118 protein-coding genes, 1 tRNA gene, 1 pseudogene and 4 riboswitches (2 of these 124 cut by a window edge) are annotated in these 115,343 nt (G+C 36.8%); of the genes and pseudogenes, 84 read left to right on the top strand and 36 right to left on the bottom strand.

The window, feature by feature from the left end; translation table 11 throughout:
- Positions 1 to 10: the 5' portion of an iron-sulfur cluster repair di-iron protein gene (gene ric, locus ACQ5H4_RS03435; protein WP_430773610.1), read on the bottom strand. Its footprint begins 689 nt before the window's first position; only the first 10 of its 699 coding nucleotides appear in the window; its start codon is at positions 8 to 10; the stop codon falls past the left edge of the window.
- Between the two features lie 238 nt (positions 11 to 248).
- Here ric and ACQ5H4_RS03440 point away from each other — a divergent pair, with 238 nt between their 5' ends.
- The 3 genes from ACQ5H4_RS03440 to ACQ5H4_RS03450 all read left to right on the top strand — a co-directional run bounded on the left by ACQ5H4_RS03440 (position 249) and on the right by ACQ5H4_RS03450 (position 2,844).
- Complete coding sequence (locus tag ACQ5H4_RS03440) at positions 249 to 1,511, top strand: molybdopterin molybdotransferase MoeA (RefSeq protein ID WP_430774045.1); 1,263 nt, start codon at positions 249 to 251, stop codon at positions 1,509 to 1,511.
- The gene (gene mobB / locus ACQ5H4_RS03445; protein ID WP_430773611.1) at positions 1,499 to 2,026 is read left to right on the top strand and encodes a molybdopterin-guanine dinucleotide biosynthesis protein B; all 528 of its coding nucleotides are present in this window, start codon (positions 1,499 to 1,501) and stop codon (positions 2,024 to 2,026) included. Before ACQ5H4_RS03440 ends, mobB begins: the two co-directional genes overlap by 13 nt.
- A 95-nt stretch (positions 2,027 to 2,121) precedes the next feature.
- Positions 2,122 to 2,844 carry a YwiC-like family protein gene (locus tag ACQ5H4_RS03450; protein WP_430773612.1) on the top strand — a complete coding sequence of 241 codons (723 nt, stop codon included), beginning with the start codon at positions 2,122 to 2,124 and terminating at the stop codon, positions 2,842 to 2,844.
- Positions 2,845 to 2,880: 36 nt separating this feature from the next.
- Here ACQ5H4_RS03450 and ACQ5H4_RS03455 read toward each other — a convergent pair whose 3' ends face one another.
- Positions 2,881 to 3,561: a Crp/Fnr family transcriptional regulator gene (locus ACQ5H4_RS03455; RefSeq protein ID WP_430773613.1), complete on the bottom strand. Its 681-nt coding sequence runs from the start codon at positions 3,559 to 3,561 to the stop codon at positions 2,881 to 2,883.
- A gap of 285 nt (positions 3,562 to 3,846) precedes the next feature.
- On the opposite strand from ACQ5H4_RS03455, the gene argC reads away from it, so the two are divergent.
- The 9 genes from argC to clpB all read left to right on the top strand — a co-directional run bounded on the left by argC (position 3,847) and on the right by clpB (position 16,225).
- On the top strand, positions 3,847 to 4,881 hold the full coding sequence (gene argC, locus ACQ5H4_RS03460; RefSeq protein WP_430773614.1) for an N-acetyl-gamma-glutamyl-phosphate reductase: 1,035 nt from the start codon (positions 3,847 to 3,849) through the stop codon (positions 4,879 to 4,881).
- Between the two features lie 14 nt (positions 4,882 to 4,895).
- Positions 4,896 to 6,128, top strand: a complete 1,233-nt coding sequence (gene argJ / locus ACQ5H4_RS03465) for a bifunctional ornithine acetyltransferase/N-acetylglutamate synthase (protein WP_430773615.1) — start codon at positions 4,896 to 4,898, stop codon at positions 6,126 to 6,128.
- 13 nt (positions 6,129 to 6,141) lie between these two features.
- Positions 6,142 to 6,915 (top strand): acetylglutamate kinase, encoded by a 774-nt coding sequence (gene argB, locus ACQ5H4_RS03470; protein ID WP_430773616.1) that lies wholly within the window; start codon positions 6,142 to 6,144, stop codon positions 6,913 to 6,915.
- A complete protein-coding gene (gene argD / locus ACQ5H4_RS03475; RefSeq protein ID WP_430773617.1) occupies positions 6,912 to 8,066 on the top strand; it encodes an acetylornithine transaminase in 1,155 nt (384 codons plus the stop codon). Before argB ends, argD begins: the two co-directional genes overlap by 4 nt.
- Before the next feature lie 78 nt (positions 8,067 to 8,144).
- The gene (locus tag ACQ5H4_RS03480) at positions 8,145 to 9,227 is read left to right on the top strand and encodes a carbamoyl phosphate synthase small subunit (RefSeq protein WP_430773618.1); all 1,083 of its coding nucleotides are present in this window, start codon (positions 8,145 to 8,147) and stop codon (positions 9,225 to 9,227) included.
- Positions 9,220 to 12,330, top strand: a complete 3,111-nt coding sequence (gene carB / locus ACQ5H4_RS03485; RefSeq protein WP_430773619.1) for a carbamoyl-phosphate synthase (glutamine-hydrolyzing) large subunit — start codon at positions 9,220 to 9,222, stop codon at positions 12,328 to 12,330. Before ACQ5H4_RS03480 ends, carB begins: the two co-directional genes overlap by 8 nt.
- Positions 12,327 to 13,280 (top strand): ornithine carbamoyltransferase, encoded by a 954-nt coding sequence (gene argF, locus ACQ5H4_RS03490; RefSeq protein ID WP_430773620.1) that lies wholly within the window; start codon positions 12,327 to 12,329, stop codon positions 13,278 to 13,280. Before carB ends, argF begins: the two co-directional genes overlap by 4 nt.
- Positions 13,281 to 13,357: 77 nt before the next feature.
- Complete coding sequence (locus ACQ5H4_RS03495) at positions 13,358 to 13,546, top strand: YjzC family protein (RefSeq protein ID WP_430773621.1); 189 nt, start codon at positions 13,358 to 13,360, stop codon at positions 13,544 to 13,546.
- A gap of 93 nt (positions 13,547 to 13,639) precedes the next feature.
- Entirely contained in the window at positions 13,640 to 16,225 is a 2,586-nt protein-coding gene (gene clpB, locus ACQ5H4_RS03500; protein ID WP_430773622.1) for an ATP-dependent chaperone ClpB, read from the top strand.
- A 53-nt stretch (positions 16,226 to 16,278) separates the two neighbouring features.
- On the opposite strand, the gene ACQ5H4_RS03505 is transcribed toward clpB, so the two are convergent.
- Positions 16,279 to 16,467, bottom strand: coding sequence for a YjzD family protein (locus ACQ5H4_RS03505; protein ID WP_430773623.1), 189 nt, complete (start codon positions 16,465 to 16,467; stop codon positions 16,279 to 16,281).
- 189 nt (positions 16,468 to 16,656) lie between these two features.
- Between ACQ5H4_RS03505 and ACQ5H4_RS03510 the strand changes: the two genes are divergently transcribed.
- From ACQ5H4_RS03510 to ACQ5H4_RS03525, 4 genes are all read left to right on the top strand, one after another.
- Positions 16,657 to 17,394, top strand: a complete 738-nt coding sequence (locus ACQ5H4_RS03510) for a hydrolase (protein WP_430773624.1) — start codon at positions 16,657 to 16,659, stop codon at positions 17,392 to 17,394.
- Positions 17,395 to 17,464: 70 nt separating this feature from the next.
- Complete coding sequence (locus tag ACQ5H4_RS03515; protein WP_430773625.1) at positions 17,465 to 17,953, top strand: hypothetical protein; 489 nt, start codon at positions 17,465 to 17,467, stop codon at positions 17,951 to 17,953.
- 125 nt (positions 17,954 to 18,078) lie between these two features.
- Positions 18,079 to 19,032 (top strand): BMP family ABC transporter substrate-binding protein, encoded by a 954-nt coding sequence (locus ACQ5H4_RS03520; protein WP_430774046.1) that lies wholly within the window; start codon positions 18,079 to 18,081, stop codon positions 19,030 to 19,032.
- A gap of 13 nt (positions 19,033 to 19,045) precedes the next feature.
- Positions 19,046 to 19,234, top strand: coding sequence for a ComZ family protein (locus tag ACQ5H4_RS03525; RefSeq protein WP_119707243.1), 189 nt, complete (start codon positions 19,046 to 19,048; stop codon positions 19,232 to 19,234).
- 46 nt (positions 19,235 to 19,280) lie between these two features.
- Here the strand turns inward: ACQ5H4_RS03525 and ACQ5H4_RS03530 are convergent, their stop codons facing one another.
- A complete protein-coding gene (locus ACQ5H4_RS03530) occupies positions 19,281 to 19,610 on the bottom strand; it encodes a hypothetical protein (protein WP_430773626.1) in 330 nt (109 codons plus the stop codon).
- Between the two features lie 182 nt (positions 19,611 to 19,792).
- On the opposite strand from ACQ5H4_RS03530, the gene ACQ5H4_RS03535 reads away from it, so the two are divergent.
- From ACQ5H4_RS03535 to ACQ5H4_RS03580, 10 genes are all read left to right on the top strand, one after another.
- Positions 19,793 to 20,725 (top strand): beta-ketoacyl-ACP synthase III, encoded by a 933-nt coding sequence (locus ACQ5H4_RS03535; RefSeq protein ID WP_430773628.1) that lies wholly within the window; start codon positions 19,793 to 19,795, stop codon positions 20,723 to 20,725.
- A 48-nt stretch (positions 20,726 to 20,773) separates the two neighbouring features.
- Positions 20,774 to 22,012 carry a beta-ketoacyl-ACP synthase II gene (fabF, locus tag ACQ5H4_RS03540; protein WP_430773629.1) on the top strand — a complete coding sequence of 413 codons (1,239 nt, stop codon included), beginning with the start codon at positions 20,774 to 20,776 and terminating at the stop codon, positions 22,010 to 22,012.
- 109 nt (positions 22,013 to 22,121) lie between these two features.
- Positions 22,122 to 22,910, top strand: coding sequence for a DUF2268 domain-containing putative Zn-dependent protease (locus ACQ5H4_RS03545; protein WP_430773630.1), 789 nt, complete (start codon positions 22,122 to 22,124; stop codon positions 22,908 to 22,910).
- A 178-nt stretch (positions 22,911 to 23,088) separates the two neighbouring features.
- Complete coding sequence (locus tag ACQ5H4_RS03550) at positions 23,089 to 24,129, top strand: ABC transporter ATP-binding protein (protein WP_430773631.1); 1,041 nt, start codon at positions 23,089 to 23,091, stop codon at positions 24,127 to 24,129.
- Positions 24,119 to 25,129 (top strand): ABC transporter ATP-binding protein, encoded by a 1,011-nt coding sequence (locus ACQ5H4_RS03555; protein ID WP_430774047.1) that lies wholly within the window; start codon positions 24,119 to 24,121, stop codon positions 25,127 to 25,129. Before ACQ5H4_RS03550 ends, ACQ5H4_RS03555 begins: the two co-directional genes overlap by 11 nt.
- A gap of 30 nt (positions 25,130 to 25,159) precedes the next feature.
- A complete protein-coding gene (gene opp4A / locus ACQ5H4_RS03560; RefSeq protein WP_430773632.1) occupies positions 25,160 to 26,878 on the top strand; it encodes an oligopeptide ABC transporter substrate-binding protein in 1,719 nt (572 codons plus the stop codon).
- Positions 26,879 to 26,915: 37 nt separating this feature from the next.
- A complete protein-coding gene (gene opp4B / locus ACQ5H4_RS03565) occupies positions 26,916 to 27,881 on the top strand; it encodes an oligopeptide ABC transporter permease (protein WP_430773633.1) in 966 nt (321 codons plus the stop codon).
- 13 nt (positions 27,882 to 27,894) lie between these two features.
- A complete protein-coding gene (opp4C, locus tag ACQ5H4_RS03570) occupies positions 27,895 to 28,812 on the top strand; it encodes an oligopeptide ABC transporter permease (protein WP_430773634.1) in 918 nt (305 codons plus the stop codon).
- Between the two features lie 115 nt (positions 28,813 to 28,927).
- On the top strand, positions 28,928 to 29,137 hold the full coding sequence (locus ACQ5H4_RS03575; protein WP_430773635.1) for a YuzI family membrane protein: 210 nt from the start codon (positions 28,928 to 28,930) through the stop codon (positions 29,135 to 29,137).
- A 95-nt stretch (positions 29,138 to 29,232) separates the two neighbouring features.
- A complete protein-coding gene (locus tag ACQ5H4_RS03580) occupies positions 29,233 to 29,979 on the top strand; it encodes a YjbA family protein (protein WP_430773636.1) in 747 nt (248 codons plus the stop codon).
- 28 nt (positions 29,980 to 30,007) lie between these two features.
- On the opposite strand, the gene trpS is transcribed toward ACQ5H4_RS03580, so the two are convergent.
- Both trpS and ACQ5H4_RS03590 read right to left on the bottom strand, forming a co-directional pair.
- Positions 30,008 to 30,997: a tryptophan--tRNA ligase gene (gene trpS, locus ACQ5H4_RS03585; RefSeq protein WP_430773637.1), complete on the bottom strand. Its 990-nt coding sequence runs from the start codon at positions 30,995 to 30,997 to the stop codon at positions 30,008 to 30,010.
- 162 nt (positions 30,998 to 31,159) lie between these two features.
- The gene (locus tag ACQ5H4_RS03590) at positions 31,160 to 31,558 is read right to left on the bottom strand and encodes a DUF3899 domain-containing protein (protein ID WP_430773638.1); all 399 of its coding nucleotides are present in this window, start codon (positions 31,556 to 31,558) and stop codon (positions 31,160 to 31,162) included.
- Between the two features lie 199 nt (positions 31,559 to 31,757).
- Here ACQ5H4_RS03590 and ACQ5H4_RS03595 point away from each other — a divergent pair, with 199 nt between their 5' ends.
- The 5 genes from ACQ5H4_RS03595 (at position 31,758) to ACQ5H4_RS03615 (ending at position 37,539) form a co-directional block, all read left to right on the top strand.
- On the top strand, positions 31,758 to 33,443 hold the full coding sequence (locus ACQ5H4_RS03595) for a peptide ABC transporter substrate-binding protein (protein ID WP_430773639.1): 1,686 nt from the start codon (positions 31,758 to 31,760) through the stop codon (positions 33,441 to 33,443).
- Positions 33,444 to 33,582: 139 nt separating this feature from the next.
- Entirely contained in the window at positions 33,583 to 34,512 is a 930-nt protein-coding gene (gene opp3b / locus ACQ5H4_RS03600) for an oligopeptide ABC transporter permease (protein WP_430773640.1), read from the top strand.
- Positions 34,512 to 35,540 (top strand): oligopeptide ABC transporter permease, encoded by a 1,029-nt coding sequence (gene opp3C / locus ACQ5H4_RS03605; protein ID WP_430773641.1) that lies wholly within the window; start codon positions 34,512 to 34,514, stop codon positions 35,538 to 35,540. The genes opp3b and opp3C overlap by 1 nt, the downstream gene beginning before the upstream one ends.
- A 16-nt stretch (positions 35,541 to 35,556) precedes the next feature.
- Positions 35,557 to 36,597, top strand: a complete 1,041-nt coding sequence (locus ACQ5H4_RS03610) for an ABC transporter ATP-binding protein (RefSeq protein ID WP_430773642.1) — start codon at positions 35,557 to 35,559, stop codon at positions 36,595 to 36,597.
- A 12-nt stretch (positions 36,598 to 36,609) separates the two neighbouring features.
- Positions 36,610 to 37,539 carry an ABC transporter ATP-binding protein gene (locus ACQ5H4_RS03615; protein WP_430773643.1) on the top strand — a complete coding sequence of 310 codons (930 nt, stop codon included), beginning with the start codon at positions 36,610 to 36,612 and terminating at the stop codon, positions 37,537 to 37,539.
- A 105-nt stretch (positions 37,540 to 37,644) separates the two neighbouring features.
- Here the strand turns inward: ACQ5H4_RS03615 and ACQ5H4_RS03620 are convergent, their stop codons facing one another.
- Positions 37,645 to 37,830, bottom strand: coding sequence for a hypothetical protein (locus tag ACQ5H4_RS03620; RefSeq protein ID WP_430773644.1), 186 nt, complete (start codon positions 37,828 to 37,830; stop codon positions 37,645 to 37,647).
- 181 nt (positions 37,831 to 38,011) lie between these two features.
- Here ACQ5H4_RS03620 and ACQ5H4_RS03625 point away from each other — a divergent pair, with 181 nt between their 5' ends.
- From ACQ5H4_RS03625 to pepF, 6 genes are all read left to right on the top strand, one after another.
- Entirely contained in the window at positions 38,012 to 38,587 is a 576-nt protein-coding gene (locus ACQ5H4_RS03625) for a GNAT family N-acetyltransferase (RefSeq protein WP_430773645.1), read from the top strand.
- Positions 38,588 to 38,970: 383 nt separating this feature from the next.
- Positions 38,971 to 39,366 carry a transcriptional regulator SpxA gene (spxA, locus tag ACQ5H4_RS03630; RefSeq protein WP_119707263.1) on the top strand — a complete coding sequence of 132 codons (396 nt, stop codon included), beginning with the start codon at positions 38,971 to 38,973 and terminating at the stop codon, positions 39,364 to 39,366.
- Between the two features lie 279 nt (positions 39,367 to 39,645).
- Positions 39,646 to 40,314 (top strand): adaptor protein MecA, encoded by a 669-nt coding sequence (mecA, locus tag ACQ5H4_RS03635; RefSeq protein ID WP_430773646.1) that lies wholly within the window; start codon positions 39,646 to 39,648, stop codon positions 40,312 to 40,314.
- Positions 40,315 to 40,424: 110 nt separating this feature from the next.
- A complete protein-coding gene (gene cls / locus ACQ5H4_RS03640) occupies positions 40,425 to 41,936 on the top strand; it encodes a cardiolipin synthase (RefSeq protein ID WP_430773647.1) in 1,512 nt (503 codons plus the stop codon).
- A 91-nt stretch (positions 41,937 to 42,027) separates the two neighbouring features.
- Complete coding sequence (locus ACQ5H4_RS03645) at positions 42,028 to 43,218, top strand: competence protein CoiA (RefSeq protein WP_430773648.1); 1,191 nt, start codon at positions 42,028 to 42,030, stop codon at positions 43,216 to 43,218.
- Positions 43,219 to 43,335: 117 nt separating this feature from the next.
- Positions 43,336 to 45,153: an oligoendopeptidase F gene (gene pepF / locus ACQ5H4_RS03650; RefSeq protein ID WP_430773649.1), complete on the top strand. Its 1,818-nt coding sequence runs from the start codon at positions 43,336 to 43,338 to the stop codon at positions 45,151 to 45,153.
- A 36-nt stretch (positions 45,154 to 45,189) separates the two neighbouring features.
- On the opposite strand, the gene ACQ5H4_RS03655 is transcribed toward pepF, so the two are convergent.
- From ACQ5H4_RS03655 to ACQ5H4_RS03675, 5 genes are all read right to left on the bottom strand, one after another.
- The gene (locus ACQ5H4_RS03655; RefSeq protein ID WP_430773650.1) at positions 45,190 to 45,366 is read right to left on the bottom strand and encodes a hypothetical protein; all 177 of its coding nucleotides are present in this window, start codon (positions 45,364 to 45,366) and stop codon (positions 45,190 to 45,192) included.
- A 278-nt stretch (positions 45,367 to 45,644) separates the two neighbouring features.
- Positions 45,645 to 46,517 (bottom strand): ClpXP adapter SpxH family protein, encoded by an 873-nt coding sequence (locus ACQ5H4_RS03660; RefSeq protein ID WP_430773651.1) that lies wholly within the window; start codon positions 46,515 to 46,517, stop codon positions 45,645 to 45,647.
- On the bottom strand, positions 46,514 to 46,921 hold the full coding sequence (locus ACQ5H4_RS03665) for a globin domain-containing protein (protein WP_430773652.1): 408 nt from the start codon (positions 46,919 to 46,921) through the stop codon (positions 46,514 to 46,516). Before ACQ5H4_RS03665 ends, ACQ5H4_RS03660 begins: the two co-directional genes overlap by 4 nt.
- A 158-nt stretch (positions 46,922 to 47,079) precedes the next feature.
- Complete coding sequence (locus ACQ5H4_RS03670; RefSeq protein ID WP_430773653.1) at positions 47,080 to 47,697, bottom strand: lytic transglycosylase domain-containing protein; 618 nt, start codon at positions 47,695 to 47,697, stop codon at positions 47,080 to 47,082.
- 8 nt (positions 47,698 to 47,705) lie between these two features.
- Positions 47,706 to 48,287 carry a CYTH domain-containing protein gene (locus ACQ5H4_RS03675; protein WP_430773654.1) on the bottom strand — a complete coding sequence of 194 codons (582 nt, stop codon included), beginning with the start codon at positions 48,285 to 48,287 and terminating at the stop codon, positions 47,706 to 47,708.
- A gap of 135 nt (positions 48,288 to 48,422) precedes the next feature.
- Between ACQ5H4_RS03675 and ACQ5H4_RS03680 the strand changes: the two genes are divergently transcribed.
- Genes ACQ5H4_RS03680 through ACQ5H4_RS03695 form a run of 4 tightly spaced genes read left to right on the top strand, consistent with a single transcriptional unit; the run spans position 48,423 to position 51,207 of the window.
- Complete coding sequence (locus ACQ5H4_RS03680) at positions 48,423 to 48,797, top strand: UPF0738 family protein (RefSeq protein WP_430773655.1); 375 nt, start codon at positions 48,423 to 48,425, stop codon at positions 48,795 to 48,797.
- A gap of 44 nt (positions 48,798 to 48,841) precedes the next feature.
- Positions 48,842 to 49,480, top strand: coding sequence for a GTP diphosphokinase (gene yjbM / locus ACQ5H4_RS03685; protein ID WP_066054880.1), 639 nt, complete (start codon positions 48,842 to 48,844; stop codon positions 49,478 to 49,480).
- 24 nt (positions 49,481 to 49,504) lie between these two features.
- Complete coding sequence (locus ACQ5H4_RS03690; RefSeq protein ID WP_430774048.1) at positions 49,505 to 50,302, top strand: NAD kinase; 798 nt, start codon at positions 49,505 to 49,507, stop codon at positions 50,300 to 50,302.
- A 17-nt stretch (positions 50,303 to 50,319) separates the two neighbouring features.
- Positions 50,320 to 51,207, top strand: coding sequence for an RluA family pseudouridine synthase (locus ACQ5H4_RS03695; RefSeq protein WP_430773658.1), 888 nt, complete (start codon positions 50,320 to 50,322; stop codon positions 51,205 to 51,207).
- A 12-nt stretch (positions 51,208 to 51,219) separates the two neighbouring features.
- Here ACQ5H4_RS03695 and prpE read toward each other — a convergent pair whose 3' ends face one another.
- A complete protein-coding gene (gene prpE / locus ACQ5H4_RS03700) occupies positions 51,220 to 51,957 on the bottom strand; it encodes a bis(5'-nucleosyl)-tetraphosphatase PrpE (protein ID WP_430773659.1) in 738 nt (245 codons plus the stop codon).
- 151 nt (positions 51,958 to 52,108) lie between these two features.
- On the opposite strand from prpE, the gene mgtE reads away from it, so the two are divergent.
- From mgtE to fabI, 3 genes are all read left to right on the top strand, one after another.
- On the top strand, positions 52,109 to 53,485 hold the full coding sequence (gene mgtE / locus ACQ5H4_RS03705) for a magnesium transporter (protein ID WP_430773660.1): 1,377 nt from the start codon (positions 52,109 to 52,111) through the stop codon (positions 53,483 to 53,485).
- Between the two features lie 11 nt (positions 53,486 to 53,496).
- On the top strand, positions 53,497 to 55,347 hold the full coding sequence (locus ACQ5H4_RS03710) for a monovalent cation:proton antiporter family protein (RefSeq protein WP_430773662.1): 1,851 nt from the start codon (positions 53,497 to 53,499) through the stop codon (positions 55,345 to 55,347).
- A gap of 123 nt (positions 55,348 to 55,470) precedes the next feature.
- Positions 55,471 to 56,247 carry an enoyl-ACP reductase FabI gene (fabI, locus tag ACQ5H4_RS03715; protein WP_430773663.1) on the top strand — a complete coding sequence of 259 codons (777 nt, stop codon included), beginning with the start codon at positions 55,471 to 55,473 and terminating at the stop codon, positions 56,245 to 56,247.
- A 33-nt stretch (positions 56,248 to 56,280) separates the two neighbouring features.
- On the opposite strand, the gene ACQ5H4_RS03720 is transcribed toward fabI, so the two are convergent.
- Positions 56,281 to 57,240 (bottom strand): EAL domain-containing protein, encoded by a 960-nt coding sequence (locus tag ACQ5H4_RS03720; RefSeq protein ID WP_430773664.1) that lies wholly within the window; start codon positions 57,238 to 57,240, stop codon positions 56,281 to 56,283.
- Positions 57,241 to 57,456: 216 nt separating this feature from the next.
- Between ACQ5H4_RS03720 and ACQ5H4_RS03725 the strand changes: the two genes are divergently transcribed.
- The 6 genes from ACQ5H4_RS03725 to spoVIF all read left to right on the top strand — a co-directional run bounded on the left by ACQ5H4_RS03725 (position 57,457) and on the right by spoVIF (position 60,408).
- Positions 57,457 to 57,930 carry a sporulation protein gene (locus tag ACQ5H4_RS03725; RefSeq protein ID WP_430773665.1) on the top strand — a complete coding sequence of 158 codons (474 nt, stop codon included), beginning with the start codon at positions 57,457 to 57,459 and terminating at the stop codon, positions 57,928 to 57,930.
- Between the two features lie 16 nt (positions 57,931 to 57,946).
- Positions 57,947 to 58,420 (top strand): stage V sporulation protein AC, encoded by a 474-nt coding sequence (gene spoVAC / locus ACQ5H4_RS03730; RefSeq protein WP_430773666.1) that lies wholly within the window; start codon positions 57,947 to 57,949, stop codon positions 58,418 to 58,420.
- Positions 58,420 to 59,439, top strand: coding sequence for a stage V sporulation protein AD (gene spoVAD, locus ACQ5H4_RS03735; protein ID WP_430773667.1), 1,020 nt, complete (start codon positions 58,420 to 58,422; stop codon positions 59,437 to 59,439). Before spoVAC ends, spoVAD begins: the two co-directional genes overlap by 1 nt.
- A gap of 13 nt (positions 59,440 to 59,452) precedes the next feature.
- Positions 59,453 to 59,809 (top strand): stage V sporulation protein AE, encoded by a 357-nt coding sequence (spoVAE, locus tag ACQ5H4_RS03740; protein WP_430773668.1) that lies wholly within the window; start codon positions 59,453 to 59,455, stop codon positions 59,807 to 59,809.
- 87 nt (positions 59,810 to 59,896) lie between these two features.
- Positions 59,897 to 60,019, top strand: coding sequence for a YjcZ family sporulation protein (locus ACQ5H4_RS03745; protein ID WP_119707281.1), 123 nt, complete (start codon positions 59,897 to 59,899; stop codon positions 60,017 to 60,019).
- Between the two features lie 134 nt (positions 60,020 to 60,153).
- Positions 60,154 to 60,408 carry a sporulation-specific transcription regulator SpoVIF gene (gene spoVIF, locus ACQ5H4_RS03750; RefSeq protein ID WP_119707282.1) on the top strand — a complete coding sequence of 85 codons (255 nt, stop codon included), beginning with the start codon at positions 60,154 to 60,156 and terminating at the stop codon, positions 60,406 to 60,408.
- 54 nt (positions 60,409 to 60,462) lie between these two features.
- On the opposite strand, the gene ACQ5H4_RS03755 is transcribed toward spoVIF, so the two are convergent.
- Entirely contained in the window at positions 60,463 to 62,751 is a 2,289-nt protein-coding gene (locus ACQ5H4_RS03755; protein WP_430773669.1) for a UvrD-helicase domain-containing protein, read from the bottom strand.
- A 132-nt stretch (positions 62,752 to 62,883) separates the two neighbouring features.
- Between ACQ5H4_RS03755 and ACQ5H4_RS03760 the strand changes: the two genes are divergently transcribed.
- Positions 62,884 to 63,156 (top strand): hypothetical protein, encoded by a 273-nt coding sequence (locus ACQ5H4_RS03760; RefSeq protein ID WP_430773670.1) that lies wholly within the window; start codon positions 62,884 to 62,886, stop codon positions 63,154 to 63,156.
- Positions 63,157 to 63,182: 26 nt separating this feature from the next.
- On the opposite strand, the gene ACQ5H4_RS03765 is transcribed toward ACQ5H4_RS03760, so the two are convergent.
- The 3 genes from ACQ5H4_RS03765 to ACQ5H4_RS03775 all read right to left on the bottom strand — a co-directional run bounded on the left by ACQ5H4_RS03765 (position 63,183) and on the right by ACQ5H4_RS03775 (position 64,962).
- Positions 63,183 to 63,605, bottom strand: coding sequence for a GNAT family N-acetyltransferase (locus ACQ5H4_RS03765; protein ID WP_430773671.1), 423 nt, complete (start codon positions 63,603 to 63,605; stop codon positions 63,183 to 63,185).
- Positions 63,606 to 63,611: 6 nt separating this feature from the next.
- Positions 63,612 to 64,124, bottom strand: coding sequence for a YjcG family protein (locus ACQ5H4_RS03770; protein ID WP_430773672.1), 513 nt, complete (start codon positions 64,122 to 64,124; stop codon positions 63,612 to 63,614).
- A gap of 115 nt (positions 64,125 to 64,239) precedes the next feature.
- Entirely contained in the window at positions 64,240 to 64,962 is a 723-nt protein-coding gene (locus ACQ5H4_RS03775; RefSeq protein WP_430774049.1) for an alpha/beta hydrolase, read from the bottom strand.
- Between the two features lie 257 nt (positions 64,963 to 65,219).
- Here ACQ5H4_RS03775 and ACQ5H4_RS03780 point away from each other — a divergent pair, with 257 nt between their 5' ends.
- From ACQ5H4_RS03780 to ACQ5H4_RS03790, 3 genes are all read left to right on the top strand, one after another.
- Complete coding sequence (locus ACQ5H4_RS03780) at positions 65,220 to 66,221, top strand: TAXI family TRAP transporter solute-binding subunit (RefSeq protein ID WP_430773673.1); 1,002 nt, start codon at positions 65,220 to 65,222, stop codon at positions 66,219 to 66,221.
- Between the two features lie 117 nt (positions 66,222 to 66,338).
- A complete protein-coding gene (locus tag ACQ5H4_RS03785; protein ID WP_430773674.1) occupies positions 66,339 to 66,866 on the top strand; it encodes a DUF1850 domain-containing protein in 528 nt (175 codons plus the stop codon).
- Positions 66,856 to 68,805 (top strand): TRAP transporter permease, encoded by a 1,950-nt coding sequence (locus ACQ5H4_RS03790; RefSeq protein WP_430773675.1) that lies wholly within the window; start codon positions 66,856 to 66,858, stop codon positions 68,803 to 68,805. Before ACQ5H4_RS03785 ends, ACQ5H4_RS03790 begins: the two co-directional genes overlap by 11 nt.
- A 343-nt stretch (positions 68,806 to 69,148) precedes the next feature.
- On the opposite strand, the pseudogene ACQ5H4_RS03795 reads toward ACQ5H4_RS03790, so the two are convergent.
- The 5 genes and pseudogenes from ACQ5H4_RS03795 to ACQ5H4_RS03815 all read right to left on the bottom strand — a co-directional run.
- Positions 69,149 to 69,307 (bottom strand): annotated as a pseudogene (locus tag ACQ5H4_RS03795) (YozQ family protein); the annotation flags it as partial.
- A gap of 234 nt (positions 69,308 to 69,541) precedes the next feature.
- The gene (locus tag ACQ5H4_RS03800; protein ID WP_430773676.1) at positions 69,542 to 69,982 is read right to left on the bottom strand and encodes a Fur family transcriptional regulator; all 441 of its coding nucleotides are present in this window, start codon (positions 69,980 to 69,982) and stop codon (positions 69,542 to 69,544) included.
- A 176-nt stretch (positions 69,983 to 70,158) separates the two neighbouring features.
- Complete coding sequence (locus ACQ5H4_RS03805; RefSeq protein ID WP_430773677.1) at positions 70,159 to 70,290, bottom strand: hypothetical protein; 132 nt, start codon at positions 70,288 to 70,290, stop codon at positions 70,159 to 70,161.
- Positions 70,291 to 70,299: 9 nt separating this feature from the next.
- Positions 70,300 to 71,517, bottom strand: a complete 1,218-nt coding sequence (locus tag ACQ5H4_RS03810; RefSeq protein ID WP_430773678.1) for a helix-turn-helix domain-containing protein — start codon at positions 71,515 to 71,517, stop codon at positions 70,300 to 70,302.
- A gap of 146 nt (positions 71,518 to 71,663) precedes the next feature.
- Positions 71,664 to 72,929: a S8 family serine peptidase gene (locus ACQ5H4_RS03815; protein WP_430773679.1), complete on the bottom strand. Its 1,266-nt coding sequence runs from the start codon at positions 72,927 to 72,929 to the stop codon at positions 71,664 to 71,666.
- Between the two features lie 233 nt (positions 72,930 to 73,162).
- Between ACQ5H4_RS03815 and ACQ5H4_RS03820 the strand changes: the two genes are divergently transcribed.
- Together ACQ5H4_RS03820 and ACQ5H4_RS03825 are read left to right on the top strand one after the other, a co-directional pair.
- Positions 73,163 to 73,235: transfer RNA gene (locus tag ACQ5H4_RS03820), tRNA-Val, on the top strand.
- Between the two features lie 161 nt (positions 73,236 to 73,396).
- Entirely contained in the window at positions 73,397 to 74,257 is an 861-nt protein-coding gene (locus tag ACQ5H4_RS03825) for a manganese catalase (protein ID WP_430773680.1), read from the top strand.
- 60 nt (positions 74,258 to 74,317) lie between these two features.
- Here the strand turns inward: ACQ5H4_RS03825 and trhA are convergent, their stop codons facing one another.
- Positions 74,318 to 74,965, bottom strand: coding sequence for a PAQR family membrane homeostasis protein TrhA (gene trhA, locus ACQ5H4_RS03830; RefSeq protein ID WP_430773682.1), 648 nt, complete (start codon positions 74,963 to 74,965; stop codon positions 74,318 to 74,320).
- 135 nt (positions 74,966 to 75,100) lie between these two features.
- Between trhA and ACQ5H4_RS03835 the strand changes: the two genes are divergently transcribed.
- From ACQ5H4_RS03835 to ytvI, 10 genes are all read left to right on the top strand, one after another.
- Entirely contained in the window at positions 75,101 to 75,670 is a 570-nt protein-coding gene (locus tag ACQ5H4_RS03835; RefSeq protein WP_430773683.1) for a DUF1836 domain-containing protein, read from the top strand.
- A 227-nt stretch (positions 75,671 to 75,897) separates the two neighbouring features.
- Entirely contained in the window at positions 75,898 to 77,163 is a 1,266-nt protein-coding gene (locus ACQ5H4_RS03840; protein WP_430773684.1) for an ammonium transporter, read from the top strand.
- Positions 77,164 to 77,223: 60 nt separating this feature from the next.
- Positions 77,224 to 78,195 (top strand): DUF294 nucleotidyltransferase-like domain-containing protein, encoded by a 972-nt coding sequence (locus tag ACQ5H4_RS03845; protein WP_430773685.1) that lies wholly within the window; start codon positions 77,224 to 77,226, stop codon positions 78,193 to 78,195.
- Positions 78,185 to 78,913 (top strand): exonuclease domain-containing protein, encoded by a 729-nt coding sequence (locus ACQ5H4_RS03850; RefSeq protein WP_430773686.1) that lies wholly within the window; start codon positions 78,185 to 78,187, stop codon positions 78,911 to 78,913. The genes ACQ5H4_RS03845 and ACQ5H4_RS03850 overlap by 11 nt, the downstream gene beginning before the upstream one ends.
- Positions 78,914 to 78,986: 73 nt before the next feature.
- A riboswitch (SAM riboswitch) is annotated at positions 78,987 to 79,100 on the top strand.
- A gap of 67 nt (positions 79,101 to 79,167) precedes the next feature.
- Positions 79,168 to 80,442 carry a homoserine dehydrogenase gene (locus tag ACQ5H4_RS03855; protein ID WP_430773687.1) on the top strand — a complete coding sequence of 425 codons (1,275 nt, stop codon included), beginning with the start codon at positions 79,168 to 79,170 and terminating at the stop codon, positions 80,440 to 80,442.
- Positions 80,443 to 80,524: 82 nt separating this feature from the next.
- Complete coding sequence (locus ACQ5H4_RS03860) at positions 80,525 to 80,665, top strand: hypothetical protein (protein ID WP_430773688.1); 141 nt, start codon at positions 80,525 to 80,527, stop codon at positions 80,663 to 80,665.
- Between the two features lie 5 nt (positions 80,666 to 80,670).
- The gene (locus ACQ5H4_RS03865; protein ID WP_430773689.1) at positions 80,671 to 82,380 is read left to right on the top strand and encodes an electron transport protein; all 1,710 of its coding nucleotides are present in this window, start codon (positions 80,671 to 80,673) and stop codon (positions 82,378 to 82,380) included.
- Positions 82,381 to 82,394: 14 nt separating this feature from the next.
- Positions 82,395 to 83,537: an alcohol dehydrogenase catalytic domain-containing protein gene (locus ACQ5H4_RS03870; RefSeq protein ID WP_430773690.1), complete on the top strand. Its 1,143-nt coding sequence runs from the start codon at positions 82,395 to 82,397 to the stop codon at positions 83,535 to 83,537.
- A gap of 95 nt (positions 83,538 to 83,632) precedes the next feature.
- Positions 83,633 to 84,361: a protein-glutamine gamma-glutamyltransferase gene (locus ACQ5H4_RS03875; RefSeq protein WP_430773691.1), complete on the top strand. Its 729-nt coding sequence runs from the start codon at positions 83,633 to 83,635 to the stop codon at positions 84,359 to 84,361.
- Positions 84,362 to 84,501: 140 nt separating this feature from the next.
- A complete protein-coding gene (gene ytvI, locus ACQ5H4_RS03880) occupies positions 84,502 to 85,533 on the top strand; it encodes a sporulation integral membrane protein YtvI (protein WP_430773692.1) in 1,032 nt (343 codons plus the stop codon).
- Between the two features lie 34 nt (positions 85,534 to 85,567).
- Here ytvI and ACQ5H4_RS03885 read toward each other — a convergent pair whose 3' ends face one another.
- The gene (locus ACQ5H4_RS03885; RefSeq protein WP_430773693.1) at positions 85,568 to 85,873 is read right to left on the bottom strand and encodes a hypothetical protein; all 306 of its coding nucleotides are present in this window, start codon (positions 85,871 to 85,873) and stop codon (positions 85,568 to 85,570) included.
- Positions 85,874 to 86,161: 288 nt separating this feature from the next.
- Between ACQ5H4_RS03885 and ACQ5H4_RS03890 the strand changes: the two genes are divergently transcribed.
- The 3 genes from ACQ5H4_RS03890 to ACQ5H4_RS03900 all read left to right on the top strand — a co-directional run bounded on the left by ACQ5H4_RS03890 (position 86,162) and on the right by ACQ5H4_RS03900 (position 87,153).
- Positions 86,162 to 86,572 carry a hypothetical protein gene (locus tag ACQ5H4_RS03890; RefSeq protein WP_430773694.1) on the top strand — a complete coding sequence of 137 codons (411 nt, stop codon included), beginning with the start codon at positions 86,162 to 86,164 and terminating at the stop codon, positions 86,570 to 86,572.
- Between the two features lie 300 nt (positions 86,573 to 86,872).
- Positions 86,873 to 86,983 carry a YjcZ family sporulation protein gene (locus tag ACQ5H4_RS03895; protein ID WP_084362151.1) on the top strand — a complete coding sequence of 37 codons (111 nt, stop codon included), beginning with the start codon at positions 86,873 to 86,875 and terminating at the stop codon, positions 86,981 to 86,983.
- A gap of 32 nt (positions 86,984 to 87,015) precedes the next feature.
- Positions 87,016 to 87,153, top strand: coding sequence for a YjcZ family sporulation protein (locus tag ACQ5H4_RS03900; protein ID WP_251523951.1), 138 nt, complete (start codon positions 87,016 to 87,018; stop codon positions 87,151 to 87,153).
- Between the two features lie 39 nt (positions 87,154 to 87,192).
- Here the strand turns inward: ACQ5H4_RS03900 and ACQ5H4_RS03905 are convergent, their stop codons facing one another.
- From ACQ5H4_RS03905 to ACQ5H4_RS03925, 5 genes are read right to left on the bottom strand one after another with little or no spacing between them, the layout of a single operon-like run.
- Positions 87,193 to 87,963 (bottom strand): TatD family hydrolase, encoded by a 771-nt coding sequence (locus tag ACQ5H4_RS03905; protein ID WP_430773696.1) that lies wholly within the window; start codon positions 87,961 to 87,963, stop codon positions 87,193 to 87,195.
- Entirely contained in the window at positions 87,960 to 88,706 is a 747-nt protein-coding gene (locus ACQ5H4_RS03910) for an ABC transporter ATP-binding protein (protein ID WP_430773697.1), read from the bottom strand. Before ACQ5H4_RS03910 ends, ACQ5H4_RS03905 begins: the two co-directional genes overlap by 4 nt.
- Positions 88,693 to 89,466: an ABC transporter permease gene (locus ACQ5H4_RS03915; protein WP_430773699.1), complete on the bottom strand. Its 774-nt coding sequence runs from the start codon at positions 89,464 to 89,466 to the stop codon at positions 88,693 to 88,695. Before ACQ5H4_RS03915 ends, ACQ5H4_RS03910 begins: the two co-directional genes overlap by 14 nt.
- Entirely contained in the window at positions 89,463 to 89,756 is a 294-nt protein-coding gene (locus tag ACQ5H4_RS03920; protein WP_430773700.1) for a thiamine-binding protein, read from the bottom strand. The genes ACQ5H4_RS03915 and ACQ5H4_RS03920 overlap by 4 nt, the downstream gene beginning before the upstream one ends.
- A gap of 11 nt (positions 89,757 to 89,767) precedes the next feature.
- Complete coding sequence (locus ACQ5H4_RS03925; protein WP_430773701.1) at positions 89,768 to 90,763, bottom strand: ABC transporter substrate-binding protein; 996 nt, start codon at positions 90,761 to 90,763, stop codon at positions 89,768 to 89,770.
- A 101-nt stretch (positions 90,764 to 90,864) separates the two neighbouring features.
- Positions 90,865 to 90,975: riboswitch (TPP riboswitch) on the bottom strand.
- A 191-nt stretch (positions 90,976 to 91,166) separates the two neighbouring features.
- Between ACQ5H4_RS03925 and ACQ5H4_RS03930 the strand changes: the two genes are divergently transcribed.
- From ACQ5H4_RS03930 to ACQ5H4_RS03955, 6 genes are all read left to right on the top strand, one after another.
- Complete coding sequence (locus ACQ5H4_RS03930) at positions 91,167 to 92,747, top strand: peptide chain release factor 3 (protein WP_430773702.1); 1,581 nt, start codon at positions 91,167 to 91,169, stop codon at positions 92,745 to 92,747.
- Positions 92,748 to 92,900: 153 nt separating this feature from the next.
- Positions 92,901 to 95,972: an efflux RND transporter permease subunit gene (locus tag ACQ5H4_RS03935; RefSeq protein ID WP_430773703.1), complete on the top strand. Its 3,072-nt coding sequence runs from the start codon at positions 92,901 to 92,903 to the stop codon at positions 95,970 to 95,972.
- A gap of 95 nt (positions 95,973 to 96,067) precedes the next feature.
- On the top strand, positions 96,068 to 96,544 hold the full coding sequence (locus tag ACQ5H4_RS03940) for a hypothetical protein (protein ID WP_430773704.1): 477 nt from the start codon (positions 96,068 to 96,070) through the stop codon (positions 96,542 to 96,544).
- Positions 96,545 to 96,670: 126 nt separating this feature from the next.
- On the top strand, positions 96,671 to 97,705 hold the full coding sequence (locus ACQ5H4_RS03945; RefSeq protein WP_430773705.1) for a DUF5667 domain-containing protein: 1,035 nt from the start codon (positions 96,671 to 96,673) through the stop codon (positions 97,703 to 97,705).
- Positions 97,706 to 97,820: 115 nt separating this feature from the next.
- Entirely contained in the window at positions 97,821 to 98,570 is a 750-nt protein-coding gene (sigI, locus tag ACQ5H4_RS03950; protein ID WP_430774050.1) for an RNA polymerase sigma factor SigI, read from the top strand.
- On the top strand, positions 98,567 to 99,541 hold the full coding sequence (locus ACQ5H4_RS03955; protein WP_430773706.1) for an anti-sigma factor domain-containing protein: 975 nt from the start codon (positions 98,567 to 98,569) through the stop codon (positions 99,539 to 99,541). Before sigI ends, ACQ5H4_RS03955 begins: the two co-directional genes overlap by 4 nt.
- A gap of 34 nt (positions 99,542 to 99,575) precedes the next feature.
- Here ACQ5H4_RS03955 and ACQ5H4_RS03960 read toward each other — a convergent pair whose 3' ends face one another.
- The gene (locus ACQ5H4_RS03960) at positions 99,576 to 99,773 is read right to left on the bottom strand and encodes an alpha/beta-type small acid-soluble spore protein (RefSeq protein WP_430773707.1); all 198 of its coding nucleotides are present in this window, start codon (positions 99,771 to 99,773) and stop codon (positions 99,576 to 99,578) included.
- Positions 99,774 to 99,886: 113 nt separating this feature from the next.
- Positions 99,887 to 100,237 (bottom strand): DUF3905 domain-containing protein, encoded by a 351-nt coding sequence (locus ACQ5H4_RS03965; protein WP_430773708.1) that lies wholly within the window; start codon positions 100,235 to 100,237, stop codon positions 99,887 to 99,889.
- Between the two features lie 136 nt (positions 100,238 to 100,373).
- Between ACQ5H4_RS03965 and ACQ5H4_RS03970 the strand changes: the two genes are divergently transcribed.
- Both ACQ5H4_RS03970 and ACQ5H4_RS03975 read left to right on the top strand, forming a co-directional pair.
- Positions 100,374 to 100,535: a hypothetical protein gene (locus tag ACQ5H4_RS03970; protein WP_430773709.1), complete on the top strand. Its 162-nt coding sequence runs from the start codon at positions 100,374 to 100,376 to the stop codon at positions 100,533 to 100,535.
- A complete protein-coding gene (locus ACQ5H4_RS03975) occupies positions 100,535 to 100,675 on the top strand; it encodes a hypothetical protein (protein WP_430773710.1) in 141 nt (46 codons plus the stop codon). Before ACQ5H4_RS03970 ends, ACQ5H4_RS03975 begins: the two co-directional genes overlap by 1 nt.
- 34 nt (positions 100,676 to 100,709) lie before the next feature.
- Here ACQ5H4_RS03975 and ACQ5H4_RS03980 read toward each other — a convergent pair whose 3' ends face one another.
- The gene (locus tag ACQ5H4_RS03980; RefSeq protein ID WP_430773711.1) at positions 100,710 to 102,455 is read right to left on the bottom strand and encodes a B12-binding domain-containing radical SAM protein; all 1,746 of its coding nucleotides are present in this window, start codon (positions 102,453 to 102,455) and stop codon (positions 100,710 to 100,712) included.
- 113 nt (positions 102,456 to 102,568) lie between these two features.
- Complete coding sequence (locus ACQ5H4_RS03985; protein WP_430773712.1) at positions 102,569 to 103,603, bottom strand: acyltransferase family protein; 1,035 nt, start codon at positions 103,601 to 103,603, stop codon at positions 102,569 to 102,571.
- Between the two features lie 264 nt (positions 103,604 to 103,867).
- Between ACQ5H4_RS03985 and ACQ5H4_RS03990 the strand changes: the two genes are divergently transcribed.
- From ACQ5H4_RS03990 to ACQ5H4_RS04010, 5 genes are all read left to right on the top strand, one after another.
- Positions 103,868 to 104,878 (top strand): 2-oxoacid:acceptor oxidoreductase family protein, encoded by a 1,011-nt coding sequence (locus tag ACQ5H4_RS03990; protein ID WP_430773713.1) that lies wholly within the window; start codon positions 103,868 to 103,870, stop codon positions 104,876 to 104,878.
- Positions 104,878 to 107,172: a thiamine pyrophosphate-dependent enzyme gene (locus ACQ5H4_RS03995; RefSeq protein WP_430773714.1), complete on the top strand. Its 2,295-nt coding sequence runs from the start codon at positions 104,878 to 104,880 to the stop codon at positions 107,170 to 107,172. The genes ACQ5H4_RS03990 and ACQ5H4_RS03995 overlap by 1 nt, the downstream gene beginning before the upstream one ends.
- 174 nt (positions 107,173 to 107,346) lie before the next feature.
- On the top strand, positions 107,347 to 109,152 hold the full coding sequence (locus ACQ5H4_RS04000; protein WP_430773715.1) for a methyl-accepting chemotaxis protein: 1,806 nt from the start codon (positions 107,347 to 107,349) through the stop codon (positions 109,150 to 109,152).
- A gap of 117 nt (positions 109,153 to 109,269) precedes the next feature.
- A complete protein-coding gene (locus tag ACQ5H4_RS04005; RefSeq protein WP_430773716.1) occupies positions 109,270 to 110,736 on the top strand; it encodes a PAS domain-containing sensor histidine kinase in 1,467 nt (488 codons plus the stop codon).
- A gap of 14 nt (positions 110,737 to 110,750) precedes the next feature.
- Entirely contained in the window at positions 110,751 to 111,248 is a 498-nt protein-coding gene (locus ACQ5H4_RS04010) for a methylated-DNA--[protein]-cysteine S-methyltransferase (RefSeq protein ID WP_430773717.1), read from the top strand.
- A 25-nt stretch (positions 111,249 to 111,273) separates the two neighbouring features.
- Here the strand turns inward: ACQ5H4_RS04010 and mtnK are convergent, their stop codons facing one another.
- The gene (mtnK, locus tag ACQ5H4_RS04015) at positions 111,274 to 112,461 is read right to left on the bottom strand and encodes an S-methyl-5-thioribose kinase (protein WP_430773718.1); all 1,188 of its coding nucleotides are present in this window, start codon (positions 112,459 to 112,461) and stop codon (positions 111,274 to 111,276) included.
- Positions 112,462 to 112,533: 72 nt separating this feature from the next.
- Positions 112,534 to 112,693: riboswitch (SAM riboswitch) on the bottom strand.
- Positions 112,694 to 112,761: 68 nt separating this feature from the next.
- Positions 112,762 to 113,538 carry a carbon-nitrogen family hydrolase gene (locus ACQ5H4_RS04020; protein WP_430773719.1) on the bottom strand — a complete coding sequence of 259 codons (777 nt, stop codon included), beginning with the start codon at positions 113,536 to 113,538 and terminating at the stop codon, positions 112,762 to 112,764.
- Positions 113,539 to 113,667: 129 nt separating this feature from the next.
- Between ACQ5H4_RS04020 and ACQ5H4_RS04025 the strand changes: the two genes are divergently transcribed.
- Both ACQ5H4_RS04025 and ACQ5H4_RS04030 read left to right on the top strand, forming a co-directional pair.
- Positions 113,668 to 114,843 (top strand): pyridoxal phosphate-dependent aminotransferase, encoded by a 1,176-nt coding sequence (locus tag ACQ5H4_RS04025; RefSeq protein ID WP_430773720.1) that lies wholly within the window; start codon positions 113,668 to 113,670, stop codon positions 114,841 to 114,843.
- An 83-nt stretch (positions 114,844 to 114,926) separates the two neighbouring features.
- Positions 114,927 to 115,034, top strand: a riboswitch (SAM riboswitch).
- A gap of 88 nt (positions 115,035 to 115,122) precedes the next feature.
- Positions 115,123 to 115,343, top strand: the beginning of a protein-coding gene (locus tag ACQ5H4_RS04030; RefSeq protein WP_430774051.1) for a 2,3-diketo-5-methylthiopentyl-1-phosphate enolase. 1,012 nt of this gene lie beyond the right edge of the window; the window shows 221 of its 1,233 coding nt (coding positions 1–221); it begins with the start codon at positions 115,123 to 115,125; the stop codon falls past the right edge of the window.

Below are 115,343 nucleotides of genomic sequence, written 5' to 3' on the forward strand. Positions count from 1 at the left end.
GATATGTCATTTTAATTGCCCTCCAAAAATACTTTTTATTTACAAATTAAGAATAAATGATTTTGTCTTACTTTAAGGTGATGTGAATCACACTTTCAAATAAATGTTTTCTATTTTCTTCAAATTGTTATGAGAAGTGCGCTAAAATAAGTTATTAAGTGATGTTTGTCCTGTTTTATTTATTAATTGATTGTTTATAATTACACAGGTGAACAGAGGACCTTACCATATAGGAGTTGATTTAATTGATCGAAAAAAGAACGCCGATACAAGTTGGTGAAGCAGTAAAAAAAGTGATGTCGTATTCAATGCGTGGCAAACAAGAATTAGTTTCCATAAACGAGAGTTATGGCCGATACCTTTCTGAGGATTTAGTTGCAACCTCAGATGTTCCCCACTTCAATCGTTCTCCATATGATGGGTTTGCTATTCGTTCCGTTGATTCATCTAATGCTTCGCTTTCTAATGCTGTTGAATTTGAAGTAGTTGATCATATTGGTGCAGGTTACGTTTCGAATAAGGAAGTCGGTGAATTCCAAGCAGTTCGCATCATGACAGGTGCACAGATGCCTATGAATTGTGACGCAGTTGTCATGTTAGAACTTGCAAAAACGAGTGAAAAGAACGGAAAATCATATATGTCCATTAAGCGATCTTATAAATCAGGAGATAATGTTTCTTTCGCTGGTGAGGATGCGAAAAAGGGAGAAGTCCTTGTAAAAAGAGGAACAAAAATCAATCCAGGGATTCAAGCGATGTTAGCAACATTTGGCTATAAGGATGTACCGGTTGCTAAAAAACCTGTCATTGGATTATTTGCTACAGGTACAGAACTGCTTGAAGTAGAGGATGAATTACAGCCGGGGAAAATCCGAAACTCTAATACTCATATGATTATTGCTCAAATCGAGCGTTCTGGGGCCGAAGTAAGGTATTTCGGAAAACTTCCTGATGATTTTGAATTATGCTATGAATCGATTAGAAGTGCCATAGTAGAGGTTGATTTATTGATTACTACAGGTGGTGTCTCGGTTGGAGATTTCGATTATTTGCCTCAAATTTATAAAAAATTAGGAGCGGATGTCCTTTTTAATAAAGTAGCTATGAGACCTGGAAGTGTTACCACAGTAGCACATTTAGATGGGAAAATATTATTTGGGTTATCCGGAAATCCTTCTGCTTGTTATGTAGGGTTTGAGTTATTTGCGAGACCAATCATTCGTACCATGCTTTTTTGTACGAAGCCACATTTAAGAAGAGAAAAGGCCGTTTTAGAAGTTGATTTTCCAAAAGCAAACCCATTTACTCGTTTTGTGAGGAGTAAAGTTACAATCGCTAATGGAAAGTTAGTGGCCTCACCAAGTGGAGTAGACAAATCAAATATCGTGATGAGCTTGGCAGGGGCCAATTCATTTATTATCCTACCAGGTGGAACAAGAGGATTTGAAGCTCAGACGATTGTTGATGTTCTACTGTTAGAAGATTCAGAAGGTAGCGAATGGCCGTGGTAACCCCCATTATTGTGCAAGTAGTCGGTTTTCAAAACAGTGGAAAAACAACATTTGTCAAAAAACTACTACAAGAACTATCCAAGCAAAATATATATGTAGCTACAATTAAGCATCATGGGCATGGTGGCAAACCTGATGTAGTTGAAAAAAAGGACTCTTCGGAGCATATACATTCTGGTGCCTTTGCCTCAATAGTTGAGGGAGAAGGAAGACTTCTTCTTCAAGTAGAGAAGGATGAATGGAGTGTACAAGAACAAGTTCATATTTTATGTAGTATGAATCCAGAGGTTATTGTAATTGAAGGGCATAAAAATGAAAAATATCATAAAATTGTACTATTACGAAATAGAGAAGATTTTGATGCTCTTAAAAGTTTAGAGAATGTGATGGCGTTTGTGAGTTGCGAGCCGTTACAGATGAATACGAACATTCCCATTTGGAACGAAAACGATACAATGACCTGGCTTGTACAATATATAAATGAACAAAGAAATCTAGGGAACTGCAAAGCGTAAGTGCTTTGCAGTTTTTTGACCTGTGATTCAATTCACTTACTAACACTCTTCATTCTTTTATAGTATAAGTAGCTACAACACTAGGAGTGAGGACAATGAAATTATTTTTACCAAAACAGCATGGTGCTTGGGCAATGTTAATCATCCCTTTTTGGTTAGGGGTTCTTGCTTCGAGCTTCCTTTGGCAGCATATCCCTTTCTTTGTGGGCTGGTTACTACTATATTTGGCGACATATCCAATGTTGTTATTATTTAAAAGAAAGAAGCTCTCTTTGTATAAAAAATGGACGATCATCTACATGCTACCAGCTTTGTTTTTTCTGTTATTCCCTTTATTGACAAGACCTTCTATTATTCTTTTTGGACTGATTATGATCCCGTTTTTTTGCATAAATGCGTATTTTTCTAGCAAAAACAACGATCGTGCACTAACGAATGATATAAGTGCCATTATCGTATTCGCAATTGCTGGCTTAGCAAGTAGCTTTTTAGGGGAGGGAGTAATTAGTTACAAAGCTTGGCTTGCCTTTTTCTCTTCCATTCTCTTTTTTATAGGAAGTACATTCTATGTAAAAACGATGATTCGCGAGAAAAAGAGTGAAGTATACAAACAAATCTCTTGGGGATATCATTTGTTGGTGGTTATACTGTGGCTGATGATTGGCTATTGGATCATTGCATTAGCTAGCTTACCAAGCTTATATAGAGCCATTTTCTTCTACGGGAAGCCTTACTCAGCAAAAAAAGTAGGGATTTTAGAGATTGTAAATGCTGTTTTATTTTTTGGATTGATGACAGTAGCGTTACTAGTAGCATAAATAAAAGCACTCGGTGTTTTCATCTGCCGAGTGCTTTTAATCAATTTTACAAATATCAATTGGACAATCTTCACAATCAATCTCATCTCTTAAGAACATCAAATTATGGATTGTAATAATTCCTTTATCAATGGATATGATGTTATTCTTTCGTAATTCACTTAACAAGCGATTGGCAACTTCCCTAGAGGTTCCACAAAAATTAGCAATCTCTTGATTGGTCATGGGCTGATCTATGACAATGCCTTGTTCACGAACAATTCCGTAGCTGTTACATAAACGAATGAGTGTGGAGTACAATGCCCCTTTTTTACCGTGAAGAATAAGGTCTCTGAATTTTGTTTGGTTTCTCAATAGCTGACCGTTTAACCATTTCATAAATTGTAAAGATAAAGAATGATCCGTGCTAAGCTTATCCTCTAAATCATCCTTATGAATGACTGCAACCTCACCATCTTCAACAATCTTTGCGTCCAACATGTACTTGGGTGATGCACAAAATAAAGGGATTTCCCCAATAAGCTCTCCAGTAGAGCACATTCGAATGGTCAGTTCTCTTCCATCTGGGACCATCTTGCTGATTTGGATCTTCCCTTTTATAACGATAAATAACTCTTCGGCTTTTTGGCCTTCTTGAAATAAATAATTTCCTTTTTCAATCTTACGTGTATACCTTGCCAATTGTATAAAATTCTGTAGCTGTATGGAAGTATTCATGGAGATGTCACCCGCCTGACCGCTTTGCTAGCCACTTTAATTAACTAGTCTAACTGTAAAAAGAAAAATCAATTTCGTCAACCTTAAAACCTCCCAATAGGAGTAATTGTTTATGCAGATTTCTTGTGAGAAGTACTAACATTAAAAATAATCTAAAAAAAATGAAAATAGTTTTAAAAATTGGTTGATTTTATTGTTAGCAATTTTTATAATAAGGTACATTAAAACTTATAAAAATTAAATAGAATGATTAAATATGCATTAATATTCAGGAAGGGGTAAGGAATGAAAGTATCAATTATCGGAACAACCGGATATGGTGGAGTTGAGTTGCTCCGTATATTGCACTCACACCCTGAATTCGACATACATTCCATTCATTCAACAAAAGAAGAAGTGGCCATTTCAGATGAATATCCACATCTTTATGGAATTATTGATAAAAAAATGAGCAGCATTGATGCTGATAAAATTGCTGAAGAAAGTGATTTAGTCTTTTTTGCTACTCCATCAGGGGTGTCCTCAAGCCTCGTGGATCAATTTATTGAAAAAGATATTAAGGTGATAGACCTGTCAGGGGATTTAAGGTTAAAGGATTCTTCTGATTATCTAAAGTGGTATAAGAAAACTCCTGCTAATGAGACCATTATTGATGAAGCGGTATATGGATTAAGCGAATGGAATAAGGAGCAGGTAAAAGCGGCAAATTGGGTCGCTAATCCCGGATGCTATCCAACAGCTACTTTACTTGGGTTAGCTCCTGTTGTAAAGGAAGGTTTAATTGACCCAAGGAGTATTATCGTTGATGCGAAATCAGGAACCTCTGGGGCAGGGAGAGCAGCAAGTCGTGCAACCTTGTATGCAGAGGTAAATGAGAATTTTAAAATTTACAAGGTGAATGAACATCAGCATATTCCTGAAATTGAGCAGCAATTAAAGCTCTGGAATAGTGAGATTCAGCCAATCACCTTTAGCACGCATCTTCTTCCGTTAACAAGAGGGATTATGGCCACGATGTATGTCCAGTTTTTAGCAGATTGGGAGACAGAAAGAGTCATAGATTTATATCAATCGTATTATGAAAATGAGCCGTTTGTCCGAGTAAGACCACAAGGTTATTTTCCATCAATCAAGGATGTATCAAGTTCGAACTATTGTGATATAGGTTTACACGTTGATAAGAGAACAAACCGATTAACAATCGTATCGGTAATCGATAATTTAATGAAGGGTGCTGCAGGGCAGGCCGTACAAAATGCAAACATCATGTTTGGTTTGGAGAGTCATTCAGGTTTGAAGTTTATGCCACTGTATCCGTAATAGGAGGTTAAGGGATGGAAGCTTTATCGGAAGTGTCACAAGTAAAAAAAATAAATGGTGGTAGTGTAGTCTCACCAAAGGGATTTTATGCAGGTGGTGTACACGCTGGCCTTCGTTATTCTAGAAAAGATGTTGGATTAATATATAGTGAAGTGCCTGCCAGTAGTGCGGCTGTTTACACATTAAATCAGTTTCAAGCAGCCCCGCTGAAGGTAACTCAGCATAGTATTCAAGAAAACGGAAAGCTACAAGCGGTGATTGTAAATAGTGCATGCGCAAATGCTTGTACAGGAGAAAGAGGTCTACAAGATGCCTACTCCATGCGAAAGCTGACAGCCGAAAAGCTGAAACTTGAAGAAACTTTTGTAGCAGTTGCTTCTACAGGAGTAATCGGTGAGTACCTCCAAATGGATCGAATTGCAGCAGGCATTTCAGAAATACAATTTGGTCAAACACTAGAAGATGCTGAGGGATTTCAAACGGCGATTTTAACAACAGATACATGTATGAAAAGCAGCTGTTACACTACTGAGATTGACGGAAAACAGGTTACGATGGGTGGAGCTGCAAAAGGATCCGGAATGATTCATCCTAATATGGCTACCATGCTTGGCTTTATTACTTGTGATGCCGCTATATCTCCTGAGTCTTTAAAGAAAGCATTAAAAAGCGTAACGAACAAGTCTTTCAATCAAATAACAGTTGATGGTGATACATCTACGAATGATATGGTCCTTGTAATGGCAAACGGAAAAGCTGGAAATGAGGAGCTTCATGAAGGCCATAAAGATTGGGAAGTTTTCATTGAGTTACTAAAAAATACAAGCCAAGACTTAGCAAAGCAAATTGCACGTGACGGAGAGGGTGCCACAAAGCTAATTGAAGTGAGTGTAAAAGGTGCAGCTTCCAATGACGATGCACGTAAAATTGCAAAGCAAATTGTTGGTTCCAATCTCGTGAAAACAGCTATTTTCGGTGCTGATGCAAACTGGGGACGTATTATAGGTGCAATTGGGCAAGCGGGTGTCGAAGTGAATGTTGATACTGTAGATATTAAGCTTGGTGAAACAACGATGTTATTAAATAGTGTGCCTCAAGTGTTTTCAGAGGATGACGCAAAGAAATATTTAGAAAATGATACAATCCATATTTTCGTCGATTTACATTTTGGAGATGGGGAAGGAAAGGCATGGGGATGTGACCTTTCTTACGATTACGTAAAAATTAATGCGAGCTATCGAACGTAAGGGGGCACATAAGTTGTCAACGATCGTAATTAAATGTGGTGGAAGTGTATTAAACGAATTGTCTTCTAGTTTTTTTGATAGTATCAAAGAAATGAAGAAGAAAGGTTATTCTGTGGTGATTGTTCATGGTGGCGGACCGGACATAAATGACATGCTTGAGAAACTAAACATTATGCCTGAATTTGTAAATGGATTAAGGAAAACAACGAAAGAAACATTACAAATTGCTGAAATGGTGCTCACAGGTAAAACCAATCGTAAGTTGGTCGAACAACTGAATGATTTTAGGCTCACAGCTGTAGGACTAAATGGCAGTGACTCTAATCTAATTCAAGCAGAATACCTAGACAAAGAGCGACTTGGATATGTTGGTAAGGTCCAAGAGATTAATAAAGACCTCATTCAACTAATGGTTGAATCGGGACATATACCTGTAATTACACCGATTGCGATAAATAAACAAAACGTCAAGCTCAACGTAAATGCAGATTACGCAGCTGCGGCGGTTGCGATCGGTTTAGAAGCAGAGCAGTGCTTGTTTGTAACAGATGTGGATGGAATTCTCGTAAACAATCAAGTGAAGAAAGAACTTAATAAACGTGAAGTTAGTGAATTGATTGAAAACGGTACGATCTATGGTGGTATGATTCCTAAAGTTGAGTCAGCACTGTCAGCAATAGACATGGGGCTTAAGAGCGTAATGATTGTGAATGGTAAAAAAGGATTTTATGAAAATGGCCAATGGCTTGGTACTCAGATTTGTAGAAAGGAAGGGATTCTTCAATGAGTGGTCTTTTTCCAACATATGCAAGATGGGAAGTGGAGCCATCTAAGGCTGTAGGTTCCTATTTATACGATATAAATGAGAAGAAATATTTAGATTTTACTTCTGGAATCGGAGTTTGTAACCTTGGACATCAGCCAGAAGTGGTGAAAAAGGCTGTGCAAATACAACTTGATCAATTCTGGCATGTATCGAATCTGTTTCCTCAAGAAAAGCAAGTACTTGCTGCAAAAATGCTTGCTGATGCCGCTGGGTTAGAGGCAGTATTTTTTGCAAATAGTGGTGCCGAAGCCAATGAGGGAGCAATTAAACTCGCAAGAAAAGCAACGGGAAGAACAAAAATTATTACGTTTCAACAGTCCTTTCATGGAAGAACGTTTGCGACAATGTCAGCGACTGGTCAAGACAAGATAAAAGAAGGCTATGGTAACATGCTCGAGTCGTTCGTTTATGTTCCATTTAACGATATCACGTCACTTAAAGAAGAAATGTCTCATGAAGTGGCTGCTATAATGCTTGAGGTTATTCAAGGTGAGGGCGGTATTCATGTAGGCGAAGAGGCATTTCTTAAAGAAGTAGAAAAGCTTTGTAAGGAATATGGTGCATTATTTGTTATTGATGAAATCCAAACTGGGATTGGTAGAACGGGAAAGCCCTTTGCTTTTCAACAGTACGATTTATCTCCTGATATTGTGACTTCAGCAAAGGGATTAGGAAGTGGATTTCCTATCGGAGCAGTAATCGGTACAGAGAAGCTGGTGCCGTTTTTTGGACCGGGAAGTCATGGTTCAACGTTTGGAGGAAATCCAGTTTCCATTAGTGCTGCGATAGCTACGATGGAAGCAATCTTTGCTCCCGAATTTTTAGAGTCAGTTGTTAAAAAGGGAGAATACACGAAATCTTTACTTGAAGAGGAATTAAAGGAGATTTCTGTTGTGAAGGAGATTCGCGGATCAGGATTAATGATTGGTGTTGAATTACAAAATTCGGTCGGATCACTTCTAAAGGATTTAAGAGAAAGCGGATTGTTAGCATTACCAGCTGGCGAAAATGTTCTCCGTCTTCTGCCACCATTAACTGCCACAGAGGAACAAATTAATGAAGCGGTTAATATAATTAAAACGGTCTTACAAAAATCATATATAACAGCCTAAATGGCTGCTCTTTTTTACAGGTTATTGCATAAAAATTAAGTTTTGGATATAAATATTCACAATTTACGAGGTGGAACAATGAAAGCATATGTGCATTTAAAAAGTGGTGACACGTTCGAAGGAAAATGGGTTGTCAAAACAGACAATGAACCAGTGTCCGGGGAAATTGTATTTTATACAGGAATGACTGGGTATCAAGAAGTATTGACTGACCCTTCATATAAGGATCAAATCATCGTATTTACGTATCCGCTAATTGGTAACTACGGGATAAATCTTGAGGATTTTGAAAGTAAACAACCACATGTTGCTGGGGTCATTGTATATGAGGCTTGTATGAATCATTCTCATTACCAAGCTAAATACTCGTTAAGTGAATATTTACAAAAATGGGGTATTCCGCTAATTGAACATGTGGATACGAGAGAAGTGGTGAAACAAATCCGTAACGAGGGTTCCATGCCTGCCATGATTAACACGGATTTTGATAAACCACAATCTTTCGAGCTTGGAGATATGGAAAAGGTATCGAAAGTTTCTTCGGCACAGATCTCAACGGACGGGCACGAAGGAGATTTTCACGTCGTATTAATGGATTTTGGGAATAAAAAGTCGATTCAACAATCGTTGTTAAATAGAGGCTGCAAGGTAACCACCGTTCCTTACAATAGCTCATATGAAGAAATAAAAAAGCTTAATCCGGATGGCATTCTATTGTCCAATGGACCTGGAGACCCAAAGCATCTTAAACATTTATTACCTAATATCTCAAAGGTCATTCAAGCATATCCGACTCTTGGAATTTGTTTAGGACACCAATTAGCCGGTTTAGCTTTAGGAGCAGATACAAAGAAATTATTGTTTGGACATCGTGGTGCGAATCATCCAGTCATGGATAAGGAAACGAAGACTGTTTTTATGACTTCTCAGAATCATAGCTTTTATGTTGATGAAAAAAGCTTAGCTGGCACGGGTCTGAAAACTCGATTTTATAATTTACATGATTCAACGATTGAAGGATTTTACCACGAAAGCTATCAGTTAATAACAACACAATTTCATCCAGAAGCAAACCCAGGTCCTTCAGAGGGTGAATATATTTTTGATGAATTTCTACAATTAATTAAAGAAAATAATGGGAGTCAAGTTGCATATGCCTAAAGATCAATCTATCACATCCATATTAGTCATTGGTTCGGGACCGATTATTATCGGGCAAGCGGCAGAATTCGATTATGCAGGCACACAAGCCTGCATGGCCTTAAAAGAGGAAGGGTACCGAGTTATTTTAGTAAATAATAATCCGGCTACCATTATGACAGATAGTCATTTTGCTGATGCTATATATTTCGAGCCACTTACAGTAGACGTAATCGAGAAAATTATTATAAAAGAACAGCCAGATGGGTTACTTGCTACGCTAGGTGGTCAAACGGGGCTAAACCTTGCGTTTCAATTAGCTGAGCATGGAATTCTTGAAAAATACGGAGTAAAGGTTCTTGGTACCTCCATTGAGTCCATTAAAAAAGGTGAGGATCGTTCCGCCTTTCGTCAGTTAATGCACGAACTTGGAGAGCCTGTTCCAGAAAGTAAGATCGTTCATACGGTTGATGAAGCAGTTAGCTTTTCAGAAGAAATTGGTTTCCCCATTATCATTAGACCTGCATACACACTCGGTGGAACAGGTGGAGGAATTGCATCAAATGAGGAGGAATTCCTCCAATTGGTCCAAGGAGGACTTAAGGAAAGTCCGATCCATCAATGCTTAATTGAAAAAAGTATTGCTGGTTTTAAAGAAGTTGAGTATGAAGTGATGCGAGATGCGTCAAATACATGCATTATCATTTGTAATATGGAAAATTTAGACCCAGTTGGAATCCACACAGGTGATTCAATCGTTGTTGCTCCTTCTCAAACATTAACAGATGAAGAGTATCAAATGCTCAGGTCTGCTTCAATTAAGATTATTTCTGCGCTTGGAATCGTTGGTGGATGTAATATCCAATTTGCCTTAGATCCGGTAAGTAAAAATTATTACTTAATTGAAGTAAACCCTCGGGTAAGTCGTTCTTCTGCACTTGCTTCAAAAGCAACGGGTTATCCAATCGCTAGAATGGCTGCCAAGCTTTCGGTAGGTTATGAGTTATCAGAGTTAATCAATCCTGTAACAGGTGATACATTTGCCAGCTTCGAGCCTGCATTGGATTATGTCGTAGTTAAGTTTCCTAAGTGGCCATTTGATAAGTTCCCAACCATTGAGAGAAAGTTGGGTACACAAATGAAGGCAACAGGAGAGGTAATGGGGATCGACCGTAACTTTGAAAGAGCACTTTTAAAAGCCATTCGCTCTCTCGAAATTAAGGTGCAGGATTTAGAGATGTCCTCCTTAAAAAAATTAAGTAAAGAACAATTATATGTTGAACTTTCTAAACAAAACGATGAGCGCTTTTTCATTTTGATGGAGCTAATGAGACGTGGGGAAGAAGTAAATAAGCTGCATGAATTGACAAAGATAGATTTCTTCTTCTTGTTCTATATGAAGAAGCTTGCACAGTTAGAAAAGGAAATTTATGAAGCAACTATCCAATCTGTTACATCGGAACAGTTACAGCTTTTTAAAGAAAAAGGATTTAGTGATCGTTTTCTAGCTGAAGCATGGAATGTGACGGAAGCAGAGCTGAGAGAAACACGTAAGAACCACAATGTTTTGCCAGCTTACAAAATGGTAGATACATGTGCAGCTGAGTTTTCTGCAGTTACGAATTACTTTTACTCCACTTACTTTGGGAAAAATGAACAAATTCCTTCAGATAAAAGAAAGGTAGTCATCGTTGGCAGTGGTCCGATTCGAATTGGCCAAGGCATTGAGTTTGATTACTGCTCCGTTCACGGAGTGTTTGCTTTAAAAGAAGAAGGTATAGAAACGATTATGATCAATAATAATCCGGAAACGGTTAGTACGGATTTTGCTACAGCTGATCGTTTGTATTTTGAGCCGTTAACGGTTGAAGATATTTTGAATGTGTTAGAAGCAGAGGAAACAAATGAGGTTATCATTCAATTAGGCGGTCAAACTGCGATAAACTTAGCGGAAGGTCTTGAACAAGCGGGAGTAACCATTTTAGGAACTGGATCAGATGTTATTGATGTACTAGAAGAAAGAGATAAATTTTATCAACTTCTTGATGAATTAGAGATACCAAGACTAGAAGGCCAATTTGTCAACAGTGTTGAGGAGCTTAACCTGGCTGCTAACTCCATTGGTTATCCAATCCTCATTCGCCCTTCTTATGTTATCGGTGGAAGAGGAATGGTCACTATTAAGGAATCAAGTGAGCTTCAAGCATTTATTGAAGAAACAGATTTACAATTCCCATACCTTGTTGATCAATTTTTACCAGCAATAGAAGCAGAGCTTGATCTTGTCAGTGATGGAGAAAATGTTCTCGCACCTGTGGTGATGGAACATATTGAACGAACAGGCGTCCATTCCGGCGATAGTTTGTCTGTATTACCTCCTCACACTTTATCAAAAAAAATTCAAGAGAAAATGCTTTCTTATGCAACAAAAATTTCTACCCATCTTAAGTATAAAGGCCTTCTAAATATACAGTTTATAATTGATCAAGAAGATGTATATGTACTAGAAGTTAATCCACGAGCTAGTCGAACGGTACCGATTATAAGTAAGGTTACAGGTGTACCATTAGTTCAAATTGCGACAAAAATATTGCTTGGGAAATACCAGCTGTCGAAACATGATCAATCATTGAATTTAAATGACCTTCCATTTGTATGTGTGAAGTACCCGGTATTTTCGAATTATGCATTAAAAGGGTTAGATTCAAAGGTGAGCCCAGAAATGAGATCAACTGGAGAAGGTATAAGTCTAGCAATAACTTATGAGGAAGCTTTGAAGAAGTCCTTCCACACTTTATTGAAAGACCGACCAACTGGAAAAGTTGCGGTAAAACCATGTTATATTTCAGAAATCAAACAAGCAGGAATAGATGAAGAAGCAATTGTAGAAGCAAAAGAATTATCGGCAAACAAAGTAAAAGAAGAAGCAATTATTGCTTATTATAACCCTGATCAAGGACTTGAAGACAAAAATGTAAGGGAAACAGCTACGAAAAATCGTGTGCTTACATTTACAGAAGAAGAAACATTAGTAGCTTTCCTAGCTGGGCAAACAGTAAAAGAATTTACCGTGCATTCACTTAATGAATGGTTATCAAAGAAAAGAGAGGTGAAGCTTACATGATTTCGGTTAAAACCAATGAGAAAAAAGCTGACTTAAAGGATATGTTAACATTAAGAGATTACTCTTCTGAACAAATTAATGGTCTTTTAACAAACGCAATAAAAATCAAAAATGCTTTTAAACTTGGAGAGTCATATACGCCACTAAAAGGGAAAATTCTAGGGATGATATTTGATAAGTCTTCCACAAGAACACGTGTATCATTCGAAGCAGGAATGATTCAGCTTGGTGGATCGGCTATGTACTTAAACGGAAAAGACTTGCAAATTGGAAGAGGAGAACCGATTTCTGATACGGCCAAGGTGCTATCAGAGTATATTGATGGAATTATGATCCGTACTCATTATCACCATACGGTTGAAGAGCTTGCCAAGCATGCGTCAATTCCCGTCATAAATGGCTTAACAGATATGTATCATCCATGCCAGGCACTAGCTGATCTTCAAACGATTATGGAATGTAAAGGCTCACTAACAGGACTTAAAATTGCCTATATTGGTGATGGCAATAATGTAGCACACTCCCTCATTATTGGTGCAGTGAAAATGGGGATGCATATCGCTGTCGCAAGTCCAGTTGGATACGAACCAAATCCAGAGATAGTGGCGTATTCGAAAGAAATTGCTGAACAATCTGGCGGTTCCGTTCATATTACAAACGATGCTGTTGAAGCAGCAAATCAAGCTGATGTTGTGTATACAGATGTATGGACGAGTATGGGTCAAGAGGAAGAAAATGAAATTCGCCTAAAAGCATTTGCCAATTATCAAGTAAATGTAGATCTTGTGAAGCATGCGAAGCCTGATTATTTATTCATGCATTGCTTACCTGCTCACCGTGGGGAAGAAGTATCACATGAGGTGATTGATGGGGAAAACTCAGTTGTTTTCCATCAAGCTGGAAATCGACTTCATGCCCAAAAGGCTTTATTAGTTGAATTACTTGGATAAAAAAGGATTCCTGCGATTTCGCAGGGATTTTTTTATTTGGGTAATACTATAATCGACCATTAGAAAGGAGTGGGATTATGGGACAAAATCATCGTTTTCGTTCAGGTGATAAGGCACCAAATAATGGTGTCTATATAGAAATTGGTGATACAGGATCCAGTGTTTCAAACCCTAAAAAAATCAAACTAAAAGCAGGCGAACGTTTCCCAGAATCAACAAATGACGAGCGCCAATGGACATATGCTCCAAAGTACACTCATAACTAAGCTAGCCATCCTCTATGGATGGCTTTACTTATGCGAAAAATGGATTATAATAGAAATTGAGTAAAGGTCAAAAATGGTCAAAGGAGGAGCCTTATGGATTTTCAATCAATGACTGAGCGGGTGCAGGTGGCGTTTTCGGAGGCTCAAGCGCTAGCCAGAAAATCAAACCATCAAGAGATAGATGAAGCTCACCTTTTTATTTCTCTTTTCAAAGAGCAGGACAGCTTAGCAACTATGATTATGGAACGTCTTCAGATTTCTGTAGATCCGTACTTAAATAGCCTAGAGCAAATTAGAAAGAGAAAGCCTGAGGTATTAAGCGGAAATACACAAACCAATATATATATAACCTCTCTCCTACAAAAACTTCTCCTCGAAGCAGAAAAAGAGAAAAATGCATTAGAGGATCAATACATGTCTGTAGAACATCTATTGTTAGCAGCAGCCAGCATACAAGAAACGGAATTTAGTCAATATTTGAAGAAAAATAAAATTAATAAGGAAAGATTATTTGAAGTTATTTATGAGGTTAGGGGGAATCAAAAGGTGACTTCACAGAATCCAGAATCAACTTATGATGTATTAAATAAATATGGACGTGACTTAGTAGAAGAGGTGAAAAAGGGAAAGACGGATCCTGTAATTGGACGGGATGCGGAGATACGGAATGTGATTCGAATTTTGTCGCGGAAAACGAAAAACAATCCTGTTTTAATTGGAGAACCAGGTGTTGGAAAAACGGCCATTGTCGAGGGACTTGCTCAACGAATTGTAAGAAAGGATGTCCCGGAAGGATTAAAGGATAAAACCGTTTTTTCACTTGATATGAGTGCTTTAATTGCAGGCGCAAAATTTCGTGGTGAATTTGAGGAAAGATTAAAAGCAGTATTAAATGAAGTTAAGAAGAGTGATGGCCGGATCCTTCTGTTTATCGACGAGCTTCATACAATCGTAGGAGCTGGAAAAACAGAAGGAGCAATGGATGCCGGGAATATGTTAAAGCCGATGCTTGCTCGAGGAGAACTGCACTGTATAGGTGCAACAACACTTGATGAACATCGAAAATACATTGAAAAAGATCCTGCATTAGAGCGCCGTTTCCAACAGGTGGTCGTACAGGAACCAAATGTGGAGGATACCATTTCTATTTTGAGAGGGCTAAAGGAACGATTTGAAATTCATCACGGAGTTAATATTCATGATCGAGCAATCGTAACAGCCGCACTATTGTCTGTCCGGTATATTACAGATCGCTTTTTGCCGGATAAAGCGATTGACTTAATTGATGAAGCTTGTGCCTTAATTCGTACTGAAATCGACTCAATGCCAACCGAGTTAGACGAAGTATCTCGTAGAGTGATGCAATTAGAGATAGAAGAAGCGGCATTAGTGAAAGAGGAAGATAGTCAGAGTAAAGAACGTCTTCATCTACTACAGAAGGAACTGGCAGACGTAAGAGAAAAAGTCGCTACGATGAAGGCTAAGTGGCTAATGGAGAAAGAAGGAATTCAAAAGGTCCAAGAAAAAAGAGAACAACTTGAGAAATTAAGAAGAGAGCTTGAAGACGCAGAAAACCAGTATGATTTAAATCGTGCAGCAGAACTTCGACATGGAAAGATTCCGACAGCTGAAAAAGAGCTTCAACTGTTGGAGAAAGAAATGAATTCGAAGCAAGGGGAAAGATTGCTTCGTGAAGAGGTTACAGAGGAGGAAATCGCAAATATCGTCTCTCGCTGGACAGGTATCCCTGTGGTGAAGTTAGTAGAGGGAGAAAGAGAGAAGCTTCTTCGACTAGAAAGCATTTTACAAGAAAGGGTAGTAGGACAATCTGAGGCGGTTGAACTCGTTTCAGATGCGGTTTTACGAGCGCGGGCTGGAATTAAGGATCCCAATCGACCAATTGGCTCGTTTATTTTTCTTGGGCCAACAGGTGTTGGTAAAACAGAATTAGCGAAAGCACTTGCGCAAGTATTATTTGATAGCGAGGACCAAATCATTCGAATTGATATGTCTGAATACATGGAAAAGCATGCCGTTTCTAGACTAATTGGTGCTCCTCCTGGATATGTCGGTTATGAAGAAGGTGGACAACTAACGGAAGCGGTGAGAAGAAAGCCTTATTCAGTGATTCTTTTAGATGAAATTGAGAAGGCTCATCCAGAAGTATTTAATATTTTATTACAAATGTTAGATGATGGAAGAATTACCGATTCTCAAGGAAGAACGATAGATTTTAAAAATACAATTATAATTATGACATCCAACATTGGTTCCCATATATTGTTAGAAAACCAATCCAATAAGGAGGAGGGAAAGGAAAGAGTACTTCAGTTATTAAGAACTCATTTTCGCCCGGAGTTTTTAAATCGAATTGATGAAATTATTACCTTTAACCCTTTAGATTTATCAGCAATAAAAGAAATTGTTAGCAAATTAATAAATCAATTGAATCAGCGGGTTAAGGAACAAAATATACAAGTAGACATATCGGATACAGCAAGAGAGTATATTGCTACCCATGGATTTGATCCTATATACGGTGCTAGACCTTTAAAAAGATATATTCAGCGAAATATCGAGACCCTATTAGCCAGGGAAATTATTTCAGGTAAGGTTAAGGAGAAAAACACTGTACAGATTGAATTGGTAGACGGTAAAATAAAATTAAATATCCTCTGATCAAATTAAAAAGTCATCCCTCGAATATGGATGACTTTTTTCAAACATAAAGATTAATGTGTTTCATGACCATTTGGCTCATTTGGTAAAACAGCACCAATAACAAAAATTAGTACCGTAACAATCACTCCTACTATGGCACCGGTTTCAAAATGAAACGCGACTCCAATCATGGACGAAACGACGTATGAAAGCATTTGTACTAATAAGAACGTCCAGAAAAATGTCCAAAAGTAACTCATTTTTTTCACCTCTTACATATTGAAATCTTCATTCATCTTACCATATCGCTATAAAATAATAAATGAATATTGACAAAACAAGATAGAAATTTATCAGTCAATCCACCGAATTTAGGCTAATCTCCCTTTCATTTTAAATAATGATTCATACATTATTATGAGCAAAATGACGTTGAAGGAGTTTTTAGTATGGAGAACCGAAACTTTAAACTGGATACCGAATGGAATATGATTCATTATCCCGAAAAACCACGCGGTTTCGGTATCTTAATTATTGGTGATGAAAGACATTTTGTTGATGAAAAAAGTAGTTTTTGGACGCAGAATGAAGGGAAATCGACACTCATTCAGAAGCTCAGAGAATCAGGCTACACGGTCTTTTATTCCAACCTTTACGGAAAGCATTGGGGAAGTGACAAGGCCGTTAAGCTAGCGAAAAGACTCTATGAGTATATTATCCGTACAGAAATAATTAATGAAAATATTCATATTTTAGCTGAAGGCATGGGAGCACTTGTTGCTTTAAAGCTTATTGATATGATGGAGGAGAATATTCGTTCAACGGTGCTTATCAACCCTATTCTTTCTTTGAAAGACCATTTAGAGCAGGAAAAGGAACATAAATTCTTTTATAAGAAGCTTATGAGAGAATTGTCTCAATCCTACGAACAAGAGCATCATCAGATTGTTGAGTTACTAATCAGTGAGCATGGTGACCAACATGAGAAACCGAAAACCCCAACGAAGATTATTCATGTCCTGTCTGGAAATCGTGCATATAAACAATCCAATTTACTAAAAGAATTGTCAGTGAAGTGGGAGGATGCGAATGCACCTGTTACGGTGTGTTATATGTTGCCAGAGAAAAAGCAACAAATCGCTCAACAAGTTACAAAATTTCTAAAACAGCATGAAAAAGTACTATAATAAAGAACTTAGAATAGTGGTGACTCCCTGCGCATATACTGGTATATCGAGTAACAGGGAGGCTTTTTTTATGGACAAGGTACTTGTACTAGGGGCTTTGGAGGAGCTCGGATTCGAAATGACCGCTTTACTATTAGAAGAAGGGCATGAAGTAATAGGGATTCATCTGCAAACAGGAGATGAAACGATCTATAACAATCGAAGGATGGAGATCGGAAGAAATGCCAATTTTGAAGAAATTGGATTAAATGAATGGCTTCAACAAGGTGATTTCACTACAACATCAACGTTGGTTTTTTTGAATGGCCTTGATGACAACGTAAAGCGTGTTTGGATGGATGAGTATAATAATCTAAAAAGGAAGTTACAGTCTATTGCTTCAAATTCTAAATCCTCAATTGTAATTATTCATTCTTTCACAGAGTGGGAGAAACGGAACGAAAATGAGTATGATGGAAATGTAATGTATTTTTTTATATCATTATCCCATGAAGCATATGAACGAAAAGAGTTTACTTCCATCTTTAGAGCAATAATGGACATAGTAGGATTTCTGTAAAAACAAAAAAAACTTTTCATTCTTTATATGTTAAAGGTAGAATGTAATAGATAAATAGTAAGTGAATTGGACTTTCATTTTTTAAGTTGAATGTCCTTTTGAAAGGCGGAAAGAAAATGCGTAAAATGTTTGTTCGGGTTGGAGTGTTACTTCTTTTAAGCCTGCCCTTCCTGACAAGCTGTGGACAACCTATGTCTTCTGGCGAGCTGAAAAAGGTCGGATTATTGGTTCCAGACACAATCAACGATCAGGTTTGGGGGACTAAAGGGTATAAAGGAATGTTGAAAATTCAATCCCGTTTTAAAGTTGACGTTTATTATAAAGAAGACATGAACTCGGAAGTAATCGTTGAAAGAGCTGTAAAAGAGTTTGAACAAAAGGGAGTTAATCTCATTTTTGGACATGGCAATGAGTACGGTCCATATTTTAACAACCTAGCAGATAAGTACCCTGAAATTCATTTTGTTAGTTTTAATAGTGATGCTCTTGAGAAAAATACCACGAGCTTAAACTTTGAAGCATATGCGATGGGTTTTTTTGGTGGAATGGTAGCAGGGAAGATGACAAAAACCAACGAAATAGGGATTATCGCTGCATATGAATGGCAGCCAGAAGTAAAAGGATTTCTTGAGGGAGCTCAATACCAAAATAAGGATGTAGCTGTACAAATCGATTATGTCGGCCATTGGGATGATGATGATAAGGCCTTAAGCTTTTTGGATCATATGATAAAGAACAAGGTGGATGTAATCTATCCAGCTGGTGACGGATACAATGTACCAGTTATTGAGAAAATAAAAGAAAACGGATTGTATGCAATAGGGTTTATTTCCGATCAATCTGATTTAGGGGAATCAACGGTTCTGACTAGCACCGTTCAGCACGTAGATAAACTATATGAATTAGTTGCTGAAAAATACAGCAAGAACGAGTTGCAATCAGGAAACCTTTCCTTTGATTTTCAAGATCAGGTGATTTCCTTAGGGAAGTTCAGTCCCGATGTGGATCAAGCATTTGAGGATGAAATAACAGCTTTAATTACAAAATATAAAGAAACTGGTAAATTGCCAAATCAATAGGAGGATTTTCAACATGTCTCAAGACAAAACAATGGAATTTATGGGAATTGCTATGAAATATTTACCGGAGGCTAAGGAGCAATTAGAAAATGCTGGTATTGAATTATCTATGGAACTCATTCAGCCATTTATGACTTTGTTTACGAAGGTCATGCAAGAAGCATATGAACTTGGAGTAAAAGATGCAAAGCAAGAAGAATAAAAACAAGGCTGATCCTCTAACAATAGAGTTATCAGCCTTGTTTTATTTATTTTTTAGAGTTTAAAAATGATGAAATGACCGGCTTGATTTGCTTATATAAAGGTTTTAGGCTTTGTGCAGATGTCATTAATGTGTCAAAATGATTCATCAGTTCGGGTATATTTACATTGTTTATTGCTTTTTCGATGGCTGTTTGGTTTTTAGGACTATTATTCAAAGAGTCGTCTTTTGGGTGTGACTTTCTTTTTCCGAATAGCCATTCGTGCTCGGACATTCCATCAACACTGTCCATTTGCTCCGTCTCTTGATTAGGTTCTCTTCTCGATGGAAACATAAGTGCTGAAAAGGGATCTTTTTCTTCTTTATTGCTCAGCATCATCCTACCTCCTTTCGCCCTTATAATAGGTTATGAAATGGAATATAGAATGTATGGACGATAAAAGGGGAATGTACATAAATAGGATAAAAAGATTGATAAAACAGGGAACTACTGTTAAAATTTTAGTACCAAGTCATAATAATTGATAATAAAGGTAGTTATATAAAGGAGCTGGGAACATGAAAGCGGGAATTATCGGTATTGGTAGATGTCTTCCAGATAAAGTGTTAACAAACGCGGATTTAGAAAAAATGGTCGACACCTCTGATGAGTGGATTCGCACACGAACAGGTATTGAAGAAAGAAGAATAGCTGAAAAAGGCGTTAATACATCCGATTTAGGCTTCGAAGCTGCAAAAAAAGCCATTGAAGATGCTGAGATTTCACCTGAGGAAATTGGTTTAATATTAGTAGCGACGGTGACACCAGATCAACCGTTTCCTTCTGTCGCTTGTATGTTACAGGAGAAATTAGGTGCAGTAAATGCTGCGGCAATGGATATTAGTGCGGCATGTGCAGGATTTATGTACGGAATGATTACCGCTAAGCAGTTTATTGAGAGCGACAGCTATAAATATGTGCTAGTAGTTGGTGTTGAGAAATTATCAAAAATTACGGACTGGCAGGACCGCAATACAGCTGTATTGTTTGGCGATGGTGCCGGTGCGGTAGTCATGGGAAAAGTAACGGAAGGCAGAGGGATCCTTTCTTTTGAACTTGGAGCAGACGGTACAGGTGGAAAGCATCTTTACCAAGAAGATTACATCGTAATGAATGGTAGAGAGGTATTCAAATTTGCAGTCAGACAAATGGGAGAAAGCAGCGTAAATGTCCTAGAAAAGGCAGGACTCTCAAAGGAAGATGTGGACTTCTTAATTCCCCATCAGGCAAATATTCGAATTATGGAGGCTTCTAGACAAAGACTAGAACTACCTGAAGAAAAGATGTCTAAAACAGTTAATAAATATGGAAATACCTCAGCAGCTTCCATTCCGATCTCATTGGTAGAAGAGGTAGAAGCTGATAAAATAAAAGAAGATGATTTGATCGTAATGGTAGGCTTTGGCGGAGGTTTAACCTGGGGAGCCATTGCTATGCGTTGGGGCAGGTAATTATTTTAGTTTTTATATTTATTAAGAAAATCAAAGGAGTTGCCAGACATGACAAAGAAAAGAGTTGTTGTAACAGGAGTTGGCGCTGTTACTCCAGTTGGTAATAACGTTGAAACAGCATGGAACAATGTATTAGCAGGTGTATCTGGTGTAGGGCCGCTTACAAGACTAAATGCAGATGAATACCCAGCAAAAGTAGCTGCAGAGGTAAAGGACTTCCAAGTTGAAGATTTTATTGATAAAAAAGATGCTCGAAAAATGGATCGTTTCACTCATTATGCAGTAGCAGCAGCAAAGATGGCGGTTGACGATTCAGGACTTGAGATTAATGACAGTAACTCACATAATATTGGTGTCTGGATTGGATCGGGTATCGGTGGAATGGAGACGTTTGAAAGTCAGTATGAGACATTTTTAAGTCGTGGCTATCGACGAGTTAGTCCATTCTTCGTACCAATGATGATTCCGGATATGGCAACAGGTCAGGTTTCTATTACACTAGGAGCAAGAGGATTTAACTCTTGTACAGTAACTGCTTGTGCAACGGGGACTAACTCAATCGGTGATGCCTTTAAGGTTATTCAACGAGGAGATGCAATTGCAATGGTAACTGGTGGAGCGGAGGCGCCTATTACAAAAATGTCTGTTGCAGGTTTTTGTGCAAACACAGCACTATCAACGAATCCAGATCCAAGTAAGGCAAGTCGTCCTTTTGACCAAAATCGTGATGGCTTTGTTATTGGAGAAGGAGCAGGAATTGTCGTATTAGAAGAATTGGAGCATGCATTAGCTCGTGGGGCAAAAATCTATGCAGAAATCGTTGGCTATGGAGCAACAGGTGATGCCTACCATATTACTGCACCAGCACCAGGTGGAGAAGGCGGAGCACGAGCAATGAAAATGGCGATAAACGATGCCGGTTTAAACGTCAATGAAGTGAACTATGTGAACGCTCATGGAACAAGCACCGATTACAATGACCGCTTTGAAACTTTAGCTATTAAAGAAGTATTTGGTGAACATGCTTATAAGCTTGCAGTGAGTTCAACAAAGTCAATGACAGGTCACTTGCTTGGAGCAGCAGGGGGAGTTGAAGCGATCTTTAGTGTATTAGCGATTAAAGAAGGCATGATTCCACCAACGATTAACTATGAAACTCCAGACCCAGAATGTGATTTAGACTATGTACCGAATGAAGCTAGAAAACAAGAAGTCGAAGTAGCAATGAGTAATTCACTTGGCTTTGGTGGTCATAACGCAACAATCGTTTTTAAAGCATATAAGTAAAATAAATCAGAGTGGAGTAATATCCGCTCTGTTTTTTTATGGCTTTAATCAAGTTTTCGTTCTTTTCTCATAATATGCTATTACAGAGTAAAAGAAATGGGGGAGTTGGGTGGTAGTTGTACGTACGGATGAATGGCTAGACAAAGAATTTTCGAATCCTGTTGCTATATGTGAAAGATTTTTAAAAGAGTTTGACGAAAGTGAATCAAAACCTATATATGAATATCTTTCCTCGTTTGGTATGTATCATCCAAACCGTGCTAGCTTTCAAACATATGAGATATTAAAAAAGAAGAAAACATGGGAAACGATTAACAAAATTTATGAAAAGTATAAAAAAAAGTGGAATGGACCCCAAGTGAACATCTATATTTTTCCTATTACTCAATCGTACACTACATTTTTTAGAATGCGGAAAACTAGAAAATCTGGGGTTTCTTTTCCAGATAGAATGTTTTTATTTATCGGAGATTATGAGGATGAAAGAGAATTAGAGGCATTATTTGTCCATGAATATCATCATGTGTGCCGGATGAAAAAACAAAACAGGAATCCGTTGGAGTTCACTTTACTAGACTCGATTATTTTAGAAGGATTAGCAGAATTAGAAGTTGAAAAAAACTGTGGAAAAGAATACTTGGCTGATTGGTGTCATTTCTATAGTAAGGAAGACATAGAAATGTACATGAAGAAATATATCATGTCAAATCTAAAATTAAAAAAAACAGAGAAACAACATGATCAATTATTATTTGGTTTTGGTGCATATCCCAAACTATTAGGTTATGCATGCGGGTATTACCTTGTTAGAAACTCTTACAAGGAAAATTACTTTTCTACAAAAACTTCATTTACAATTCCAGGAAAATATTATATTACGAAATTCGAAGAAACCTAGTTGTATCAAGGGGTTCCAATATACTTTAAAGCCTTAAAGTAGAGGCTTTTTTTGTTTTCTCAATAACTTGAATGTTTCCAATTGTTAAAAAAATCTTGCAATTGTCATTTAACTGTAATAATATTTTAATCAAATAGAACAATTAACTGAATAATTAAAAAAACGTAAGAGGTGTCCTATGAGCGTAAATACTCAATTACATAAAGATACACCTTTGCTTGAGGTGAAAAACCTAGAAACTGCTTTTTCTATTGATGGTCAATACTATAATGCAGTGGATAATGTGTCATTTTCTGTTAAACCAAGGCAAATTGTTGGAATTGTTGGTGAATCAGGTTGCGGTAAATCAGTAATGAGTTTATCAATTATGAAGCTCCTACCAAAAGGTATCGGTAAAATTAAGTCAGGAAGCATACAATTTGAAGGTGTTCAATTAGAGCAAATGTCAGATAAAGAGATTAATAGTATTCGTGGAAAAGAGATTGCAATGATCTTCCAGGAACCTATGACCTCGCTAAATCCAGTATTTTCAATCGGCTTTCAAATTCAAGAAGTGTTATTTAATCATATGAAAATCTCGAAAAAAGAAGCGAGATTAAAGAGTATTGCCTTGTTAAAGAGTGTAGGTATTTCAAGACCAGAGAAAATTATTGATGAGTACCCGCATCAGCTTTCTGGAGGTATGAGGCAAAGAGTAATGATAGCGATTGCAATCGCTTGTCAACCGAAGTTGTTGATTGCTGATGAACCGACTACAGCTCTTGATGTAACGGTTCAGGCACAAATCTTGGAACTCCTTAAAGATATTCAAAAAGTGAATGATATGTCAGTCATTTTAATTACTCATGATCTTGGGGTAGTTGCAGAAATGTGCGATGAGGTCATCGTTATGTATGCAGGAAAGGTTGTTGAAAAAACAGATGTCGATACCTTGTTTCACGATCCAAAACATCCATACACAAAGTTGCTCATGGGGGCTATCCCTCAGATGGATGAGGATGTTGAGGTATTAAGTTCCATTAAAGGGATTGTTCCATCGTTAAAAAACATGCCAAAGATCGGCTGTAAGTTTGCTGCCCGCTGTCCTCAAGCGATGCCAGAATGTACAAGTATCACACCACTTCTAGCCGAAACAGACGAGGGGCACGAAGTTTCCTGCCTGCTGTATCCAACTAGCAGGCCAAGAGAGGGAGTCTTGCATAATGAATATGGAAGTTAAGGAAACAACCTTAGATAAAAAAGATAAGAGAAATAATGATGTTCTTCTCGAGGTGAAAAATCTTAAAACCTACTACCCTATTAAGGGTGGGATCTTTAGAAAAACCGTTGCTGTTGTCAAAGCAGTAGATGATATTTCGTTTGAAATAAAAAAAGGGGAAACACTTGGACTTGTTGGTGAGTCTGGCTGTGGGAAATCGACAGCTGGTCGGACTATATTGCGCCTATTAGATGCAACAGAGGGGCAGATTATTTTCGACGGAGACGATATTACAGATATTCGTGGGGTATCGCTTCGAAAGGTACGAAAAAATTTTCAAATGGTGTTTCAGGATCCATATGCTTCTTTAAACCCAATGATGATGGTCGGAGATTTAATTTCTGAGCCTATTAGAAATTTCACAAATAAAAGCTCTAAGGAGTTAAAACCAGAAGTAATGGAGCTCTTAACAAAGGTAGGATTACCTGAAGATGCCTATTACAAATATCCTCACGAATTTTCAGGAGGACAAAGACAAAGAATTGGTATTGCGAGAGCGCTTGCATTAAAGCCAAAGTTAATAATTGCGGATGAGCCGGTTTCTGCTCTAGATGTTTCCGTTCAATCACAGGTCTTAAATTTGTTAAAAGAACTTCAAGATGAGTTTGATTTAACCTTCTTGTTCATCGCTCATGATTTAAGTGTAGTAAAACATATGAGTGACCGAATCGGAGTAATGTACTTAGGTGGACTAGTTGAAGTTGCGGAGAAAAATAGCTTATATGCAGAGCCGTTGCATCCGTATACACAAGCTTTAATTTCTGCTATTCCAGAGCCAGATCCAAGAAAAAAGAAGGAAAGAATTATTCTAGAAGGTGATGTGCCAAGCCCGATTGATCCACCAAAAGGGTGTACCTTTCATCCGCGTTGTGCACATGCAATTCCTGAATGTCAGCAGGTTAAGCCAACTTTAAAGGAGGTGAAGCCTGGGCATAGAGTCGCTTGTCATTTATACAACTAGCAGAAAAAAACTATTTCCGGGGGGAAAACAATGAAAAAGTCAGCATTTTGGCTTGTTTCTGTCATGTTGATCATGTCTCTATTTTTAGCAGCATGTTCAAAGGAAACAGCTAACGAAGAGCCTGCAGAGGGTGATAAGCCAGCTGGAGAAGCAAAAGAAGGCGGTACAGTAACATTTGGTTATACACAACCATTCAAAGGTGTTTTATCTTATGCATATTACGAAGGAGAAGATGATGTTAATGCTCTTCAATTTATGCATGAAGCTTTAATTAAAACGGGTGATGATTTAACACCACAACCAAACCTTGCTACATGGGAACTTTCTGAAGACCATATGAAATTAACGTTTAAGCTTAAAGAAGGCGTGAAATGGCATGATGGAGAAGAGCTTACTGTAGAAGATATGGAGTATGCTTGGTACTTAATCGCAGATCCAACTTATGAAGGGGCACGTTTTGCTAACGTAGCTATGATTAAAGGTGCTCAAGAATACCATGATGGAACAGCTGACACAATCGAAGGTATTAAAGTAATTGATGACTACACAATTGAGGTAACAGTTACAGAACCATCTGTAAACTTACTAGATAATATCTGGGTATATCCAGAACCAAAGCATTACTATGGAGATATTTCTTCTAAAGAATTACCTGATTCTGAGCAAATTCGTAAAAACCCAATTGGGGTAGGACCATTCAAGGTTAAGAACATTGTTGCAGGTGAAATGATTGAATTTGAACGCTTTGATGATTACTGGCAAGGTCCTGCGAAATTAGACGGAGTTGTTTACAAAATCATTGACGGATCTTTAGCACAAGGCTTAATCCAAAACGGTGAAGTAGATGTTATCGAAGCACCGAAGGATCAATGGGCAGCTATTAAAGAGCTTCCAAACGTAAATGCAGTTGAAGCAGATGCAATGTCTTACAGCTATATCGGATTTGACTGGGGTCATTACGACACTGAAAAGGGTGTAGTTGTATCTGATAACCAAAAATTCCAAAACAAAGCTTTACGTCATGCAATGGCTCACGCTATTGATCGTCAAGCATTTATCGATGGTTTTGCAAACGGCTTAGGAAAACCATTAAATACACCATTCCCTTCAGTTTCTTGGGCTAAAATTGATGATTCTGAAATTAATGGTTATGAATTTGATGTAGAAAAAGCAAAAGAATTACTTGATGAAGCTGGTTACAAAGATGTAGATGGCGATGGTTTCGTTGAAGATCCAGAAGGAAAGCCATTTACTGTGAACTTTGATGCAATGGCTGGTGCTGAAACTTCTGAAGCACGTGCTCAATTCATCATTCAATCTTGGCAAGCGATTGGTCTAAATGCAAAGCTTAACGGTGGAGCATTAAAAGACTTCAACTTATTCTATGACACAATTGAAGCTGATGACCCTTCTGTTGAAACATTCATGGGTGCATGGGGACTTGCTGCAGATCCAGATCCAGCAGGAATTTGGTTATCTACAGACAAGTGGAACATGTGGAGATGGTACTCTGAAGAGTCTGATGAGTTAATCAAGAAGGGTGTTACATTCCCAGAAGATGAGAGCATGGACATTACTGAGCATCGTCAACAGTATTATGATGAGTGGCAAAAACTAGTTAATGAAGAGTTACCAATCATTTTCTTCGAACAACGTGTTGATCCTTGGGCAATCAATAAGCGTGTTCAAAACGTAAAAGTTACTCCATTCGGAACAGAAGACTTCCATCTATGGGCTGTAACGGAGTAATGAAAATTACATTTTAGTTTGATAAGGGGAATTGAGCATGCTACAATACACAATTCGTAGACTAATAGGTATGATTCCAATTATTTTCCTTATCTCAGTAGTGGTATTTTCCCTGGCAAAGCTTATGCCAGGGGATGCCCTATCTGGTAAAATTGATCCACTAAATTCAGATCCAGCTTATATAGAAGAAATGCGTGAAAAAATGGGATTAAACGACCCTATTCATGTACAGTACATTCGCTGGATGAGTGGAGTGGTCAAGGGAGATTTTGGTGATTCATTCGTACACAAACGCGAAGTAATGGAATTGGTTGGTGATCGCCTTCCAAACACAATTATTTTAGGAGTATCTGCACTTTTAATCACGTATTGTTTAGCTTTTTTAATGGGGAGATTCTCAGGGCGATACGCATATAGTGTCGGGGATTACCTCATTTCTGGATTTAACTATTTAGCTCTAGCCATTCCGAGCTTTGTTGCAGCATTAGTTGCTATTTATATTTTCTCTATTAATTTAGGTTGGGTACCTGCCACAGGAAGTATTGGATCTGGTGTGGAACCTGGAACATTTGAGTATTTTATTAGTAAAGCGAAACATACGATATTGCCGGCTCTAGTGCTAGGATCTCTCGCAACTGCATCCTATACACAATTTTTGCGTAATGATATGATCGAAAGCTCTCGTAAAGATTATGTTCGTACTGCAAGAGCGAAAGGTACGAAAGAATCAACGATTTATAATAAGCATATTTTAAGAAATTCTATTATCCCAATTGTAACGTTACTAGGATTTGATATTGCCAGTATTTTTGGTGGTGCAATTATTACAGAAACCATCTTTACATATCCGGGAATCGGGTATCTGTTTGTAGAGTCAGTTAATGCTCGTGACTATTCTGTTATGATGGCGATTGCCATGATGTTAACGGTTCTAACATTAATAGGTAATTTAATAGCAGATCTATTGTACGGATTAGTAGATCCGCGAATTCGTTTAAGTTAGGGTAGGTGAGAGAATGGAACCAGTTACACAACCAAATACAGCGGCTGTTGGGAGCATGATAAAGCCTCCGAAGAGCCAATCACCATGGGCTCTCGCCCGCCGGAAATTTTTGAAAAATAAAATAGCCATGATTAGTTTGGCATTTTTAATCATTGTTACTTTGTTATCTATCTTTGCTGAACCTTTGACGGTCCCAGTTGAAGAAACAGCTAAAATCAATCTTACACAGATGAGTAAAGAGCCATCCGCTGAGCACTTTTTTGGAACAGATAAGTCTGGAAGAGATGTGTTTGCTAGAACCTTACATGGTGGACAAACGTCACTATTACTTGCATTTTCTATTACCATTTCAGTAATTTCCATCGGAGCCATCGTTGGTGCAACTGCAGGTTTCTTCGGTGGATGGGTTGATAATGCGTTGATGAGATTTACTGATTTTATGATGAACTTCCCATTCTTACTATTCGTTATTGTATTAAAGTCGATTTTCTTAGAATCTAGCACAGCTACCCTAATTTTTGTTATTTCGGTACTGAGCTGGACAGGTACAGCTCGTCTCGTAAGAAGTAAAGTAATGGCTGAAAAGGAAAATGAGTATATTTTAAGTGCAATTTCAATTGGATGCTCACCGTTTAAAACTATTACCAAGCACTTACTTCCAAACGTTATGTCTACAATAATCGTACAAGCAACATTAACGTTAGCTGTTATGATTGTTGCAGAAACAGGCCTTAGCTTTTTGGGTTTTGGTGTACCGATGAATATACCAAGTTGGGGAAATATGCTTCAGGAAGCGCGCAGTCCTGATGTGTTGACTAGTAAATGGTGGATTTGGATTCCGCCTGCAGCAGTGCTAACTGGCACGATTTTATCCATTAATTTTATAGGTGAAGGATTTAAAGACGCATTTAACCCTAATTCAAACAGATAAATCTACCAATTCAAGCTGGTAGATTTTTTTTGTTTACATAAGTTGTCCACTAGTAACATATGTATGTAGAAAAGAGAGCTGGGGGAAGGGCGATGGAGAGAGTGGGGAAATCTCTATGATTATGAGGATTTTCCTTTTGCTTACTGGTTTTGGACTAGCAGTACTCGGGGGGATAAGTACAGTTGCGTACCTAAACTTATTAACAACAGGTTATACGATAATGGACTATCTTGAATTTATTAAGGGTCGTATAGAGTGCTATCTATTCCTAGTTGGTATGTTGATGATATGGTTAAGTATTTATTTTCCGGGTAAAGAGGAATAAAACATAAATTGGATTAAGATTTCATAAAAGGAATAAATTAACGATAACCTGCCCATACTGAATGACAAACAGTTTGTGAAGTGAGGGGTTAATTCATGTTGTATCTTCATGATGTTTGGGTAAATTGGTTTGAAGGAGAAGAGAACGGATACAATGTCTGTCACTTTCATGAGTGGCGGAAAGATGACGGAGTGGAACTTCTAGATCAAGTTCCATTGTTGAAGGTTGAGTCAGTGTTGTTTAACTATATTGAAAATGATCTTTCTGAACTCCCACAGCAGCTATTGGACGATGTTTATCAAAAGGCATATTTACGTAAAAATCACGAGCGTATACAGTTAGAATATTGCTTTGTCGTCACTGATGGTACGGGAATATTAGTAGTGGATACTATCGGCTACAATATTCCGATTAGAAAGAGTAGATTAATTCCACGGCAAGAGCAGTTAGTTTATGAGATGATCGATAAGCATGACAACATTCCGTATGCATTTAATGATCATTCTTCATTAAAAGAATTTCATATTTTATCACCAGCACCAGAACTAATGAACGGGTTAACTAGAAAAGAGAGACAATTAAAGCAGTTGTTATTTATGGCACTAGACCAGCTTCACTCATCAAATAACGCAGCAGAAGTAAGATACTGGTACACAGAGTGGAATCCAGAAAAGTATTCGGAGATTCAAGACTTAACATTTGAAAATGTTTGGCAGGAATTATATGAAAATACAAAGTACGGTTGGTCCTTAAAGCATGAGAACTTCTGTGAAAACTTAATAAAAGGCCAGCCTTTCTTTGAAAAGTTATGGGAAATGGAGCATGGTCCGAAAGTAAATTAAAAAGGCTGGAATATCCAGCCTTTTTAATTTACTTTCTTTTTCTTCCTAGCCCCATGGCATTTTCCATTTTCTTAACCATTTTACTAGCCACTTGATTTGCTTTAGCTGCGCCTCTATCAAGGATTTCGTCCAATTCAGTAGATTCCATTAACTGATGGTATTTTTTCTGAATCGGTTCAAATTCAGATATTAGAACTTGTGCTAGTTCTGATTTAAAGTCTCCGTATCCTTTACCTTCATACTGATTCTCTAATTCTTCAATCGTTTTTCCAGTTAAGATGCTGTAGATTGATAAAAGGTTCGAAACCCCTGGTTTATTTTCTTTGTCAAACTTTACTACCCCTTCAGAGTCAGTAACAGCGCTTTTAATTTTCTTTTCTATTTGCTTTGGCTCATCCAGTAAAGAAATAAATGCCTTTTGATTAGGGTCAGACTTACTCATCTTTTTCGTTGGATCTTGTAAGGACATAATACGAGCGCCAACTTTTGCAATTCGTACCTCTGGAATAGTGAAAATATCATTGTACTTCTTATTAAAGCGCTCCGCTAAATCACGGGTAAGCTCTAAATGCTGCTTCTGATCTTCTCCCACTGGAACCAGGTCCGTCTTGTAAAGCAAAATATCTGCAACCATTAAAGGTGGATAAGTAAGCAATCCAGCAGAAACCGCGTCTTTCCCAGCAGATTTATCTTTAAACTGTGTCATTCTCTCAAGTTCTCCGATATAGGATATACATTGGAACATCCAGCCTGCCTGTGCGTGTGCCGGAACTTCAGATTGAATAAATAACGTAACTTTTTCTGGATCTAATCCAACCGCAATGTATAAGGCAGCGAGACTACGAATATTTTTTCTAAGTTGCTGAGCATCCTGAGGGACCGTAATAGCGTGTTGGTCTACGATACAGAAATAACAGTTATATTCATTTTGAAGCTCAACGAACTGTTTTAATGCGCCTATGTAATTTCCTAGTGTGATCATTCCGCTCGGTTGGATACCAGAGAAGATGGTTTTCATGAAAGTTCCTCCTTTTAAGTGGAAAAAAACCACTCCTCCAAACTAATACAAGGAAAAGTGGCAGAAATATTAACCACAAACTTAAAATCATTCATCAATTATGTAATAAGATGCTTATTAAAAATTATAAGTAACTATTGTCTTTTAATCAAGAACTACCGCTTACATATAGTAGAAGAAGAGGGCTGCAAGACATAGTACTAAATTAATAAAGCCTACAAACAGTAACGGAGAATATTTAATAGTAATGATTTGTGATAATGGTCTCATTTCATCCACGTTTTCTCTTGTTACATCTTTTCCAGCAAAAATTAATCGAAATGATTTAGTAACGACATCAAAAAATCCTGTGTTCACTGTAAAAATTGCTAGAGATATGAAAAGGAGCAGACTTGAAATATAGAAGCTTTTATTTATGTAATTTAAAAGTGAAATGCTATTACTGAAAAACATTAGAATGAAAATAATTATTTGAGAGCATAATAAAAGTGCTAAATTTAGCTTTGTTTTAAGCGTTTTCATTAGGTGATCCTTTCTAAAATTATTATTTCCGTAAAACATTAAAGCAAAAAACTAGTTGGTCGGGTTAGATATTCAATTTCTAATAAATGCTAATTATATCATAGTATATCTAAAGTCGATGTTAACAATTATAACAATAGTGTAAAATTTTTTTGAAAAAACATGTACAAACCGTAAATTACATGTATAATAACTAATGTACAATTTTTCAGAAAAAACAATCTAAGGAGGTCTATCAGTGAAAAAGTCAAAATTTTCATTGCTTTTAGTCCTAACACTAGTACTTAGCATGTTTTTAGCTGCATGTTCTGGTGGCAATAAAGAGGACGAAGGTACAACTGATAATGATTCAGAAGCTACAGGCTCTGAATTAGCTGAAAACCAAGAAATTACAGTACTAGAATCAGCTGAGATTCCATCAATGGACTCTGTACTTGCTGAGGACACTGTAGGTTTCACAATGATCAACAACGTTAACGAAGGATTATACCGATTAGATCAGGAACAGAATCCTATTCCTGCATTATCTGACGGTGAACCAACTGTTAGCGAAGACGGTACTGTTTACACATTCAAACTTAGAGAAGCTAAATGGTCTAATGGAGATGCTGTAACAGCTAACGATTTCGTATATGCATGGCAACGTGCACTCCTACCTGATTCTGCTTCATTCTACGGTCCTTACATAATGACTGGAGTAATTAAGAACGCAGATAAAGTTAAAGCTGGAGAAGTTGAACCAAGTGAGCTAGGAGTTAAAGCTTTAAGTGATACTGAATTAGAAGTTACACTTGAAAAGCCAGTTCCTTACTTTACAGCTTTAATGGCATTCCCTACTTTCTATCCACAAAACCAAAAGTTTGTTGAAGAAAAAGGCGCTGACTTTGCAAAGAATGCTGAAAACCTAATCTTTAACGGTCCTTTCAAAATGACTAATTGGGATGGGGTTGCTGCTACTGAGTGGACTCTTGAAAAGAACGAAGAATACTGGGATGCAGAAAACGTTACTTTAACAAAAATCAACTATAATACATCTAAAGATCCACAAGCAGCTGCTAATGCTTTCGAAGCAGGACAAGCTGATGTAACACCAAAATTATCAACACCAGCGGTTATCTCACAATATGAGGGAGATTCTCGCCTTTTAACATGGTTAGAGCCAACTGAATTCTGGTTAAAGTTTAACCAAGAAAATGAAGCTTTAGCTAACAAAAACATTCGTTTTGCTCTTTCTTTAGCATTTGATAAAGATGCTCTAGTAAACGATATTCTTCAAAATGGTTCTTTAGCTGCTAACTACGCAGTTCCTGCTGAGTTCGTTAAGCACCCAGAAACTGGTGAAGACTTCCGTGCAGCAAACGGTGATTTAAATGCATACGATGCAGAAAAAGCAAAAGAATATTGGGAAAAAGGTTTAGCTGAATTAGGTGTAGAAAGTCTTGAATTGAACTTCCTTGGTGGAGATACTGAAACTTCAAAAACTGTTGATGCTTTCCTTAAGGATCAATTACAAAATAATCTACCAGGTTTAACAATTAACCTTGAAAGTGTTCCATTCTCTGTACGTCTTGACCGTGAGGATACTCAAAACTATGATATCCTTCATGCTGGTTGGGGCCCTGACTATCCAGATCCAATGACATACTCTGATCTTTGGTTAACTGGTGGCGGACACAATAAAATGTCTTTCTCTAACGCTAAATATGATGAGTTAGTTAAATCTGCTCAAACTGAATTAGCTGATAAGCCTGCAGAGCGTTTTGAAGCTCTACAAGAAGCGGAGAAGGTATTGTTTGAGGATGCAGCTCTTGCTGGAACGTACCAACGTGCTTCAAACGTCTTAGTAAACGAAAAACTTGAAGGCTTTACTTACCATATCTTTGGACCTGAGTACAGCTGGAAGTTTGCAAAACTAAATAAATAATTTACCATATAATTAATATGGTGAAATGATGTACAATGAAATAGGAGAGAGAGTATATTCGCTTAAATATACTCTCTTTTTCCCTGTAATTGAATTGTCGAAAGATGGGGAAAATTCAAAATAAGTAGGAGGTGCACAGATGATTAAATATATTGGCCAGAGGGTCATTTATATGATAATTACTCTATTTCTAATTGCCTCAATGACGTTTTTCTTAATGAAGCTTGTTCCAGGAACACCATTTAAAAACCAAGCAAAAATGTCAGATGAGCAACTTGAGATGATGCTTGAATATTATAAGCTTGATGAACCAGTTCCCGTTCAGTATGTGGCGTATATGACAAACATAGTTAAGGGTGACTTAGGTACTTCTTATCAATTTGCCAATACACCAGTAACAGAATTATTAGGTGCAAGGATTGGTGCCTCTGCTTTACTAGGATTTCAAGCACTATTAGTAGGTACAATTGTAGGTATCATTCTTGGGGTATTAGGAGCTCTAAGGCAAAATACGTGGGTAGATTATGGAACGACCTTTATAGCTGTTATTGGTAAATCCATTCCTTCATTTGTTTTTGCTGGATTGCTTCAATATTATATAGGTGTAAAATTAGGTTGGTTCCCTGTTGCGTTCTGGAAAGGCCCTGAATACACCGTTATGCCAACGATTGCACTCTCAATGTTCCCAATTGCCATTGCAGCTCGTTTTATGAGAACTGAAATGGTAGAAGTATTAGGCTCGGATTATATCACTTTAGCAAGAGCAAAAGGTGCAAACTACTTTGAAATTGCATTTAAGCATGCGTTAAGAAATGCTTTAATTCCAGTTATCACTGTATTAGGGCCGCTTGCTGTTAGCTTAATGACCGGTTCTCTAGTGATTGAAAAGATTTTCTCTGTTCCAGGACTCGGAGAGCAGTTTGTAAAATCTGTTCAAGTGAATGACTATTCGGTCATAATGGCTACGACATTATTATTTGCGTTCCTATTTATTGTTGTTATTTTAGTGGTTGATATTCTTTATGGATTGATTGATCCAAGAATTCGTTTAGCGGGAGGGAAGAAATAATGGCACAATTTGATGAGAAAATCAGCAAAGACCAATTTGAGCCCGCTATTATTGACGCATCAACAAGTGAACGCATTTCTAAACCAAGTCTAAACTATTGGCAGGATGCGTGGTTACGAGTTAGAAAAAATAAAGGTGCGATTGTAAGTTTAGTAGTGATTGGAATTTTAATTATTATGGCTTTAATTGGGCCATCATTAAGTAAATTTGAGTTTGACAAACAAAACACGAAACATGCTAACTTACCACCTCGTATAGAGGCATTAGAAAATATATCTTGGTTACCATTTGATGGAACAAGAACATTAAAAAATGGTAATGTGGTAAATCCATATGAGCAAAAGCAAATTGAAGAGTACTACTGGTTTGGTACGGATGCTCTTGGTAGAGACCAATTTTCTCGTGTTTGGAAAGGGATGCAAATCTCTCTATATATCGCATTCTTAGCGGCTTTTATTGATATGGTTATCGGTGTTGCCTTTGGTGCTATTTCGGGTTACTTTGGTGGACGTATTGATAATATAATGCAAAGAATCATTGAAGTTCTTTCAGGAATTCCAAATCTAGTAATTGTTATTTTGATGATTATTGTTTTAAAGCCAGGTATTATTTCAATTACAGTCGCATTAACGATTACCGGTTGGGTGAGTATGGCTCGTGTCGTTCGTGCTCAGGTTTTAAAATTAAAAAACCAAGAATTTGTTTTAGCGTCTCGCACACTTGGTGCTAGCCATGCGAAAATTATTTTTAAACATTTAATTCCTAATCTCGCAGGTGTTATCATTATTAACACAATGTTTACGATCCCTAACGCAATATTCTTTGAAGCCTTCTTAAGTTTTATCGGTTTAGGTCTTCAAGAGCCATTAGCATCATTAGGAACACTAATTGATGAAGGATTTAAATCAATGATTGCCTTCCCATACCAAATGTTAGTTCCAGCGATTATTATTTCTATCATTATGATTGCATTTAATATGATTGCAGATGGTCTTCGTGATGCGTTAGATCCTAAAATGAGAGACTAAAGGCAGGTGAAATAAGATGTCAAAAATATTAGAAGTAAATAATTTAAATATATCTTTCCACACGTTTGCTGGAGAAGTCAAAGCGATTCGTGGCGCTAACTTTCATCTTAATAAAGGTGAAACTCTTGCCATCGTTGGGGAGTCTGGTTCAGGTAAGTCTGTAACAACAAAGTCTATTATGCGTCTTTTACCTGAGAGTAACTCTGAGATTAAAGAGGGAGAAATCCTATTTGATGGAAAAGATTTAACAAAATTATCGGACAAGCAAATGCAATCGATTCGTGGTAAAGAAATATCAATGATCTTTCAGGATCCGATGACTTCTTTGAATCCAACAATGACTGTTGGTAAGCAAATCATGGAACCAATTATTAAACACCAAAATATGAGTAAGTCTGCTGCGAAGCAACGTGCAATTGAACTTTTGAAGCTTGTTGGAATTGCAATGGCTGAGGAACGCTTTAAACAATATCCTCATCAATTCTCTGGTGGGATGAGACAAAGAGTTGTTATTGCTATTGCGTTAGCATGTAATCCAAAAATACTGATTGCAGACGAACCAACTACTGCATTAGATGTAACGATTCAAGCGCAAATTTTGGAACTAATGAAGGATCTGCAGAAAAAAATTGATACTTCAATAATCTTTATTACGCATGACTTAGGTGTGGTTGCCAATGTTGCAGACCGAGTAGCGGTTATGTACGGTGGGAAAATTATTGAGATTGGTACAGTAGATGAAATCTTCTACAATCCGCAGCATCCTTATACATGGGGTCTAATTAGCTCGATGCCAGATTTGGATACAGCTGAAGATGAGCTATATGCCATTCCAGGTTCACCACCAGACCTGCTTAACCCTCCAAAGGGAGATGCGTTTGCACCACGTAACGAATATGCGATGAAAATTGATTTAGAACAAGAGCCTCCAATGTTTAAAGTTTCGGATACACATTACGCAGCAACATGGTTACTTCATCCGGATGCTCCAAAGGTGGAACCACCAGCAGCTGTTATGAAGAGAAGAGAATTGTATCCAGGTTACAATAATAAATAAGGAGGTAAATCAATGGAAACTAGAAAGAAATTGCTTGAAATCAAAAATTTAAAGCAATACTTTAATGTCGGTAAACCAAACGAAGTCAAAGCAGTTGATGGAATTAGTTTCGATATATATGAGGGTGAAACATTAGGGCTCGTAGGAGAGTCAGGATGTGGGAAATCTACAACTGGTCGAACCATTATACGACTTTATGATGCAACGGACGGAGAAGTTTTATACGATGGTGTTAATGTTCACGGAAAAAAATCTAAGGAAGAATTAAAGGCATTTAATCATAAAATGCAAATGATCTTTCAGGATCCCTATGCTTCCTTAAATCCAAGAATGAAAGTTTCAGATGTGATTGCTGAAGGGATCGATATTCACGGTCTAGCAAAAACGAAAGAAGATCGAATGAACAAAGTGTATGAACTACTAGAAACGGTTGGATTAAACAAAGAGCATGCGAACCGTTATCCACATGAATTCTCAGGTGGTCAAAGACAACGTATTGGTATTGCTCGTGCTCTAGCAGTTGATCCGGACTTCATCATCGCTGACGAACCGATCTCAGCTCTTGACGTGTCGATTCAAGCACAAGTAGTTAACTTAATGAAAAAACTTCAGAAGGAAAAAGGGTTAACGTACTTGTTTATTGCGCATGACCTATCAATGGTGAAGTACATTAGTGATCGAATTGGAGTTATGTATTTCGGAAAGTTAGTAGAACTAGCTCCAGCAGATGAATTATATAATAATCCAAAGCATCCATACACTCAATCTTTGCTTTCTGCAATTCCACTTCCAGATCCTATATCAGAGCGTTCCAGAAAACGCAAAACTTATGATCCCAAAATGCATAATTACCAGGCAGACGAATCCGTTGAATTACGTGAAGTATCACCAGGACATTTCGTTCTATGTTCTGAGAAGGAATTCGCACAATACAAGAAATAATAAAAACGATCTCGAAGACGAGATCGTTTTTATTTGAAGAAACATACACTATACGTTATCATAAGTAAAAAGTAAAGCGCTTACGATACGTGAAAAATAAATAAATTATTTTCTTTTTCCGCCAACTTGTTTCCAGCCAGTTTGAAATTTAGCTGATTGGTCTACAAATTCTGATTTTTGCTTACCACCAAACAACTTCTCGCCAATTCCATTTGTAACGACTCCTAAAACAGCGGTGATTCCAATAATTAATAAGGCAACAATGGTAAGGTCGGTAATATAATTAACCATAATAAACCTCCTTTATGTATAACTGCCGTTAGCGCGGTTATGTGAATTATCACTACTTTCTATTTTAAAGAATTATCTTTAGTATGAAAAGAGTAATATTAACAAAAAATTGTATCGTAAGAAATCTTTCTATTAGTTGAATTTAGTTCATAATCAATAAATCCATAAAAAGGAGTTTTATATGCACTGGTATGAAAAATTAAATCAGTATTTTCCAATTGAAGAAATGAAGTCACAGGAACATATGGAAACTCTTCTAAAAGAGAAATCGTCTATATATCATAAAGACGAAGGAAAGTATCATGTGTTAATGTATGCGGAATTTGACCAATTTATATTCATTGATTATTTATATGTTTCTGGTGAAGCGAGAGGACAGGGGTTAGGACATCAACTTTTAGAAAAGCTGAAACAAAAGGAAAAACCAATCATTTTAGAAGTTGAACCAATAAACTATAAAGATAGCGATACAGAAAAGAGACTGCGTTTTTATAAGCGTGAAGGTTTTGAGCATGCAAGCAAAATTGGATATGAAAGAAGATCGTTAGCAACAAATGAAGTGAATTCTATGGAAATTCTTTATTGGTCACCAGGACATGAAAGTGAAGAGTCGATATTTGAAGGTATGAAACAAGCATATAAATTGATTCACACATATAAGGATATCGAGTTTTATGGAGAGTCGTATGAACCAGTAGAAGAGGTATTAAGTTTTGATCAAAAACATGAAACAACGGACCTATTAAAGGATATTTAATAAATTTTGGACAGTTGCCACAGAGAGGTGACTGTTTTTCATTTTCATAAGCTAAATGAGAATTAAAGTAATGTTTACTCAAACTAAAATCTGGGTAATTAAAGTAGAAACATAAAAATATTCGTATTTTTTTAAAAAAAATAAGAAAAAAATGAAACTTTTCTCTCACCTTTTACGTATATAGACTATCTAGCCAACAAAATTGTTGTATTTATCGTAATTTAAAACTTTCGAAAAAAGGATACCTTTTTACTCAGATTTGATGTATAATAATTAATATAAATTACTAGTTTAAAGTAATTTTAAATAAATACGTCAAATGACCAAAATATCTCCCAACATAGATTTTAAAAGTTAAATTTAAAAGGAGTGTGAGTTAGTTAATGGTAACATTATACACTTCACCAAGTTGTACATCATGCCGAAAAGCGAAAATTTGGCTAGAAGAACACGATATTCCTTATACAGAGAGAAATATTTTTTCTGAACCATTATCTATTGATGAAATCAAAGAGATTCTTCGAATGACTGAAGATGGAACAGATGAAATTATTTCGACTAGATCAAAAACGTTTCAAAAGCTAGATGTTAATCTAGAGACTATGCCTCTTCAGGATTTATTCGAATTGATCAAAGATAACCCAGGTTTACTTCGTAGGCCCATCATCATTGATGAAAAGAGACTTCAAGTCGGGTATAATGAGGATGAAATCCGCCGCTTCCTACCAAGAAGAGTCCGTACGTTTCAATTACGTGAAGCTCAACGCTTGGTTAACTAAATGATTGAAACCTTCGAATCGAATCGAAGGTTTTTTATCTATATTGGTTTAAAAAAAGTAGTAATTGATAATTATGTAGTAAGAAAGTATCAAATATGGGTGTTAGTTGGTTTTTAGAAATGTGTAACATTTTATTTCCCTTTATTGTATTTTTGTCATAAAATATAAATACGAGGCAACAATACGTTTAGCACTTGCCTTAGAAAATACTAAAGACTAGATCGTTTTTCTGCATGAGGGTAAGTCCCTTCCAAAAATGCAAGAAGGGAGAGGTTAATGTTGGAAATCGAACGTATTAATGATAATACAGTCAAGTTTTATATTTCATACGGAGACATCGAGGAAAGAGGATTTGACCGTGATGAAATCTGGTATAATCGTGAAAAAAGTGAAGAGCTTTTTTGGGAAATGATGGATGAGGTTCATCAAGAGGAAGAATTTATGATTGAAGGCCCTCTTTGGATCCAGGTCCAAGCTCTCGACAAAGGTCTTGAAGTTCTTGTAACAAAAGCACAAATATCAAAAGATGGACAGAAGTTTGAGCTGCCTATTACAGATGAAAGGCTGAAGGATATTCCTGTAGATGAAAGAATTGAGGAATTGCTTGATCAGCATTTTAATACAAAAACAGACGACGAAGATGATGATTCATACGAAGATACACTAGAGTTCCTAATTGCTTTTAAAGATTTTGAAGACTTAATATCACTCTCAAATCGTAATATTTTAGATGATTTATCCACCAAATTATATTCGTTCGAAGGCAAATATTATTTATATGTTGACTTTCCTGAAGAGGAGTATGATGAAGAGGATATTGATAATAGCTTAAGTTTATTATTAGAGTATGGACATGAAACAGCGGTCACCATTCATCGTGTAGAAGAGTATGGAAAACTAATTATGTCTCAGAATGTTTTCTCTGAAATAAGAAGGCACTTTAAATAATTATCCGATTTCAATATATGAAATCGGTTTTTTACTTTTTGGACAAAGAGTTAGAGTTTATCCTCTTACTTTTGAGGGAATTGTAAGGCAATGTTTTAGAGGGGGTAGCTATGAAAAATTTTGTAAGAATTCTATTATTTATTGCTGTTTTAGCTATTCTTTATTTTATTCTCCAAGGAAAAGTGTATGAAGGATTATTCCGATATATCAGTATTCTGACTACATTATCAGTTATGTTTATTGGAGCAGTGATATTTTTAGAAAATAGACATCCTACTCAGACTTTAACATGGTTAATAGTCCTAGGTAGTTTCCCATTAGTAGGTTTCTTTTTTTATTTACTTTTTGGTAGGAACCATAGAAAGGAAAGAATGTTTCGTCGTAAATTTTTCCTGGACCAACAAAATTACTTAAAATTCGAACGTGGAAGAGATCCTATTAGTGAAGAAAAGATTAAAGTATTGGGGGAAGATCAACAAAGGTTATTCCATTTGGCCCACCGTATAGGCCATAGTCCGATATCATTTGCCACATCCACTAAGGTGTTATCGAATGGTGAATCCACTTTTTATGAAATATTAGAAGAGCTTAAAAAGGCTATGCATCACATTCATTTGGAATATTATATCGTTCGACACGATGAAATTGGTCAACAAATAAAAAAACTCTTGATACATAAGGTGAGAGAAGGTGTGAAAGTTCGTTTTCTTTACGATGCTGTAGGATCGTGGAAGCTGCCGAGTGTATACATAGACGAGCTTAGAGAAGCTGGTGTGGAGGTCGTTCCATTTGGTCCGGTCCGTTTCCCTTTCTTGAATAGTAAGTTTAACTTTAGAAACCATCGAAAAATCATTGTTATAGACGGTCATATTGGGTTTGTTGGTGGATTAAATATTGGTGATGAATATTTAGGTCGTAATGATTCCTTTGGTTTTTGGAGAGATACACATTTACTTGTAAAAGGAGAAGCTGTAAGAACGTTACAGTTAATTTTTCTTCAAGATTGGTACTATATGACGAACCAAAGCTTTCTTAATTCTGAATACCTTTCACCTGTTCTTGAGGAAAATATTCATGGTGGCGTTCAGTTAATTGCTGGTGGTCCAGATAATGAACATAGTGTGATTAAGACGATTTTTTTTGCTATGATTACGTCCGCAAAGGAATCCGTTTGGATTGCTTCTCCCTATTTCATTCCAGATGAAGATATTTTTTCAGCAATAAAAGTAGCTGCACTGAGTGGCATTGATGTACGAATTCTAGTACCTTATAAACCGGATAAACGAATTGTTTTTCATGCTTCCCGTTCCTATTTTCCAGAGCTTTTGGAGGCTGGAGTCAAAGTATACGAATACGAAAAGGGATTTATGCATAGTAAAATATTAATTATCGATAAGAAGATTGCTTCGATAGGTACATCAAATATGGATATGAGGAGCTTTCATCTAAACTTTGAAGTAAATGCCTTTTTATATGGAACAAGAAGTGTTGAAATGTTAGTCCATGAATATGAAACTGATATTACTTTTTCTAGGCAAATCAATCTATCTCAATTTACAAAGCGTCATTTTGGTTTAAAGTTGTTAGAATCTACATCGAGGCTATTATCTCCACTTTTATAAAAAATCTCCTAGCGGGTTCTGCTAGGAGATTTTTTATGGAGGAATTAACGAGTAAAAAAGAGAATTAATTAAGCAGAAAGGAGATGATTCATTGTTAACGGCTAAAAATCAGTTGGGAGAGACCGTTTATATTGTTGATTTGATAAAAAAGGAGGGAATAAATCAACTTAGGGAAAATCATTATTTTTGTCCTCTATGTAAGGGAAAAGTCATTGTTAAGTTTGGTGTTCAGCGAATCAGTCACTTTGCTCATGTTCAATTGTCGCCTCTATGTATTGAATACGATCGAGAATCAGCTTATCATATGCAAGCAAAGATGCAGCTATTTGAATGGCTTGAAAAAGAATGTTCAGAAGTTGAATTAGAAGTATTTCTACCTAATATTATGCAAAGACCAGATCTTATGTTTACGTACCTTGGAAACACATACTGTGTTGAATATCAATGTTCGCCGATATCAGAGGAGATATTTGAAAAGCGGACAAATGGATATTTATCGAGTGGTTTGACACCATTATGGATACTAGGTGCAAATAGAGTTCATAGGAAACAAACCAACCTAATTTATTTACCAAAATTTCAATCCTTGTTCATTAAGAAAAATAATACAGGAGAGTGGTATTTACCATCATATTGTCCTAGTCTTAAGAGCTTTATATCGATAACGAATTTGCACCCGCTTTCTCCACATACGATGCAATGTGACTACGATGTAATTCCTCAATCTCAACTCCACTTACCTCAATGGTTAAATCCAATGGTTCAAAACACCTTTTATGTTTCTAATTGGCGAAAAGGAATTCAGCATGTAAAAGATAATATTATTCGTTTTAAGACACACAATCTTTTCCTTCAGGAGCTGTACAGGAATCAACTTCACCTCTATCTCCTCCCGCCGTATGTTGGTGTACCACTAAAAGACAATCTATTGCTCGAAACCTCCCCAATCATTTGGCAGTTGTATGTTTTATTAGATAATCTATTTTCGAAAAAGGTAGGGATCATCCTTACAAAAGAGATTGTGTATAAACGATTAATTCAGCGAATAAATCGGAACCATATTAAAGTTAGAAACCATTTAAAGTCAAGTATGGATCAACTATTGGCTGTAATTAGAGAGTATTTATTTCTACTAACAAAGAGCCAAGTCCTTAAAGAAATCAATCCTAATGTATACAGGTATGAGAATTCTTTGTCTTTTCCGAATACTATTAACGAAGCTAGTAATTTTGAAGAGCAATTTTATAACAATCTTACTAATGAAAAGATTGTTTGGTATTAATGAACTCACCGATGTTAACATACACTAGGATGTAGTGAATTTTCCTAGATAGAAGCAGGAATTTAACAATTGGTGGCGAATACCAAAAATAGAAGTGAGTAGATTGGAGGAATAAACATGGCAAATGAGACGGCAGTAAAGAAACTTCCCACTAGAAGTGAAATACCATTGGAAGACACGTGGAAACTAGAGGATATTTTCCAAACAGATCAACAATGGGAAAGCGAATTTCAAGAAGTTAAGCAGTTAATTCCTTCTATGTCAAGCTATCAAGGAAAGCTTGGAGAAAGTGCGGATTCTCTATTTCAGGCTTTACAAGCGCAGGACCAGTTGCTAGAGAGGATTGGTAAGCTGTATACATATGCCCATATGCGATATGATCAGGATACGACCAATTCCTTTTATCAAGGCTTAGATGACCGCATTAAAAATCTTTACACACAGGCAGCAAGCACACTTGCCTATATTGTTCCAGAAATATTGTCTATCGATGAAGATAAAGTAAAGCAATTTCTTAATGAAAAAGAAGAATTAAAGCTATATGAGCATTCTTTAGATGAAATAAATCTGCAAAGGCCACATGTATTATCCGCAGAACAGGAGGCCCTTCTTGCAGAAGCATCAGAAGTGATGAGTGCTTCGAGTAATACTTTTGGTATGTTGAACAATGCGGATATTCAGTTTCCAAGTATTAAAGATGAAAATGGAAATGAAGTGGACGTAACTCATGGCCGCTATATTCGTTTCCTTGAAAGTGCGGACCAAAGAGTAAGAAAGGATGCTTTTCAAGCGGTTTATGATACGTATGGAAAATTTAAAAATACATTTGCTAGTACATTAAGTGGTCAAGTGAAAAAAGACAACTTTAATGCAAGAGTACGCAAATATAGTTCAGCAAGACATGCAGCTCTAGCGGCTGATAATATTCCAGAAACTGTGTATGAAAACTTAGTGAATACGGTCAATAAAAACTTACATTTACTTCACCGCTATGTGAAACTTCGGAAAAAGGTATTGAAACTAGATAAAATTCATATTTATGATCTTTACACACCTCTTGTAAAGGATGTAAAGATGGAAATTCCTTATGATGAAGCGAAAGAACTTATTATTAAAGGGTTAGCACCACTTGGTGAGGATTATCTTAATGTATTAAAAGAAGGTTTTACCAACCGGTGGGTAGACATTCAAGAAAATAAAGGGAAAAGAAGTGGCGCCTATTCCTCAGGTTCGTACGGAACCAATCCGTATATCCTTATGAACTGGCAAGATAATGTTAATAACTTGTTTACTCTTGCTCATGAGTTTGGACATTCGGTACACAGCTACTATACTAGAAAAGAACAGCCATATGCATACGGCAGTTACTCTATTTTCGTAGCAGAGGTTGCCTCTACATGTAATGAAGCACTACTGAATGATTATTTATTAAAGACGATTGATGATGAACAGAAACGTCTGTATTTACTTAACCACTTTTTAGAAGGATTTAGAGGTACCGTGTTCCGCCAAACGATGTTCGCAGAATATGAGCATTTAATTCATAAAAAGGCACAAGATAATGAAGCGTTAACAGCGGATCTTCTTACAAAAGAGTACTATGAACTGAATAAAAAGTACTTTGGTGAGGAAGATATAGAAATTGACGAAGAGATAGGTTTAGAATGGTCTCGAATTCCACATTTCTATTACAATTACTATGTGTATCAATACGCAACGGGGTACAGTGCTGCAACAGCATTGTCTAAACAAATTTTAACAGAAGGTCAACCTGCAGTTGAGCGTTATCTAGACTTTTTAAAGTCAGGTAGTTCAGATTATCCGATTGAAGTATTAAAAAAGGCTGGAGTTGATATGACGAGTTCTAAGCCAATTGAAGAAGCATGCAAGGTATTTGAAGAAAAGTTAAATGAAATGGAAGCATTATTATCATAAAAAATGAAGTCCCTTCCGACCAATCGGGAGGGACTTTTATAAACCCTTAAATCGTTTACGTTCATTTAAATAGAGAACGAGGGACAATAAGGAAAGAAATAATAGGGGTGCTGTAATGATCAGAGGAAAAATATTTAATAATCCAAAAAGATTTAGTATAAAAGAAATAATAATAAATATGACGATCATCCATAAGCCGATGGTTCGTTCCACAAATAATCACTCCTTTTCCTTCTCTATAGATATATTCGTTTGTCCCAGTAATCATTCATAGATTATGACAATATTGTGAAATAGCGAGCACAGTTATTGTCGAATAATCTAATTCATGATATATTATTGATGTGAAGTTGATCACAAGCAAACATATACCCCTTTGTTTGACCGTGAAAAATTTCTCCCATCCCCTTTGTTCGTATTTAAATAGAGAAAAGGCCATTTACAAACAGACAGGTTTGTATGGCCTTTTCTTTTTATACACGGTATTAGCGCTATAGAATATAGCGCCAAAACATACCATATTTAGCTGGAACTTGTTCAACAATTTGTTTTAATTGAAGCTTTTTCATTTCTCTTTCGGCTTCATTTATAGACAGATTATAAACAACCGAGATTTCCTTTGTTGCCACAAGCTTAAAGCATTTGAGAAAGCTCTCTAAAGTAGGAGGGGTACTTTTCTCGGGCTTCATGGGCAACATTTCTTCAAGTATTTGCTCATATACCTCATACGGATAATACCCGGTAATCTTAATTCCTTCTTCTTCAATATTCTCATTAAAGAAAACCAAGGTTGGAATTTCGTCTACTTCCATTTCACATGTGATTTTTAAGTCGCATTGAAAGGCTTTACCAGCTGATTCAGAATGAATATCAAGAACAAATTCATCCACGTCTAACCCTGTAGACCTAGCCATTTCTTTTAAGACCTTAAAGCTAGAGATGTTTTGTTTTTCTAGAAAAATACCCTCCTGTAGTTTTCTTAAAAAGCGAATTCCGGCTTTTCTTCCTTGCAATTCTGCCGCTTTAATAGCTATAGAGGCTAAATGTGGAGACGAAATAGGATTGTCAAACCAAAGACTTCCATCACAAGACATTCCTGTTCGGCTTGCAGTTTTTTCCCATAAGTCAGCAATGTTTTCATATTTTTGCTTTTTGCTCATATTTAATGATGCAAGGCGACCGCTTAGTATATATTTTATTGAAAAGAAACGACCATATTCTATTTGTAGCTTCTTTATGATTGGTTCAAGTGCCCAGCATTCTGGACATAGTGGATCAATAAACATATAAATTTCAAGCGGCTTCTTCTCATTTCCATGGCAATAGTAGGAGGGAGTCGCCTGCGATGTTTCTCGATTCGTCACGTTCTCTCACCTTTCATCTCTTCATTTTCATCTGTATTTATCATATGCTGAGCTGTTAGCACAAGTCTCGCATAAAAATCATCTCGGATAGGGCCGGAAAGGCCAACCTCATCCATAGCTTCGCGCATACATCCGAGCCATGCCTTTGCTCTAGTCTCCGTTATTTCAAATGGTAAATGTCGAGCTCGCATCATCGGGTGCCCATGCTCATTCGTGTAAAGAGTAGGTCCACCTAGATATTGTGTCAAAAACTGCTTTTGTTTTCTCGCTGTTTCCGTTAAATCATTAGGAAATATGGGAGTCAGATCTGGATGTTGCCCAACTCGATGATAAAAGGCATCAACTAGTCGATGCAATGTTTCTTCACCGATCAAATCAAAAGGTGTAAGCATGTTTTCGACCATAATAAAAACTCCTTTAAACATATCATTTTTTCGTTTTATTGATAGTACTATTTTATCAGTGAAGAGTTTATATCACAAACAATGTGCATTAGGAGGTTATTTCCTATCGGCTATTACGCATAAAAAAACCGTCTGTTTGGTAACAGACGGTTTTTTTTTTATGCTAGCAGTTGACTCGTAACCTTTCTAACATAATTTTGAGTTTCTTTAAATGGAGGAATTCCTCCATACTTGTCCACATTTCCAGGTCCTGCATTGTATGCTGCTAAAGCTAAGGTTGTATTGCCGTTATATTTATCTAGCATTTGTCGTAGGTATTTGCTGCCACCCATAATATTGTCTCTTGGATCGAATACATTCGTCACTCCAAGTCCTTTTGCAGTAGCCGGCATAAGTTGCATTAAACCAGAAGCTCCTGCACCACTAACTGCATTTGGGTTAAAGTTCGACTCTTGTTTTATAACTGATTTAATTAAATTTACTGGTAAGTTGTATTTAACTGCAGCCTCTTGAATGATTGAATCAATTTCTGTTGAGCTTCCAGTACTAGAAATTTTCGTCATATTGATAGGTGGTAAAGAAGGCGTTTGATTTATGATGGTGGCCGTTGTAGAAACACTCGTTTGCCCACTTAACTGGGATAGAGAGTTGCCTTCCTCTAACAGCATCTCATTCATTAGGTCTTGAAATATATTTCCTGATGATGAATTAGCTGAAGAATTGAAATTTTGTAGTGCCTGTAGTTGAAGCATAATTTTTAGTTTATCTATATTCATATGACACCTCAATGAAGTGAGTATTTTTGATTGTAAAAACGTTTAATTTTATTTTCAGTCACTCGAATGGGAATTTTAAAGGTTTGGAGCAGTTGCTTAAAAGTCAATTCACCCTCTACTGGATCCTCGACCTCATATTCTATCTCATAATCTTCTTTTAATAAATATAAACTATGGTCTAGAACTAATAAACCACCTTTATATTGTAACTCACACCGTTTCGTCGTTAAAGAACCAAAATATTGAAGCTTATTGATAGGAAAATTGTTTTTTTCTAATTGTTCCCTTACGATTCCGCTTGGAAGAGCGGCACCTTTTAACATAGCGAAGGCTTCGTCCTTTGATAATTCCTGATTGGTCTCAAGAAGGCCAACCACTAAGGGTTGTTTTAATGTAAGCTCAAATCGCCCTTCCTTTTCACGAATCCGCAAGGCACTGCCTAATTCTTTTAGTTGAAATTTCTCTGTGTCAAAATAATGGTTAAATTGCGTATCAATCATAGTTTCATTTATCGAAAATTCGGTTATCAAATGAAGGTATTCCTCTTTTGTGAGCATGTTTTTAAACTCAATTTCGATATGTTGGCTCAAGATTGTTCTTCCTCTCTCTACTCGTGCTATGTTTAATTATCGGTTGTTACGTCTTCAATTTCAATATGTGATTGCATGAGAAGTGGATAATTCAGCCACTTATGATAAAATAGGGGAAGTGTGGAGGTATTAAAAATGAGAGAAAAAATTTATGTGGAAAAAGCAATCAAAAATGAAAAAAATGAAGTGATATTAGTAGTAAACAATGATTATTCGATAAAAGAGCTAAGTGCAACAGGTCAAGTACTTGTTGATTCAAATGAATTGGCTTTTGTATACATTGTTGAAAAAGATGATAGCTTTATGTATATTGAGCTAACTCTCAATACATGGCCAATCTTAAAAGAAGGTTTGGGAAACAATTGTGAATATAAGCTTTCTAATGGTGAAGAAACTATTGTGTTACCAAACCTACAGGAAGAATTATTGTACTTAATTGACAATATAAAAGGTAATAGCAACTATGGAGAGGAAATGGTTACAAAAGTAGAAGAGTGTTTTTGTAACTAATATCACCCACCAATATAAAATAATGGTCCGGATGAGGTGACTTTATGAAGCACTGGGAAAAATTTTTGGCACCCTACAATCAAGCTGTGGAAGAATTAAAGGTAAAGCTCAAGGGGATGAGGCGGCAATTCGAAATGAAATCCTCTCACTCACCGATTGAATTTGTTACAGGTAGAGTAAAGCCAATCGCAAGTATCTTAGATAAAGCCAATCAAAAATCGATTCCCCTGGATAAGTTAGAGACAGAAATGCAGGATATTGCAGGCCTTCGGATGATGTGTCAATTTGTGGATGACATTAAAAGGGTTGTGGAACTTCTCCGACTTCGAAATGATTTTGAAATTGTTGAGGAAAGAGATTATATTTCTCATAAGAAAGCAAGTGGATATCGGTCTTACCATGTAGTTGTACGATATCCTGTTCAGACGATTCAAGGGGAGAAAAAGATACTAGTTGAGATACAAATTCGAACACTCGCAATGAACTTTTGGGCAACGATTGAGCATTCCCTAAATTATAAATATCGAGGGCAGTTTCCTGAGGATATTAGAGTAAGACTACAAAGAGCAGCAGAAGCTGCTTTTCGACTTGATGAAGAAATGTCCCTTATTCGTGGGGAAATCCAGGATGCACAAGCTTTCTTTTCAAGGAAAAAAGAGCTACATCAAGAGGGAAATAATTAATTATAGAAGAGAGCGAACTTGGTCATGAAATTTGCGATTACGTCAAAAGGAGACTCAAAATCTAATACTCTCATGCATAAAATGAGAACTTATTTGCAGGATTTTGAACTTGTATACGATGAGGATCAACCAGATATTGTGATTTCAGTTGGTGGAGATGGAACGCTACTTTATGCGTTCCATCGCTATAGTAGCCGCTTAGATCGAACCGCCTTTGTTGGTGTTCACACGGGACATCTAGGTTTTTATGCCGATTGGATCCCTGAGGAAATTGAGAAGCTTGTCATTGCAATTGCTAAAACACCCTATCAAGTCATTGAGTATCCATTGTTAGAGGCCATCGTTCGTTACCAACATGGTGGAAGAGAAACGAGATATTTGGCGTTAAATGAATCCACTGTCAAAAGTGTGGATGGTACATTAGTGATGGATGTTGAAATACGCGGGCAGCAGTTTGAACGTTTTCGTGGTGATGGACTTTGTTTGTCCACTCCATCTGGAAGTACCGCGTATAATAAGGCGTTAGGTGGAGCGATTCTTCATCCATCATTACCTGCGATACAATTAGCTGAGATGGCATCGATCAATAACCGAGTGTTTCGAACAATCGGGTCCCCACTTGTGTTACCGGCTCATCATACATGTATGCTAAAACCGGTAAATGGACCAGATTTTCAATTAACCATTGATCATTTAACTCTTCTTCATAAAGATGTTAAATCCATTCAGTTTCGTGTTGCAGATGAAAAGATTCGTTTTGCTCGTTTCCGACCATTCCCATTTTGGAAGAGAGTAAGAGATTCTTTCGTAGCGGATAACTAACAAGCAGGAGATCGTTTATGTCACAATTTAAACTTCAATGGGTTATTAATGAAACACACGCTGGGGTTTTAATACGAGATTATTTAAAAGAAAAAGAAATTTCAAAAACAGCTCTAACTGATATCAAATTCCATGGTGGTCGTATTTTGGTAAATGGAGCGGAAATGACGGTTAGGTATGAGTTAAAATCAGGAGATCTTCTTGAAGTATATTATCCACCTGAAAAACATAGTGAGGGGATAGTCGAAGAGAAAATCCCCTTATCCATTCTATACGAAGATCCCTATATATTAATAATTGATAAGCCAGCTGCGATGAATTCAATTCCTTCAAGGGAACATCCTACAGGCAGTGTTGCTAATGCGTTAGTTGGCTACTATCAATCCATTAATCTTCAATCAACGGCTCATATAGTTACACGCCTTGATCGCGATACTTCTGGCATTTTATTGATTGCAAAGCACCGGCATATTCACCACTTGTTTAGCAAACAGCAAAAGAGTGGTGGAGTTCACCGGACTTATGAAGCATTTGTTCACGGAGCTTTGCCAACAATGAAAGGAACGATTGTCGCACCGATTGGAAGAAAAAAGGATAGCATTATTGAAAGAGAAGTTACAGTTGATGGCCAATATGCTTGTACCCACTATATGGTTAAACGTAACTTTGCATTATTCACTCACATACAGCTACGTCTTGAAACAGGTAGAACTCATCAAATAAGAGTGCATATGAAACATATTGGACATCCTCTTTTGGGTGATGATTTATATGGCGGTTTACGAGAACTTATACAGCGGCAGGCATTACATTGTCGAGAAATAACCTTTTTTCATCCCATTTTTCAAAAAGAAATGATGTTTTCCTCTCCATTACCAAAGGAAATGACAAGGCTTTTTGAATAACTTTCTTATTTTTTATTCAAATGGCCTGAATTTTTCCTGAACAAAAGGCATGGAAGAAGGGACAGATATAAGTTCCATCTCTGGGTAACGAAGAGCAGTTAGTTTCCCTCCGAACACTGCGCCTGTATCAATATTATACGTATTATTCACAATACTTGGCTCCCTTACGGGTGTATGACCGTAGACGATTGTTGCATTTCCGTGATATGATTTTGCCCAATCTCGTCTAACTGGTGTACCATCGGGGTTTGTTTTTCCAGTAATATCGCCGTATAGAACGAATGTTTTTACTCTTTCACCTTGTTTCCCGATTAAATCCTCTTTTATTCCAGCGTGGGCGATGACAAGTTTTTTATTATCTAACACGTGATAAAGAGGAGCTGACTCATAAAGGCGAATGAATTTGTCACGGATTTCGTTTTTTTCCTTTTTTGCTAAATCCTCGTATTCTGCAACAGTTGTTTCAAGACCATGAGTTACTTGAATGTTCCTACCGAGAAAAAAACGATAAAGTTTGTTACAATGATTACCCGGAACGTAATACCCGCTTTTTTGATCCATAACGATGGAATAGACAAGCTCGACCATTTTAAGGGATTGTGGGCCACGATCTGTTATGTCGCCAACAAAAGCTAGTTTGCGTTCTGTATGAAAGGGAAAATCGTTGCACCACTCATAGCCTAAATTATTTGTTAGCAGCTTGAATTCCTCGAAGCATCCATGAATGTCACCAATGATATCTAATTTCATTTTTTACCTATACTCTCCTTTCCCGTCTCTACAAACTATTTTCTCATAATTTTCATCACATTATGATTCTCCACCGTGTGTTTTTTCATGTTTGATTTAGGGAAAGGTAAACTTACAAAGATGAGTGTATAGGGAGGAAGGAGGAGAAATAATGGCTGATAACAGTCTAGAAAAAAAACAACATATTGATTTTGATTTATTATTCGAATCTTTACAAAATGAAGATATACGGAAATTTCGAGAAGAATTTTTAGAATTACATCCATATGATCAAGCTTCATTTTTTAAGGATTTGGAAGAAGAGATCCAAACTAAGATCTATCATTATATGTCCCCAGAAGAAATGGCTGGGATTTTCGAGAATATAGAAATTGAGGACGAAGATTACAAAGAAGTTCTTTCGCAAATGACACCGACTTATGCTGCTGAAATGCTTGCTAATATGCATACTGACGATGCTGTAGATGTTCTTAATGAGCTGAGTAAAGACCAAGTTGCGAGTTATCTTGCCATTATGGATAATGAGGCAGCGGAAGAGATTAAAGAGTTACTTCACTATGAAGAGTATACAGCAGGTAGTATTATGACTACAGAGTTTATCTCGATTGCAGCAAATCAAACCATACGTTCTGCGATGTATATTTTAAAAAGGGAGGCACCAACCGCTGAGACCATCTATTATCTGTTTGTCGTAGACGATGAAAAGCGGTTAGTTGGTGTTATCTCCCTTAGGGATTTAATAGTCAGTGATGATGATCAGATGGTAGAAGAGATTATGAATGAACGTGTTCATTCTGTTGGGGTTGGAGAGGACCAAGAGGAAGTTGCAAGGAAAATGAAAGACTATAATTTCTTAGCTTTACCGGTTGTTGACTTTCAAAACCATCTTCTCGGAATTATTACCGTAGATGATGTAATGGATGTTATGGAAGAGGAAGCATCTGATGATTATTCAAAGCTAGCGGCTGTCTCGGGGATCGATAGTTTTGATAGAGGCCCACTCTCCGCTGCGAAAAAAAGACTGCCGTGGTTAATTATTCTTTTGTTTTTAGGAATGATTACTGCAAATTTAATGGGGCGATTTGAACAAACCTTAGACCAAGTAGCTATTTTGGCAGTGTTTATTCCTCTGATTGCGGGTATGGCAGGAAATACCGGTACTCAAGCCTTGGCTGTAGCTGTTAGAGGACTTGCAACTGGTGATCTCGAAAATGAGGAGAAATCAAAGCTAGTGGTAAGAGAAGCAGGAACAGGTGTGATAACAGGAACCACCTGTGGAATGTTAGTGATGATTATTGTATATCTATGGAAAGGAGATATTTTCTTAGGTATGCTCGTTGGGATATCCATCCTGCTGACTTTGATCGTTGCCACACTAGCGGGCGCATTAGTTCCACTAATTATGCACAGACTCAAGGTAGATCCTGCTGTTGCATCAGGTCCTTTTATTACAACGGTAAACGATATTATTAGTCTTCTCATTTATTTAGGTATGGCAACTATATTTATGGGATATTTGATTAGCTAGGGGGGAAACAAATGGAACATGGTGCTTCCGTTACATCTTTATTAATAGTAGTAGTTGTTGCATTCTTAACACCAATTCTATTACATCGGTTTAAATTAAACTTTATTCCAGTGGTGGTTGCTGAGATCATTGTCGGTCTAATCATTGGGAAAAGCGGTTTTGATATTGTTCATGAAGACATGTGGCTAGAAACATTGTCGACTCTTGGATTTATTTTTTTGATGTTCTTAAGTGGACTTGAAATTGATTTTTCTGCTTTTAAGAAAAGTGGAAATAAAGTACAGAAAGGCAGTAAGGAGGAACCGAATACCTTTGTTGCTGCAACCATTGTTTTCATAGGTATCTTTATTGTGTCATTGGTTTTATCGTATCTATTCGTCCTGGCAGGATTTATTGAGAATGCGTTTTTAATGACGTTGATTATTTCAACGATTTCTTTAGGTGTTGTCGTTCCGACTTTAAAGGAAGGAAAATTAATGAAGACCAATATTGGTCAAATCATCCTCCTTGTGGCGGTAATTGCTGACTTAGTTACAATGATTTTGCTAGCTGTCTTCGTTTCTTTATATGGAGGTGGAGATAGCAACACATGGCTACTACTCGTTCTTTTTGCTGTAGGTGTTGGTTTATACTTTGTTGCGAAAAGATTTAAAAACAATAAAATATTGGAACCACTTTCCACAGGAACGATTCAAATTGGTACAAGAGGAGTATTTACTCTAATCATTGTTCTTGTTGGACTTTCTGAAACGGTTGGAGCGGAGAATATTCTAGGAGCTTTTTTAGCGGGAGTACTCGTGTCATTATTATCACCGAATCAGGAATTAGTTCATAAGCTCGATTCCTTTGGTTATGGCTTTTTAATTCCTATATTCTTTGTAATGGTAGGAGTGGGGTTAAATATATGGGAGCTCTTCAGTGATCCGAAGGTCATAATACTTATCCCTCTTCTGTTGATCGCTTTGCTCCTATCAAAGATTATCCCTGCTCTAGTTTTAATGAAATGGTATGATTTCAAAACCGTTATTGCATCAGGCTTTATTTTAACTTCAACACTTTCCTTAGTGATTGCAGCTGCTACGATTGGGGAGAGAATGGGTGTGATTACCAATGAAATGAGTGGAATGCTTATTTTAGTAGCAGTCATTACATGTATATTCACGCCAATTGTGTTTAAAAAGCTGTTACCAAAAGAATCGGTACAAGTGAAAAAACTGAAGATTGCTTTTATTGGTGCCAATCAATTAACCATGCCAGTCTCTAGACAACTAGAAGATAGTCTTTATGAACCAACAATTTATCATACGAAGCAAGAAAAAGCGACATATAAAATTGCAGACTCTCTCTTTAATATTGTAGAAATTCCAGATTTTGAGCTTGAAACAATCGAAAAGGCAAATGTACTTCATGCAGATATTATCGTTGTTTCTACAGGTAGTGATGAAATCAATGCTCATTTAGCAACAGCATGCAAAGAAAGAGGAGTAGAAAGGGTTATTGCAAGGATTGAAACACAGGATTTAGAGGAGGATCTAAAAGCACAAGACGTGGAGGTATTCTCTATCTTCCTGTCAACAAAGGCATTGTTACGTGCATTAATTGAAACTCCGAGCGTATTGAATATTCTTACCAATCAGGAAAATGCATTATATGAAATTCAATTAATGAATGTACAATATGAAGGAATGACACTTAGAAAGTTCCCATTTACGGGAGATGTCATTTTTGTGCGGATTTTCCGAGGAAAAGAAACGATCGTTCCTCATGGAGATACGGAGCTTCACTTACATGATCGTTTAATCGTAACAGGTTCTAAGGAGTATGTTGAAGAGTTAAAGAGGGAGTTAGAATTTCTTATGTAAAATTAGTCTGCTGGCGGCCCCCAGCAGACTATCTTTATCATTAAGACTTTTCTTTTTGATAAAATTCATGTAATATTAGTACTAGGTACTAATAACAGATTCTGATTTAGGAGGATATACATAATGAACCTTTCTTTAAAAGGAAAAAATATAGTTGTAATGGGCGTTGCTAATAAGCGTAGTATTGCATGGGGGATTGCTCGCTCTTTACATGATGCGGGGGCAAACTTAATCTTCACATATGCAGGAGAGAGGTTTGAAAATGAAGTTCGTAAATTGGTTGAAACACTAGAAGGTCAACAAGCTCTTTTAATTCCTTGTGACGTTACTTCTGATGAGGACATCGCAAAATGCTTCTCATCCATCAAAGAACAAGTTGGAACAATTCATGGTATTGCTCACTGTATCGCGTTCGCAAACAAGGAAGAACTGCAAGGGGAATACATGAATACAACTAGAGATGGTTTCTTACTAGCTCATAATATTAGCTCTTATTCATTAACAGCGGTTGCGAAAGAAGCGAGAGAGCTAATGACAGAAGGTGGAAGCATTGTTACACTAACATACCTTGGTGGAGAGCGTGTAATAAAGAATTACAATGTAATGGGTGTGGCTAAAGCTTCTCTAGAAGCAAGTGTAAGATACTTAGCAAATGATTTAGGCCCAAACAATATTCGAGTGAACTCTATTTCAGCTGGTCCAATAAGAACATTATCAGCTAAGGGAATCAGCGATTTTAATTTGATTCTTAAGGAAATTGAAGAGAACTCTCCTCTAAGGCATGCAACAACACAAGAAGAGGTTGGAGACACTGCATTGTTCTTATTTAGCGATCTGTCACGCGGAATGACTGGTGAAAATTTACATGTAGATTCTGGATATCACTTACTATCTAGATAATTAAAATCCTGCTTCTTTTAGAAGCAGGATTTTTTATTCTTTCTTTGGGGTTTGCAGTAGTTGTTCGACAACTACTTTTTTTATTATTATATTTTTGTTCATAATTAAAATTTCGTCGTCAAGTTGGACAATCACAGGTTTTTGTAATCTTTTATTGTTTATTTGTGTTTGTTTGCTGATGATCTTTTCTACAAGTGTCTCATCTATTTTTGTGACAGGAAAGCTTGGTTTGGATATATAAAAACCTTGTCCACAATCAATTCCTAATTGAATGACAGCCTCTAACTCTTCCTCTAATTCAATGCCCTCCGCAATAATAATAGAATCCACTTTTTTTGCAAAGGTTACAAATGCATCCAGAATATGTTTTTTTACATTGTTTTCGTGAATTTTGCTTATCAGCGAGCGATCAACCTTTATATAATCAGGTTGAATTTCTGAAATAGCTTGGAGAGAAGAATAACCTGCTCCTGCATCATCAACAGCAATTTGAAATCCTTGGTCACGATAATGATGAAGGACTTTGGTAAAGGCAGAAAAATCCTCGATTGCACTTCTCTCAGTTATTTCAAACACAATGTTTTGAGGGGAGAGTTTATATTGTTTAAGCAAGGATACGGTATGTCCTGGAGTGAAACTTGGATCATAAATCACCTGAGGACTCAGATTTATAAATAACTTTTCGTCCTTACTAAGGATGGTTGAGCTATTTTCAAAAGCCAGTTCTCTAGCTATTTTTTCAAGTGTATATAACGAGCCGTATTCTTCTGCATACTTAAATAGTTGAAGTGGTGATTGGAATCTGCTTTGGAAAGGACCTCTAGTTAATCCTTCGAATCCTAAGGTGTTGCCATTAGTGAGATCAACAATTGGCTGAAAAACCGTTCTTAATTGTTTCTTAGCTAACAGGGTCTGAAACTCTTTTCGGATTTCTAAATCACTATATGTGTGAAGTTGGATAATGTTTTGACTGAATAAAGCGGTTGAATTCATTAAAAAAGCTCCTTCCCTGAAAAAAGATCAAGTTGACCTTTTTCACTCTATTTCGACATTAGCATATCAATTTATGAATTTAATGAAGAAATTGTAAATATTACTTAAACCTTTGAAAACAAATGAGTATGGAATAAATAGACAAATGTAATCCAACATAAAATCTTCAATTATTGAAAAAATAACTACAAGAATAAGAACAAAGGATGGAATGAAATGAAAAAATCACTCACTCTCACCTTTATAACTGCATTAGCAGCCTTGCTTACTTCCTGTAATACTGACGCTACTCAGCACAGTGGGATGTCTTTAATTCAAAAAAGTGACCCCGATCCAATCATTCTTGATGAGAAAAAAGAAAAAGATCATAAATTAGTGGCCTCTATAAAAAAGGATGTGGCTAAATTTGATGAACTTTATGATGTTGCTGTCATCAAAGGTGAGGAGGAAATATTAGTAGCTTATAAAGTGAAGCATCTGCAACGCTTTCATATGGTTAAAATTGAAGGGGAAATCAATAAAATGCTTGAAGAAAAGTACCCGAAGGAAAATTTCATTGTTTCGAGTGATTATAAAATATTTTTAGAAGCCGTTGAGTTAAATGATAAAATGAAAAATCCGGATTTTTCCAAAAAGGATGCAAAGAAAAATCTCGAAGAAATCATTAAGCTGAAAAAAGAATTAACTTAGAAAGGAGCATGTAAAGGTGGGGAACAAAAAGCCAGAATCAAATGAGGTAGAACAATATAAGCAGTTTGAGAAGAATTTTGAAACAAAAAGACCGGTCTTTAAAAATTGTTTAAAGGCTTTTTTAGTTGGAGGATTCATCTGCATGATTGGTCAAGCTATCACCTATTTTTATATTTATTTCTTTAGCTTTACAGAACAAACAGCAGGTAATCCTACTGTGGCAACGATGGTATTTATCTCCATGCTTTTAACAGGCTTTGGGGTTTACGACCGCTTAGGCCAATTTGCAGGGGCAGGTAGTGCGGTACCTGTAACTGGTTTTGGAAACGCGGTCATCTCTGCTGCCATCGAACATAGAACAGAGGGATTTGTACTTGGTGTTGGGGGGAACTTATTTAAACTAGCTGGTTCAGTTGTTTTATTTGGGGTTTTTTCAGCGTTTGTGGTTGCGTTAATCAAGACGATATTAATCAAACTGGGGGCAATATAATGCTGAAAGGAAAACAATCATGGATATTTAATAATCGCCCCGTTATTGCTTCTACAGGTGTGACTGGTGGTCCATTCGAAGCAAATGGTAGATTATCAAATGATTTTGATGTTCTCTTCGATGATTTATGGATGGGAGAAGATTCTTATGAAAAAGCCCACCGCCACTTATTTGAAGTTGCAACAAATACAGCGTTTGAAAAAGAAGGTGTGACGGTAGATGATGTTCAGTTTATGATTGCTGGAGATCTCATTAATCAAATTACTCCAACTAGCATTGCTGCCAGACAATTGAAGCTACCATATCTCGGTATATTTGGTGCTTGTTCAACATCTATGGAAGGACTTGCACTTGCCTCTTTTTTTGTTAATTATGGGGGAGGAAATTATATCCTGACAGGTGCTACGAGCCATAATGCGGCTGTGGAAAAGCAATTTCGTTACCCTACCGAGTACGGTGGACAAAAGCCCCCTACTGCTCAATGGACCGTAACAGGTGCAGGTGTTGGCTTAGTAAAAGCAAATCAGGGAAATGAAAGTGGGAAGCCAGTCACAACATCAGCCACGATAGGAAAAGTCATTGATCTAGGTCTAACGGATCCTTTTAATATGGGAGGAGCCATGTCTCCTGCTGCAGCTGATACAATCTTAGCTCATTTTAAGGATTTAGAAATTGATCCTTCATATTACGACTTAATTGTAACAGGTGATCTTGGAAAAATTGGACATGAGACAACGTTTGGATTATTGAAACAGGAAGGCTTACCAATTAATAAAGAGCAATTTAAGGATTGTGGGATGTTAATTTACCATGAAGATCAACCTGTTCAATCCGGTGGAAGCGGGGCAGGTTGTTCAGCAACAGTATTGTATGGACATCTGTTAAATGAAATGAAAAAGGGAACTTACAAGCGAATTCTATTCGTTGCAACAGGAGCGCTGCTTTCGCCGCTTACTGTTCAACAAAATGAAACCATTCCTTGTATTGCCCATGCTGTTTCTATTGAAATGAACGAATAAGGGAGGGAAGAAGATGCTCGCTATGTTTTTTTGGGCATTTGTTGTAGGAGGTGCAATTTGTGTAATCGGGCAGCTAATGTTTGATGTAGCACGGCTTACCCCTGCACATACTTTAAGTACGCTTGTTGTTATTGGAGCAGTATTAGACGGGTTGGGATTATACGAACCATTAGCAGATTTTGCAGGTGCTGGAGTAACTGTACCAATTACAAATTTCGGGAATACTCTTGTTCACGGTGCCCTTCAAGAAGCTGAACAGCATGGAATTATTGGGGTATTAACTGGCATGTTTGAAATTACAAGCTCAGGTATTTCATCAGCAATCGTTTTTGCATTTATCGGTGCTCTAATATTTAAGCCAAAAGGCTAAAACTTTTTAGATATAGGACAAAGCCTACACGTTTTCAGGTCGCTTACATACGTTATAGTAAGTCAAGGAAAAGTGAGGTGACTTGATATGGGTTACGGCTATTGCGGCTACGGCTATGGTGGCAACGGCGGTGGATACGGATCAACTTTCGTATTAATCGTTGTATTATTCATCTTGTTAATTATTGTTGGAGCTAGCTTTTACAACTAATCTCCAAAAGGAAGTGTGAAGGAAGAAAGATCGTTTCTGTTCAAAGAAACGGTCTTTTTCCTGTTCAAAAAATCACCTTTTTTTGTTTCTTTCATAAGATGAGAGTAGCTTAAAAAGGAGGCGTGGTTTTAAGAATGGATAATCAATTTTTCAAAAATGTTGAAAAGAAAACGGGCGTTAATATGAAAGACATTCTTGAACTGGCTGGTTCATTACAAAATGCAAACTTTAAAGATGAAAAAACAGTTCGCAATGTAATCAAGCGTGTATCTCAAATTGCAAACAAACCAGTCACAAAAGAAATGGAAGATAAAATCGTTTCTTCTATTGTTGCTGATGGAAAACAACTTGATTTTAATACGTTATCTAAGATGATTAATAAAAAATAATTGAAAAAGAGAAGCTCTCGAAATTCGGGAAGCTTCTCTCTTCTTTTTCCTTTATTATTTAGGAAGGATGGGAGCTAAAAACCTAGAGGGCTTAGCATTTTTACCTCTTCTCTTATGTGGTATCGCTATATAGCATTCTTCTTTAGCACGTGTGATCGCTACATATAGTAATCGACGTTCTTCTTCAATTGGTGCCGACTCACCATTCCTCAAAGATTCTAGTGCGTAGTCGTGGGGGATTCCTCCGTCAACAACATCAACAATATACACGACCCGGTATTCTAATCCTTTTGCTCGATGAATGGTGCTAAGGGTAATTGCCTGTTCAAGCTGTTTACTAAGTTGTTTTATTTCTTTATTCATAGCACTCATATGCTTCGTGTGGTCTAGGAAGTCGATGATTGTTTGGAAGTTCTTAGCTGCGACCTTTAAATCTCGAATATCGTCAGAGCCTTTTTCAAGACTATTTCCTTCATTGCCACGCTTTTTTAGATAATCCCCAAATCCTACTTCCTTTTCAATAAATTCAATGCACTCTAGCGGAGTACGTCCTTTCAAGCTCCTAATGGAAGGTAATAGCTTTTTTAGCTTTCTTTCTTGAAAAGCATGTCCGGTTGAAATATTGGATAAGCATTCGAGCATGGAGCAATCATTCAAAATGCTGTTTGCTTTTAAGTCAGTCATAACCGATTGTCTAATAAAGAGAACTGGGAGAATCTGACTGATCGCGTGCTGGTCATCCTCATTAATGATTAGGCGAAGAAAGGACAACATGGATTTTACTAAATAACGTTCATAGAAGTTCTCGGAATCCAGATCTATTCGAAAAGGAAAGCTAGTCGTTGCCAGTCTTTCAAAAACTGCTCGGCTCCCGGTATTCGTTCGGTATAATATGGCGATATCATTTGGAACATAACCGTTTTGTAGTTTCTCATGTATATCCTGAACAATCATGGTTGCTTCCTCTTCTTCATCAAAAGGATAAAACAACATAGGTGAAAGAGAATGTTGATATTGAGCTTGCATGATTTTTTTTCTGCGAGCTGTATTTTTTTCAATGATCCGGTTGGCAGTTGAAATTATTTCATGTGAGGAACGGTAATTTTCGTTAAGGAAAATCATTTTACTATTTGGAAAATCTTTTTCAAAAGATAGAAGGTAATTAGGGTCACTACCTCGAAATGCATAAATAGATTGATCGTCATCTCCAACGGCAAATAAGTTTTCGGTTTTGCGAGATAGCAATTTAATTAGCTCATATTGTACTTTGTTAATATCTTGAAACTCATCAATTAAAAAGTATTGAAATCGATTTTGGTACATTTCTAACACATCTGGATGATCGGATAAATATTTATAGCATCCGATGAGCATATCATCAAAGTCAAAAAGGTTCTTCTTTTCCTTTTCTTGTTCATAATATTTATATAAATGCAACACTTGCTCCTCCCAACGACTAGCTGTCTGTACATCCTGTGGAAGAAGAAACGTATTTTTCCAATAGCCAATTTGTTGTAGAGCTAAATCGTATGCAAACTCCTTCTCATCAAGTGAGATTGTTTTTCCACCTTCTTTAAGTATTTGGTCCTTTTGCCAATCCTTTTTTATCAGTTTAGATGGATGCCATCTTTCTGGCTCATGGAAAGCTAGTATTCTATAAAAAATACTATGAAATGTACCAGTTAACAGCCTATTGATGTCTGTAGATGAAAGAAGAGGATATTGAATAAGCCTTTCTTTCATTTCAGTGGCTGCTTTCGCTGTAAACGTAACGAGCATGATGGATTTCGGATCTATTTTTAGCTCATAAAGCATATAGGCAGCTCTTGTAGTCAACACTCTCGTCTTACCACTACCAGCACCAGCAACAACAAGGACAGAACCGTTTACCGTTGTTACCGCCTTTAATTGTTGATCATCAAGTTGGAAACCGTTGTTGAATAATCGTTTTATATAGTGTGAGGTTATGTTTGTTTCTTGCCGAACGGTTGGTTGAAAGGAGGGAGAAGCTTTGACATATATTGATGGCTGAAATGTATGATGTTTGGTTGGAGATACAATCATACGTGTGACTGGTATTTTGAAGCCATTTCGTTCAACGTACTCAATAGATTCATTAGACATTTCAGTGGAATTACTTACTAATTCTTTACAATTCAAGTGCTTCCGCAGCATATGATAAAAATAGGGCTCCTCTTGTATTCCTAAATACAAACGGACCTGTTCTTTACAAATGGGACAATGAAGTTTTCCTTTCTTAGCTTCATCATATACAAATTGATAATTCTCTCTATCTAAAATGTCCAAATTAACTTTTTCATTATTTTTCATAGCAATTTTCATAATTAACCCCTTAAAATCAAAAACTCAATCGAACTCTATCATAACAAAACAATTACTCCTACATAAAGAAGAAAAAATAAAAGTTTTATTTTTCCAAAAGCTCATGGGAGATTTATGAAAGAGGTGAAGAAGATGGGCTATATTGCTCCAGTAGTTAATTTTCAATCAAACCAGTATATAGAGAGAAACTTAATAGCATCTAGAGATCCATATAAATATGAATCGGTTAATAGAGTAAATCCGATAAAAAGTGGAACTTCAGAGGATAATCAGCATCAGCAATCTTCTTTTTCTAAGAAATTGCTTCAAAGAGAAGAAAGAAAAGTAATAAGGCCTTCTAATGATGCTTTAGCACATATATATGAGATTACAGGAAAAGGAAAATACTTTGACATAAGTGTATAAAAAAATGCCTCAATTGAGGCGTTTTTTTATATATATTTCTTCATTGTTCGATGAGGAATGCCAGCATCCATAAACTCTTCAGATATGACTTCATATCCTAATTTACTGTAAAAGGGGATGGCTTGTGTTTGAGCGTTTAATTTTAATGCAGTATAATTATTTTGTTTGGCATACTGTTCGATTTGATCCATTAGTAGTTTCCCAGCACCGGTACCTCTGCTCCTAGACAGCACACAGATTCGTTCCACTTTTCCGATACCATCTAAATTTCGAAAGCGACCAGCACCTATAGGAATTTCCTGATCGTAAAGTACGAAGTGAGTGCATTCATCGTCATACTGGTCAATCTCTTCTTCCTCTGGTACTTGTTGTTCCTCAACAAATACCAGTTTTCGAACTTTAAAGGCATCCTGTTGCTGTTCTTTTGTTGTAACGATTTCTACATTCACTAGTATCTATTCCTTTCCAAGCCTAAAAGTTTCAAAAACTGTCCATGAGCCGTTCTCTAGTTGATACAAAAGATGGAAACGATCAACGTGTTCATCGTGATTCATCTTCTGCATTCTTAAGGATCCGAAAACATCTGAATGCTCATCATCTGATAATCTTTGTCCTAACGTGATATGCGGAACAAAGGCATATTCTGTAGCCTCTCCATAACCAAGAGCATCAATTGCCTCATGAAGATCCGTAATTTCAGTAGAAGGTTCTACTTTTAAATAAATTACATTGTTCACAGGGTGAAAAGAACTGAATTTTGGTATGTGAATATGTAAAGGAGAAAATCTTTTTGCAATATCATCAAGTTTGTTAGCTAATGTTTTTGCCTCATCCTCGTTAGCTTCAAATGGTGCTTTTAATGTGATATGTGGTGGAATGAGTGAGTAATGAGGATCATAGCGCTTTCTATATGAATTAGCTAAATCTTGAAGTGTTTTTCCAGGGAAAATAACAATTCCAAATTTCATTTTATGACCTCCGTTAATCTATATAATATAGAAGAATTGAATATTGAATATTATAACAAATTTTCTAAATCATTTATATAATTATACCCATACATGGTCCGTAATACCCTTTGCATTATGAACCAAACATCGTTTTTAGGGACGTTCTCAAGTCTCCTTGCCAATATGTCCAAGTATGATCACCGTCAAATTCATGATAAACATAGGAAAGAGAGTGATTTTTCAAGTATTTGTTCAGTGCCCGGTTCGGTGTAAGAAAATCATACACTTTTTCGTTTGTCATTTTTACGGCTGTCTCGTTTTTGCCAATGCTATGGTAAATAGAGAGAAGGCTAGTGGTGTTTTCATTAATCACTTCTTCCAAGATGCTGTTATTAATGTATGGGGACTGAAGAATGACCTTTCCAAATGTGTTTGGATATTTTATTCCGGCGAGTAGAGAAATAGTTGCGCCCAAGGAATCACCAATTAATGCACGGCCCATCCCCATTTGGAAGGTGGGAAACTCTTGATCTAAAAATGGAATAAGCTCATGGGCCAAAAAACGGATGTAAGCTTCGTGATTATTGCCTTTCGGATGATATTTTTCCCTTCGATCTTCAAATGTAAGATAAGGAACTCCAACAACAATAATATTTTCTATTTCTTTTTCAGAAAGTAGCTCATCACAATGCCTTGCCATTCGACCTAATTGGAAATAATCTTTCCCATCAGCTGTAACAAGGAGATGGTACTTGTACAAAGGTGAAAAATTGGCTGGTTTATATACCAAAAGGTTTATATCTTCTTTAAGTTCGTAGCTATAAAATAATAAGTCTTGGAGTGTTCCTTTTAGAATATTCACTTAGCATTTCCCCCTAACTGGAATATAAAGGTACTATTGAAATTTTATCATAAAATATTGTATGGAAATAAATTTATTTTACTAATGTATAAATACTGTATAGAAATACATAAATAAATAGAGTGTAAAAGAATGAATGATTGTAAAGTTGTAGGCGATAAGCTAGTTGTACCAAATTGTTTGACAAACTGATGAAGGGTTATGATAAAATTGAAACGAAAAACTGGAAAATTATAAAAGGGGGAATTCCATTGAAAAAGAAACGTTTTCTTCTCTCAACTGTTCTAATGTTGATACTGTCACTTGTGCTTGCTGCTTGTGGAGCAAACAATGACGAGGGAACTGGTGCTGAGGATAGCGCTGATACAGGTGCTGAAAAACCAAAGTTCATTAGTATCGTAACAGGTGGAACTGGTGGTACATACTACCCGCTAGGTGGATCATTTGCATCGATTATTTCGGATGCAACTGGTATTGAAACAAACGCTGAAACATCAGGTGCTTCTGCAGAGAACATGACCACACTTAAAGCTGGTGATGCAGAAATTGCCTTTTCACAAACTGATATCGCTTCATACGCTAAAGACGGAAAATTAATGTTTGAAGGAAATGCAGTTGATAATGTTCAAGCAATTGGAACATTATATCCTGAAACAATACAAATTGTTACTACTGCAGATTCAGGAATTAGCTCTGTTGAAGATTTAAAAGGGAAAAAAGTTTCTGTAGGAGCACCTGGTTCAGGTACAGCTGCTAATGCAGAACAAATTTTAGAGGTTCATGGATTATCATTTGATGATATCGAGAAGCAAGATCTATCATTTGATGAATCTACTGCAGGTATTCAAGATGGAACAATTGACGCTGCATTCGTTACTGCTGGAACACCAACAGGAGCAGTGGAAGGGTTATCTGCAACAGAAGATATTGTGATTGTACCAATTGCTGCTGATAAAATTGCAGAATTAATTGAAGCATATCCATACTATGTTGAGGACGAAGTTCCTGCTGGTACGTACGGCCTAACTGATAAAGTGGCAACTGTTGCTGTTCAAGCAATGTTAGTCGTAAAATCAGACCTTTCTGAAGAAGTAGTATATGATATTACAAAAGCAATTTTTGAAAACCTTGATAAGGTTACACATGCTAAAGGTAAATTAATTTCTGCTGAAAATGCTGTAAATGGTGTAGGAATTGACATTCATCCAGGTGCACAGAAGTATTACGATGAAAAAGGTATTAAAGCTGAATAATAAAGTAGTTTGCTGAAAATGTGACCGGCCGGCTTTTATAACCAATTATGGTTATTTTGGTCGGTCAATTTTTCGCTTTATAGAGATAAATATGTATTAGAAAATGGACGTGTTACCATGAGGAAAGTGATTAAAAGTAAATCCTTTCTAAGTTTATTCCTCAGTATGTTACTCATCATTTGTCTATCAATCATTCCATATAAAAAAGCACTAACTTTTCAGTTAGAGAACACTGGTAAGGTTCTTGTATATATTCCACTTGGAGACCTTCTAGAATTTAAAATAAAATATACACATTCGATTCATCTATCAGAAGTAATTGAGAGTTATCAAGTGAATAGCGATGGAGATATAAAACAGTATGAACTTGAATACTCTGATTTTTCCATCGGGATGCCAGAAAATGCATCAAAAGGTGAAGTTTTTGAGCAGAAGAATGGGAAATATTATATAAAAAATATGAATCGGATTTTTCCATACTTTGATCTAAGAACTGGAAAGGTCCGTGCTAATCATACAGTGATATATGGAGACAAGGAGTACCCTTTAAATAAATATGTAGAACCAGGTTCTTTGGTTAGAATAAAGGTAATTAAGATGAACCTTTATCAACAATGGAAAGGAGTGAATCTCATTGACGGATAAATTTGAATCTCTGTCACAAGAACAGCAAGAAGAACTATTGGAAAAATACGATCCGGAAGCTGGTACGAGAAAGCTAACAGGAATTTTAGGTTGGATTGTATTTCTCGGATTATTATCATTTTCATTATTTCAACTTTATACAGGTATTTTTGGTATTCTCACTGCTCAATTGCAACGTTCAATTCATTTAGGATTTGCGCTAGCTCTTATATTTCTACTTTTTCCTGCTAGAAAAACGAAAGGGAAAAAACATAAAGTTGCTTGGTTTGATGTATTATTAGCAATAGCTTCAGTTGCGGTGGGAGCTTATTGGCCACTAATGATCGATGAGTTAGTATTACGAGTTGGTATGTTAAATGATATGGACTTTTATATTGGGCTTCTTGCCATTATTCTTGTGCTTGAGGCAACGAGAAGGGCAGTGGGGTTACCAATAACGATTATTGCAGGACTTTTTCTTGCATATGCTGTATATGGGCCATATATGCCGAGCTTCTTAGCACATCGAGGGCTTTCACTTGAACGACTTGTTCAAACGATGTTTTATACAACAGAAGGAATCTTGGGTACACCTTTAGGAGTATCTTCAACGTATATCTTTTTATTTTTACTCTTTGGTGCCTTCCTTGTAAAAACAGGTGTTGGGCAGTATTTCAATGACTTGGCAGTATCAATTGCCGGAAAAAGAATTGGTGGGCCTGCAAAGGTAGCTATTTTCTCAAGTGCTTTACAAGGGACAATTAGTGGGAGCTCAGTTGCTAACGTTGTTACCTCTGGCTCATTTACAATCCCTATGATGAAAAAACTTGGTTATAAAAAGGACTTTGCTGGTGCAGTAGAGGCAGCGGCATCAACAGGTGGACAGTTAATGCCACCAATCATGGGTGCTGCAGCATTCTTAATGGTTGAATTTATTGGTGGAATAACATATTGGGAAATTGCGAAAGCTGCTGCTATTCCAGCTTTGTTATATTTTGCTGGAATATGGATTATGACTCACTTTGAAGCCAAGCGACTTGGACTAAGAGGCTTAAAAGATGAGGAAATGCCTAATCGAAAAGAAGTGCTTAAAAATTTCTATTTATTAACACCGATTATCGCAGTAATCGTGTTAATGACTTCTGGTATGACAGTAACAAGAGCTGCACTTTTTTCCATCCTTGTAGCAATTATTGTAGGAGCTATTAATAAAGAGACACGCATAGGTATTAGAGGGATTATTGAAGCGCTTGTAGATGGTGCAAGAACGGCGCTTGGAGTAGCAGCGGCTACCGCTGCAGCTGGTATCATTGTGGGGGTTGTTACAAAAACAGGACTAGGCTTAAAGCTTGCTAATGGGTTATTAGATCTTGCTGGTGGAGCGTTAATTCCAACTTTAATGTTAACCATGCTTGCAGCGATTGTGCTAGGTATGGGATCTCCAACAACAGCTAACTATGTTATTACGTCTACAATTGCTGCACCAGCAATCATATTGCTTGGTGTACCTGATTTGTCGGCACATTTATTTGTGTTTTATTTCGGAATTATCGCTGACATTACACCTCCGGTTGCATTAGCAGCTTTTGCAGCAGCAGGTGTTTCTGGAGGCGAGCCGATTCGTACAGGTGTACAATCAGCGAAGTTGGCTATCGCAGCATTTATCATTCCGTATATGTTTGTTTTATCGCCAGAGTTGTTAATGATTGATACAACATGGACGTACCTTATCTGGGTCATCTTCTCTGCACTTGCAGGTATGATGGCGATAGGTGCAGGAGTTATCGGGTATTGGATGAGAAAGCTATTCTGGTGGGAACGAATTGTTGGAATTGTCGGTGGGATTCTTCTGATTTATCCAGAAGGGGTTACTGACATCATAGGGTTAGTGACGTTTGGAGTATTAGTTGCACTTCAAATCATTATTAAAAGACCTGAAGCAACTAGAGCCATAGGATAAGAACAGAGCAAAAAGAGCCTAGCTGATATAAGGCTCTTTTTGCTTTTTAGGAGAAACCGATAAAATATTATATATTTTAAATAATCTATTTTGTTTACGTAAAAAACAGAAGGCTCTAATATAGTGAGGTTTGATTTCATTTACGAGTATGATTCGCTGAGTGATGTGTTGTTTGTCAGAAACATAAATAATTTCTACAGGTTGTTTTTCCTGTAGTGACTTCATTAATAATCGGTGCATTTACATCCCTCGCAGTGGATCGTGTTACTTTTATTATATGCGAACGAATGTTCTTTATTCAATAAATGAAAAAAAGTGTGGAAAAAAATCCACACTTTTTGAATCAGTCATTCTTCTCTAGTTCTTGGTCGATCGTCCCTTCATAATAACCATCACTTGCTTGTTCATGTGTTTGGGCCAATCCCATTTCGAGTTGGTTTTCGCTGTTGTAATCAGAGGGCTCAAAGGTTTTACCAGCAATTTTTGATGAGTTGTTTTTTTTCATTCCATCTCCGCCTTTTCATCATTATTCATACTTATTTTTTGACAAAAGGGACAAGGGCATACAAACTAAAAAATAAAAAACTGTACATGTTTTGGCAGTTTTAAGGGAATGGTTAATTTTTTCTGATTTTAAACTTACTTCCACATTTACAGATCACACTATGTTTTAAATATTTTATGGGAGATTGACATTTAGGACATACACTGTTATGCATATTATTCGCCTTCTTTTTTAATTAGTAACTTCTTTGTTTTCACTACAATTTTTACATACTCCATAAAGCTCGAGTTGATGAGAATGAACACGAAATTTAGTTAACTTATTAGCTATATCTTCCACTTCTCTTAATAATGGATATTTGAAGTCTTCAATTATTCCACATATATGACAAATCACATGATAATGTTCATCCATTTTAAATTCATATTTGCTTAATCCATTACCATAGGGTAATTCATTTAATATATTTAATTTTACAAACATTTTTACATTATTGTAGATGGTTGCAATACTAATAGAGGGGAGTTTTGAATGTATGTCATCCACAGTTGGATGGCCTTTCATGGAAGCAATTGTTTTTAATATTAGTATTCTTTGTGGCGTAATCCGTAGTCCACGTTCTTTTAATAAAGGGATAAGTTTTTCGAAATCTAATTCTAATTCATTATTCATAAAAGAACCTCTTTATTAGTAGATTAGAAATTTGGGAAGTTCAGATCGAGTATATAGTTAATGATAACACTTCTCATTCAGAAATCAATACTTTTTTATAATTATTTTAAATTAATATCTATTTTACTTAAAACAAAACAAAACGACGGTCTGAAGTTTCTCAGACCGCCGTACTTTTATGCTTCTTTCACTGGAGGTAAAATTGGGTGGCCCTGTGGAGCATCGGAGCTTGATAGAGCGTATGTTGCACCTGTTGAAGCTGTAAGAATAAATGCGATGACAACAAAGGAATGGATTAATTTTTTCATAATATCCTCCTAAATGGTTTTATTCAAATAATATATTGCTTTCTCAAACATACCAGTTGAATGATAATGTTTGGAAAGTAATTGATAAAACATAACTAAGTCATCTTTATTTTCATTTGAGCTTTCTAAATATGGAATAACAGTTAAAATAACGAATTGGATTGACTTTGATTGATTCTCCAATGCAAGGAGATAATATTTTGAAAGAATGGAATACTTTTTATTATTTAGAGTTTCTGAGAGAGTAAATGTGATGGTAAAGGCTTCTTTTGCAACTTCATGTAATTGCATCTCATAAGCAACCTGACCTTTAACATACTGTGTAACGAGACAATGAGTGGTAGGTGATGATTGTAAGGAAAGACTTTTATTTATATACAACATTGCTTTATCGTAGTCTTCAAGCTTTTTATAAAGAAGACCGATATTATGATAAATTTGAGGTAGGAGATTCGTTTCGTTTAATAATGTTGCATTTCTTTCTAAATGGTGAAAACAGCTTTTTGCTTCTTCGAAGATTCCAGAATGAGTGTAGTTAATTCCTAAGAGCATTAAGCAATGAAGGATCCGAATAAAATTATGCTCATTCATGTAGGATTGGAGGGCTGCTTTTGCAAAGTGAATGGCGTGACCGGACTGCTGTAAGGCAGCCTTTACCATTGAACGATAATATAAGAATTCGCCCGAAGAAGAGTCATGACTGATTTGAAATAAGGAGTCAAACTGTTGATCCGCTTGTTCAAATTGCCCCTTTAATATATACAGTACCGTAATACAATAATGAAATAAATAGATTTCTTGTTGGGAAAATGATTTCTTTAGTTTATTAAGAATTTCTTTTTGGTGGTCGGCTTGATCTACATTACCGAGAAATAATAGGTAACGCATCTTATACAGCTCGTATGTATGTAGGTAAGAGGTAAACGGAATAATTGCGTCATAATTCTTTAACTGGTTGATAATATCTTTAACCTCGTTTTTTTGGTAAAAATAAATCTTTTCATTTAATGTATTTAATAAGTCACCGATAATTTTTTCCTGTTCCTCGGCCCGATTTATGCTTATATGTAATCGATCGAGCAAGAAAGAAATGGTTTCATCATTTGCTTCCTTTCCATTATTTTCAATTTTGCTTAGATGGGAAACGGAACAAATTCCATTAGCAAGCTCCTTTTGGGTAAGACCTTTTTGAGTACGATAATACTTAATTAAAGGTCCGAATTGCAACGAAATCACCTCCTATTGATTATACTTTATCACCGTTAGCATAAATGTAAACCTATTTTTCAGATATTTTTGAATACAGGAAAAAAGGACGATACTTCGAACGTAAAAAACCATCCAGCGAAAACTGAATGGTTTTTACTCTAGCTTTATCTTACACGAGGGAATCCAAAACCTGAGGCATAGTCGTCTCCAGTTGCCGCACCAACTCCGCCGTATATATCGTATGATTTTGCACGAGTTTGTAGTTCGCTTCTAAGCTGTGTATGTGAGAGTGAAGGGTTAGCTGCCCATATTTTCGCCGCTAAACCAGAAACATGTGGTGTAGCCATAGATGTCCCACTAATTGTGTTATATCCACCATTATACCAAGTAGATTCTATTGCTGCACCAGGTGCTGATACTTCAATATCACGCTCTTGAATTACGAAATCACCATCAGTATTCGGATTGCCTCTTGATGAAAAATCAGCGACTCGATAAGTTCCATTTTGTTGAACATTTTCAAGTGCAGCCACCGCAACGGCATTAACTAAAGCACCTGGGTAACCAATGGTGTTGCTTGCAGAACCGCTATTACCAGCAGCTGCAACCACTAATAAACCTTTGCTGTAAGCATAATCAACTGCATTTGCAATCATGGTATCTTTTGAACTTGATCCAAGGGACATGGAAATTATAACCTTTGAACCTGTTCTTGTTGCTTCGTCTGCTGCATGTCGTATAGCTCCAGCGATGTCATCGGAATAGCCTGAACCACGGTCGTTTAGTACCTTGTAAGCCCAAAGGTCAGCTTCAGGAGCCACTCCATAAATTCCTAGTCCGTCACTACCGCCATGAGCTAATACTGTACCAGCGACATGTGTTCCATGACCGTTTTTATCGGAGCACGATCCGTTTATCAAGGGTGAACGATTTTGAGTGAAGTCTTTACACTGTTCAGCTGAACCTGCTAAGTCAATATGGCTTGTATAAACACCGGTATCTAACACAGCAACTTTAATTCCTGCGCCCCCGGATGTTTTTTGAACAGAACTATCATTATAGATTGCTTGAATCCCCCAAGGTGTTTGGTCACTAGGGAGAGCTTGTGCAGATACTCCAGGTTTTGCGTTTGCTTCTGTACGATCTTCGAGACTTACCTCTTCAACCACTTGGATGGTAAGATTCTTGTTTTTAAGTAAAGCGTTGTACTGACTTTCATTTACCGTTGTTGAAAACCCATCCTTTCCAAAGTCCCAGCGCGATCCATACGTTTGTTTGGCTTTACCCTTTTCACTCTGAGGTCCTTGGATGTACACTCGATAAGTATCCTTTGAAGCACTTTCTTGCTGCGCGCCTAGTGCACCGCTTGCAAATAATGATAGTCCCATTGCTGCGCTAATAAGCACAGAGCCTAAAGTTCTTTTTCTCATGTATGAACTCCTTCCCAACTTAAAGGTTCAACCTTGAGAGGTTGTAAGGTAAGTATAGTGATAATTTTTAAATAAAATCAATAGACTTGTAGAGTTAGAAAGTTGGGAAAATTTTTGAGATCATTCAGGGATACATGGGACTTATTAAAGAAAAATGAGAGACTTATGATATATGTGTGATGATATTGACAATTCTCATAAATCAAGTATAATATAATTTGTACTATAAAAGAGATCTGTTAGCTCAGCTGGGAGAGCATCACCTTGACAGGGTGGGGGTCGGGGGTTCAAGTCCCTCACAGGTCATACTAAAAAAGCTCGAAACCTTGTTATTTAGGTTTCGAGCTTTTTTAAATTTCCTAAATTGATATTTATGGACAGTCACCCAATACCTAATGAAACCATACAATAACATTGCGGTTTTATAAGGGATTTATAGATAGCCACATAAGTTGGAGGGTGACTCAATGTTTTATCATGTGAAAGAACTTCAATATCAAGCCAAGCCTGAAAGACCGGATCCGCTCTTTGCTAAAAATCTGCAAGAAGTGCTAGGTGGACAATTCGGTGAAATATCTGTTGCTTTGCAATATTTATTCCAAGGATGGAATGTGCGTGGAAACGGAAAATATAAGGATTTATTAATGGATACGGGAGCTGAAGAATTAGCTCATATTGAAATGTTAGCCACTATGATTGCTAGGCTTTTGGACGGAGCTCCGGTAGGTGATTTAGAGGAGGCTGCTAAAGATCCGGTAATTGGTGCAATTTTAGGAGGGATGAACCCGCAACATGCAATTGTTTCAGGTCTGGGTGCAATGCCAGCCGATAGTGTTGGGAATAGATGGACGGCAGATTATATTATTGCTAGCGGAAATTTATTAGCTGATTTTAGAGCCAATTTAACTGCTGAATCTCAGGGAAGATTACAGGTAGTAAGATTGTATGAAATGACGAATGACCGAGGAGTTAAGGATATGCTTTCCTGGTTAATCGCTCGTGATACGATGCATCAAAACCAGTGGATTGCAGCCATTAAGGAACTAGAAGCTAAAGAAAATGTTGTGGTTCCAAGCACGTTCCCACGTAATTTAGAGAAAAGAGAAGTATCACATGTGTTGTTTAATTTATCCGCAGGAAATGAAAGTGCAAGTGGTCGATGGGCTAGTGGTCCAAGTATGGATGGTGAAGGAGTATTTCAATATGTTGAAAATCCAGTACCTCTTGCCAAAAAACCAAAATTAAACCCTGCACCACCTTATATTCATGATACACCTCCTGCTGTACTAAAAGATACAGCGGGAAAAATCCCTCCAAGTATGATGTAATATTTAGATAAAAGCCATTATCTGTGTATGGATAATGGCTTTTATTGTATCGATTTATTTTTATAGAACATACATATACACGCATAGGAAGTGAGCAGTCGATCCGAGCATGATGAAAATATGAAAAATCTCGTGAAACCCCATAAAACGTGATTGAAGAAATTTAGGTTTCGCTCCGTAAATAATACCGCCAATTGTATAAAAAATTCCTCCTAAAACAAGTAGGAATAAACCAGAACTGCTCAAAATATCTGCAAGGGGAGAAGCGACAAAGATTACCATCCAACCCATTACAATATAAATAACTGTTGATAACCAACGAGGACATTTAAACCAAATCATTTTAAATAAAACGCCGCAAAGAGCAGCAAACACGATAATAGTAAACAGAAGCCAACCGGTAAATCCATTTAGACTAATTAAACAAAAAGGAGTATATGTCCCTGCAATGAGAATAAAAATCATTGAGTGATCAAGCCTTCGCAGAAAAGCAATGACCGAATCTTTTGCAACAACCATGTGATATGTGGCTGAGGCTGAATAAAGCAATATCATACTTATCCCAAAAATGATAACGGATGTAATTGCCAAAGCGGAGCTCGTTGTTAAGGAAGCTTTAATCACCAACGCTAAGAGGGCGATAAACGAAAGAATGGCTCCGGCTAAATGGGTAAGACCATTGATAGGTTCTCTAATATAAGAAAGCATGTGCTTCTCTCCTTTTTGTATGTAGTTTTTATAACTACTTACTATAGTATACGTATTACGACAACTAGTCAACATTTACTAATAATGAATTGTGAAGTAAAATTGAAATGTATATAAACGAAAAGGGAGAGTATTATGAAACATCTTGATGAGCTTATTGACGAGCTAGGATTGCATCAACAAATTACAATGGATGACATTCCAGCAATTGATTTATATATGGATCAAGTGATTCAATTATTTGATCAGAAATTTAATGATACGAAAAGAAATAAAGATGAGAAGTTATTAACGAAAACGATGATAAACAATTACGCAAAGGATAAATTGTTTATTCCAATAAAAAATAAGAAGTATTCAAAGGAACACCTTATACTCATTAGCCTCATATTCCAGCTTAAGGGTGGCTTGTCTATTAATGATATTAAGACTACATTAGTTGGTTTGAACGACGGTATTCAAGCGGGTAATCTGGATTTAGAGAAATTTTATTCATCCTATCTAAATTTGGCCATGAAGAATGTTACATCTTTTAACGAAGAGGTAAAATCACACTGGCAAGATGTGATTGAAGAGATGGAAGATACCACGGAAGATGCTAATCTTTATTTAAAAAATGTTCTCCTAATCGCCTCCCTAATAAATATTAGTAATCATTATCGCCGAGTAGCTGAAAAGCTAGTTGATGAAATAAGCACGAAATAACACCATTTTCCTTGTGGAAGATGGTGTTTTTTGTTGTCGAACGATATAGAAAGGGGTTACATTCAAGTTTTGTTAGATTATCTTACATGGAATTTTAAGAATGTTTGTAAATATTATTGACTCTTTATAGATATCGTTTAAAATAAACTTAATCGAACTAATGTTATATTTTATGACATTATAATGTTAAGTAAAGTTACACAACAATTTTAAGGGGGAAAAGAAAAATGGATGTAAACTACTTAATGAATAGTCTCTGGGTAATGGTATCGGCGGTGTTAGTTATCTTCATGATCGGTGGATTTATCATGCTAGAAGCTGGTTCCACTCGAATGAAGAACGCGGGTCATATTGCTGGTAAAACCATTTTTACATTCGGTTTATCTTCACTAGTATTCTGGGCAGTAGGTTTTGGATTTATTTTTGGTGACAATGCTAACTTCTTTGTAGGTTTATCTAACTTTTTCTACGGTGGGGCAGAATTAGATTTAGCGCTAAATTCTTCGGTATTCTTTTTATTCCAATTAGCATTCGCAGGAATTGCTATTACAATTGCTCTTGGTGGCTTTGCTGAACGTGCGAAATTATCCGTATATTTAATTTTTACATTATTGTTTTCTGCATTAGTTTATCCGGTAGTTGCTCATTGGATCTGGGGCGGTGGCTGGTTAGCAGAACATGGAAAGCAAGACTTTGCTGGCTCAACAGTTGTTCACTTAACGGGAGCTATGGCGGCATTAGCAGCTACTATTCTATTAAAACCACGTATTGGGAAATATAATAAAGATGGCTCTGCAAACAATATTTATGGACATAACCAAGTATTTACAGCATTAGGTGTTCTTATTCTTTGGGTAGGTTGGTTTGGATTCAATGCTGGTAGTACTGTTTCAGTTGACGCTGGATTCTTTGGATTTGTAGCACTTAATACGAACTTAGCTGCAGGTGCTGGTGCGGTGGCAGCACTAATTATTTCCTGGGTTGTATTAGGAAAGTCAGATATTCCAACAATTTTAAATGGTGCACTAGCAGGTCTGGTTGCTATTACAGCATCATGCGCATTCGTTGATACTTGGGCAGCGGTTGTTATCGGATTTGTTGCTGGAATTCTAGTATTCTATAGTGCGAGATTCTTTGAAAAACGTAAAATTGATGATCCGATTTTTGCACTATCTGTTCACGGTGCTGCAGGAGTATGGGGAACGCTTTCTACAGGGTTCTTTGCAACACCAGAATTAGCAACAGTTGGTAAGCCAGGGTTATTCTATGGTGGTGGATTAGAACAACTTGGAGTTCAAGCAATGGGTGTTGGGGTGTCTGGACTATACGCGTTTGTAGTATCGTTCGCTATCCTTGCGATTGTAAAGAAAGTAATCGGTGGCCTTCGTGTTACTGAAGAGGAAGAAATTATGGGTCTAGATGTAAGTGAACATGGTAGCTACGGTTATCCAGAAGTATTTTTAACTAGTGAAAACCAAAAAGTTTCTTCATAATTAATAAGGAGAGCCTCATTTTATGGGGCTTTCCTTATCTACTTAAAGGGCGTGTAAGATTTGAGTTCATATGAATCAATAAAATTATGGAAAGAAACTCATGTTGCAGGGTATTTATCAAATTCAGAATCTCTAAATAAGTTTCACGACGAGATTATGATAAAGGTATTTGAGACTGCGAGTGCCCGAATGACTGCTGAACCTCCGTGCGCCTTTGTATGGTTTATTACAGGTAGCGGGGGACGATTTGAACAAGGATTAATAAGTGACCAAGATCATGGGATTATTTTCCAAGAAGATAGTCGAGAGGCAGGTTATTATTTTAGTGAATTAGGAAAGGAATTATCAATTGGATTACAAATAGTTGGTTACCCCTTCTGTGATGGCAAGGTAATGAGTTCAAATCCACTATGGTGTCAAACAGCTTCGAGTTGGAATAAACAGGTGGTAAGTTGGATGGAGGAGAGCAGTTGGGTTTCGATTCGCAATCTGCAGATTTTCTATGATGCTAGAAAACTTGTAGGTGACCCTGATCTCCTTTATCATCTAAAAAACGTGATTCACGAATATAGTCACTCCCACCCTCAATTTTTAAGCCGATTATTAGAAAATGTTAAACATGTCAAAAAGACGATTGGTCCCCTAGGACAAATCATTGTTGAGGAGAAGGGAATTCATGCTGGATCTATTGATTTGAAGTATTCTGCTTTTATACCATATGTGAATGCAATTCGGCTATTGGCATGGAAAGAAGGGATAATTGAGACTAGTACGATAGGCAGATTAAAAGAGCTAAACAAATTAGAAAAGTATGAGGATTTATCTCATTACTTGGAGAATTTTTCGCAACTTCTCCAGTTTCGATTAGACTACCTTTCATTAACGTCTTCTTATGATGATTCTCACTACTTGTATGTAAAAAAACTTACGAAAGATAATCAAAAACTAATTAAAAAGATACTAAAGGATGGAAAGAAGCTGCAGCAATACGTACAAAGAATGATTGAAAAGGGTGGAAACCATGGCGTTTGAACCGTTTATTCATTTTGTGAGGGGAATCCAGGGGAAACTTGGGACAAATGTATATAGTGGCTTACAGGGACAAAACGGTCAGCATGTTGCCTTTTTGCGTCAAATTCAAAAAGAACTGAATTCAGAGAATGCTTTGCTGGTTCCATTGTCTGAATTAGAGGTGACGGTTTTTGACCTTGAAACAACGGGTTTCTTTCCTGAAAAAGGCGATGAAATTTTGTCTATTGGTGCTATAAAGACAAAAGGTGCGTATGTGAAGGAAGCCGAGTCCTTTTATTCTTTAGTTCAATATGATAAAGAACTTCCACACCAGGTGAAGGAATTAACAGGAATTTCTGAAGAGGATCTAAAGAGTGCACCACCGTTATCAAATGTTCTACTGGATTTTTATCACTTTGCTAGAGGAACGCCACTTGTTGCACACCATTCAAATCATGAAAAAAACTTCTTGCAAGCAGCGAACTGGAAACAATTCAAAGCCCCTCAAAAACATCGCATCATTGATACATCATTTCTATCAAGAGTTGCCGATCCAGAATTAACTCAAAACAAGCTTGAGGATATTTGCGAGAGATATGGGATAGAAGTATTGGACAGACATCACGCATTAGGAGACGCTAAATTGACGGCTGTTCTTTGGTGTATTTTTATTGATAAAGTTCAGCAAAAGGGATATGAGACTCTTCAAGATATATATAATCTTATGGCAAAATGGTAAGATTCTATAAATCTTCTTTACTTTTAAAAAAAGTTTGTGCTATTATTATCCATAAATGAATTCAATATTGGATTTCTTATCCAGAGTGGTGGAGGGGCTGGCCCGATGATACCCGGCAACCGATTTTCTATTTATAGAAAACACGGTGCCAATTCCTGCAAAGCAATCGTGCTTTGACAGATAAGAAGAGATGATAACAAAAAACCCTCTTCTTTAGAAGAGGGTTTTTTATTTTATCAGAGGAGGAAAATATGATGGAAACGGTGAAAGTGGTTCTTTTAGGATTTGGTACGGTAGGTTCAGGTGTCTATGATTCCATCCTTCATACTCATCAGGAGAAGCTAGAACATGTAATTGGTAAAAAGGTTGAAATTGTTGGTATATTAGTGAAGTCAGAAAAGGAACGCCAACTTCCGCAAAATATTATTGTCACTACAAAGATTGACGAAATCTTAGCTCTGCCGAAAATAGACTATGTGTTCGAAGCGATTGTTGGTATTGAACCAGCCTATTCCTATACAAAGTTATTTTTAGATCGGGGCTGTCATGTTATAAGTGCAAATAAGGAATTGCTTGCAAATCGTGGTGAGGAGCTTACGGAATATGCTTTAAATAAAGGTAAGTTCTTAACGTTTGAGGCAGCCGTTGCGGGGGGAATTCCTTTACTTAGAACGATTATTCAACTCCTCCAAGTGAATGGGATTTTAGTTCTAGAAGGTATCTTGAATGGAACAAGCAATTACATCTTATCGAAAATGAGAAATGAAAAATTAAGCTTTGGAAAATGCCTTCAAGAGGCACAACAACTCGGTTACGCAGAGGCTAACCCAGAAAGTGATATTTCTGGTAGAGATGCATTCTATAAGCAAATGATTTTAAGTAGTTTAATCTACCATGAGCAGCCCGACTGGGAAAAGGTTGAAAGAATTGGGATTGAAGAAGTCACATTAGAAGATCTTGCCTTAGGTGAGGGATATGGATTAAGGTTAAAGCTTTTGGCCACTTTGAAAAAAGAGGATAAGGGAATCAAGGCAACCGTAAAGCCAACGTTTGTAAGTACCGAACATCCTCTTTACAATGTGGAGGGGGTAGACAATGGCATAGTTATTAAGACCGATTTGGTTGGGACTCTTATGCTCCAAGGACCAGGAGCTGGTTCAAAGGCTACTGCAAGTGCTATGATTGAAGATTTAGTACAGATTGAACAACAAAAACAACCCTTGCAAAAAGTTGATCGATATAGCTATCAAACTCAAAATGAAAATGAGAATAATCCAAGGATTCAATTAGCTGTATTTCCACTGCAAAACAAGGAAGAATGGCTGAGTTTAAAAGCGGTTATAAATGAAAACTCTAAGCATGTAAATATACTTCAAGAAGTTGTTAAAGAGCTTGGTGGTAGTATTTACGGAAGTTTCTTATACGAAGGTGAGCTAGAGGATATCAAGCTACCTGTCTTATATAAACGTTACCCTGTATCACCTATCGGTCTAAAAAGAGATCAATTGATTGTGGTTAATAGTTTTTAGGGAAGACGCATAATCATTGCGTCTTTTTTTTGTATCGTAAAGCTCCATAGGGCAAATAATATGTTTGCTATGGAGGTGCAGAATGAGAAAATTTTTATTTTTGTTTGGAGTAATTATGCTTATCTTCGGTGTTGCCATCTATACATTAACAAATGTTTCCATTGATTTTGCCTTTGTGCCAGAAGCAGAAGATGTAAGGGAGCCAGAAAAAAATCGAAAATAGCTTCTATGTCAAGCCAAGTGGAGATGGGGACACCAGAACAGATAGTATTAGGGCGAAAATTATTTTACGAAGAGACCTTTGGAAATGAAGTGTTTTTTTCAGATGTTTTAGGTATGTTTAACGGGGCTTTAACACTGGGGGACATAGGAAAGGCAATCTTAAAATTAAATGGGGAAGGAACGAATAACCTGAGGGTTGAAGCGTATAAAGATTTTTCAGCTGGTGATTTCAGCATAAAAAAAGGTGACTTCATTGATACAGGTCTGGATGTGGCTAAGGGGGCCAAGACCCCAGTTGGATTTAAGGTCGTATTTGATGAAGGAAGATTAAAAGCAGGTGTTAGCTGTGCTGCTTGTCATGCTACAGTTGATGAGAAGGGGAAAATTATGGAGGGAGTCCCGAATACGGATTTGCAAATCGGTCTTGCTCTTGCAATGGGTACCAACACATCCTCCTATTTTACTCATACAGAATTAGATGATATTAAAAAGTATATTAGTCAAAGTTCTGTACAAATAGAAACATCGAATGGAACAAAAGATGCCTTACCTGATATAGATAAGTTTGAAAAATTCGTGGATGCAGAGATTATTAAATGGCCTGCAGGGAGTAATGACACAACCATTGATTTACATAATAATCCTGTTCAAGTTCCTGATGCGATGACGAATGGTGATCGCCCATTTGGGTGGAGCGGACAAGGTCAAATCGGTCCTTTTAATGGGATTTCCGCAGCTATTAATAATGCCCATTCACAGAATATGGATGCGGTCTCAGCCTCTGAGATAAGTAAGTATACGATGAAAATAGATAAGGAAGTATACCTGGGAACCGTTTTGCAAAATGCTGCGAATCCAAAGTATCGTTACGATGGAAAGTCTTCGCAAAAGCCATCTGAATTTTTTGCGAAAGTAGACCCCACACCAGGAGTACCAGGAGTGAACAGATTGACTAAATCTCCCACCTATCCAAAAACCTCCTATATGACATCTGTAGGGGTCCTATCGAGCTCGGCTGGGTATAAGGTATATGAACAATTAAATGCAATGAGTGCATACATGAATTCTCTTTCTCCGGTACCAAGTGGAATAAAAAAGGATAAAGAAAAATCAGAGAAGGGTGAAAGAGTATTTACAAAAGCAGGATGTATTTCTTGCCATGCAGGGACTTTTGTAACGAGCAATAAATTGATTTCTGTGGAGGAACTAAAAACAAATGCCTCACGTGCAAAGGGTTTTTCGGCATTAAAGGACTATCACGATGTACCAAAAGTATATGAAGATGGAACGCCTGTCCCCCTGCCTGAAAATCCGAAAGTAAATGTGATAAGAACAACACCTGAACAAGAGGAGTTGCTTCAACTAGCATGGGGCTTTTCAAATACAAAGGGAGCTTACAAAACGATAAGCCTTTATAACCTTTCTAGAAGTGCTCCTTACTTACATGATGGTGGAGCTGCTGTTGGTTCAAATGGAGAGGTTGGAGTAACAGAAACCATTTTACAAGGGAAGCTTCTTGATCCGTACCATAGTCTAAAAGCGATGGTTGACTCAAGGTTAAGAGAAAGAGTGATTGAAAGCAATGCAAAGAACAAGAGTTTATTCACAGCGAATGTCACTGGTAAAGGACACTCCTTTTGGGTAGATCAAACAACAGGGTTTTCTGAATCAGAGCAGGATGCACTTATTCACTACTTGCTGACTCTCACTGATTAGAAGGGGTGAATAAGTTGAAGGCTGTAACTTATCAAGGCTTATTACATGTCGAAGTGAAAAATGTACCTGATCCAGTCATTCAGCTTCCAGATGACATCATTGTGCGAGTTACTGCATCTTCGATTTGTGGTTCAGATTTGCATCTATACCATGGAATGATCCCAAGTCTTGAAAAGGATTATGTTATTGGACATGAAGCAGTTGGAATCGTTGAAGAAATCGGAAAAGAAGTAACTGGAATAAAAAAGGGTGATAAGGTGGTTATCCCTTTTAATATTGCTTGTGGACATTGTTTTTACTGTGAAAATGGTCTAGAAAGCCAGTGTGATCTTGCGAATAAAGAGGAAAAGCCAGAAGCGGGTGCCATGTTTGGTTGTTCACGTCTGTACGGAGATTATTCTGGAAGCCAAGCAGAATGGTTGAGAGTTCCATTCGCAAATTTCACTCGGTTCAGAGTACCTGATGACAATGAGCTACAAGTTGATGCTTTAGTTCTCTTAGCTGATGCACTCCCAACTGCCTACTGGGGAGTAGTGAATGCAGATGTAAAGCCAGGTGATACGGTTATAGTAATCGGATGCGGTCCGATTGGATTGTTAACACAGAAGATTGCTTGGCTAAAGGGAGCGAACCGAGTTATTGCCGTTGATCGAATTCCGTATCGATTGGAACATGCAAAAAGAACCAATGGGGTAGAGGTATTCAATCTTGAGGAGATATATGAGCTATCGGACCTTTTGTTAGAGATAACCAAAGGGGGAGCAGATATTGTTATTGATTGTGTTGGAGCAAGTGGTAAAATGACACCGGTTGAACTTTTCGAAACGGTACTTTTTCTGCAAGGGGGCGGCCTTACAGCAATTAAGATGGCGAGCCAAGTTGTTAGAAAAGGAGGAGTTGTACAACTTGTTGGGGTGTATGGTCTTAGGTATAATGGATTTCCTTTGGGTGATTTTTTTGCCAGAAATATTACACTAAAAATGGGCTTTGCCCCGGCAATACGAAATACGCCATTCCTTTACGAGTTAGTGAGTAAAGAGAAAATAAAGGTTAATGATATTATCACCCATCACATACCTTTAGCTGATGGTGAAAAAGCGTATAAGTTATTTAATAAAAAGAAAGAAAATTGCTTGAAAATTATATTAAAACCGTAAGGAAAGGGGGCGAATGCCCCCTTTTTACGTTATAAGGGGCCTCTTTTCCCATCGAAGCATAGCATGTAGTAATGGAGAAAGGAGATCAAGGATTTATGATTATCGTTGCGGGAATGAATGTAGAGACACCCCCTTATCAATTATCCAGCAAACAAGCAGAAATTTTCCACTTCTTACTGAATAGTAGTGAAGTGCATAGATATGTTCATAGTAGAGAACTTTTATTTGAATTGATGTTACGAGAAAATATGATAAATAGTGCCAATGCATTGAACGAAAGTGAAGTAGAATTTTCCGTATTTCAAACGTCAAAATTCCACTCTGAATATTGGTCAAAAACATCAAGAGGTTATATGCTTAAGCCAAATGTGCTACCATCTGATGCAATAAAAGATATTTTTCATAATGGGGCAGAGTACGGGTTTGAATGCTCGACAGCCATCGTTGTAATATTTTATTATGCTGTTCTTCAATCCATTGACGAAAGAGCTTTTAATCGTCTTTTTAATCACCTACTCGTATGGGATTGGAGTTATGATGAGGATCTAGGCATTATCACAAAAGTGGGCTCAGATTTTATTCCGGGGGATGTGATGTATTTTTACAATCCAGATTATCATAATCCGGTTTGGATTGGAGAAAATGTTGTATTTCTAGGTGAAGATAAATACTTTGGTCATGGGATTGGAATTGGTACCGCGGAAGAAATGATTAAAGCCCTTAATACTTTGAGAAAAACAGATGCCACGAGATCTGCTCACTTAATTCACCAACACAGTCGTTTAAATTTTAAGTATTTATCACAGTTTTCTAAGCAAATATAATGAGTTGGTAAAGGACAATTGATCCATTTATTAGATGGGGTCATTGTCCATTCCATTTATATTTATTTCATGTTAACTCTTTTTTCCATATGAAAATGGCTGTATACTAATACTATGGAAGGAAAGTAGGAGAGAAATACATGCTAAAAAAGCTTCTTATCATTATCATCTTGTGCAGTGTAGGATTTTTCTTACTGCCGTATAGTTTGCCATTAGTTTTTGCTTTAGTTACAGCTATATTTTTAGAAGGATTAGTTGAGTTTTATAAAAATAAACTTAAGATTGCACGAGTGCATGCGGTATTAGCATCATTCTTAACGTACATATTAGGTTTAGTAATCATTGGCTACCACTTTTTTACTTTAGTCATTCAACAAACTCTTCGTTTGTCAGAGAGCACTCCGACTTTTGTAAAGGATTTTTATCGGAGTACCATTTTACCAATAATGGGTAGTTTAGAAAGATATTTACAAACACTTCCAGAAGAAGTGTTAAAATCGATGGAAAACACGATAGAGTCAAGTATCGCTTCCTTAGATGCCTTCTTACAAACTATGTTTGAAACCATCATATCTTTATTAACAGCCATACCTGGTTTTTTAATTGAATTTTTAGTATACTTGGTTGCTTTATTCCTGTTTTCATTAGAGCTACCTAGATTAAAAGAGAATATAAAAAGACATCTAACAGAGGGAAGTTTAAAGAAAGCATCCCTTGTCATCAATCAGCTTACATGGGCAGGGGTTGGCTTTATAAAGGCTCAGCTATTTTTAAGTGTAATTACCTTTGTGATGGCATTCACAGGATTATGGATTTTAGGTGTTTCAAATAAAACTCTTTTATCATTATTAATAGTCATTGTAGATATATTACCTATTTTGGGTACAGGCTCTGTTCTAGTCCCTTGGGGAATTGTGGCAATATTACAGGAAAATCAATTGCTAGGAGTAGGATTAATTATTTTATTCGGGTTAATCACAGTAATAAGAAGGATCATTGAGCCGAAGGTATATTCGAGCAGTCTAGGGATTTCACCACTAGCATCTTTAGTAAGTCTGTATATAGGATTTAAGCTTATTGGTTTTCTTGGTTTATTTTTAGGCCCGGCTATCGTTATTGTTTACGATACATTAAAAAAAGCAAATGTTATTAAAGTAAACTATAAAATATAAAAACGAAAAGCCATCGATGGATGGCTTTTCGTTTTTAATCCCAATCTTCATATTTGACAATTCCACCGGTTAAATCAAGCTCTGATCGATCTCCTTTGTAGTACAGTTTTCCGTTCTCAGATACAATCAAGTTTTCATACGTATATACTTTTTTCCCACTCGGTAAGATGATGATGATTTTTTCCCCTGGTTCGTCTATCTTAGGTTGATCAGTGACGTTAGTATTATTAACGTAAAGCTTTGCTACTAAAAGGAAAAGTACGATGAGACAAACTAGTAAGAAAACAATTTTCAAACTGACCCAAGGTTTATATGTCATGTATCGTTTCAATCGACTCACTTTTGTTCTCCGCCTTTACTTCTATCTACCTTTAAATCTATGCAGGAATAAGATGGAAGTTTCCTTTTTTAATAAAATCTATTAAACTACTTTAGAATGGTTTTTTTTAAAACTAGAAGGTAAATGTACAACAATATTGGTAATGTATGATAGAAACATACAACAAACGTCCTGATCTTGAATAAGAAAAACAAAACGACAAGTACTTGCTAGGTCAATTGTCCAATTTTTAAAATCGACAAATTGTGATATGTTATGCATACATACGAAAATGAGGAAATAAAGGAAATGGAAAAGATGAAAAAAAATATGGCGTTAATTTTTAAAACGATTGATGGTGTCTCTCTTTGGAAAATTAATAGAATGCTAAAGAAGCTTTCTAGATCAAAATTAATGATTTTGGAGCAAATAAAAGATGAAAAAATTGTTATTCATCTTCCTTCCAAGAAGGAAAAAGAAGTAACGAGTCTCGAAATGAAAAGGCAATTACTTAAAGAAGTAATTGAATTGGATGGTTTTGAATCCTTCAATGTAAGTGTATTAGAAAATTGTCGACCAATTTATAAAGAACAAATTACTCAATTTGGTCTTTATCGTTGGATTGAACTTCCCTTGCCAAATCAGATTCAATACGAATATAATTTTGCTGAAATGAAAGAATCTATTATTAATAATTATGAAATGAGACCGATCATGTAGAAACAAGAGCCTCCCCAATTAGGGAGGCTCTTGTTTTGGGTAAAGCCTGAACTAGTTTGAAATCCCTGTCGCCCCTGTACAAGCCGCCTCCGCTTTTTACAATCCAGCTCCAGCGGCTAGGGGCTCGGGTCATAAGCCGCCCTCCTCCAGAAATCAGGATTTCCTGCGGAGTGCGTCTTATGCCTTTCGCCCCTGTACAAGCCGCCTCCGCTTTTTACCTAAAAAAGGGCGTTTGACTATTCGCACATTTTGGGTTTCTTACATAGGATATATTGACTTACAACTAAGGAGGTAATTTAAATGTCAGAACAATTTGGTGGATACGGCGGAGGTTTCGCTCTGTTAGTAGTTTTATTTATCCTTTTAATTATCATCGGTGCTTCTTGGGGCTTCGGCGGATACGGTTACTAATTTAATTGGAAAATAGTAAAGGAGGAATAGATATGTACGGATACGGCTATCCTTACAGCGGTTGCGGTTATCCAGCAGTTGGTGGAGTTGGGTACGGTGGTGGCTTCGCGCTAATCGTTGTACTTTTCATACTATTAATCATCGTTGGTGCTGCTTGCTTTAAGTGGTAACAAAAAAGAATGAAGGTGGGGTTCCTCACCTTCATTCCTTTATAAACGAAAGAAGTGTTTTGTATTTACATACAGTGTTTCATATGTCTTTTCCAGTGAGATAGCTTTCAATTCAGAAAGTTGTCTTATTGTTTGATGAATCATGTTAGGATGTGTCATTCTGCCGCTAAACGGTCCTTCAAAGGGCCAAGGACCGTCTGTTTCTACCATGATCTGTGAAAGGGGAAAGCGCTTTGCGATATGTTGAATTTCTTCTTCGTAAAAAAGGTCAGGAGTAAGCGAGATGAAGTATCCGTTCTGAATGATTCGATCCATATCTTTATCAGCTCCTTTAAACCAGTGGAAATGAGCATTTTCGATACTATGCCTTTCTAACATAGCGCAAACGGTTGGCACGTCATCATAAACTGCATGAAGCGAGATAGGCAAGTTTTTCTTGTTAGCCAGCTTTACCCACTCTTCGAGTAATTCTAGATATGGTTCCAGAGAGGAATTAAAGGAAGTAGAAGTCCGTAAGTAAAAGGGGAGGCCAACCTCTCCAACCGCTATCATCTCATCAAAATGTGAGTACACCCATTGAAAAAGGTCTGCCATTTCTTCATCTGAACCTATAGCTTGCTCAGGATGGTATCCAAACGCTGATTTGACTTGAGGGTATATCCTTGAAAAATACGAGTTTCTTTTGCAGGATTCTAAGTCATAGGAAACGCTTATGAGCATTTCAACTTCGTCAAGTGTCTCCATCATCATCTGAACCTCTGCATCTACATACTTATCTAGATGCAAGTGGCAGTCTATTATTTTTCTCATATCTGATCAACCTTTTCTTTTAAAAAATCATGAATCATTTTTTTGTAATGAAGAAATTCTCCGTAGAACATTATTTCCTCGTTTCTTGGTCGCGAGAAGGGAACAACAACCTCTTGTTTGATTTTTGCAGGTTTATCGGATAATACGAGTATTCGGTCGGAAAGAAAGAGTGCCTCCTCTATATTATGGGTAACAAAAATAATTGTTTTTTTGAACTGTTCCCAAATCGAAAGCAGCCATAACTGCATTTCCTGACGAGTTAATTCGTCTAAAGCTGAAAATGGCTCATCTAAACAGATGATGGGCTGGGGACTAAGTAGTGCCCGTAAAAATGCAACCCGTTGCTTCATACCTCCTGAAAGTTCGTGAGGAAAAGCATTTCTATATTCTATTAGCCCCGCTTTTCGCAGCATATCTTCTGCCAATTCGTAATCCTTTTTAGCTTGCAGCTCTTGGCCAAGTACGACATTTTGAATGATTGTGCGCCATGGTAGTAAGGAAGGGGTTTGGGGCATATAACTAATATGTCCTCTGTTACCTGTAATGTCATTTCCTTCGAGTATAATGGACCCTGATTGTGGAGTCTGCAGACCACCGATTAATTGGAAAATTGTACTTTTCCCACTGCCAGAGGGACCAAGAATCGTTACGAACTCCCCGTGCTTAATAAAGAGGGTGAGATCATCTAAGATTTTTTTATTTCGATAAGAAAAAGACACATTTTGTAATTCAAGAAGCTCCACGATTTTTCCCCTCAGCTTTCCAACGAATAATAAATCTCTCCAACCAATTGATCATCATAAAAAATAACAAACTTAATACCATAATGAGAAATATCGCAACAAACACTCGATCGGTTCGAAACGATGAGGATGATAGTGTCATATAGACTCCAATACCCTTTTCAGATCCTAACCATTCAGATATAACGGCTCCCATGACACTGTAAGTTGCTGAAATTTTCAGCCCTGAAAAGATCGAAGGGAGGGCAAATGGAAATTCAAGTTTCCAAAATAATTGTCGTTTTGTTGCTCCTGCCATTTGCATATAATGGAAGAGATCTGCAGCAACTTGGCGAAATCCATCCATGGCTGAAATGGTAATTGGAAAGAAACAAACCAGAGTGATAACAATTAATTTGGGTAATAAACCGAAGCCAAACCATATCACAAGAAGTGGAGCAAGTACGATAATGGGTATATTTTGCGATAAAATAAGAAGCGGATATAAAGATTCTTTTAAAAAAGGGATATTATGTAAAATAAAAGCAGTTAACAGACCTACGGTAACTCCAGAAACAAAGCCAAGAAAAATAAGCTGAATGGTGGATGTAAGATGTACAGAGACAGTGCCCCAACCATTTATGAGTTCGTTAAAAATTTGTGAAGGAGTTGGGAGAAGCCAATTTGGAATCTCAGTAATTCTTGCTGTGAATTCCCAGCCAATGAATAAAAGGAGGAGAACAAAAATTGGTCTCCATCCTTTTTGTAATTTTTGTATCATGAACGATATTTCTCCGTAAGTGTATCCATTTTAATTCCACCTGGTTGATATAGAATCTTCACCTGTGAAATAACATTGCTACTTCCCATTTCAATCATCTTCTCATTCATTTTCGTAATGACAGCAAAAAGTTCCTGAAGATCACCCTCCATAGTTGTTTCTAAAGGATGAACCTCATACTTTACTCCTGACGCGTCAATAATGGCTATTGCTTCATCTACGTAAGGAATCACATTTTCACCGTTTTTTGTCTTAGGGATAATTTGTATACTAACAAGTGCGTTTGTCATATGATCAACTCCTATTGTGGTAAAAATTCATTAGTAAAGGCTTTTTCTGCTTCTAACTCTGATTCTAACAACCCATTCTCAAGCATCCAAGAAGCATAGTTTTCCCATACTTCTAAACGTTGCTCTCCCCATTGGTCTGCATCGTCTTGATATTTGGTAGCAAGCCATTCCTGACTTTTCTTTACAAGCTCTGCGTCAAGCTCTGGAGCAGCTTTGATTAGGACGTCCGCCGCATCGGAAGGGTTGTCGATAGCGAATTCATAGCCTTTTGAAGCGGCTTTCACAAAAGCTTTTACTGTTTCTGGATCATTGTTAATCATGTTTTCACTAGTTGTTAGCACAGGTGTATAGTAGTCTAGCTTTTCGGAGTAATCGGTTAAGTAGACCATATTGATGTCTTCTCCTCGTAATTCTGCTTCCACGCCTGTCCAACCGTAGTATATCCATGCAAAGTCAATATCACGTTCAACAGCAGTAAAGAAATCCGCATCGCCTATGTTTACAATATTCACCTTTTCTACATCTGCTTGTTCTTGCTTCATAAGGGAGTCGATGATGGATTGTTCTACAGGTGAGCCCCAGCCACCGTATGTTTTTCCTTCAAAATCTTTAGGAGATTGAATATTTTTAGATGCCGGTGATGCGAACCCAGATGTATTGTGTTGAATGACTGCAGCTATAGAAACAAGAGGTACCCCTTGAACTCTTGCTTGTGTAATACCCTCTTGATAACCTACACCAAAGTCTGCTTTTTCTGAAGCAACAAGTTGATCAGCACCAGCTTCTCCAGGCATCTGAATGGTCACATCAAGACCTTCGTCTTCAAAAAAGCCTTTTTCTTTTGCGACATATAGCCCTGTGTGATTTGTATTTGGAGTCCAATCAAGAACGACTGTTACTTTTTTTAAGTCAGCGCTTGATTCCTCCTTTTCTGTTTGTTGTTCATTTGTTTCTGAACATCCTGCGAGTAATACAGAAGCTGCAAATGCAACTATCCATTTTTTCATTACTTTCTCCTCCAATGGTATAAGTAGGATATGAACTGAACCTTTCGACGCAAAAAAACGCCGCAGTTTTTGAACCGGGCGCATATGTTTAAACAAATTTATTGTCTAAAGAATATGTTTCCTACGCTGGTATCATCCAGATCAGGTTCAAAGGGTCAGCATCAGTTGGATGCACTCTCAACCGGTCTTCACCGGTCCCCCTACAATTCTTACCTATTTAGTTTGATTTCTATCTCATTATAGCAGAAATTATTTTCTTGAAAAGGAAGAACTTTCATGAATAAATCAATATAATGATATGTTTGTGATTGCTTTTGTAAAGAACAGATTGCAAACTTCATACAGTCACGATAAGATTGAAGTTATGGATGAATTTGTGTAAGGAAAGAAAGGAAATTCTATAATGGCAAAAAATTTTAAAGATGATGTACAATCACGTCGCACATTTGCGATCATTTCCCACCCGGATGCTGGGAAAACGACATTAACAGAAAAGTTATTGTTATTTGGTGGAGCCATTCGTGATGCGGGAACAGTTAAAGGAAAGAAAACGGGTAAGTTTGCAACGAGCGATTGGATGGAAATTGAAAAACAACGTGGTATTTCCGTTACGTCGAGTGTGATGCAATTTGACTATAATGACTGTCGAGTGAATATTCTTGATACACCAGGTCACCAAGACTTCAGTGAAGATACGTATCGAACTCTTACAGCTGTTGATAGTGCGGTCATGATTATCGATTCAGCAAAAGGGATAGAGGAGCAGACCTTAAAGCTATTTAAAGTGTGTCGAATGAGAGGTATTCCGATTTTTACCTTTATCAATAAGCTTGATCGTCAGGGGAAATCTCCATTAGAACTTTTAGCTGAGCTTGAAGAGGTTATGGGAATAGAATCATATCCGATGAACTGGCCGATCGGAATGGGGAAAGAATTTCTCGGTATATATGACCGTTTCTACAAGCGAATTGAACAATTCCGTGTGGAAGAGGAAGAACGATTTGTTGGGTTAAATGAAGATGGAGAAATAGAAGGAGATCATAAACTAAAGCAATACTCCTTGTATGACCAAACGTTGGAGGAAATCATGCTATTAAATGAAGCGGGAAATGAATTTTCTCGTGAAAGAATAGCAAATGGGGAACTAACACCTGTATTCTTTGGTAGCGCCCTAGCGAACTTTGGTGTTCAAACTTTTCTAGAAACATATCTTCAATTTGCACCTGCACCTCAAGCACGGGAGTCTACAGAAGGAAAAATTGATCCGTTATCAGAGGAATTCTCAGGTTTTGTTTTTAAGATTCAAGCCAATATGAATCCTGCTCATAGGGATAGAATTGCCTTTTTACGTGTATGTTCAGGGAAATTCGAAAGAGGGATGACAGTCAATATCCCACGCTTAGGAAAGTCAATGAAGCTTTCTCAATCAACACAGTTTATGGCTGATGACAGAAACACGGTTGATGAAGCGGTTAGTGGAGATATTATTGGTTTGTACGATCCAGGTACGTATCAAATTGGAGATACTTTGACAGTTGGAAAAAACAACTTTCAATATGAAAAGCTTCCTCAGTTTACTCCTGAACTCTTTGTTCGAGTTTCAGCTAAAAACGTAATGAAGCAAAAGTCTTTTCATAAAGGAATTCAGCAACTTGTCCAAGAAGGTGCCATTCAGCTCTTCCGTACTGTTCGAACAGATGATTATTTGTTAGGGGCAGTTGGTCAACTACAATTTGAGGTGTTCGAGCATCGGATGAGAAACGAGTACAATGCAGAAGTATTAATGGAAAGATTAGGTTCGAAAATCGTCCGTTGGGTTGAAAATGAAGAAATTAATGAGAATCTTTCTAGCAGTCGAAGCCTTTTAGTTAAGGACCGTTACGATAAGAAAGTATTTCTTTTCGAAAACGATTTTGCACTTCGCTGGTTTCAAGAAAAAAATCCAGATATTACACTATATAACCCTATGGATGATTACCAATAAGTACTTAGAAGTCCTCGTGTTTTGAGGGCTTCTTTTTTATAGCATATTTTATACAGTGCTTATTTGCATACGATAATGTGCTTCTTTATAATATGGGGCATGAAGCCTTAAGATGGCTGAATCTGTGAGGGATTTGAGAGGAGTTAGCGTGGAATGAAGATTAGCGAATATGCTATAAATAGACCAGTCTTTACAATTGTCACGATGTTCTTAGTGCTGATTCTTGGAATTGTTTCGTTAGTGAATATCCCATTAAAGCTAATACCAGAGATAAAACCTCCTGTAGGTGTGGTTGTAACGAATTATCCAGGTGCAAGTCCTGAGGAGATTGTAGAAAAAATAACAAAACCATTGGAGAGTAACTTAGCCACTCTGCCCGGTATAAAAACGCTCACTTCAACCTCACAGGAAGGCGCAAACTTTATCCTTCTTCAATTTGCTTGGACGACACATATTGATGAAATCCAGGATGAAATTATTCTACGCATGGATTTAACAACACTTCCAGACGATGCAGAAAAGCCTAGGTTCTTAAAATTTGACCCTTCGCAGTTTCCTGTAATTCAACTATCGTTAAGTGCGGATGAAGATGAGGAGATGTTGAGACAGTTAGCCCAGGAATTAGAACTGGAGTTAACAAAAGTGGATGGAGTTGCGAGCGTAAATTTATCTGGAACCTCTGAAAAGGAAGTAAAGGTTGAACTTGATCAGGAAAAATTAAAGGCATACTCATTAAGTCAAAGCGATATAGTCGATTTGATTCAGGCCAATAATATTTCGATGCCGGGTAACCCTATTTTAACTGAAGGTAAGCAATTAACAACAAGAATTATATCCACCCTTGATTCCATAGATACATTAAAAAATTTAACAGTCTCAATGAATCCTTTAACGGGTGATGAGATACAGTTACGTGATGTAAGTAATGTAAAACTAGAAAACCGGGATGATCGTACCATTACCCGCACTAATGAAAATCCTTCTGTGCTTCTTAGTGTTCTTCAGCAATCTGATGCGAATACCGCAGAAGTATCTAAAGCATTTGTTCAAGAATTAAAGAACCTGTTGAATAAGGAAAAATATCAAGATATTCAGTCAGATATTATATTTGATCAAGGGGAATACATAAAACAAGCCATTGGAAACATAACAACTTCCTTACTCCTAGGTGGCCTATTTGCAATGGTAGTTCTTTTTTTCTTTTTAAAAAATGTAAAAAGTCCACTGATTATTGGCGTTTCAATTCCGTATTCGGTTATTTTCACCTTTGTATTAATGTCTTTTTCAGATTATACGCTTAATATTATGACTCTTGGAGGACTAGCATTAGGGATTGGAATGTTGGTAGATAACTCCATCGTGGTCATTGAAAATATTAATCGTCACTTGGCAATGGGCAAGAACGCAAAGGAAGCGGCTCGTGTTGGCTCACAAGAGGTAGGTGGAGCCATCACTGCTTCGACTCTTACAACAGTTGCTGTCTTTCTACCAGTTGTTTTTATTACAGGAATTATTGGAGAGCTTTTTAAAGAATTTGCTGTGACCATTTCGTTTAGCTTAATAGCCTCGTTGTTAGTATCGTTAACTGTAGTTCCTATGCTAGCAAGTAGGTTACTAAAGGTTTCTATACATAATGCTGAGAAGGAAAGACAAAGTTCCTATGTTCTTCTTCGGCTTGAAAGGGGAGTAAGATGGTGTTTAAACAATCGAATATTTGTTTTAATCATTTCGACTTTGCTATTAGTTGGAGGAGGGTATAGTTTAACAACTGTTGGTATGCAGTTTTTGCCGAAGACTGATGAGGGATTTTTTACCATACGTGTCAAGTTAGGAAATGGAATGGCGTTGTCAGAAACAGAAAAAGTACTAACTTCCATTGAAAAAGAGCTTAAAAAGGAATTGGATGTTGAGACATATGTAAGTCTAATTGGAACAACACAGGAGGGATCCTTCAGAGGATCAAGAAACGCGAATGAAGCAGAGATGTACGTAAAAATGAAACCGCTTAAAGAACGTTCGCGCTCCATCTTTCAATTTGCGGATGATATAAAGGAATCAATCGAAGAGGCAGCAAAGTCCACTAATAAAAGCGCTGAACTATCATTTAATATGCAGTCAACGGCTGGGTCGAACCCCAATACCCTTACATTTAGCGTCCTGGATACGAAAGAGGAGAGGCTAGAAGAATCGGTTGGTAAAATCTATACAAGGTTGAACAAACTGAATGAAGTAAATGAGGTTACAACAGACTTAATGGAACAATTGGAAGAAATTCAGATCACTGTGAATCGAAAGGAAGCATTAAAGCAAGGCTTAACACCAGCTGCTGTTGCGATGATTGTAAATAACGTGACTCGAGGGAGTGTTGCTACTCAGATAGTAGATGACGACTCAGAAATCTATCGAATAATTGTTGAATATGATAAAAGCGTAAGCCAAAGTATGAAAAGCATAAAAGGACTGCTAATTAAAAACCCTGCTGGAAACTATATTGAGTTAGGAGATGTTACCAATATTAACCGTGGAAATGGGCCTGTTAAAATAGAAAGAATTAACCAACAGGCTGCTGTTCAATTCACAGTAAAGTATAAAGATACGACAAATCTCGGTTTTATTTCAAGAAAAGTGGATCGAGAGATAGCAAACCTGAAACTAGCAGATGAATCAGAAGTTGTTTTTAGTGGGGATCGTGAATTACTTGATAGTGCGTTAGATCAATTGATATTAGCGTTAGTCTTGGCAATTACGTTTGTATATCTCGTTATGGCAGCGCAATTTGAGTCCTTGAAATATCCGCTTGTAATCATGTTTACGGTTCCTTTAATGGTTATAGGAGTTGCCCTGGCTTTGTCCATTACAAAAACGCCAATTAGTTTGACCGTTATCATCGGAGTGATTGTTCTAGCAGGTATCGTCGTTAATAATGCAATTGTAATAATAGACTATATCAATCAAAAGAAAAATCATGGAATGGAAACGACAGAAGCAATTGTCATATCTGTAAAAGAACGATTTCGTCCAATTCTTATGACCGCTCTGACAACCATTTTGGGACTTATTCCGCTCGCGCTTGGTATAGGTGATGGTACAGAAATAAATCAGCCTATGGGAATTACGGTGATTGGTGGATTAATCAGCTCGACCTTCTTAACGTTATTTGTTATCCCAGTAGTTTATAGCTTGTTTGATAGTGGAAGGACGAAGAGTAATGGAAATATTGCCTAATGTCGAAAAATGTAGGAAAAGTCTTGCAAGTTCAAGTGATAATTCTTCTATATTTCGTACAACCTATAAGTAATGAAAAGTAGCTGGTGATTAGGATGAAAAAACAAGGGAAGTTAGAAGCTGTATTGTGGAGTATTGCGTTGCCTGGATTTAGTCAGCTTCTTAGGGGAAGCTACATAAAAGGGGTACTTTTTGTACTATTAGAGTTTGTTGTTAATGTAATGAGTAATTTTAATGAGGCCATAATGTTGAGTTTCTTATGGGAGATTGATCAAGCATTTGCAGTACTTGATTATCAATGGCTGATGTTTTACCCTTGTCTTTATATGTTCGCTATGTGGGATGCATATCGATCTGCAATGCCAGAAACGGAGGAATATTCTTATCTTCCTTTTGCCTTCGGAGCATATTTTGTTACGGTCGGATTGATGTTATCAAAAAAAGTAAAGCTTTTTGGTGTTTTATTTGGACCAATCTTTCTTCCTATGATTTTTTTGGTGCCTGGTTTGCTTATAGGTTTCATAATCAGATACATAATTTTAAGAGCAAAGGTACCAAAAGTGAAGTTCTAACTTTTTGTTAGAACTTTTTTTTGTTGTTTCTACTTTTACACCCCCAAAGCATTCACTTATTGCTCGTAGGTATTTAGTGACTAGAAGATAGCGGCCGCTTCTTACAATACAACTGAGGTGAATGAAATGAACAAACATACAATCTTTGATATAAACAAAATTATAAAAGGAACCTTTGCCATTGTTTTAGCAGGTTCACTTTCATTGACAACATCCAAAGCATTTGCAGATGAAAATGAGAATACAGAATCTCAAGTGGTCGATCAAACAGTTACAATTGAAGAAACAAATACAAACGAGGAAGTTATTTCTTTAGATGACGCACTCGTTGATGAAAATACAAACGAAGAAGAAGAGCCAGTGCTATTACCAGGAGATTTCTTCTATTTTGCAAAAACTGCGTTAGAAAAAATTCAGTTAATCTTAACTTTTGATGATGTAGAGCAAGCAAAATTACTAGCTGAATTTGCAACAGAAAGATTAGCAGAAGCAGAAGCGTTATTCTCAGCAGGTCAAGAGGAAGAGGCTTTGGCTGTAATGGAGAAAGCTTTAGAAAACCTATCTGTTGCGGAAGAGACAGTTAGTGAGAATACAAATGCAACTGAGGAAACAGAAGATGAGGTTGATCCTACAGAAGCGACAGAAGATGTGGATGCAACGATTGAAATAATTGAGAATGATGTAGTAGTTGAAGAAACGGACGAAGTTGAAAAGCAAATTTCTCAAAATATTATCGCTCTAACAGCGGCTATGGAAAAAGTGAAAAATCCAGTAGCTAAAGCTTCTCTAAAAAAGAATATTGAAAAAAGTTATGAGAAATTAGCTAAAAAAATGGCTAAACTTGAAGAAAAAGCTTCTGAAGAAGAAAGTGAAGAAGTGACTCCAGTTGAAACTGAAGATAAAACAACAACTGAAGAAACAGATTTAACAGTTGTAGACGAACCAACTACTGAGGAAGTTGTTGAAGAAAATACTGAGCTAGTAACGACTCCTGCTCCAGCTTCAAAGGTAACAAACCAAGTAAAGATTGATCAAGCTCAAAAGAAAGCTGAGAAGCAAGTGGTAAAGCAGGAGAAAAAAGCTGAAAAGCAACAAGGAAATAAGTCGAATAATCAGCAAAAATCAAATGCGAGTGAACAAAAAGGAAACGGCAAGAACTAATATTTCTTCATAAAAAGAGGCCATTATTTAAATGGCTCTCTTTTTTCCAAAAGCTTACCCTTAAAAATCCCAACAAAGTATCGTATGATATATGGTGATAAGTGAGGTGAAGCTGTTGTTAGGTTTATTATTTTTACCAAAAAAGAAAAAACGTACCTTAGAAGAGACTGTTTTTGCCATTCAAAATGGAGATCAAGGACTTCAAAATGAACTTATCCATCAATATAAACCCTTTATTGCCAAGACGGTATCTTCCGTTTGTAAAAGATATATAAGTGAAACAGACGATGAATTTAGCATTGGTTTAATTGCATTTAATGAAGCAATACAAAAGTATAGTTCAGATAAAGGCAGCTCCCTGCTTAGTTTTGCAGAAGTTATCATAAAAAGACGAGTGATTGATTATATCCGGCAACAAATTAAGCATCAAAATCTTTCAATGGATGCAAATGGTTTTGAAGAAAATGAGGATGAGGTTTCCCAGTCTAGTCTTGAAGCAAATATGTCACTTGAGGAATATCATAAGCAAACAGACGAAGAGTTAAGAAGACAAGAAATTATCCATTTTTCAAAGCTACTAACAGAGTTTGATCTATCTTTTAAAGATTTAGTAGAGAATTCTCCTAAGCATGCAGATGCAAGAAAAAATGCGATGCTTGTCGCAAAAGAAATTGTTTCTAATGAAGAAATCAAGCAAATTTTAGTAGAAAAAAAGAGACTCCCAATCAAACAAATTGAAGATTCTGTAAGTGTTAGCAGGAAGACGATTGAACGGAATCGAAAATATATTATTGCTATATCTATTATCTTAATGAATGACTATTTATATTTAAAGGATTATGTCAAAGGGGTGTTGGAAACGTGAAACAAGGAATCATAATGGAAGTTAATGATCGTTTTTTAACATTATTAACCCCCGAAGGTGAATTTTTAAAGGCACGTAACCAAAGTAGGAATTATCAAATAGGACAAGAAATTTCCTTTGTACCGGTAGAGAAAAAAAGCTCTTCCAATGGATGGAGCAAAGTTTTTCATAAAAGAACAGCAGGCATACTTGTCGCGGCATCTCTTCTACTTTTATTTACCTTTATTCCATCAAAAGTGGATAACGAAGTGTATGCGTACATGTCGATTGATGGAGACTCAAGCATCGAACTTGCTGTAAATAAAGATCTAGAAGTAATAGACGTGATAGCTTATAACGAGAGCGGTAAAGAAGTTATTGCTGACATTGATTGGGAAAACCAACAAGTTGATACAGTATCATCTGCAATCTTAACTAGCATTGAAAACCAGGTAGTAAATTCAGATACGCAGGAAATCGTTGTTGGGACGGCCTTGGCTGGTACTCAAGTAAACAAAACAGAGGAAAAACTTCATCAAGTGATTGATTCCTTAAAGAAAGAAACTGAAGTGGAAATTGCCGATGTTCAAGCAACTGCTGAAGATAGAAAAGAGGCAAAAGAACAAGGTGTTTCTGTTGGTAAATACAAAGCTCAGCAAGCAAAAGAGAAAGCAAAGGAAAAGAAAGAAGATAAAATAAAACAGGAAGAGTCATCAATAGAAACACCAGCTCCTAGCGTGACAAACCCAAATAATAATTCAACAGATACTCCTGTAAGGAATCATAATGGAAATGCCAATCCAAATGCCAAAAAAGAAGAAGAATCAAATAAACAAAATTCAGGGAATACCAACTCAAAAAATAACAATCCTGGGCAACAAAAAAAAGTAGAAAATCAAACAGCTCAACAAAATAGTAACTCAGCAAAAAAACAAGAAGTAAAGAATAATAAACAAGTTCACGGTAATAAAGAAGAAAAGCCCCGCAAATAATGCGGAGGCTTTTTTGCCATTAATATGAAATTTTTTATAAATTACGACCTGACATTTGTGCCTGTGCTTGTTTTACAAGTCGCTTTGTAATTTCTCCACCAACTGACCCGTTACCTCTTGATACTGTATCTCCACTTAACGTAACGCCGAATTCTTGAGCGATTTCGTATTTAACTTGATCTAAAAATTGCTCCACTCCTGGAACCAAAAGCTTATTACTATTTCTTGCCATAATCTCAGCTCCTTTTTTAGTAAATACAGAGAAATGATCTCTGTATGTGTAGTATGCAAGCATTGACCTCATTACATAAGTGGTAAGTTTTCGTATTTAAGGGAAAAATGGTATTAATCTTTCCCGTGGCTAACATCTTTTGTTGGGTGCATAAAAGGGTATCCCTTTGGTTTTTTCTTACTTTCTACAAGGTCTCTATTTTCACTTGTATTCCAACCAATATCATTTGTCGGATGTACCCATTCTTCTCCAGACATAATGGCTGGATCCGTATCCTCACTCCATTGTTCTAATGGCGAATTAGGTGAAGCATATTGGCTATCTCCGATAATAACCCCTTGAGAGTTAATAAATGGTGGTTGAATGGTTATGCCTGTTCCCTTGAAGTCAGGAGAATTTATTTGATGTGGTAATGTCCCGTCAATTGAATAATTTTCTTCCAACTTTTTTCTCTTTTTACTCATAGCATTCATTCCTTTTTACTTTTATATTTTGTTTTCATTGGTTTTTTATTAGTAGAAAATGAAGACAAAAAAAGGAAGACTGAAACATGAAAGAAGAGTGAAACATATATGTAATTCCATTAAGGAGGAATGAAAAATGGCTAAAAGAAAAGCAGAACGAGATGCTGCCGTAAAATATAGCAAAACACCTAAGAAAAATGTAAATGAATCTGAATTCTCAGCAGAATTCACTTCTGAAGAGAACACGATGAAGGGATTTAATCGAAACTCAAAACAAGGAAGAAAAGGTAGATCCTAATGAAAAATAAAAAACAAACACCAAATGTTGAATTTGGAAGTGAGTTTGGTGATATTAATGCAGCAAAACATTATGAAGTCCCACTTATGAATAGTGATAAAAAGCAAGGCAGTAAGAAAAAGAAAAATAAGAAAAACTAAGGAGGTGCTAAAAAGCCCTCCTTAGTTTCTCTTATCATTTTTTTGTTCCGAATAATAGTGATTGTTGCTTAGTTGGTTCAAAGTATGCTAACAGACTAGTGTTACCTCGTAAAAATACTCCTGTTTGCATATATTCTTGATAGTCAAAAGAAAGGTCTTCTACAATGGAATGCTTGTAAAGCTCCTTCTCTTTAATCCCTAAAGCAGCAAAATCATCTCCTAATAGGCGAGGCTCCTCAAGAAACATGTGGTATAGCGCGGATCTCTCATCCTTCTCAAGCCGATCTTCCCACCAGGATTTTCGTGGTTTAAATTTTGCATTTTCCAAATAATCTATTTTCATTAAGCTTAAGATGATATCTTGGTCAGGAAGATTTATGGATTTGATAAAGTCAAACAAGCGCTTAAATAAATCTTCAAGCTGGTGACCTATTCTAGACCACCCTCTATCTTCCCAATAAGATCCAAATTGTTGGAAAAATTCAAAGGGAGAAGAGAAGGAGTTCGTAACTAAATATTCAATCGTATGATCCATACGATGATCATTCCAATACTTCTCAAGTACGTCTTCAACTTGCTTAATTTTAATAATATCATCAAAGGATAAAACATTATTACCTAATATTTCATAAGGTGACTGGTCCATATAAATATATTGATGATCTGCCGCTCTTAAACGCAAGCCAGTACCTCTTAGCATTTTTAAGAATCCTAATTGTAATTCCTCAGGTCTCATTTCAAATACATCATTAAAGGTCTTTTTGAATGTATCATAATCTTCTTCAGGGAGCCCCGCAATTAAGTCAAGATGCTGATCAATCTTCTTGCCTTCTTTAACCATCGTTACGGTACGAGTAAGCTTCTCAAAGTTTTGTTTTCTCATCACAAGCTCATTTGTATAATCATTTGTAGATTGAACACCAATTTCAAAGCGGAATAAGCCTGGAGGTGCTTCTTGGTTTAGAAATTCGATAACTTCAGGTCGCATGATATCAGCAGTAATTTCGAATTGAAAAACTGTGCCGGGTAAATGTTCGTCTATAAGAAAACGGAACATTTCTAGAGCATAACTACGGCTAATGTTAAAGGTACGGTCAACAAACTTAATCGTTTTTGCACCATTTTTCATCAAATAACGTATATCTTCTTTGATTTTTTCCCGATCAAAATAACGTACACCTACTTCTATTGAAGAAAGGCAAAATTGGCAACTGAAAGGACATCCTCGGCTAGTTTCAATATATGACACTCGTTTTCCTAGGTGTTCAATATCCTCTTTAAAACGGTATGGAGAAGGAAGTTCACGTAAATCGAGCTTATGACGCTGTGGATTTAGTTTGATTTCTCCTGCTTCTGTACGATAGGAAATCCCAGCCACTTGATGATAATCTTTCTCAGAGTCTAGCTGCTGAAGAAGATTTTTAAACGTTTGTTCGCCTTCGCCAATCACGATAAAATCAAATTTAGGTACTTTTTCCATCCATTCCATCACATCATAAGTTACTTCGGGACCACCTACAACAATTTGAATCAATGGATTGATTTTCTTGATCATACTAATAACTTTTATTGTTTCTTCAATATTCCATATATAACAGCTAAATCCAATCACATCTGGCTTTTTTTGGATAAGGTCAGATACTATATTCATGGTTGGATCCTTAATCGTATATTCAGAAAGATCAACTTGAAATTCAGGCTCAGCATAAGCTTTTAGATAGCGTATGGCGATATTGGTATGAATAAATTTTGCGTTAAGTGTTGCTGCAATAACTTTCATCGTTTGCTCCTTTGTCTTTCTTTATGCAATCATTCTATTTTATCATATTTTCTCCAAATATAGAGAAGGGAAAACATAACATACATACACATAGAAAAAAGGAAGCCGAAGTCTTAATGACTGAGCTTCCTTTTTTCTATATATTGCTGAAATCTTATAAAGGATTTCTTCATGTGTGACATTTTTAGTTCGATTAAAGGCTGTGCAAAGGTTGTAAAAAGCTTGCTTGAGAGCAACACTGTAATAACAAAAGAAATTAATAGAAGTAGAAAGAAGGTTTCCATATTATAGAAATATTCTTGTACCTCGCTATGTCGAAACGGCTGAACAATAAATCCATGAAGCAAATAGACGTAAAGGGTATTCTTTCCAAAGGGAGTAAAGAATAATTGCCTTCTAGGAATGAGTGAGAAAAAGGCTAGAACCAGTAAAGTACTAAGCAAAAGAAGCCCAAACCTCATGATAGGTGCAGTATAGATCTCTGCGCCTAATGCCTCGTATGGTTTTGATCCAAATAACCATTGATAGTTCATATCAGGTGCTACATAAAAACCTGTGAAGACGATAGCAAATAGAATAAATGATGCTGCTCGGAACGGTGCACTTGTAAGTATTTTAAAATGGTCCTTTTTTAAATAAAACCCAAGTAAAAAGAGTGGAAAAAATACAAATGTCCTTGAGAGACTTAAATAATTCGTCATCCAATCTAGATACCCAACTAGTAAACTGAGTATAACAGCCATTGTAAGAGCGATTTTTCTATCCACTTTCGTAAAAATAAACAAAAATAGATTCCAAAAGAAAAGACTGATTAAGAACCAAAGTGACCAATGGGGATCAAAGGGGTCCACAACAAAAGTCTCTTTTGAATCTAAGAAGAAATAGAAAACCGAATAGATTAGTTGGAAAATTAAATAAGGAATAATTAGTTTAAAGGAAATTTTCCGCAAATAGCCTTCCTTCTGAAATCCTTTAGCAAAGTAGCCTGAGATAAGAATGAAAGCTGGCATATGGAAGGTGTATATCGTTTTGTATATAGTATAAACCGTATGGTGGTCTTGAATGAACGATTGGATTAAGTGACCAAACACAACAAAAAAGATTAAAATAAATTTTGCATTATCAAAGTAGTAGTCTCGTTTTTTCATCTTATCCTCCTTCCGAAAGTCTACTATTTCTTACCCTCTTTTTCTAGTCATAAAACCTGACACTTTTTGCCAACCCGCTTTTGCTTCTGTAATAGTACATTGTTTTATCTGTTATATAACGGATTTCTCTTAATTATAGAGGGAATATCATAAAAAAATGTAGCTGTTTCATAAAAATATAGCAATTGTTTGATATTTATCACAGCGTAAAATGGCCCATTGCCTTAAAATTTAAACAATTACATTTCGTTTTGGGGGGAGCTTATGTCAATTTTACCTGTTAAAAATGAGTTAGGTTTTTTTGAAATCCGATTGGAATCTATCGGAGGATTAGGTGCGAACTTAGCCGGAAAAATGTTAGCTGAATCTGGGGTGCTTGGGCACGGATTGAATGGTTCAAACTTTTCTTCTTATGGATCAGAAAAGAAAGGATCACCAGTAAAAAGCTTTATCCGGTTTTGCGATGCTGAAGTCGCCATTAGAGACCATAGTCCAATAGAGCAGCCTCATGTAATTGGGGTTTTTCATGAGGCTTTATATAAAACGGTTGATGTGGTAAGTGGTTTAACTGGTGACGGTATTGTATTGGTTAATTCAACAAGAGGTTTTGATGACGTAAAAAAAGACTTGAAACTAAACTATGGTACATTGGCCATCGTTGATGCACTTGGCATTGCCGTAGAAGAAAAGACAAAAGTGAATACTGCTATGCTAGGTGCCTTATTCCGCATATGTAGTTTTTTAAATCCTGATTCCATGAGGGATGTGATTCGAAAAACGTTTGAAAAGAAATATCCACACTTAGTTGAACCGAATATTCGTACATTTGATCGTGGATACAATGATGTGCAATTCAAAACTTACGAGGTACCAGAACATGCAGAAGGAAGATCCTTTACTAGACCTGTACCCCAGCTCGGATATAACACACAGGCTATTGGGGGAGTAATGATTTCTCAAGCGAATAGTATTTTGAAGGATTTAAGTGGCTCTAGACAAGGATTTGTTCCAGAATTCCACCAAGAAAAATGTATCAATTGTGCTGCTTGCGATACAGTTTGTCCTGACTACTGCTTCGTTTGGGAAGAAGGAGAAGATAAACGAGGCCGAAAACAGACCTTCCTTAAGGGGATTGACTATCAATATTGTAAAGGTTGCTTGAAGTGTGTTGAGGCTTGTCCGACAGAAGCATTAAATGACCTTCGAGAAATGATTGGTTATGCAAAAGAACATTCAGTAAAACAATATTTTCCATTTGTAGGGGGTGTAAGGTAATGGCAACTTTAGAAAAAGAATTACAAGCAATGGGTTTGCCTGAACAATTAGCTACATTTGAATCTGGGAATGAAATGGCCGCAATGGCAGCAGCTCAAATCAACTATCATTTAATGGGATACTTTCCGATTACCCCATCAACAGAGGTGGCACAGTATTTAGATCAGATGAAAGCTCGTGGAGAACATAATATTAAATTGATTGCAGCGGATGGAGAGCATGGTTCTGCGGGTATTTGTTACGGAGCAGCTGTGACAGGTGCACGTGTGTTTAATGCTACAAGTGCAAATGGATTAATGTATATGCTTGAACAGCTCCCGGTACAATCTGGCACCAGATTCCCGATGGTTATGAATCTGGTTACTAGATCTATTAGTGGACCGTTAGATATAAGAGGAGATCACTCTGATTTATATTTTGCGTTAAATACGGGTTGGGTGATATTAACGGCAAGAACGCCTCAGGCAGTATACGATATGAACATAATGGCTCTAAAAATAGCTGAGCATTCAAAGGTTAGATTACCGGTGATTGTCGCTTATGATGGCTTCTTTACTTCTCATCAAAAGCGTAAGGTAAACTATTTTAAAGATCGAAAAGTAGTACAAGATTTTGTAGGAGAATGCCCAACTGAGTATCATTTTGCTCGAGATCCGAAAAAACCAGTCACGATCGGAGCTCATATGAATGGTGATGATCTATTAAACAATCATTTCCAGCAATCCGAAGCAATGTATGCGGCAGGCGATGTTTTTAAAGAGGTAGCAGAGCAGTACAAAAAAATTTCAGGTAGGGAATATCCCGTACTTGACCTGTACGGAATGGAGGATGCAGAAGTTGCTTTATTCTTATTAAATTCTGCGGCAGAATCTGCAAAGGATGTAGTAGACCAGCTCCGCGCTAAAGGAATAAAAGCTGGAGTAATCAGTCCGAATATTATTCGGCCATTCCCATCTGAACAGATTCGTGTGGCACTGAAAAATATAAAAGCACTCCTTATTGGGGAACGAGCAGATTCATATGGTGCAAACGGACCAAACCTTACTCATGAGGTGAAATCTGCTTTACAGGAGGATAAAGAAAATCAAACCCTTGTATTAAGTCGTGTGTTCGGACTTGGAGGCAAGGATTTTTACGCGGATGATGCGGCGGAGTTCTTTAAACTTGCACTTGATGCAAAGGAAAAAGGCTATGTTGAAAAGGCGTTTGATTATTATGGTCATCTACCTGGTGAAGTTGAACATGTGCTGAAACCAGTTATTGAACCTCAGTATGGTGATGCATTTAAAACGGGATTAATTGAAGTGAAACAAGATGAAGAAACGAAAAAGCTTAAGGTGAAAATTCCGCCTTTACGTGCTTTGACGACAAAGCCAAAGAGACTAGCATCAGGACATGGTGCGTGTCCTGGTTGTGGCATCTTCCCAGGACTCGAGCTATTCTTTAAAGGGATAGAAGGAGATGTGGTGGTTTTATTCCAAACAGGCTGTGCATATGTTGTCACAACTGCATATCCACATTCATCACATAAGCAAACCATGATTCATAATTTATTCCAAAATGGCCCTGCAACTCTATCTGGTACACTTGAAGCATTTTTAGAGTTAAAGGAAAGAGGAGAAGTATCGGTTTCAGATGATGTCACATATGTGATGATTACTGGTGATGGTGGGATGGACATTGGTATGGGTTCTGCAATTGGAACGGCCCTAAGAAATCATAAACTAATTATGCTTGAGTATGATAATGAAGGGTATATGAATACTGGGTCACAAATGTCATATTCTACTCCAATGGGTCATATGACGAGCACAACCAATGTAGGGAAAGCACAGCAAGGAAAGGCATTCCATCATAAAGATACAGCACAAATAATGGCTTCTACAAATATTCCGTATGTGTTTACTGGTACGGAAGCATTTCCACAAGACTTGATTAAAAAAGCGGCAAAAGCTCAGTGGTATGCCCAAAACGTGGGAACGGTTTATGGAAAGATCTTAATTACTTGCCCATTAAACTGGAAGTCTGAGGAAAGATTTGGTCAAACTATTATGGAAGCAGCTGTAAATTCATGTTTCTTTCCTCTATATGAAGTGGAACAAAGGGAAACGACCATTACGTACAATCCGGAAGATAAGAAAAAGCGTATCCCTTTGTCAGATTGGTTAGCCTACATGGGTAAAACCAAACACTTACTGAAAGAAGAAAACAAACCAATGCTTGATGATTTTGGTAAGGAAATTGAAGCGAGATGGCAACGTCTGAAGGCAAAGCACGAAAATCCATTATTATAATAGGGAGGAGCAAAGTTAACTACTTTGCTCCTTTTACTTTTAGGTTCGAAATATTTTTACAATTTGTATTTCAAATTCAAAATTTCTTTATTATAATGAGTAAAAGTAACTATATATAGGAAAATAGACTTGTAAGATTATCTAACAAGAACAGGACAAACGGGGGAGTATAACATGTTTAGGGTAAAAAATCGACTCTTAAGTTTATTAAAGCGAAAAAGGACATCAAGTAATAATAGGAATAGATATAGTTTTCAATTTCCTTCAAGATTTCCTCTTAAAAGTAGGTGGGATTCATTAAGACTAGGGCAAAAATACGGAGCAGCTCTTGTGTTAATGCTTATTTTGTTTACTGCCTCAACAACCATATCATTTACCCTTTTAACATTAGCAAACAAACAAATGGAGAATGTAAAGGCAGCTGGCGAAAAGGCAGTCATGATCTCTGAAGCTAGTGCTATTTTTCATCAAAAGAATAGCATGATTGGTACTTACATAGTTGATACAAAAACTAGACATGTTGATCAGTTTAACGAGATATCAAAGGAATTTGATCATCTGAAAAAAGAAATTCAACCAGCTTTACAATCAGAAAAAACCCAAACAATCTTCTCAGAAATTGGTAAAAATGATCAGAAAATCACCGATCTTTTTACCGATGTAATTGTTACCGAACTGCAAGCAGGGAACGAGTATAAGTACCGTCTTGGTAAGTTGCAGGTAGATAATATTGTTTATGAGACAGTCGTAAGACTTAATGATCTTTCGGAAGAATTAAAAAAGGAATCCTCCAATTCAGTTTCAACTGCAAAAGCTAGTTTAACCACTGTGTTGGTGGTGCTAGTTATTTCTATTATCGTATCTGCTGCAATAGGTGTTATTACTATTCTTCTTGTATCAAGAGCAATCTCAAGTAGATTAAATTCAATAGTGGAAGTTGCAAATGAAATTTCAAATGGAAATCTAGATGTTGAATTGATTCAGACAAGTGACAAAGATGAAATTACAGATTTAAGTAAAGCGATAGACACGATGAAAAACCAGCTACAATCCATGATTCAAGAGATTAGTGCTGTTTCTTCGGCGGTAAATGACAGGAGTGGTGAATTAACACTTGCTTCTTTGGAAGTAAAGGCAGCTAGCCAGCAGGTGGCCTCTACTATGGAGGAATTATCTGCAGGAGCCGAAGAGCAAGCGCACTCTTCTTCAACGCTGGCAGAAATGATGGATGTTTACTTAACAAAGGTAGATCAGGCAACCAATAGTGGGACAGTGATAAAAGATTCCTCTAATCATGTACTAAGCTTGACCAATCAAGGTCATGATTTAATGCAGAAATCTCAGGCACAGATGAAGACGATTAATGAGATTATGAATTCTTCTGTGGAAAAGGTTCAAGGATTAAATGAGAGAACAAAGAAGATTAACTCGCTTGTGAAAGTAATACAAGATATTGCATCGCAAACCAATCTACTTGCATTAAATGCAGCCATTGAGGCGGCGAGGGCAGGCGAACATGGAAGAGGGTTTGCAGTTGTTGCAGATGAGGTTCGTAAATTAGCAGAACAAGTAACTCTTTCAGTAGGAGATATTACTAATATCGTGAATGGCATTCAAGTGGAATCAAATGACGTGGTGAACTCCTTAAAGGACGGGTATGATCAAGTGGAGAGAGGTACACAGCAAATTAATGTTACTGGTGAGACGTTTAATCGAATTTATCATTCGGTGAATGAGATGTCCACACATGTTAAAGAGATATCTACGAGCTTGGATGAAATTTCCTCACAAACGATATATATGAATAAGTCTATTGAATCAATTGTGTCTGTTTCACAAGAATCGGCAGCAGGAATTGAAGAAACAAGCGCCTCCGTACTTCAAACGAACGAGTCTATGGAAGGGATATCAGACAATATCCAATCATTATCTCAACTTGCAGACCAGTTAAATGCGATGGTTTCTAATTTTAAGATATAGAACTGTGAAAAAATGAAAAAGAACGCATTCATCAGAAAGCGTTCTTTTTTCCTATAGAGGAGTTTTAGGAATAGTGTAGAATTCATAATTAAGAAGTCCTTTTTAAGGAGAGATACCGTGAATACGTTCCTTTCAAGTGTAGGTATGGAGAATATGCGAATCAATCAAATGAATAAAAATAATATAGAGATACCAATTGAGGATCTATTTAAATCATTTTTTATAGAATCTCTTGATGCGATTATATTTTGGAATGAAAATATGAGTATCATTGACGCAAACGATGCAGCCTGTCGCTTATTTGAATGTAGCCTTAATATATTAAAGCAATATCCAATTGATGCTTTTGTGTACGAAAAGGATGAAAAATATCATACCATCATACAGGACTTAAACAGAAGGGGTTCCATTCGAGACGAATTACTATTTCAAATGTACAATGGTCAAATGAAATATCTGGAGTTTTCAACCAAGCTTTTTGTCGTTGATGGATATCATATGACCATTTTTAGAAATGTGACTGAACGGTATCAAATGGAAAAAAAGTTAAGAGAGAGTGAGCAAAAATTCCGGAAAATTTTTGAAGGTTCTCTTGACGGAATGTTATTATGGGATGAAAATCAAAGAATTATTGATGTGAACCCTGCCGGTGAAAAGTACTTGAAAGCAAATAAATATGAAGTTGTCGGAAAAACAATGCGTGATTTACTGATCAATTGTCATTTTCCGGATGAAGAGTTAAATGAAGTTATGAAAAATCTCATGCTTGAAGGTCATGCAACAGGTACGTTAACATTAACGACAAGAAGTGGGAAGACTTTGCATTATGAGTATTCTACGAAGCAAAATGTAGTAAGTAACCTAAGTTTAACAACCTTCAGGGATGTTACGGAAAAGCTTGAAATGGAGGCGAATCTTCATAAATCTGATACCCTTAGTGTAATCGGTCAGTTGGCAGCTGGAGTTGCCCATGAAATTCGTAATCCGATGACTGCGTTGAAAGGTTTTATTCAGCTTTTAGAGGACTCTAGTGAAGGAAAGCATTCCATGTACTTTGATGTGATCTCAACAGAACTGAATCGTATTGATGCGATTATAAATGAATTTTTAATATTAGCAAAACCACAAGCGATCAAATTTGTGGATCATAGTATTACTCAGATTATGTCTGAAACGGTCAATCTATTAAGTGCACAAGCTGTTTTGTACAATGTTCAGTTCCTCCTTCATTACGATGATGATTTACCAACATTAATCTGTGAACCTAATCAGCTGAAAAAGGTCTTTATTAACATGATTAAAAATGGCATAGAAGTTATGCCGAGCGGCGGATATATTACGATTTCAATGAATCAAACAACTGATGATCGGATACATATTTCCATAAAGGATGAAGGCTATGGAATACCGGAGGAAAAACTGAAAAAGCTTGGTCAGCCGTTCTATACGACCAAAGAGAGGGGAACAGGCCTAGGTCTTATGGTTTCTTATCGGATTATAGAAGAGCACGAGGGGACGATTAAAGTTGAAAGTGAAGTTGGAAAAGGGACGGTATTTCATGTGTATTTACCAGTAGGAAAATAAAGGTGGAATCATGTATGAATAGATTGTATGGAACGGTTGAATCGGAGTTAGGCACCATTTATATAGTAGTAGAAAATGAACTAGTATCGGCCGTTCATATTGGAGAAGAGGATTTTCAGAAGCACGAAAATGGTCATCAGTTGATCCTTTCACTTGAAAATGAACTAGTACAAGAAGCGGTGCAGCAAATGGAGGACTACTTTTCAAAGAGAAGAAAGGGTTTTGATTTACCACTTCAGATGGAAGGAACTGAGTTTCAATGCTCTGTTTGGAAGGTCCTACACTCGATTCCATTTGGAACAACATACAGCTATCAGGAAGTAGCAGAAAAGATAGGGAATAGTAAAGCCGTTCGTGCGATCGGACAGGCGAATAAAGCGAACCGTCTTCCTATTATTATTCCATGTCATAGAGTTATTGGGAAAAATAAAAAGCTAACTGGCTATGCAGGAACGCGTACAGATATAAAGGAAAAGCTCCTTACACTAGAAGGAGCTGGCTTTAAACAATAGTAAGAATACGAGTAGAGAATTCCTTCTACTCGTATTTTTTTGTGTGTAAAAATGTAACTAACTCTTCAATGGATGTGAATTCATTACGCTTAAGAATTAATGTTCTTCCTAACGCTAAAGATTTTTCTTTCGCAGCAATTCGTTCCTTTTCATCCGAAAGACCATCCAAGTCCGCAACATGGGCAAGACCGATTGTTCTTCTTATAAGTTCACACCCAGCAAATCCAACCGCATCCTGAAAGTATTTTTGTAGAGTAGAAGAAAGGAAACCGTCAATACGGGCAAATGGTTCTAAATTGTCTTGTTCCCATAGGACTGAAAATTGATTTTCATACACATTCCAGAACGTTCTTACATGTGAGTATACCGCATGTGATTTTTCTTCGAAGGCAATAGCTTGGAACAATAAATTTGCAATTACTTGACCCATATCAAAACCTACAGGACCAAAGTATGCAAATTCTGGGTCAATTACTTTTGTTTCTTCCTTCGACACAAATAAGCTGCCTGTATGAAGATCACCATGTAAAAGTGCTTCAGCTTCGGTTAAAAAGCTTTTTCTCAGTAACGCTACTTGAAGTTTTAAATCTGTATCCTTCCATAGTTTTTCAACTGTTGAAGTAAGCTGTGGTTCAAAATCATTTGTCTCTGCATCAAAGTAAGGATCTGAGAAAATGAGGTCCTCAGTAATTTTACATAATTCTGGGTTAATAAATTTTCTAACAAGCTCTTTCTTTTGACCTTTATCCAAACCAAACTCCGATGTGAAAAAAGTTGTATTGGCTAAGTATGTTCCAAGATGACTTGCAAGCAGGGGATACTCGTTTCCATCAATTAACCCTTTTCTAGCGATAGTTAAATGAGATAAATCTTCCATAATCGTTATTGCTAACACTTCGTTCGTATAATACACTTCAGGAACAAATTCAGGAGCGTGCTTTTTAAATAGTTTTAATGCTTCTGCTTCTATCGTTGCTCGTTTTAAAGTGAGGGGCCATGATTCTCCTACTACTTTTGCATATGGAAGAGCTTGTTTTATAATGATGCCTTTTTGATCTTGATCTTTAATATGAAAAACTAAATTTAAATTTCCATCTCCTATTTCTGTACACGATAGAGTACTATTTTCGGAGAATAAATTTCTCTCTTTTGCTAGTGAGATGGCTGTTTCTTCTGTTAATGGTTGATAAGTTTCTTGTACTACTGTTGACATAATGATTATCCTCCTATTGCATAAAAAAACCTCTTTCTGCTAGAAAGAGGTTTGAGGCTGTAGTCAACAAACCTCTTATCTACCAGAAAGGAAATTTCTTTCTGTTGGAATTAGCACCGTGCCTTACGGATATTATCCGGCGCTAAATCGATAGCGCCCCATTTCACAATGGAATTACGGTCGGTTGCTGGGCTTCATCGGGCCAAATCCCTCTGCCTACTCTTGATAAGAGATGTAATTTTCAGTTAATATTTACTGATGAGAATCATATCAGCATAGTGTTAAAGTTGTCAATAGTTTTTAATATAAGTCTGTCCGGCGGTCTGAAAATATCGGAATCATGTTACGGACTTTCTTCACTTCTGCTAAATCAATTAGACCAGTAACAATGGATTCATATTCGTCTCCCTCTGCAATTACTTCCCCCCAAGGATTAATAATCAAAGAATGACCAGCAAACACATTGTCAGGATCTGAGCCAGAACGATTACATGCTATGACAAAACATTGATTTTCAATCGCTCTAGCAATTAATAAAGATCTCCAATGGTTCAAACGAGGGAGAGGCCACTCAGCAACCACCACGATGGTCTCCGCTCCTTCTGTCGTATGAGCCCGAATCCATTCAGGAAAGCGAATATCATAGCATATCAATCCTGCAAATAAGTGATTGTCGAGCGCAAATATGCCTTTTGTACTTCCAGATTGAAGATGTTCATGCTCGTTCATTAGTTTAAAAAGATGCGCTTTGCTGTATGTGGAAACAAGTTCACCTTCGTTATTTATGACAAGCAATTTGTTATACACACCGTTGTTTTCTTGAGAAGCAACAGAGCCACCAACAATATGCACACGATGTTGTTTAGCTAATTTTTGCAAAAATTCAATGCTCTTTTTTGCTTCCACATCTGCAAGAACATCGAGTCGGGTTAAGTCATAGCCTGTCGTCCACAGTTCTGGAAGGATGACTAAGTCAGGTTTTTCAGCCATGGCTGACTCTATTAATCTTTCCGCTTTTTGAAAGTTTTCTTCTACATTTCCAAAGCTTATGTCCATCTGAATACAAGAAACTCTCATAAGAAACCACCTTTTCTAAAAAAAAAATAGTAAAAATACTTTACAAGTTGTCATTTACGATATACATTTGTGACTAGTTTTTCAATATAAAAATTGCCAATTGCCCGAAAATATAAAGTAGGTGGAAAAATGATGATATATCCTCAATCAAAATTATTAAAAAGCTTACCTAAACAATTCTTCGCTTCACTTGTTGCAAAAGTAAATAAGCAGATCAGAGATGGTCATGATGTGATAAACCTGGGTCAGGGAAACCCTGATCAACCGACAGCTTCACATATCGTAAAAGCCCTGCAAGTGGCTGCAGAGAATCCGAATAATCACAAATACTCTCCCTTCCAAGGCTTCGCGTCATTAAAAGAGGCGGCTGCGACATTTTATAAAAGAGAATATAACGTAGATATCAATCCAGAAAAAGAAGTTGCCATCCTTTTTGGAGGAAAAGCTGGGCTTGTTGAAATCCCACAATGCCTATTAAATCCAGGTGAACATGTTCTCGTCCCTGATCCGGGTTATCCTGACTATTGGTCGGGGGTAGCTCTTGCACAAGCAGAAATGATTACCATGCCATTGAAAGAAGAAAATCATTTTCTTCCTGATTATACGGCTCTATCAGATAGCGAGCTAGAAAAGGCAAAGCTTATGTTCTTAAATTATCCGAATAACCCGACAGGCGCAATAGCAAATGCTAATTTTTTCGAGGATACAGTCGCGCTTGCCAAAGAGCACGAGATTTGTGTTGTTCATGATTTTGCATATGGAGCGATAGGCTTTAATGGTCATAAACCGATTAGTTTCCTACAAACAGAGGGTGCAAAAGACGTCGGGATTGAAATTTATACGTTATCTAAGACGTATAATATGGCTGGTTGGAGAGTAGGCTTTGCGGTTGGAAATGAAAGTGTCATTTCAGCTCTTAATTTGTTGCAAGACCATTTATATGTAAGTCTTTTTGGAGCTGTCCAAGAAGCGGCAGTTGCAGCATTAACTGAGTCTCAAAGTTGTGTACGAGAGTTAAATGCATTGTACGAATCTAGAAGAAACGTGTTTATCGGAGGACTTCAAGAATTAGGTTGGAATGTAGTAGCTCCGGAGGGGTCATTTTTTGCATGGCTAAAGGTTCCTACCGGTTATACATCGGAACAATTTTCAGATCTATTACTAGAAAAAGCACATATTGCTGTTGCCCCTGGAGTTGGGTTTGGTTCATGGGGAGAAGGCTATGTACGAGTGGGGCTGTTAACCTCGGAAGCGCGTTTGCGAGAAGCGGTTGAAAGAATATCAAAGCTCCAAATTTTTAGTTAATGTATTGACAGTCGAATTAAATTCTGGAATAATCAAAATCAATTGAAAGTATAAACAATAATTCCATAATGAAAACATTCGTTTTCTTATCAAGAGCAGGTGGAGGGACGAGCCCGACGAAGCCCGGCAACCGACTTACAAGGTTTGTAAGCACGGTGCTAATTCTTGCAGCAAATGCTGATAGATAAGGAGATGTTAGTTTACGATACTAACCTCTTCCTGATGACAAGAAGAGGTTTTTTTATGTCTATACGTATAAGAGAGAAAGGACGAAAGCAAATGAGTGAGATCATCGCAACGTACTTGGTGCATGACGCTAAACACAACCCTGAGAAAAAAGCAGAGGAAATTGCGCTTGGTTTAACGGTTGGTTCATGGACTCAATTACAAAAGCTTGAGCAAGAACAATTGAAAAAATATAAAGGTAGAGTTATTTCCACAGAAAAATTACACATAGATGAACAGACGAATGAAACGGTAGCGGTGTTAAAAATCGCCTA

This window comes from Bacillus coreaensis (assembly GCF_050586445.1).
GTDB classification, from domain to species: domain Bacteria; phylum Bacillota; class Bacilli; order Bacillales; family Cytobacillaceae; genus Robertmurraya_A; species Robertmurraya_A coreaensis.

Bases quoted from the DNA above. Each gene is read 5' to 3' on its own strand.
- mobB (WP_430773611.1), top strand. From the start codon at position 1,499: ATGGCCGTGGTAACCCCCATTATTGTGCAAGTAGTCGGTTTTCAAAAC.
- ACQ5H4_RS03450 (WP_430773612.1), top strand. From the start codon at position 2,122: ATGAAATTATTTTTACCAAAACAGCATGGTGCTTGGGCAATGTTAATC.
- ACQ5H4_RS03455 (WP_430773613.1), bottom strand. From the start codon at position 3,561: ATGAATACTTCCATACAGCTACAGAATTTTATACAATTGGCAAGGTAT.
- argC (WP_430773614.1), top strand. From the start codon at position 3,847: ATGAAAGTATCAATTATCGGAACAACCGGATATGGTGGAGTTGAGTTG.
- argJ (WP_430773615.1), top strand. From the start codon at position 4,896: ATGGAAGCTTTATCGGAAGTGTCACAAGTAAAAAAAATAAATGGTGGT.
- argD (WP_430773617.1), top strand. From the start codon at position 6,912: ATGAGTGGTCTTTTTCCAACATATGCAAGATGGGAAGTGGAGCCATCT.
- ACQ5H4_RS03480 (WP_430773618.1), top strand. From the start codon at position 8,145: ATGAAAGCATATGTGCATTTAAAAAGTGGTGACACGTTCGAAGGAAAA.
- carB (WP_430773619.1), top strand. From the start codon at position 9,220: ATGCCTAAAGATCAATCTATCACATCCATATTAGTCATTGGTTCGGGA.
- argF (WP_430773620.1), top strand. From the start codon at position 12,327: ATGATTTCGGTTAAAACCAATGAGAAAAAAGCTGACTTAAAGGATATG.
- ACQ5H4_RS03495 (WP_430773621.1), top strand. From the start codon at position 13,358: ATGGGACAAAATCATCGTTTTCGTTCAGGTGATAAGGCACCAAATAAT.
- clpB (WP_430773622.1), top strand. From the start codon at position 13,640: ATGGATTTTCAATCAATGACTGAGCGGGTGCAGGTGGCGTTTTCGGAG.
- ACQ5H4_RS03505 (WP_430773623.1), bottom strand. From the start codon at position 16,467: ATGAGTTACTTTTGGACATTTTTCTGGACGTTCTTATTAGTACAAATG.
- ACQ5H4_RS03510 (WP_430773624.1), top strand. From the start codon at position 16,657: ATGGAGAACCGAAACTTTAAACTGGATACCGAATGGAATATGATTCAT.
- ACQ5H4_RS03515 (WP_430773625.1), top strand. From the start codon at position 17,465: ATGGACAAGGTACTTGTACTAGGGGCTTTGGAGGAGCTCGGATTCGAA.
- ACQ5H4_RS03520 (WP_430774046.1), top strand. From the start codon at position 18,079: ATGTTTGTTCGGGTTGGAGTGTTACTTCTTTTAAGCCTGCCCTTCCTG.
- ACQ5H4_RS03525 (WP_119707243.1), top strand. From the start codon at position 19,046: ATGTCTCAAGACAAAACAATGGAATTTATGGGAATTGCTATGAAATAT.
- ACQ5H4_RS03530 (WP_430773626.1), bottom strand. From the start codon at position 19,610: ATGCTGAGCAATAAAGAAGAAAAAGATCCCTTTTCAGCACTTATGTTT.
- ACQ5H4_RS03535 (WP_430773628.1), top strand. From the start codon at position 19,793: ATGAAAGCGGGAATTATCGGTATTGGTAGATGTCTTCCAGATAAAGTG.
- fabF (WP_430773629.1), top strand. From the start codon at position 20,774: ATGACAAAGAAAAGAGTTGTTGTAACAGGAGTTGGCGCTGTTACTCCA.
- ACQ5H4_RS03550 (WP_430773631.1), top strand. From the start codon at position 23,089: ATGAGCGTAAATACTCAATTACATAAAGATACACCTTTGCTTGAGGTG.
- ACQ5H4_RS03555 (WP_430774047.1), top strand. From the start codon at position 24,119: ATGGAAGTTAAGGAAACAACCTTAGATAAAAAAGATAAGAGAAATAAT.
- opp4A (WP_430773632.1), top strand. From the start codon at position 25,160: ATGAAAAAGTCAGCATTTTGGCTTGTTTCTGTCATGTTGATCATGTCT.
- opp4B (WP_430773633.1), top strand. From the start codon at position 26,916: ATGCTACAATACACAATTCGTAGACTAATAGGTATGATTCCAATTATT.
- opp4C (WP_430773634.1), top strand. From the start codon at position 27,895: ATGGAACCAGTTACACAACCAAATACAGCGGCTGTTGGGAGCATGATA.
- ACQ5H4_RS03575 (WP_430773635.1), top strand. From the start codon at position 28,928: ATGATTATGAGGATTTTCCTTTTGCTTACTGGTTTTGGACTAGCAGTA.
- ACQ5H4_RS03580 (WP_430773636.1), top strand. From the start codon at position 29,233: ATGTTGTATCTTCATGATGTTTGGGTAAATTGGTTTGAAGGAGAAGAG.
- trpS (WP_430773637.1), bottom strand. From the start codon at position 30,997: ATGAAAACCATCTTCTCTGGTATCCAACCGAGCGGAATGATCACACTA.
- ACQ5H4_RS03590 (WP_430773638.1), bottom strand. From the start codon at position 31,558: ATGTTTTACGGAAATAATAATTTTAGAAAGGATCACCTAATGAAAACG.
- opp3b (WP_430773640.1), top strand. From the start codon at position 33,583: ATGATTAAATATATTGGCCAGAGGGTCATTTATATGATAATTACTCTA.
- opp3C (WP_430773641.1), top strand. From the start codon at position 34,512: ATGGCACAATTTGATGAGAAAATCAGCAAAGACCAATTTGAGCCCGCT.
- ACQ5H4_RS03610 (WP_430773642.1), top strand. From the start codon at position 35,557: ATGTCAAAAATATTAGAAGTAAATAATTTAAATATATCTTTCCACACG.
- ACQ5H4_RS03615 (WP_430773643.1), top strand. From the start codon at position 36,610: ATGGAAACTAGAAAGAAATTGCTTGAAATCAAAAATTTAAAGCAATAC.
- ACQ5H4_RS03620 (WP_430773644.1), bottom strand. From the start codon at position 37,830: ATGGTTAATTATATTACCGACCTTACCATTGTTGCCTTATTAATTATT.
- ACQ5H4_RS03625 (WP_430773645.1), top strand. From the start codon at position 38,012: ATGCACTGGTATGAAAAATTAAATCAGTATTTTCCAATTGAAGAAATG.
- spxA (WP_119707263.1), top strand. From the start codon at position 38,971: ATGGTAACATTATACACTTCACCAAGTTGTACATCATGCCGAAAAGCG.
- cls (WP_430773647.1), top strand. From the start codon at position 40,425: ATGAAAAATTTTGTAAGAATTCTATTATTTATTGCTGTTTTAGCTATT.
- pepF (WP_430773649.1), top strand. From the start codon at position 43,336: ATGGCAAATGAGACGGCAGTAAAGAAACTTCCCACTAGAAGTGAAATA.
- ACQ5H4_RS03665 (WP_430773652.1), bottom strand. From the start codon at position 46,921: ATGGTCGAAAACATGCTTACACCTTTTGATTTGATCGGTGAAGAAACA.
- ACQ5H4_RS03670 (WP_430773653.1), bottom strand. From the start codon at position 47,697: ATGAATATAGATAAACTAAAAATTATGCTTCAACTACAGGCACTACAA.
- ACQ5H4_RS03680 (WP_430773655.1), top strand. From the start codon at position 48,423: ATGAGAGAAAAAATTTATGTGGAAAAAGCAATCAAAAATGAAAAAAAT.
- yjbM (WP_066054880.1), top strand. From the start codon at position 48,842: ATGAAGCACTGGGAAAAATTTTTGGCACCCTACAATCAAGCTGTGGAA.
- ACQ5H4_RS03690 (WP_430774048.1), top strand. From the start codon at position 49,505: ATGAAATTTGCGATTACGTCAAAAGGAGACTCAAAATCTAATACTCTC.
- ACQ5H4_RS03695 (WP_430773658.1), top strand. From the start codon at position 50,320: ATGTCACAATTTAAACTTCAATGGGTTATTAATGAAACACACGCTGGG.
- prpE (WP_430773659.1), bottom strand. From the start codon at position 51,957: ATGAAATTAGATATCATTGGTGACATTCATGGATGCTTCGAGGAATTC.
- mgtE (WP_430773660.1), top strand. From the start codon at position 52,109: ATGGCTGATAACAGTCTAGAAAAAAAACAACATATTGATTTTGATTTA.
- ACQ5H4_RS03710 (WP_430773662.1), top strand. From the start codon at position 53,497: ATGGAACATGGTGCTTCCGTTACATCTTTATTAATAGTAGTAGTTGTT.
- fabI (WP_430773663.1), top strand. From the start codon at position 55,471: ATGAACCTTTCTTTAAAAGGAAAAAATATAGTTGTAATGGGCGTTGCT.
- ACQ5H4_RS03720 (WP_430773664.1), bottom strand. From the start codon at position 57,240: ATGAATTCAACCGCTTTATTCAGTCAAAACATTATCCAACTTCACACA.
- ACQ5H4_RS03725 (WP_430773665.1), top strand. From the start codon at position 57,457: ATGAAAAAATCACTCACTCTCACCTTTATAACTGCATTAGCAGCCTTG.
- spoVAD (WP_430773667.1), top strand. From the start codon at position 58,420: ATGCTGAAAGGAAAACAATCATGGATATTTAATAATCGCCCCGTTATT.
- spoVAE (WP_430773668.1), top strand. From the start codon at position 59,453: ATGCTCGCTATGTTTTTTTGGGCATTTGTTGTAGGAGGTGCAATTTGT.
- ACQ5H4_RS03745 (WP_119707281.1), top strand. From the start codon at position 59,897: ATGGGTTACGGCTATTGCGGCTACGGCTATGGTGGCAACGGCGGTGGA.
- spoVIF (WP_119707282.1), top strand. From the start codon at position 60,154: ATGGATAATCAATTTTTCAAAAATGTTGAAAAGAAAACGGGCGTTAAT.
- ACQ5H4_RS03755 (WP_430773669.1), bottom strand. From the start codon at position 62,751: ATGAAAATTGCTATGAAAAATAATGAAAAAGTTAATTTGGACATTTTA.
- ACQ5H4_RS03760 (WP_430773670.1), top strand. From the start codon at position 62,884: ATGGGCTATATTGCTCCAGTAGTTAATTTTCAATCAAACCAGTATATA.
- ACQ5H4_RS03770 (WP_430773672.1), bottom strand. From the start codon at position 64,124: ATGAAATTTGGAATTGTTATTTTCCCTGGAAAAACACTTCAAGATTTA.
- ACQ5H4_RS03785 (WP_430773674.1), top strand. From the start codon at position 66,339: ATGAGGAAAGTGATTAAAAGTAAATCCTTTCTAAGTTTATTCCTCAGT.
- ACQ5H4_RS03800 (WP_430773676.1), bottom strand. From the start codon at position 69,982: ATGAATAATGAATTAGAATTAGATTTCGAAAAACTTATCCCTTTATTA.
- ACQ5H4_RS03805 (WP_430773677.1), bottom strand. From the start codon at position 70,290: ATGAAAAAATTAATCCATTCCTTTGTTGTCATCGCATTTATTCTTACA.
- ACQ5H4_RS03815 (WP_430773679.1), bottom strand. From the start codon at position 72,929: ATGAGAAAAAGAACTTTAGGCTCTGTGCTTATTAGCGCAGCAATGGGA.
- ACQ5H4_RS03825 (WP_430773680.1), top strand. From the start codon at position 73,397: ATGTTTTATCATGTGAAAGAACTTCAATATCAAGCCAAGCCTGAAAGA.
- trhA (WP_430773682.1), bottom strand. From the start codon at position 74,965: ATGCTTTCTTATATTAGAGAACCTATCAATGGTCTTACCCATTTAGCC.
- ACQ5H4_RS03835 (WP_430773683.1), top strand. From the start codon at position 75,101: ATGAAACATCTTGATGAGCTTATTGACGAGCTAGGATTGCATCAACAA.
- ACQ5H4_RS03840 (WP_430773684.1), top strand. From the start codon at position 75,898: ATGGATGTAAACTACTTAATGAATAGTCTCTGGGTAATGGTATCGGCG.
- ACQ5H4_RS03850 (WP_430773686.1), top strand. From the start codon at position 78,185: ATGGCGTTTGAACCGTTTATTCATTTTGTGAGGGGAATCCAGGGGAAA.
- ACQ5H4_RS03855 (WP_430773687.1), top strand. From the start codon at position 79,168: ATGGAAACGGTGAAAGTGGTTCTTTTAGGATTTGGTACGGTAGGTTCA.
- ACQ5H4_RS03860 (WP_430773688.1), top strand. From the start codon at position 80,525: ATGAGAAAATTTTTATTTTTGTTTGGAGTAATTATGCTTATCTTCGGT.
- ACQ5H4_RS03865 (WP_430773689.1), top strand. From the start codon at position 80,671: ATGTCAAGCCAAGTGGAGATGGGGACACCAGAACAGATAGTATTAGGG.
- ACQ5H4_RS03875 (WP_430773691.1), top strand. From the start codon at position 83,633: ATGATTATCGTTGCGGGAATGAATGTAGAGACACCCCCTTATCAATTA.
- ytvI (WP_430773692.1), top strand. From the start codon at position 84,502: ATGCTAAAAAAGCTTCTTATCATTATCATCTTGTGCAGTGTAGGATTT.
- ACQ5H4_RS03890 (WP_430773694.1), top strand. From the start codon at position 86,162: ATGGAAAAGATGAAAAAAAATATGGCGTTAATTTTTAAAACGATTGAT.
- ACQ5H4_RS03895 (WP_084362151.1), top strand. From the start codon at position 86,873: ATGTCAGAACAATTTGGTGGATACGGCGGAGGTTTCGCTCTGTTAGTA.
- ACQ5H4_RS03900 (WP_251523951.1), top strand. From the start codon at position 87,016: ATGTACGGATACGGCTATCCTTACAGCGGTTGCGGTTATCCAGCAGTT.
- ACQ5H4_RS03905 (WP_430773696.1), bottom strand. From the start codon at position 87,963: ATGAGAAAAATAATAGACTGCCACTTGCATCTAGATAAGTATGTAGAT.
- ACQ5H4_RS03915 (WP_430773699.1), bottom strand. From the start codon at position 89,466: ATGATACAAAAATTACAAAAAGGATGGAGACCAATTTTTGTTCTCCTC.
- ACQ5H4_RS03920 (WP_430773700.1), bottom strand. From the start codon at position 89,756: ATGACAAACGCACTTGTTAGTATACAAATTATCCCTAAGACAAAAAAC.
- ACQ5H4_RS03925 (WP_430773701.1), bottom strand. From the start codon at position 90,763: ATGAAAAAATGGATAGTTGCATTTGCAGCTTCTGTATTACTCGCAGGA.
- ACQ5H4_RS03930 (WP_430773702.1), top strand. From the start codon at position 91,167: ATGGCAAAAAATTTTAAAGATGATGTACAATCACGTCGCACATTTGCG.
- ACQ5H4_RS03935 (WP_430773703.1), top strand. From the start codon at position 92,901: ATGAAGATTAGCGAATATGCTATAAATAGACCAGTCTTTACAATTGTC.
- ACQ5H4_RS03940 (WP_430773704.1), top strand. From the start codon at position 96,068: ATGAAAAAACAAGGGAAGTTAGAAGCTGTATTGTGGAGTATTGCGTTG.
- ACQ5H4_RS03945 (WP_430773705.1), top strand. From the start codon at position 96,671: ATGAACAAACATACAATCTTTGATATAAACAAAATTATAAAAGGAACC.
- ACQ5H4_RS03960 (WP_430773707.1), bottom strand. From the start codon at position 99,773: ATGGCAAGAAATAGTAATAAGCTTTTGGTTCCAGGAGTGGAGCAATTT.
- ACQ5H4_RS03965 (WP_430773708.1), bottom strand. From the start codon at position 100,237: ATGAGTAAAAAGAGAAAAAAGTTGGAAGAAAATTATTCAATTGACGGG.
- ACQ5H4_RS03970 (WP_430773709.1), top strand. From the start codon at position 100,374: ATGGCTAAAAGAAAAGCAGAACGAGATGCTGCCGTAAAATATAGCAAA.
- ACQ5H4_RS03975 (WP_430773710.1), top strand. From the start codon at position 100,535: ATGAAAAATAAAAAACAAACACCAAATGTTGAATTTGGAAGTGAGTTT.
- ACQ5H4_RS03980 (WP_430773711.1), bottom strand. From the start codon at position 102,455: ATGAAAGTTATTGCAGCAACACTTAACGCAAAATTTATTCATACCAAT.
- ACQ5H4_RS03985 (WP_430773712.1), bottom strand. From the start codon at position 103,603: ATGAAAAAACGAGACTACTACTTTGATAATGCAAAATTTATTTTAATC.
- ACQ5H4_RS03990 (WP_430773713.1), top strand. From the start codon at position 103,868: ATGTCAATTTTACCTGTTAAAAATGAGTTAGGTTTTTTTGAAATCCGA.
- ACQ5H4_RS03995 (WP_430773714.1), top strand. From the start codon at position 104,878: ATGGCAACTTTAGAAAAAGAATTACAAGCAATGGGTTTGCCTGAACAA.
- ACQ5H4_RS04000 (WP_430773715.1), top strand. From the start codon at position 107,347: ATGTTTAGGGTAAAAAATCGACTCTTAAGTTTATTAAAGCGAAAAAGG.
- ACQ5H4_RS04010 (WP_430773717.1), top strand. From the start codon at position 110,751: ATGAATAGATTGTATGGAACGGTTGAATCGGAGTTAGGCACCATTTAT.
- mtnK (WP_430773718.1), bottom strand. From the start codon at position 112,461: ATGTCAACAGTAGTACAAGAAACTTATCAACCATTAACAGAAGAAACA.
- ACQ5H4_RS04020 (WP_430773719.1), bottom strand. From the start codon at position 113,538: ATGAGAGTTTCTTGTATTCAGATGGACATAAGCTTTGGAAATGTAGAA.
- ACQ5H4_RS04025 (WP_430773720.1), top strand. From the start codon at position 113,668: ATGATGATATATCCTCAATCAAAATTATTAAAAAGCTTACCTAAACAA.